Origin of the sequence: Acinetobacter sp. YH12102, from assembly GCF_013419125.1 — a bacterium.
Lineage (GTDB): Bacteria > Pseudomonadota > Gammaproteobacteria > Pseudomonadales > Moraxellaceae > Acinetobacter > Acinetobacter pseudolwoffii.
Map to the genome: position 1 here is coordinate 230,687 of NZ_VPAS01000003.1, position 115,343 is coordinate 346,029.

At 44.2% G+C, this 115,343-nt stretch carries 111 protein-coding genes, 8 tRNA genes and 1 other RNA gene (2 of these 120 running past the window's edge); 60 read left to right on the plus strand and 60 right to left on the minus strand.

What is annotated here, in order from left to right:
- From FTU42_RS03675 to FTU42_RS03685, 3 genes are all read left to right on the plus strand, one after another.
- Positions 1-203 carry the end of a bifunctional diguanylate cyclase/phosphodiesterase gene (locus FTU42_RS03675; RefSeq protein ID WP_180083046.1) on the plus strand. 2,674 nt of this gene lie to the left of the window's left edge, so the window shows 203 of its 2,877 coding nt (coding positions 2,675-2,877); its start codon lies beyond the left edge, outside the window; it ends in the stop codon at positions 201-203.
- A gap of 140 nt (positions 204-343) precedes the next feature.
- Positions 344-2,623, plus strand: a complete 2,280-nt coding sequence (locus FTU42_RS03680) for an NADP-dependent malic enzyme (protein ID WP_180083047.1) — start codon at positions 344-346, stop codon at positions 2,621-2,623.
- A 94-nt stretch (positions 2,624-2,717) separates the two neighbouring features.
- Complete coding sequence (locus tag FTU42_RS03685; RefSeq protein ID WP_074383390.1) at positions 2,718-3,953, plus strand: multifunctional CCA addition/repair protein; 1,236 nt, start codon at positions 2,718-2,720, stop codon at positions 3,951-3,953.
- Positions 3,954-4,045: 92 nt separating this feature from the next.
- Here the strand turns inward: FTU42_RS03685 and epmA are convergent, their stop codons facing one another.
- The 5 genes from epmA to greB all read right to left on the minus strand — a co-directional run bounded on the left by epmA (position 4,046) and on the right by greB (position 7,284).
- Positions 4,046-5,020, minus strand: coding sequence for an EF-P lysine aminoacylase EpmA (gene epmA / locus FTU42_RS03690; protein ID WP_180083048.1), 975 nt, complete (start codon positions 5,018-5,020; stop codon positions 4,046-4,048).
- Entirely contained in the window at positions 5,017-6,084 is a 1,068-nt protein-coding gene (locus FTU42_RS03695) for a 4-phosphoerythronate dehydrogenase (protein ID WP_180083049.1), read from the minus strand. The genes epmA and FTU42_RS03695 overlap by 4 nt, the downstream gene beginning before the upstream one ends.
- 179 nt (positions 6,085-6,263) lie before the next feature.
- A tRNA-Ser gene (locus tag FTU42_RS03700) sits at positions 6,264-6,353 on the minus strand.
- 258 nt (positions 6,354-6,611) lie between these two features.
- Positions 6,612-6,701, minus strand: a tRNA-Ser gene (locus FTU42_RS03705).
- Between the two features lie 88 nt (positions 6,702-6,789).
- Positions 6,790-7,284, minus strand: a complete 495-nt coding sequence (gene greB, locus FTU42_RS03710; protein WP_005097688.1) for a transcription elongation factor GreB — start codon at positions 7,282-7,284, stop codon at positions 6,790-6,792.
- A 361-nt stretch (positions 7,285-7,645) separates the two neighbouring features.
- Here greB and FTU42_RS03715 point away from each other — a divergent pair, with 361 nt between their 5' ends.
- Positions 7,646-8,761 (plus strand): transglycosylase SLT domain-containing protein, encoded by a 1,116-nt coding sequence (locus FTU42_RS03715; protein ID WP_005097690.1) that lies wholly within the window; start codon positions 7,646-7,648, stop codon positions 8,759-8,761.
- Between the two features lie 98 nt (positions 8,762-8,859).
- Here FTU42_RS03715 and FTU42_RS03720 read toward each other — a convergent pair whose 3' ends face one another.
- Positions 8,860-9,246, minus strand: coding sequence for an SCP2 sterol-binding domain-containing protein (locus FTU42_RS03720; protein WP_004280536.1), 387 nt, complete (start codon positions 9,244-9,246; stop codon positions 8,860-8,862).
- A gap of 203 nt (positions 9,247-9,449) precedes the next feature.
- A complete protein-coding gene (gene ttcA / locus FTU42_RS03725) occupies positions 9,450-10,376 on the minus strand; it encodes a tRNA 2-thiocytidine(32) synthetase TtcA (RefSeq protein WP_005097691.1) in 927 nt (308 codons plus the stop codon).
- Positions 10,377-10,876: 500 nt separating this feature from the next.
- Here ttcA and FTU42_RS03730 point away from each other — a divergent pair, with 500 nt between their 5' ends.
- Both FTU42_RS03730 and htpX read left to right on the plus strand, forming a co-directional pair.
- Positions 10,877-11,749: a lytic transglycosylase domain-containing protein gene (locus FTU42_RS03730; RefSeq protein WP_180083050.1), complete on the plus strand. Its 873-nt coding sequence runs from the start codon at positions 10,877-10,879 to the stop codon at positions 11,747-11,749.
- A 175-nt stretch (positions 11,750-11,924) separates the two neighbouring features.
- Complete coding sequence (gene htpX, locus FTU42_RS03735) at positions 11,925-12,830, plus strand: protease HtpX (RefSeq protein ID WP_005097694.1); 906 nt, start codon at positions 11,925-11,927, stop codon at positions 12,828-12,830.
- Positions 12,831-12,912: 82 nt separating this feature from the next.
- On the opposite strand, the gene FTU42_RS03740 is transcribed toward htpX, so the two are convergent.
- From FTU42_RS03740 to FTU42_RS03755, 4 genes are all read right to left on the minus strand, one after another.
- Entirely contained in the window at positions 12,913-13,494 is a 582-nt protein-coding gene (locus tag FTU42_RS03740; protein WP_180083051.1) for a DUF4112 domain-containing protein, read from the minus strand.
- Between the two features lie 74 nt (positions 13,495-13,568).
- Entirely contained in the window at positions 13,569-14,909 is a 1,341-nt protein-coding gene (gene mgtE, locus FTU42_RS03745) for a magnesium transporter (RefSeq protein WP_180083052.1), read from the minus strand.
- A 133-nt stretch (positions 14,910-15,042) separates the two neighbouring features.
- A complete protein-coding gene (locus tag FTU42_RS03750; protein WP_180083053.1) occupies positions 15,043-18,144 on the minus strand; it encodes a multidrug efflux RND transporter permease subunit in 3,102 nt (1,033 codons plus the stop codon).
- A gap of 258 nt (positions 18,145-18,402) precedes the next feature.
- On the minus strand, positions 18,403-20,004 hold the full coding sequence (locus tag FTU42_RS03755; RefSeq protein WP_005169883.1) for an isocitrate lyase: 1,602 nt from the start codon (positions 20,002-20,004) through the stop codon (positions 18,403-18,405).
- Positions 20,005-20,665: 661 nt separating this feature from the next.
- On the opposite strand from FTU42_RS03755, the gene FTU42_RS03760 reads away from it, so the two are divergent.
- The 3 genes from FTU42_RS03760 to FTU42_RS03770 all read left to right on the plus strand — a co-directional run bounded on the left by FTU42_RS03760 (position 20,666) and on the right by FTU42_RS03770 (position 23,433).
- Complete coding sequence (locus tag FTU42_RS03760) at positions 20,666-21,655, plus strand: LysR family transcriptional regulator (protein WP_005097703.1); 990 nt, start codon at positions 20,666-20,668, stop codon at positions 21,653-21,655.
- 127 nt (positions 21,656-21,782) lie between these two features.
- Positions 21,783-23,105: a hemolysin family protein gene (locus FTU42_RS03765; protein ID WP_005097704.1), complete on the plus strand. Its 1,323-nt coding sequence runs from the start codon at positions 21,783-21,785 to the stop codon at positions 23,103-23,105.
- Between the two features lie 46 nt (positions 23,106-23,151).
- Positions 23,152-23,433 (plus strand): hypothetical protein, encoded by a 282-nt coding sequence (locus FTU42_RS03770; protein WP_005097706.1) that lies wholly within the window; start codon positions 23,152-23,154, stop codon positions 23,431-23,433.
- Positions 23,434-23,485: 52 nt separating this feature from the next.
- On the opposite strand, the gene FTU42_RS03775 is transcribed toward FTU42_RS03770, so the two are convergent.
- Positions 23,486-23,992: a hypothetical protein gene (locus tag FTU42_RS03775; RefSeq protein WP_074383395.1), complete on the minus strand. Its 507-nt coding sequence runs from the start codon at positions 23,990-23,992 to the stop codon at positions 23,486-23,488.
- Positions 23,993-24,166: 174 nt separating this feature from the next.
- Between FTU42_RS03775 and FTU42_RS03780 the strand changes: the two genes are divergently transcribed.
- From FTU42_RS03780 to FTU42_RS03790, 3 genes are all read left to right on the plus strand, one after another.
- Positions 24,167-24,895, plus strand: coding sequence for a hypothetical protein (locus FTU42_RS03780; protein ID WP_180083054.1), 729 nt, complete (start codon positions 24,167-24,169; stop codon positions 24,893-24,895).
- A gap of 169 nt (positions 24,896-25,064) precedes the next feature.
- A tRNA-Leu gene (locus tag FTU42_RS03785) sits at positions 25,065-25,150 on the plus strand.
- A gap of 91 nt (positions 25,151-25,241) precedes the next feature.
- A complete protein-coding gene (locus FTU42_RS03790) occupies positions 25,242-25,925 on the plus strand; it encodes a hypothetical protein (RefSeq protein ID WP_180071806.1) in 684 nt (227 codons plus the stop codon).
- 32 nt (positions 25,926-25,957) lie between these two features.
- Here the strand turns inward: FTU42_RS03790 and FTU42_RS03795 are convergent, their stop codons facing one another.
- The 4 genes from FTU42_RS03795 to rlmE form a co-directional block, all read right to left on the minus strand.
- A complete protein-coding gene (locus tag FTU42_RS03795) occupies positions 25,958-26,272 on the minus strand; it encodes a DUF5713 family protein (protein ID WP_005169878.1) in 315 nt (104 codons plus the stop codon).
- A gap of 108 nt (positions 26,273-26,380) precedes the next feature.
- Complete coding sequence (folP, locus tag FTU42_RS03800; RefSeq protein WP_180083055.1) at positions 26,381-27,232, minus strand: dihydropteroate synthase; 852 nt, start codon at positions 27,230-27,232, stop codon at positions 26,381-26,383.
- Positions 27,233-27,401: 169 nt separating this feature from the next.
- A complete protein-coding gene (ftsH, locus tag FTU42_RS03805; protein WP_100355633.1) occupies positions 27,402-29,291 on the minus strand; it encodes an ATP-dependent zinc metalloprotease FtsH in 1,890 nt (629 codons plus the stop codon).
- A gap of 132 nt (positions 29,292-29,423) precedes the next feature.
- Positions 29,424-30,074 carry a 23S rRNA (uridine(2552)-2'-O)-methyltransferase RlmE gene (rlmE, locus tag FTU42_RS03810; protein ID WP_005097715.1) on the minus strand — a complete coding sequence of 217 codons (651 nt, stop codon included), beginning with the start codon at positions 30,072-30,074 and terminating at the stop codon, positions 29,424-29,426.
- A 197-nt stretch (positions 30,075-30,271) separates the two neighbouring features.
- Here rlmE and yhbY point away from each other — a divergent pair, with 197 nt between their 5' ends.
- A complete protein-coding gene (gene yhbY, locus FTU42_RS03815; RefSeq protein ID WP_005097716.1) occupies positions 30,272-30,595 on the plus strand; it encodes a ribosome assembly RNA-binding protein YhbY in 324 nt (107 codons plus the stop codon).
- Positions 30,596-30,606: 11 nt separating this feature from the next.
- Entirely contained in the window at positions 30,607-31,146 is a 540-nt protein-coding gene (locus tag FTU42_RS03820) for a DOMON-like domain-containing protein (RefSeq protein ID WP_005169863.1), read from the plus strand.
- A 155-nt stretch (positions 31,147-31,301) separates the two neighbouring features.
- On the opposite strand, the gene FTU42_RS03825 is transcribed toward FTU42_RS03820, so the two are convergent.
- Positions 31,302-31,526: a hypothetical protein gene (locus tag FTU42_RS03825; protein ID WP_005169862.1), complete on the minus strand. Its 225-nt coding sequence runs from the start codon at positions 31,524-31,526 to the stop codon at positions 31,302-31,304.
- A 101-nt stretch (positions 31,527-31,627) separates the two neighbouring features.
- Complete coding sequence (locus FTU42_RS03830; protein ID WP_005097720.1) at positions 31,628-32,116, minus strand: hypothetical protein; 489 nt, start codon at positions 32,114-32,116, stop codon at positions 31,628-31,630.
- 308 nt (positions 32,117-32,424) lie between these two features.
- Between FTU42_RS03830 and carA the strand changes: the two genes are divergently transcribed.
- The 3 genes from carA to greA all read left to right on the plus strand — a co-directional run bounded on the left by carA (position 32,425) and on the right by greA (position 37,377).
- Positions 32,425-33,564: a glutamine-hydrolyzing carbamoyl-phosphate synthase small subunit gene (gene carA / locus FTU42_RS03835; protein ID WP_005097721.1), complete on the plus strand. Its 1,140-nt coding sequence runs from the start codon at positions 32,425-32,427 to the stop codon at positions 33,562-33,564.
- 13 nt (positions 33,565-33,577) lie between these two features.
- On the plus strand, positions 33,578-36,808 hold the full coding sequence (gene carB, locus FTU42_RS03840) for a carbamoyl-phosphate synthase large subunit (RefSeq protein WP_005097722.1): 3,231 nt from the start codon (positions 33,578-33,580) through the stop codon (positions 36,806-36,808).
- A gap of 92 nt (positions 36,809-36,900) precedes the next feature.
- Positions 36,901-37,377, plus strand: a complete 477-nt coding sequence (greA, locus tag FTU42_RS03845) for a transcription elongation factor GreA (protein WP_180075255.1) — start codon at positions 36,901-36,903, stop codon at positions 37,375-37,377.
- Positions 37,378-37,460: 83 nt separating this feature from the next.
- Here the strand turns inward: greA and FTU42_RS03850 are convergent, their stop codons facing one another.
- Positions 37,461-38,042 carry a TetR/AcrR family transcriptional regulator gene (locus FTU42_RS03850; RefSeq protein ID WP_159138242.1) on the minus strand — a complete coding sequence of 194 codons (582 nt, stop codon included), beginning with the start codon at positions 38,040-38,042 and terminating at the stop codon, positions 37,461-37,463.
- A gap of 140 nt (positions 38,043-38,182) precedes the next feature.
- Between FTU42_RS03850 and FTU42_RS03855 the strand changes: the two genes are divergently transcribed.
- Together FTU42_RS03855 and FTU42_RS03860 are read left to right on the plus strand one after the other, a co-directional pair.
- The gene (locus FTU42_RS03855; protein WP_005169859.1) at positions 38,183-38,587 is read left to right on the plus strand and encodes a RidA family protein; all 405 of its coding nucleotides are present in this window, start codon (positions 38,183-38,185) and stop codon (positions 38,585-38,587) included.
- A gap of 105 nt (positions 38,588-38,692) precedes the next feature.
- Positions 38,693-39,319, plus strand: coding sequence for a CatB-related O-acetyltransferase (locus FTU42_RS03860; protein ID WP_005169858.1), 627 nt, complete (start codon positions 38,693-38,695; stop codon positions 39,317-39,319).
- Here the strand turns inward: FTU42_RS03860 and FTU42_RS03865 are convergent.
- The 5 genes from FTU42_RS03865 to coaD all read right to left on the minus strand — a co-directional run bounded on the left by FTU42_RS03865 (position 39,303) and on the right by coaD (position 41,457).
- The gene (locus FTU42_RS03865) at positions 39,303-40,025 is read right to left on the minus strand and encodes a hypothetical protein (RefSeq protein WP_180083056.1); all 723 of its coding nucleotides are present in this window, start codon (positions 40,023-40,025) and stop codon (positions 39,303-39,305) included. The genes FTU42_RS03860 and FTU42_RS03865 overlap by 17 nt on opposite strands.
- Before the next feature lie 122 nt (positions 40,026-40,147).
- Positions 40,148-40,224, minus strand: a tRNA-Met gene (locus tag FTU42_RS03870).
- Positions 40,225-40,296: 72 nt separating this feature from the next.
- An RNA gene (gene rnpB, locus FTU42_RS03875) (RNase P RNA component class A) lies at positions 40,297-40,674 on the minus strand.
- Positions 40,675-40,700: 26 nt separating this feature from the next.
- A complete protein-coding gene (locus FTU42_RS03880; RefSeq protein ID WP_005097729.1) occupies positions 40,701-40,964 on the minus strand; it encodes a YfhL family 4Fe-4S dicluster ferredoxin in 264 nt (87 codons plus the stop codon).
- Between the two features lies 1 nt (position 40,965).
- Complete coding sequence (coaD, locus tag FTU42_RS03885; RefSeq protein WP_004280585.1) at positions 40,966-41,457, minus strand: pantetheine-phosphate adenylyltransferase; 492 nt, start codon at positions 41,455-41,457, stop codon at positions 40,966-40,968.
- 139 nt (positions 41,458-41,596) lie between these two features.
- Here coaD and smpB point away from each other — a divergent pair, with 139 nt between their 5' ends.
- Complete coding sequence (gene smpB / locus FTU42_RS03890; RefSeq protein ID WP_004280586.1) at positions 41,597-42,076, plus strand: SsrA-binding protein SmpB; 480 nt, start codon at positions 41,597-41,599, stop codon at positions 42,074-42,076.
- A 56-nt stretch (positions 42,077-42,132) separates the two neighbouring features.
- Here the strand turns inward: smpB and FTU42_RS03895 are convergent, their stop codons facing one another.
- From FTU42_RS03895 to rluD, 3 genes are read right to left on the minus strand one after another with little or no spacing between them, the layout of a single operon-like run.
- Entirely contained in the window at positions 42,133-42,693 is a 561-nt protein-coding gene (locus tag FTU42_RS03895) for a flavodoxin family protein (RefSeq protein WP_005097730.1), read from the minus strand.
- Positions 42,694-42,733: 40 nt separating this feature from the next.
- Positions 42,734-43,474: a peptidoglycan editing factor PgeF gene (pgeF, locus tag FTU42_RS03900; protein ID WP_180075396.1), complete on the minus strand. Its 741-nt coding sequence runs from the start codon at positions 43,472-43,474 to the stop codon at positions 42,734-42,736.
- A 37-nt stretch (positions 43,475-43,511) separates the two neighbouring features.
- On the minus strand, positions 43,512-44,564 hold the full coding sequence (rluD, locus tag FTU42_RS03905) for a 23S rRNA pseudouridine(1911/1915/1917) synthase RluD (RefSeq protein ID WP_180075395.1): 1,053 nt from the start codon (positions 44,562-44,564) through the stop codon (positions 43,512-43,514).
- A 71-nt stretch (positions 44,565-44,635) separates the two neighbouring features.
- On the opposite strand from rluD, the gene FTU42_RS03910 reads away from it, so the two are divergent.
- The gene (locus FTU42_RS03910; RefSeq protein WP_005097733.1) at positions 44,636-45,628 is read left to right on the plus strand and encodes an outer membrane protein assembly factor BamD; all 993 of its coding nucleotides are present in this window, start codon (positions 44,636-44,638) and stop codon (positions 45,626-45,628) included.
- Positions 45,629-45,821: 193 nt separating this feature from the next.
- The gene (locus FTU42_RS03915; protein WP_100355888.1) at positions 45,822-47,735 is read left to right on the plus strand and encodes a DNA primase; all 1,914 of its coding nucleotides are present in this window, start codon (positions 45,822-45,824) and stop codon (positions 47,733-47,735) included.
- Between the two features lie 81 nt (positions 47,736-47,816).
- Here FTU42_RS03915 and hemA read toward each other — a convergent pair whose 3' ends face one another.
- Positions 47,817-49,100, minus strand: coding sequence for a glutamyl-tRNA reductase (gene hemA / locus FTU42_RS03920; protein ID WP_005169843.1), 1,284 nt, complete (start codon positions 49,098-49,100; stop codon positions 47,817-47,819).
- 78 nt (positions 49,101-49,178) lie between these two features.
- Between hemA and FTU42_RS03925 the strand changes: the two genes are divergently transcribed.
- The 11 genes from FTU42_RS03925 to panD all read left to right on the plus strand — a co-directional run bounded on the left by FTU42_RS03925 (position 49,179) and on the right by panD (position 55,277).
- Positions 49,179-50,891, plus strand: a complete 1,713-nt coding sequence (locus FTU42_RS03925) for a tetratricopeptide repeat protein (RefSeq protein WP_005097736.1) — start codon at positions 49,179-49,181, stop codon at positions 50,889-50,891.
- Positions 50,892-50,898: 7 nt separating this feature from the next.
- Positions 50,899-51,477 carry a lipoprotein insertase outer membrane protein LolB gene (gene lolB / locus FTU42_RS03930; protein WP_180075394.1) on the plus strand — a complete coding sequence of 193 codons (579 nt, stop codon included), beginning with the start codon at positions 50,899-50,901 and terminating at the stop codon, positions 51,475-51,477.
- 21 nt (positions 51,478-51,498) lie between these two features.
- Complete coding sequence (gene ispE / locus FTU42_RS03935; RefSeq protein ID WP_180075399.1) at positions 51,499-52,326, plus strand: 4-(cytidine 5'-diphospho)-2-C-methyl-D-erythritol kinase; 828 nt, start codon at positions 51,499-51,501, stop codon at positions 52,324-52,326.
- Positions 52,327-52,328: 2 nt separating this feature from the next.
- A tRNA-Gln gene (locus tag FTU42_RS03940) sits at positions 52,329-52,403 on the plus strand.
- Between the two features lie 25 nt (positions 52,404-52,428).
- Positions 52,429-52,503 (plus strand) — tRNA-Gln (locus FTU42_RS03945).
- 20 nt (positions 52,504-52,523) lie between these two features.
- Positions 52,524-52,598, plus strand: a tRNA-Gln gene (locus FTU42_RS03950).
- A gap of 92 nt (positions 52,599-52,690) precedes the next feature.
- Positions 52,691-52,765: transfer RNA gene (locus FTU42_RS03955), tRNA-Gln, on the plus strand.
- A gap of 36 nt (positions 52,766-52,801) precedes the next feature.
- On the plus strand, positions 52,802-53,755 hold the full coding sequence (locus FTU42_RS03960; protein WP_005097740.1) for a ribose-phosphate pyrophosphokinase: 954 nt from the start codon (positions 52,802-52,804) through the stop codon (positions 53,753-53,755).
- Between the two features lie 98 nt (positions 53,756-53,853).
- On the plus strand, positions 53,854-54,150 hold the full coding sequence (gene rplY, locus FTU42_RS03965) for a 50S ribosomal protein L25 (RefSeq protein ID WP_005097741.1): 297 nt from the start codon (positions 53,854-53,856) through the stop codon (positions 54,148-54,150).
- Between the two features lie 18 nt (positions 54,151-54,168).
- Positions 54,169-54,750, plus strand: a complete 582-nt coding sequence (pth, locus tag FTU42_RS03970) for an aminoacyl-tRNA hydrolase (RefSeq protein WP_005097742.1) — start codon at positions 54,169-54,171, stop codon at positions 54,748-54,750.
- A 146-nt stretch (positions 54,751-54,896) separates the two neighbouring features.
- Positions 54,897-55,277, plus strand: a complete 381-nt coding sequence (gene panD, locus FTU42_RS03975; RefSeq protein ID WP_005097743.1) for an aspartate 1-decarboxylase — start codon at positions 54,897-54,899, stop codon at positions 55,275-55,277.
- A 69-nt stretch (positions 55,278-55,346) separates the two neighbouring features.
- Here the strand turns inward: panD and FTU42_RS03980 are convergent, their stop codons facing one another.
- The 4 genes from FTU42_RS03980 to FTU42_RS03995 form a co-directional block, all read right to left on the minus strand.
- Positions 55,347-55,919 (minus strand): GDYXXLXY domain-containing protein, encoded by a 573-nt coding sequence (locus FTU42_RS03980; protein ID WP_180049605.1) that lies wholly within the window; start codon positions 55,917-55,919, stop codon positions 55,347-55,349.
- Complete coding sequence (locus tag FTU42_RS03985) at positions 55,916-57,721, minus strand: DUF2157 domain-containing protein (RefSeq protein ID WP_180083057.1); 1,806 nt, start codon at positions 57,719-57,721, stop codon at positions 55,916-55,918. Before FTU42_RS03985 ends, FTU42_RS03980 begins: the two co-directional genes overlap by 4 nt.
- Before the next feature lie 90 nt (positions 57,722-57,811).
- Positions 57,812-58,423, minus strand: coding sequence for a LysE family translocator (locus FTU42_RS03990; protein ID WP_180083058.1), 612 nt, complete (start codon positions 58,421-58,423; stop codon positions 57,812-57,814).
- A gap of 46 nt (positions 58,424-58,469) precedes the next feature.
- A complete protein-coding gene (locus tag FTU42_RS03995; RefSeq protein ID WP_035337988.1) occupies positions 58,470-58,955 on the minus strand; it encodes a DUF1289 domain-containing protein in 486 nt (161 codons plus the stop codon).
- A 198-nt stretch (positions 58,956-59,153) separates the two neighbouring features.
- On the opposite strand from FTU42_RS03995, the gene FTU42_RS04000 reads away from it, so the two are divergent.
- The 4 genes from FTU42_RS04000 (at position 59,154) to FTU42_RS04015 (ending at position 61,732) form a co-directional block, all read left to right on the plus strand.
- Positions 59,154-60,086 carry a rhodanese-related sulfurtransferase gene (locus FTU42_RS04000; RefSeq protein ID WP_180083059.1) on the plus strand — a complete coding sequence of 311 codons (933 nt, stop codon included), beginning with the start codon at positions 59,154-59,156 and terminating at the stop codon, positions 60,084-60,086.
- Positions 60,087-60,292: 206 nt separating this feature from the next.
- A complete protein-coding gene (locus tag FTU42_RS04005) occupies positions 60,293-60,571 on the plus strand; it encodes a hypothetical protein (protein WP_005097750.1) in 279 nt (92 codons plus the stop codon).
- Positions 60,572-60,658: 87 nt separating this feature from the next.
- A complete protein-coding gene (locus tag FTU42_RS04010; protein ID WP_180049603.1) occupies positions 60,659-61,276 on the plus strand; it encodes a DedA family protein in 618 nt (205 codons plus the stop codon).
- Between the two features lie 30 nt (positions 61,277-61,306).
- Positions 61,307-61,732, plus strand: a complete 426-nt coding sequence (locus FTU42_RS04015) for an ABZJ_00895 family protein (protein WP_100329106.1) — start codon at positions 61,307-61,309, stop codon at positions 61,730-61,732.
- A gap of 67 nt (positions 61,733-61,799) precedes the next feature.
- Here the strand turns inward: FTU42_RS04015 and FTU42_RS04020 are convergent, their stop codons facing one another.
- Positions 61,800-62,324: a YecA family protein gene (locus FTU42_RS04020; protein WP_180083060.1), complete on the minus strand. Its 525-nt coding sequence runs from the start codon at positions 62,322-62,324 to the stop codon at positions 61,800-61,802.
- Positions 62,325-62,395: 71 nt separating this feature from the next.
- Positions 62,396-62,602 carry a PA3496 family putative envelope integrity protein gene (locus FTU42_RS04025; protein ID WP_005169810.1) on the minus strand — a complete coding sequence of 69 codons (207 nt, stop codon included), beginning with the start codon at positions 62,600-62,602 and terminating at the stop codon, positions 62,396-62,398.
- Positions 62,603-62,948: 346 nt separating this feature from the next.
- On the opposite strand from FTU42_RS04025, the gene rpoD reads away from it, so the two are divergent.
- The 6 genes from rpoD (at position 62,949) to FTU42_RS04055 (ending at position 69,547) form a co-directional block, all read left to right on the plus strand.
- On the plus strand, positions 62,949-64,883 hold the full coding sequence (gene rpoD / locus FTU42_RS04030; protein WP_225554192.1) for an RNA polymerase sigma factor RpoD: 1,935 nt from the start codon (positions 62,949-62,951) through the stop codon (positions 64,881-64,883).
- A 113-nt stretch (positions 64,884-64,996) separates the two neighbouring features.
- The gene (locus tag FTU42_RS04035; RefSeq protein WP_005169807.1) at positions 64,997-65,284 is read left to right on the plus strand and encodes a YbeD family protein; all 288 of its coding nucleotides are present in this window, start codon (positions 64,997-64,999) and stop codon (positions 65,282-65,284) included.
- A 150-nt stretch (positions 65,285-65,434) separates the two neighbouring features.
- Complete coding sequence (lipB, locus tag FTU42_RS04040) at positions 65,435-66,094, plus strand: lipoyl(octanoyl) transferase LipB (protein WP_100355550.1); 660 nt, start codon at positions 65,435-65,437, stop codon at positions 66,092-66,094.
- 74 nt (positions 66,095-66,168) lie between these two features.
- The gene (locus tag FTU42_RS04045) at positions 66,169-66,702 is read left to right on the plus strand and encodes a hypothetical protein (protein ID WP_005097759.1); all 534 of its coding nucleotides are present in this window, start codon (positions 66,169-66,171) and stop codon (positions 66,700-66,702) included.
- Between the two features lies 1 nt (position 66,703).
- The gene (locus FTU42_RS04050; RefSeq protein ID WP_005097761.1) at positions 66,704-67,888 is read left to right on the plus strand and encodes an iron-containing alcohol dehydrogenase; all 1,185 of its coding nucleotides are present in this window, start codon (positions 66,704-66,706) and stop codon (positions 67,886-67,888) included.
- A gap of 264 nt (positions 67,889-68,152) precedes the next feature.
- The gene (locus tag FTU42_RS04055) at positions 68,153-69,547 is read left to right on the plus strand and encodes an APC family permease (protein WP_005097762.1); all 1,395 of its coding nucleotides are present in this window, start codon (positions 68,153-68,155) and stop codon (positions 69,545-69,547) included.
- Between the two features lie 61 nt (positions 69,548-69,608).
- Here FTU42_RS04055 and FTU42_RS04060 read toward each other — a convergent pair whose 3' ends face one another.
- From FTU42_RS04060 to rplU, 8 genes are all read right to left on the minus strand, one after another.
- Positions 69,609-70,004, minus strand: a complete 396-nt coding sequence (locus FTU42_RS04060; RefSeq protein WP_218946060.1) for a hypothetical protein — start codon at positions 70,002-70,004, stop codon at positions 69,609-69,611.
- 139 nt (positions 70,005-70,143) lie between these two features.
- The gene (locus FTU42_RS04065) at positions 70,144-70,620 is read right to left on the minus strand and encodes a tRNA (cytidine(34)-2'-O)-methyltransferase (protein WP_005169800.1); all 477 of its coding nucleotides are present in this window, start codon (positions 70,618-70,620) and stop codon (positions 70,144-70,146) included.
- A gap of 356 nt (positions 70,621-70,976) precedes the next feature.
- Positions 70,977-72,359, minus strand: a complete 1,383-nt coding sequence (gene cysG / locus FTU42_RS04070; RefSeq protein ID WP_005169798.1) for a siroheme synthase CysG — start codon at positions 72,357-72,359, stop codon at positions 70,977-70,979.
- Between the two features lie 73 nt (positions 72,360-72,432).
- Positions 72,433-73,704, minus strand: a complete 1,272-nt coding sequence (gene serS, locus FTU42_RS04075) for a serine--tRNA ligase (protein ID WP_180049597.1) — start codon at positions 73,702-73,704, stop codon at positions 72,433-72,435.
- A gap of 100 nt (positions 73,705-73,804) precedes the next feature.
- Positions 73,805-74,560 carry a DUF3298 domain-containing protein gene (locus FTU42_RS04080; RefSeq protein WP_180075392.1) on the minus strand — a complete coding sequence of 252 codons (756 nt, stop codon included), beginning with the start codon at positions 74,558-74,560 and terminating at the stop codon, positions 73,805-73,807.
- 169 nt (positions 74,561-74,729) lie between these two features.
- Positions 74,730-75,425, minus strand: a complete 696-nt coding sequence (lolA, locus tag FTU42_RS04085) for an outer membrane lipoprotein chaperone LolA (RefSeq protein ID WP_180075391.1) — start codon at positions 75,423-75,425, stop codon at positions 74,730-74,732.
- A gap of 247 nt (positions 75,426-75,672) precedes the next feature.
- Entirely contained in the window at positions 75,673-75,927 is a 255-nt protein-coding gene (rpmA, locus tag FTU42_RS04090) for a 50S ribosomal protein L27 (protein WP_005097774.1), read from the minus strand.
- A 19-nt stretch (positions 75,928-75,946) separates the two neighbouring features.
- Positions 75,947-76,258, minus strand: coding sequence for a 50S ribosomal protein L21 (gene rplU / locus FTU42_RS04095; protein ID WP_005097776.1), 312 nt, complete (start codon positions 76,256-76,258; stop codon positions 75,947-75,949).
- Positions 76,259-76,703: 445 nt separating this feature from the next.
- Here rplU and sdsA point away from each other — a divergent pair, with 445 nt between their 5' ends.
- From sdsA to FTU42_RS04135, 8 genes are all read left to right on the plus strand, one after another.
- The gene (gene sdsA, locus FTU42_RS04100) at positions 76,704-77,681 is read left to right on the plus strand and encodes an All-trans-nonaprenyl-diphosphate synthase (RefSeq protein ID WP_100329110.1); all 978 of its coding nucleotides are present in this window, start codon (positions 76,704-76,706) and stop codon (positions 77,679-77,681) included.
- A 15-nt stretch (positions 77,682-77,696) separates the two neighbouring features.
- Complete coding sequence (locus FTU42_RS04105; protein ID WP_034608441.1) at positions 77,697-79,739, plus strand: site-specific recombinase; 2,043 nt, start codon at positions 77,697-77,699, stop codon at positions 79,737-79,739.
- A gap of 159 nt (positions 79,740-79,898) precedes the next feature.
- On the plus strand, positions 79,899-80,501 hold the full coding sequence (locus tag FTU42_RS04110) for a phosphatase PAP2 family protein (protein ID WP_074383416.1): 603 nt from the start codon (positions 79,899-79,901) through the stop codon (positions 80,499-80,501).
- 35 nt (positions 80,502-80,536) lie between these two features.
- Positions 80,537-81,802: an efflux RND transporter periplasmic adaptor subunit gene (locus FTU42_RS04115; RefSeq protein WP_034608437.1), complete on the plus strand. Its 1,266-nt coding sequence runs from the start codon at positions 80,537-80,539 to the stop codon at positions 81,800-81,802.
- 13 nt (positions 81,803-81,815) lie between these two features.
- On the plus strand, positions 81,816-84,992 hold the full coding sequence (locus tag FTU42_RS04120) for an efflux RND transporter permease subunit (RefSeq protein WP_005169787.1): 3,177 nt from the start codon (positions 81,816-81,818) through the stop codon (positions 84,990-84,992).
- Entirely contained in the window at positions 84,992-86,464 is a 1,473-nt protein-coding gene (gene adeK / locus FTU42_RS04125; protein ID WP_180083061.1) for a multidrug efflux RND transporter AdeIJK outer membrane channel subunit AdeK, read from the plus strand. Before FTU42_RS04120 ends, adeK begins: the two co-directional genes overlap by 1 nt.
- Before the next feature lie 106 nt (positions 86,465-86,570).
- The gene (locus tag FTU42_RS04130) at positions 86,571-86,927 is read left to right on the plus strand and encodes a YbjQ family protein (protein ID WP_005097785.1); all 357 of its coding nucleotides are present in this window, start codon (positions 86,571-86,573) and stop codon (positions 86,925-86,927) included.
- 3 nt (positions 86,928-86,930) lie between these two features.
- Positions 86,931-87,449, plus strand: coding sequence for a YbjQ family protein (locus tag FTU42_RS04135; protein ID WP_005097787.1), 519 nt, complete (start codon positions 86,931-86,933; stop codon positions 87,447-87,449).
- Positions 87,450-87,729: 280 nt separating this feature from the next.
- Here the strand turns inward: FTU42_RS04135 and FTU42_RS04140 are convergent, their stop codons facing one another.
- Together FTU42_RS04140 and FTU42_RS04145 are read right to left on the minus strand one after the other, a co-directional pair.
- Complete coding sequence (locus tag FTU42_RS04140) at positions 87,730-88,227, minus strand: DUF2505 family protein (RefSeq protein ID WP_005097789.1); 498 nt, start codon at positions 88,225-88,227, stop codon at positions 87,730-87,732.
- Positions 88,228-88,374: 147 nt separating this feature from the next.
- Entirely contained in the window at positions 88,375-88,650 is a 276-nt protein-coding gene (locus FTU42_RS04145; RefSeq protein ID WP_005097790.1) for a hypothetical protein, read from the minus strand.
- A gap of 170 nt (positions 88,651-88,820) precedes the next feature.
- Here FTU42_RS04145 and FTU42_RS04150 point away from each other — a divergent pair, with 170 nt between their 5' ends.
- Positions 88,821-89,705, plus strand: coding sequence for an alpha/beta fold hydrolase (locus tag FTU42_RS04150; RefSeq protein ID WP_180075388.1), 885 nt, complete (start codon positions 88,821-88,823; stop codon positions 89,703-89,705).
- Positions 89,706-89,758: 53 nt separating this feature from the next.
- Here FTU42_RS04150 and FTU42_RS04155 read toward each other — a convergent pair whose 3' ends face one another.
- The gene (locus FTU42_RS04155) at positions 89,759-90,244 is read right to left on the minus strand and encodes a hypothetical protein (RefSeq protein ID WP_180075387.1); all 486 of its coding nucleotides are present in this window, start codon (positions 90,242-90,244) and stop codon (positions 89,759-89,761) included.
- A gap of 371 nt (positions 90,245-90,615) precedes the next feature.
- On the opposite strand from FTU42_RS04155, the gene FTU42_RS04160 reads away from it, so the two are divergent.
- Complete coding sequence (locus FTU42_RS04160; RefSeq protein ID WP_081273089.1) at positions 90,616-91,083, plus strand: GNAT family N-acetyltransferase; 468 nt, start codon at positions 90,616-90,618, stop codon at positions 91,081-91,083.
- On the opposite strand, the gene FTU42_RS04165 is transcribed toward FTU42_RS04160, so the two are convergent.
- The 5 genes from FTU42_RS04165 to FTU42_RS04185 all read right to left on the minus strand — a co-directional run bounded on the left by FTU42_RS04165 (position 91,080) and on the right by FTU42_RS04185 (position 95,883).
- On the minus strand, positions 91,080-92,882 hold the full coding sequence (locus FTU42_RS04165) for a diguanylate cyclase (protein ID WP_180075386.1): 1,803 nt from the start codon (positions 92,880-92,882) through the stop codon (positions 91,080-91,082). The genes FTU42_RS04160 and FTU42_RS04165 overlap by 4 nt on opposite strands.
- 229 nt (positions 92,883-93,111) lie before the next feature.
- Entirely contained in the window at positions 93,112-93,450 is a 339-nt protein-coding gene (locus tag FTU42_RS04170) for an FKBP-type peptidyl-prolyl cis-trans isomerase (protein WP_180075385.1), read from the minus strand.
- Positions 93,451-93,534: 84 nt separating this feature from the next.
- Complete coding sequence (locus FTU42_RS04175) at positions 93,535-94,158, minus strand: MgtC/SapB family protein (protein WP_005097799.1); 624 nt, start codon at positions 94,156-94,158, stop codon at positions 93,535-93,537.
- Positions 94,159-94,243: 85 nt separating this feature from the next.
- Positions 94,244-94,774: a YaeQ family protein gene (locus FTU42_RS04180; RefSeq protein ID WP_005097801.1), complete on the minus strand. Its 531-nt coding sequence runs from the start codon at positions 94,772-94,774 to the stop codon at positions 94,244-94,246.
- A gap of 101 nt (positions 94,775-94,875) precedes the next feature.
- Positions 94,876-95,883 (minus strand): GTP-binding protein, encoded by a 1,008-nt coding sequence (locus FTU42_RS04185; RefSeq protein WP_005169766.1) that lies wholly within the window; start codon positions 95,881-95,883, stop codon positions 94,876-94,878.
- Between the two features lie 390 nt (positions 95,884-96,273).
- Between FTU42_RS04185 and FTU42_RS04190 the strand changes: the two genes are divergently transcribed.
- Both FTU42_RS04190 and FTU42_RS04195 read left to right on the plus strand, forming a co-directional pair.
- A complete protein-coding gene (locus FTU42_RS04190; RefSeq protein WP_005097806.1) occupies positions 96,274-96,504 on the plus strand; it encodes a hypothetical protein in 231 nt (76 codons plus the stop codon).
- 348 nt (positions 96,505-96,852) lie between these two features.
- Entirely contained in the window at positions 96,853-98,457 is a 1,605-nt protein-coding gene (locus FTU42_RS04195; protein WP_180083062.1) for a bifunctional 3-(3-hydroxy-phenyl)propionate/3-hydroxycinnamic acid hydroxylase, read from the plus strand.
- Positions 98,458-98,537: 80 nt separating this feature from the next.
- Here FTU42_RS04195 and FTU42_RS04200 read toward each other — a convergent pair whose 3' ends face one another.
- From FTU42_RS04200 to FTU42_RS04230, 7 genes are all read right to left on the minus strand, one after another.
- A complete protein-coding gene (locus FTU42_RS04200; protein ID WP_180083083.1) occupies positions 98,538-99,152 on the minus strand; it encodes a glutathione S-transferase family protein in 615 nt (204 codons plus the stop codon).
- 133 nt (positions 99,153-99,285) lie between these two features.
- Positions 99,286-100,179 (minus strand): LysR substrate-binding domain-containing protein, encoded by an 894-nt coding sequence (locus tag FTU42_RS04205; protein WP_005097811.1) that lies wholly within the window; start codon positions 100,177-100,179, stop codon positions 99,286-99,288.
- 1 nt (position 100,180) lies between these two features.
- Positions 100,181-101,380: an MFS transporter gene (locus tag FTU42_RS04210; protein ID WP_159138263.1), complete on the minus strand. Its 1,200-nt coding sequence runs from the start codon at positions 101,378-101,380 to the stop codon at positions 100,181-100,183.
- A gap of 31 nt (positions 101,381-101,411) precedes the next feature.
- The gene (locus FTU42_RS04215) at positions 101,412-101,975 is read right to left on the minus strand and encodes a TetR/AcrR family transcriptional regulator (protein WP_005169748.1); all 564 of its coding nucleotides are present in this window, start codon (positions 101,973-101,975) and stop codon (positions 101,412-101,414) included.
- A 497-nt stretch (positions 101,976-102,472) separates the two neighbouring features.
- Positions 102,473-102,994 carry an acyl-CoA thioesterase gene (locus FTU42_RS04220; RefSeq protein ID WP_004280680.1) on the minus strand — a complete coding sequence of 174 codons (522 nt, stop codon included), beginning with the start codon at positions 102,992-102,994 and terminating at the stop codon, positions 102,473-102,475.
- A 289-nt stretch (positions 102,995-103,283) separates the two neighbouring features.
- Positions 103,284-103,460, minus strand: coding sequence for a hypothetical protein (locus FTU42_RS04225; RefSeq protein WP_005169744.1), 177 nt, complete (start codon positions 103,458-103,460; stop codon positions 103,284-103,286).
- Between the two features lie 345 nt (positions 103,461-103,805).
- Entirely contained in the window at positions 103,806-104,810 is a 1,005-nt protein-coding gene (locus tag FTU42_RS04230) for a patatin-like phospholipase family protein (protein ID WP_005169741.1), read from the minus strand.
- 122 nt (positions 104,811-104,932) lie between these two features.
- On the opposite strand from FTU42_RS04230, the gene chrA reads away from it, so the two are divergent.
- Positions 104,933-106,138, plus strand: a complete 1,206-nt coding sequence (gene chrA / locus FTU42_RS04235) for a chromate efflux transporter (RefSeq protein WP_180083063.1) — start codon at positions 104,933-104,935, stop codon at positions 106,136-106,138.
- A gap of 54 nt (positions 106,139-106,192) precedes the next feature.
- On the opposite strand, the gene FTU42_RS04240 is transcribed toward chrA, so the two are convergent.
- Both FTU42_RS04240 and gltS read right to left on the minus strand, forming a co-directional pair.
- Positions 106,193-107,668 carry a sodium:alanine symporter family protein gene (locus FTU42_RS04240; protein ID WP_071850767.1) on the minus strand — a complete coding sequence of 492 codons (1,476 nt, stop codon included), beginning with the start codon at positions 107,666-107,668 and terminating at the stop codon, positions 106,193-106,195.
- Positions 107,669-107,711: 43 nt separating this feature from the next.
- Complete coding sequence (gltS, locus tag FTU42_RS04245; RefSeq protein ID WP_005169732.1) at positions 107,712-108,950, minus strand: sodium/glutamate symporter; 1,239 nt, start codon at positions 108,948-108,950, stop codon at positions 107,712-107,714.
- Positions 108,951-109,852: 902 nt separating this feature from the next.
- On the opposite strand from gltS, the gene FTU42_RS04250 reads away from it, so the two are divergent.
- A complete protein-coding gene (locus FTU42_RS04250; protein WP_218949799.1) occupies positions 109,853-110,560 on the plus strand; it encodes a nitroreductase in 708 nt (235 codons plus the stop codon).
- Positions 110,561-110,639: 79 nt separating this feature from the next.
- Here FTU42_RS04250 and FTU42_RS04255 read toward each other — a convergent pair whose 3' ends face one another.
- Complete coding sequence (locus tag FTU42_RS04255) at positions 110,640-111,857, minus strand: multidrug effflux MFS transporter (RefSeq protein WP_100355565.1); 1,218 nt, start codon at positions 111,855-111,857, stop codon at positions 110,640-110,642.
- 139 nt (positions 111,858-111,996) lie between these two features.
- Here FTU42_RS04255 and yccS point away from each other — a divergent pair, with 139 nt between their 5' ends.
- The 3 genes from yccS to FTU42_RS04270 form a co-directional block, all read left to right on the plus strand.
- Positions 111,997-114,171 carry a YccS family putative transporter gene (gene yccS, locus FTU42_RS04260; RefSeq protein WP_074383432.1) on the plus strand — a complete coding sequence of 725 codons (2,175 nt, stop codon included), beginning with the start codon at positions 111,997-111,999 and terminating at the stop codon, positions 114,169-114,171.
- Positions 114,172-114,256: 85 nt separating this feature from the next.
- A complete protein-coding gene (locus FTU42_RS04265; protein WP_005169724.1) occupies positions 114,257-114,817 on the plus strand; it encodes a YcxB family protein in 561 nt (186 codons plus the stop codon).
- Between the two features lie 170 nt (positions 114,818-114,987).
- A protein-coding gene (locus tag FTU42_RS04270; protein ID WP_180083064.1) for a sulfite reductase flavoprotein subunit alpha crosses the window boundary here: on the plus strand, positions 114,988-115,343 show its start. The gene runs 2,224 nt beyond the window's last position; 356 of the gene's 2,580 nt are visible here — the first part of the coding sequence; its start codon is at positions 114,988-114,990; its stop codon lies off the right edge, out of view.

Here is a 115,343-nt window from a genome sequence, read left to right on the forward strand (position 1 = left end):
GTGCCATGGTGGCGATGGGTAAAGCCATGGGCATGACCGTAGTGGCGGAAGGCATCGAGACTGAAGAGCAGTTAGCATATCTGCGTGATTTAGACTGTGATATCGCTCAAGGATATTTATTCTCCAAACCGCTGCCAGAAGAGGACGCCACTGCGTATTTGACACAAAATATGACCAATGATTCTTATACTTATCAAGTCTAAGTTTATACCCTACCCCAATAAGATTGTTGGAAAAACGGCCGTCTTTGGCTGTGCGAACTGGCGAACAAATGGTATATTCGGGGACATAAATAAATTTTTTACCCGCTGACCGGGTAATCTTTACAACGATCGAGAGACTGATGGACGAACAATCTTTAAAGCAACAGGCCCTTTACTATCACGAGTTTCCTACCCCGGGGAAAATCAGCGTTACACCAAGCAAACAATTGGTCAACCAACGTGACTTGGCCCTTGCTTACTCGCCTGGCGTAGCTGCACCATGTCTTGAGATTGAACGCGATCCTTCAACTGCTGCATTGTATACGGCTCGTGGCAACCTGGTTGCTGTAGTGACCAACGGTACTGCCGTGCTTGGCTTGGGTAATATTGGTCCTTTGGCTTCTAAACCAGTGATGGAAGGTAAAGGCGTATTATTCAAAAAATTCGCTGGCGTTGATGTATTCGATATCGAAATTGCTGAAAATGATCCAGACAAAATTGTGGATATTGTAGCTGCATTAGAACCGACTTTTGGCGGGATTAACCTTGAAGATATCAAGGCGCCAGAGTGTTTCTATATCGAGCAAAAATTGCGTGAACGCATGAATATTCCAGTATTCCATGATGATCAGCACGGTACTTCGATTATTGTTGGTTCTGCGTTACTGAATGCCCTGCAAATTAATGGCAAAAAAATTGACGAAATCAAGATTGTGGCATCAGGTGCGGGTGCTGCTGCACTGTCTTGTTTAAATCTGCTTTGCGCTCTGGGTGCTAAAAAAGAGAACATCATCGTTGCCGATTCACGCGGTCTGCTGACTACACATCGCGAAGGCCTGGATGAATCTAAGAAAGCCTATGTACAAGACATTGAAGCCACTCAGCTTGGTGATGTGATCGCGGGTGCAGACATGTTCCTTGGTCTTTCTGCTGCCGGCATCCTGACCAAAGAAATGGTTAAGGTGATGGCCAAAGATCCGATCATTTTTGCACTGGCGAATCCGGATCCAGAAATTCTGCCTGAACATGCACACGAAGTTCGTGATGATGTGATCATGGCCACTGGCCGTTCTGACTATCCAAACCAGGTCAATAACGCACTTTGCTTCCCGTACATCTTCCGTGGGGCATTAGACGTTGGTGCAACCACGATTAACGAAGAAATGAAAATTGCCTGTGTACATGCAATTGCGCGTATGGCACACGTCGAAGCGGATGCTGCAACCTATGGTGAGAAATCGGCATCATTTGGCCGTGAATACCTGATTCCGGGTCCACTGGATCAACGCCTGATTCTTGAAATCGCGCCTGCAGTGGCACAAGCAGCCATGGATTCAGGTGTAGCAACACGTCCAATTAAAGATTTCTCGCATTATCGTCAACGTTTGTCTGAGTTTGTCTATAACTCGGCATTCGTGATGAAACCGATCTTTGAACAGGCGAAATCGAATCCTAAACGTATTGCCTATGCGGAAGGTGAAGACCTGCGTGTACTTCGCGCCGTTCAAATTGCAGTCGATGATGGTTTGGCGATCCCTATTCTGGTCGGTCGTCCAGCCGTGATTGAAGCCAATATCAAAAAATTGGGTCTACGTCTTGAAGATGGCGTGAATATCACGATTGTTGATCAGGAAAAGAATCCGGATTATGAGTTGTTTGCAGACGATTATTACCAGATCATGCAGCGTAAAGGCGTTACGCCTGAATATGCACAGCGTGAAGCGCGTCGTCGCTCTACCTTAATTGCATCGATGCTGGTCAAACATGGCATGGCAGATGGCATGCTCTGTGGTACTTATTCAAGCTACGACATTCATCTGGACTTCGTCAGCAACATCATTGGCAAAAAAGAAGGTCATAACACTTTCTTTACCCTAAATGCCTTGATGCTTGAAGATCGTAACCTGTTCATTGCCGATACCTATGTCAACACCAATCCAACGGCTGAACAGCTGGCGGAAATGACCATTCTGGCTGCTGAAGAAGTGCGCCGTTTTGGTATGACCCCACGTATTGCCCTGCTTTCTCACTCAAGTTTCGGTTCAGACCAGCATGATGCCAGCGCGCAAAAAATGCGTAAGGTATATGACATCCTGTCTGAAATAGCGCCTGAGCTAGAAGTGGAAGGTGAAATGCACGGTGATGCTGCACTGGATGAAAATATTCGCCAGTTTGCCTTCCCAAACTCACGTTTTAAAGGTTCTGCAAACTTACTGATCATGCCGAATCTGGATGCTGCCAACATTTCGTTTAACTTGTTGAAAGCAACTTCAGGCAACAACGTGACGATTGGCCCAATTTTGTTGGGTGCTGCGAAGCCGGTACATATCTTGACTCCGACTGCGACTACGCGTCGCGTGGTGAACATGACTGCACTTACCGTTGCAGAAATCCAGCAAGCGGAACAAGACGCACTTTAATCCAATGACAAGATAACGACGCATCCGCCTCGTTTCTTAACTTGAGAAAACCTCTATTCTGTAGCATGATGCTTGTAAGAATAGAGGTTTTTTCATGCAAGTTTATTTAGTAGGCGGTGCAGTTCGGGATCATTTGCTCGGACACCCCTATCACGAAAAAGATTATGTGGTCGTTGGTGCAACTCCGGCGCAAATGCTTGACTTAGGCTATCAGCCCGTAGGCAAAGATTTTCCTGTTTTCCTACACCCCAAAACAAAAGAAGAATATGCACTGGCCCGTACCGAACGTAAATCCGGCACCGGTTATCATGGTTTTGACTTTCATACCGATATCAGTGTGACCCTGGAACAGGATTTGATCCGTCGTGACCTGACCATTAATGCCATGGCGATGGATGATGCCGGTCAGATTTATGATCCTTATGGCGGTCAGCAGGATTTGAATAACCGGGTGCTGCGTCATGTTTCCGATGCTTTTGTCGAAGATCCATTACGGGTGCTGCGAATTGCCCGTTTTGCGGCCCGCTATACCAGTGCAGGTTTTGTGATTGCGGATGAAACTTTAGCACTCATGCAGCGCTTGACGGAATCCGGTGAATTGAATGCATTAACACCGGAGCGGGTCTGGAAAGAAACTTCACGTGCCTTAACAGAACGTCATGCTGATGTGTATTTTGAAGTATTGCGTCAATGTGGCGCTTTAAAAGTCTTATTTCCTGAGATAGATGCCTTATATGGTATTCCGCAACGTCCTGAATATCATCCGGAAATTGACTGCGGTATTCACACCATGATGTCCTTGCAGCAGGCGTGTCGTCAAAACTATAGCCTGGATGTACGTTTCGCCGTTTTAGTGCATGACTTGGGCAAAGCATTAACCCCGGTTGAAGAATTACCGCGGCATATCATGCATGAAGAACGTGGCATCAAGCCGGTCAATGATCTGTGTGATCGCTTAAAAGTACCGACCTATACCAAGCAACTGGCGTTGGCAGTATGTAAAGAGCATCTGAAATGTCATCAGGCATTTAATCTCAAACCCGGTACTTTATGGCGATTATTGCAGCGTCTGGACGTTTTACGTCGTCCCGAGCGTGTCGAAGCTTTTGTACAGGCCTGTGAATGTGATTCACGTGGCCGTTTAGGACTGGAAGATCGTGCCTATCCACAAGCGCAATATGTACTTGATGCCATGCAGATAGTACGTGCCATTAAAGCACAAGACCTGCCTGCCGATATTCAAGGCCCGGATATTGGCGAAATGCTGATTGAACGGCGTATTCAGGCACTGGGTGAACTTAAAGCCCAACAAACGGTATCTATTGAATAAAGACAAAGCACCCGAGGGTGCTTTTTTATTGCTTCAATCGTCTGGTGCAGAGACCCAGCCCTCTAAAGAGCTTAAGGAAAATCAAATCCCGATCAGGAAATATCCGCTGGGAAAGTCACGACCTGCTCCAGTTTCATCTGATTGGTCGCGATCATGAGCAAGCGGTCAATTCCCAAAGCAATCCCTGAACATTCTGGCATATTCGGTAAAGCCGCCAGTAAATACTCATCAATAGGCATAACATGCAGCCCAAGTCTGGCCCGCTCTGCATTATCCGCCTCAAAGCGTGAGCGCAAAACTTCGGCATCAATCAGCTCATCATAGGCATTGGCCAATTCTAAACCTTCGATATACAACTCAAAACGTGCAGCGACCAGCTCCCCATCTTCATCGATTCGGGTTTTCGCCAGAGAGGCCATTTCAGGCGGGAAATCGGTCAGGAATACTGCGGTATCAAAACCGAGACTCGGCTCTACCATATGTGAAAATAACAGGTCGATATAGCCGAGCCGATCCTCACCCAAATCCAGATTTAGACCGACACGACGACAGCAGTCTTTCAGTTCCTGCAAGGTCGCTTGCAATGGATTAATATCCAGACGATCTATAAAGGCATGTTTATAGCTCAAAATGGTTGGACGGATTTCAGCAAAACGTGCTTTAAGCGTCACATTAAGCAGATCGGCTACTTCGAACATCAAATCTTTTAAGCTAAAGCCCGGGCGATACCATTCCAGCATGGTAAACTCGCTATTGTGCTTACGCCCATGTTCATCATCACGGAAGACTTTACAAATCTGGTAAATAGGCCCGCTGCCAATAGCCAATAAGCGCTTCATGGCAAATTCAGGTGAGGTTTGCAAATAATGCGTATTCAGTTTACCTAGCACATGACGCTGGGCCTGTACCGAGGCCAAATGCACATCGGTCACACCGGCTTGAGACAAAATCGGTGTTTCCACCTCTAATACATCCCGCTCAGCGAAAAACTGACGGATTTGCGCATATAAAGTGGCTCGTGCACGCATGGCATTCATGTCACAAGTAGGCTGATAAGTCATCGTCATGCCTTCGGCCCACCGTGTGCTGCCCACTCACGGTGCAGTGGATAGGTTTTACGTAAATGGTCAAAGGCCTGCTGATCGATTTTACCTGCTTTGAGACAGGCACGTAGATTGGCATCGTCACGAGCAATGTCATAAATTTGGGATAAATGCTGTTGCAATGCCATTTTCAAATCCTGTCCCTGAAAAAACTGCTCACAGACAGGCAGCTGGGTTTCAAACTGTTTATTGGCTGCAAAACCGAAAGTTTGACAAAAAGCTTCGTAGATCATCTGGGTACCACGCGCCTTGCCCTCCAGGCTATAACCGGCAATATGCGGAGTCACCAAGGTTACTAGATCCAGAAGTTCTGCTGAAATCACCGGCTCATGCTCAAAAACATCCAAAATCACGGTTCGTTGTGTCGCTTTAAGATCCTGGATCAGGGCGGCCTCTTCAATCACTGGCCCACGTGCAGAATTAATCAGAATTGCATCAGGCTGCATTTGCACTAATGTAGCCGTATTGAATAAATGGTAAGTTGGATAAAGACCCGTTTGAGTTAAAGGGACATGAATCGAAATCGCATCCGCTTGCTGCAACAATTCATTAAATTCAACTTGATCGACCTGCGTTCTTTGAACCAAAGGATCATAGCCAATCACGCGCCAGCCCAAAAGTTTTGCCATATAAGCCAGACGGGTTCCAACATTACCCAAACCGACTATACCCAGGCTAAATGTTGCATTGGCATCTACTAACTCAGGACGTACATGCAGTAATGCGGTAATGACATATTCAGCCACGGCTTGTGCATTACAGCCGGATGCATTGCTCCACTGAATCCCATGCTGTTCCAATACAGCAATATCCAGATGATCTGTACCAATAGTGGCACTGCCTACAAACTTGATCGAACTATTCTGTAGCAGTGCTTCATTGACCTGAGTCACTGAGCGTACCAATAATGCATCTGCATCCTGAACATCCTGTGCCATTAAGTTACGGCCTGGACAATGACGAATGTCTGCAAATTCAGAAAAGAAATAATCGGTAAATGCCAGATTTTCATCTGCGACAATTTTCATAATGAGATCCATATGATGCTTGGGCATATGATAGCGCGTTGATGTCTCTGACTCTATATTTGGCACATGCGTCCATTTTTCAAGTTTTAAGCTATGAGCTGGTTATTGATGAATAAAATATTGAATCATTGCTGCCTAAAATGAAAAACCCCAATCTTTCGACTGGGGTTTTTAGAATTTGGCGGAAGCGGTGAGATTCGAACTCACGGAGGACTCACACCCTCGTCGGTTTTCAAGACCGGTGCATTAAACCGCTCTGCCACGCTTCCTTGGCCGCCATCATATAAATAAATCGGATTTTTGGCAATAAAATTTAGCAAAACTTTTAGCAAAAGCTGTTCATTCAGTTAAAAATCAGTCGAAACAAAAGCTGAAATGTATTTTTATTTAAAGAGGTTAATACTTAAACGATGCCAAGAGCTATTTAATTCAAGATAAAGCAACGGCATGAATCAGAATTAGCTTGATAATGAATATAAAAATAAAGGCATAAAAAAACCCAGTCAATTGACTGGGTTTTTCGAATTTGGCGGAAGCGGTGAGATTCGAACTCACGGAGGACTCACACCCTCGTCGGTTTTCAAGACCGGTGCATTAAACCGCTCTGCCACGCTTCCATGGCCGACATGATATAAACAAAAATCACGCTTGGCAAATATTTTCATGCTTTCACTGCATCAATTGCACAAAATAAAATCAATTCCATTAATTTGCTGAATTTTCTGGTTTTTCATAACGAATTGAATTGATGAACCAGCGTTTCTTTCCAGAAGGTGTCAGCACTTCAGCCTCATCATCTACCTGCTTGCCCAACAACGCGCGTGCCATGGGCGAACTGATCGAGATATGCTGCGGATGATGATCGTAAATTTCATCGACCCCGACAATACGTAAATTTTTCTGCTCGCCTTCTTCATTTTCAATCTCGACCCAAGCTCCAAAATAGACCTTGCCTTCCTGCTCTGGAGAAAAATCGATGATTTTTAGCTCTTCAAGACGCTTGCCTAGGTATCTGACCCGGCGGTCAATCTTACGCAAAATTTGCTTGTTATATTGGTAATCGGCATTTTCCGAACGGTCGCCGAGACTCGCTGCCCAGTTCACTTTTCTGGTGATTTCCGGCCGCTCTTCATGCCAGAGATTCTTAAGTTCTGCCACCAATTTATCGTGTCCACCACGGGTGATTAAGTTGGATTTCATACGTCGTGCTGATCAAATTTTCAGTGTATTAACTTACAAACAGCTTATTTTATTTACCATTTCAAAACAATGAAAAAATTCAAAAAAATTCACATTATATTTCAGTATCTTAAAATTATTTTTAATAATAATTTGTGTACAAAATTTGACAATCGTTTTTTAGATCATTAATATGCCACCTACTTCCGGAAATGCTTACTTTTTAATCTATGTAGTTTTTCTACATAATGATGCGTAAATCTCTTGTCATTTTGAATGACGTCATGACTGCCCAACCCTTATTGAATTTATCAAACTGTTAAAATTTCTGGCTATGTTGGCTGTGATTTTTAGGGCATAAATTACTTGTAGCGGAGACAACATGCACAGTAGTTCATCCACTGGGTCGAGGCTTTGCCTACGATCTGTAATTTCTTCTCTCCCTTTGAAAGCACTTGTACTGAGCACTGCATTTATTCCCTTTCACAGTATCAATGCAAGTAAGACCACACTTCAGTTTGATCATGTGGTCAATAGCAATAAGCTGACCGTGGTTGCAGTCGAAAATCCGACTACCGTATTTCAGGATGGACAACATCTGCATGGCTTCGGTTATGACCTGGTGCGCAACTATGCCAACAGTCTGAATGTGAAACTGGATTTTAAAATTGTCCCGAATAATGCCACTGCACTGCAATGGGTTGCTCAGGGCAAAGCCAATCTGGCCATGACCACCACCGATTTAGGTGAAATTGAAAATAAGCGCCTGACTTCATTCTCCGCCACCTGTGGTGATCAGTCTATTTTGGTGAGTAATGGCTTGAATACCAATTTAAATCTGGTATTTAAATCTGCCACAGATCCCTTGAGCCAGACTGCTAGTGCTTTTATCTGTAAAGGCAAACAAAGTGGTGCCATCAAGCAGCTTGCTTCATTTTATAATCAGAATGTGGTGAAAGAGGAATCTTGGACAGCCATTCAACGTGATTTGAGCAACCGGTTACCGATCTATAAAGCAAGCTTTAAACAGACAGCGCAGCAATATGATCTGGATTGGCATTTATTAGCTGCCATTGGTTATCAGGAATCTTATCTGAAACCGAACTCGGTCTCTCCGACAGGTGTTCGCGGTTTGATGATGCTGACCAATAGCACTGCTAAAGCAATGGGTGTGAGCAATCGTACCGATCCAGCCCAAAGCATTCAGGGTGGTGCCAAGTATTATGATCAAATGCTGAGCCGCTATGAGCATATTCCTTATCCGGATCGCAACTGGTTTGCACTGGTCGCTTATAATATGGGCCCAGGTGCAGTGAATCAGTTACAAAAACGCATTCAGTCACAAGGCAAGAATCCAAATAACTGGGTCAACCTCTATGCCTATCTGGATCAGAATAAAGCCAATAACGGCCGCTATCGTCAGGCAGTACAATATGTAACCCGTATTCGTGCTTATTTGGAACACATCAAGACCACACCACAATTGGTGAATATCTAAGGTCTGATGAGCTGGATTTTATTCTATCCGGCGATAAAAAAAAGCTTACCTCAAGGGTAAGCTTTTTTTGTGCTCATTTCAGCTGATGTTCAGCAAAATTAAGCTGTCGTATTTTCAAGTACTTTCTTGAATAGATCTTTTTGTTCCTGACTCGGTTTGGCAGTTTGAAGTGCCATCAATTGAGACATATCACCCTGTACTTTGATTTTACCGGTCATAAATGCCTGCATGGCTGCGGCCATATCAAACTCCAGAAAAACTTTACGTAACGTTTCGCCGTCCATATTCAAAGTCGTTTTGGCATTTGAAGACAAACCTTTTTTAATTGCTCCACCATCTAAAGATAGTTCAGTATTACCTGTAGTGTCCGCTACAACCAAATTAATCGCCAGGTTCGCCAAAGCTGGTGGCAAGTTTAAATCACCAGCTTGCGCAGTAAGTGTTTCTACAGTTGAAAACCAATCATCAGTTAAAAAAGCAGGCATGATCTTTCCTCAAATTATTTGTTCATTTGTGTCGACTATCCAGACGACATCATGTTGAAGCTATTATGCTCGTGCTTTGTTATATCATGATCATTAGCGCAAAGGCTAACGAATTTTGTACGCGTCGTTCAATTTTTGTAGTTCTATTTTTATTTGTTTTTCATACAGACATCAACCCGAAGGCTGATATCTGCGTACTGAAATTATTCTGCGGCAAAGCCCAGATTGACCATATTAATCCGGCGTTTCTCGCCTTCCAGCGCTTCTTCAGTCGAACAGCTGTCTTTGAAATCAAATTCGCGCTGGCTGTCCAGCACTTCAAAGTCAAACAATTCACGATCGACCAGCTGTGATGGCGAGACATTTTGCAATGCACCAAAAATACTGTGCAGACGTTTTGGATGTGCCTTATCCCAATCACGTAACATGTCATTGATAATTGCGCGCTGCAGGTTCGCCTGAGAGCCACATAAATTACATGGAATAATTGGAAATTGACGCATTTCTGCATATTTGATGATGTCTTTTTCTTCCACATAAGCCAGTGGACGAATCAGAATGTTCTTTTTGTCAGAAGACAACAGTTTTGGTGGCATGGCCTTCAAGCTGCCGCCATGGAACAGGTTCAGGAAGAAGGTCGCCAGAATATCATCACGGTGATGCCCCAGCGCAACCTTGGTCGCACCAATTTCCTGGGCAAAGCCATACAAAGAGCCACGGCGTAGACGCGAACAGACGGCGCAATAAGTCTTACCTTCCGGGGTCAACTTTTTGGTGATGCTGTAGGTGTCTTTTTCCAGAATGTAATACGGAATGTTATTTTCTTCTAAATAACGTGGTAATACATCTTCCGGGAAGCCTGGCTGTTTCTGATCCAGATTCACCGCCACGACATCAAAGTTGATCGGTGCGATACGCTTGAACTGCAACATGATATCTAACAGGGTGTAACTGTCTTTACCACCTGAAATACACACCATGACCTTATCGCCTTCTTCAATCATTTTGAAGTCACGAATGGCATGTCCGACCTGGCGACGCAGCTTCTTCAACAAACGATAGTAGGCTGAGCTTGTTGGCAGTTCAGGTTTGAAATTAAATCCTTGTTCGGACTCAACTGGCGAGTACATAGACGAGATTCACCCATAAATAAAAATACCGCGCAATTTTAGCCGATTCAGGCCCGCATCGCATCAAAAGAATTTATTTTCATGCAAATGTCATATTAGTTTCATTTTCATGTTTTATTTAGATTGATATATTGAACGTTTCAGTTCAATTAATCAGCAAGATGCCTAGTTTTTGGACTTTTCCACAGTTGTCCACAAAAGCTGTGGATAACTTTGTGGATTGAAACGCACTTGACAAGTTCTTCGTCTCAAAAGATAAGGCTTTTCTTTAAATTGATCACTTTTTAACCAATTTAATTATTAATAAAAATCAACCAGTTAAACCTGTCAACCCTAAGGTTTTAAATTAAATCATATTTTTTTTTCTAACTCTAAAATGTAAAAAATGGCTTGCACTTACAAACTCGTTTATAAATGCAGCGTACAAGTCTTTTCATTCCGTAATTTTTTGTTAAACTCATCATTAAATTTTTCTCGATTGTGTTTACCTAATATAAACAATGAAAATAAATTTGCGTGTTTTGGGGTGTCATGGGATCAGTGCTGTGCTATTGGCGAGTTGTTGCCAGTTGGTCTATGCCGGTCAAACCATTTATCAGTTGCGCGATAGCAATGGCAGCACCTTATTAACCAATAAGAAAAGTCGCTATAACCATCTTCAGGTTGAAAAGAAGACCTATTATCCAGACAGTAATATTCATAGTTATAGCAATTGGGGTTCCAGTGAAGCTTCGGTCTTGCCGAGCTATAGTAGAAATAAAAATGCTTATGATTCGATTATTCGCCAGGCAGCGCAAACCTATGGTGTCTCTGAAGGCCTGATCAAAGCCGTGATGCATACCGAGTCCGGTTTTAATGTACAGGCTCGTTCTCCAGTCGGTGCACAAGGCCTGATGCAACTCATGCCGGCGACAGCACGTCGTTTTAATGTCAGCAATGCCTATGACCCGCAGCAGAATATTATGGCCGGGGCCAAATATCTGGCCTGGTTATTGAAACGCTTTAATGGCAATACCACCTTGGCACTGGCAGGTTATAATGCCGGCGAAGGCAATGTGGCCAAATATAAGGGTGTGCCACCTTTTCGTGAAACTCAGGACTATGTCCGCCGTGTCAGCAGCCGTTATCAGAACTTGTACGCACAGGGACTGGGCAGCACCAGTGGTACATATACCGCTTCTTCTGATACTGGTCGTGTCATTGCCAGCTCTGCCAATTATTCAACTGAAACCACGACGGCGTCCAATGTTCAGGCGGCAAAATATCAGCGTCAGATCATTGCACGAGCAGATGGTAACTTCACTGATGCACCGATGGGTTCTTATGCCAATGCCAATGCGACAGCATCTGCAAAAATATATTTAAGTGAGTAATTTTGAAACAGCTTTGTTTTTAAAGACCTATCTTTCAATATGGACAAAAAACATACTGTCTTTTTGTAGCGAATTGCTATTTTTTTCTTGAAATCTTATCGATTTCACCTCATATTGATTTCAATGATTTACATTCAATAATCAGATTATTTTTCTGTAATAAGAGGATTTCTCAATGATGCGGATTGGTTTGTTCTTGCTAACCAACCTCGCGGTACTGGTTGTAGCTGGCATTATCTTGTCACTCTTCGGTGTCGGTAGTTACCATGGCGCAGGTGGCTTGAATCTAGGCAACCTGTTGGTCATCTGTTTCGTGTTCGGTATGGTTGGCTCAATGATTTCCCTGTTCATGTCTAAATGGATGGCGAAAAAGACCACGGGTACTGAACTGATTGACCCGAATGCACCTCGTAACCAAGCTGAAGCCTGGTTGCTCCATGAAGTTGCACAACTTTCTCAGCGTGCAGGCATTAAAATGCCGGAAGTGGGTATTTTCCCATCTTATCAATCCAATGCCTTTGCCACTGGCTGGAATAAAAACGATGCTTTAGTAGCCGTATCGACTGGTCTGCTTGAGCGTATGAACAAAGACGAGCTTCGTGCAGTATTGGCGCATGAGATTGGTCACGTCGCCAATGGTGATATGGTCACTCTGGCACTGATTCAGGGTGTTGTGAACGCCTTCGTCATGTTCTTCGCACGTGTCGCGGGTGATTTTATTGACCGTAACGTTTTTGGTCGTGAAGAAGGTGAAGCACCGGGTATTGCCTATTTTGTAATTACCATCGTACTGGATATCGTATTCGGTATTCTGGCGTCGTCGATTGTGATGTGGTTCTCCCGTCAGCGTGAGTATCGTGCCGATGAAGCAGGTGCGCGCTTGGCAGGTAAACAGGCTATGATTTCAGCATTATTGCGCTTACAGGCAGAGTCTGAAATGCCAGATGCCATGCCGAAAGAAATGAAAGCATTTGCGATTTCTGCGGGTAAAGAAGAAGGCTTTAGCCTTGCTGCCTTGTTCCAGACGCATCCAAGCATCGAACAACGTGTTGCTGCACTACAACAGCTTGATTGTGCTTAAGTAATACTATTCATTGATTGAAAAAAGCCTGCACTTGCAGGCTTTTTTATTGGATTCAATTATTCATTATTTATATAGGCCTTTATGCGCTGATCCACTGATACAACGCCATTGCCCCCCACCCAATCGCAAAAATAAATAGAATCAGGAACAAGGTGCCTAAAATATCCGGGATATGAATCCAGATCCAGGCCACTACAGGATTGCGCCAAAATTCAGATTGCTGCTGTTTGCGTTCCAGGCTTTCATGCAAAAAAGGGTGTACCACATGTCGATCACTGTGAATCTGATATTCTTCGCGAATATGAACATGCACCACATCAAGCGCCTTGCGACTGGGACGAATAAAAATATCAAAAATGGTGCCTGCCACCGGAATAAATCCAACCACCGCATCCATCACCGCCAGTTTCATGACCGGATTCAGCTTGGCACTCGGCACCCCAATCTGTTTGGCCTTATGAATGGCATAACAGGTCAATACAAAACCGGCGATATCTCCAGCGACCGGAATCGTACTCAGCGCAGCATCTGCCCCTACCCCTTGCTTGGTAAATGGAATACGTACCACTGAATCCATCATGTTGGCAAACTTGGCCAGATCACGTTCCAGACGAATGACCTCTTGTTGACTCAGTTTTGTTTTTTGTCCAGGCTCAGGCATATGTGATTCCAAAAATAGGGCTGACTTTCATCAGCATAAATTATTTTGAGACCAAAGTTGTAGCAATCTGTGAATTAAAACAATAATTTGGAAGCAACAAATAGATAAATAATCACACCGGTGGCATCACAAATAGAGGTCACCAAAGGTGCAGAGGCACTGGCCGGATCCATCTTAAACTTGTTCAGAATAAAAGGCAGACTCATGCCGATCAGGCAGCCCATCAGCACAATGCCGAGCATACTGATCGCCAGAACCACAGCCACCATGATATCCCCTCGGACATAACCCAACACCGAGACAGCCAGTGCCATGGTGCCACCCAGACACAACGCCACCAAGGTTTCCCGGCTGAGCAGGCTAAACCAGTCTCTAAACTCTACATCACCGGTGGCCAAAGCACGCACCATCAAGGTCGCCGACTGCGAGCCGGCATTACCACCACTGCCCACCAGCAATGGCAGAAAAAAAACCAGAACAATATGCGCGGCAATGGTCTCTTCATAATGTGCAATGCCAATGCCGGACAATAGACTGCCAAAGACCAGAATCACCAGCCAAGATACGCGCTTCTGGTACAATGTAAAAATAGGCGCAGTTTTTAAACTTAACTCAGTTAAGGGCTCAACCGCCCCTGACTTTAAAATATCCTCGGTGGTTTCGGCTTCCATGATGTCCATGGCATCATCATAAGTGACAATTCCAAGAATTTTTTTATGCTCATCGACAATCGGCAAAGCCATAAAATCATAATAGGTTAAAGTTTTTGCAACGTCTTCTTGGTCATCCCCAATCTTGGCGTAAATCACATCTCTTTGCATGATTTCGGCAATGCTGGTTTCAGGACTGGCCTGAATCATCTGCCCTAAAGAGACTACCCCGATCAGCTGGTCCTGCTCATCAACAATATAAATCAGATATAGGGTTTCCTGATCTGCGGCCACCACACGCAACATTTGGATAGCGTCATGAATCGACAGATCCTGATGCAAAGAAACAAAACTGGAGCTCATCAGCGCACCAGCAGTCCCTTCAGGATAAATCGCCAGATCTTTTAGGGTTTGCCGACTCGCTTCGGACAATTTTGCCATGAGCTGCTGCTGCAGCTGTGGAGAACATCGTTTATAAACATCGACAAAGTTGTCCGAATCGAGCGCATTTAGAATCGCAATAATCTGTGCGACCGGTAATTGCTCAGCCAGACTGACTTGTTGGCTGAGTGGCATAAACTCGAATACCCGGCTCGGTTCTTTGAGTTCCTGAAAAATCCGGATCTGTTCTTCTAACTTCAAACCTTTTAAAATACTGGCCTGATCGGCGACATTCAGCTCATTTAATAAGCCAATCGCCATAGCATGGTTTTCAGAACGGATCTGTTGTTGAATATGCTGTATTTTTTCTGAAATTTTCGGCATAGGCAGTCCATGGTTATAAGCGCAAAGGCGTGGATTTTAGCATCATCCTCCGAACATTACCCCTGCTCTCAGTGCATCTAAATCATCACAGCCGGATTGAGTCAGGCTATTGATTGTTTTTCTGAGCGCACGATCATGAATCAACCGGTTCTTTTTTAGCCATTAAACTTCGAATCATCACATACATAAAGGGAATAAAAATTAGCACCAACACAGTTCCGAAAATTACGCCGCCGAATACACTGACTCCAATTTCCTGACGGCTTACCGCACCTGCTCCCGTGGCAAAGACCAAAGGTAAAATTCCGGCGCCAAAAGCCAAGGAAGTCATCAGGATCGGACGCAGACGCAGGGAAGCACCTTCCAATGCTGCCTCCACCACCGATTTTCCCTGTTGCTGTGCCAGCGAAGCAAATTCCACAATCAGAATGGCATTCTTACAGGACAAGCCAATGGTGGTCAGCAAGGCAATCTGAAAATAGATATCATTCGGGAAGCCAGCCAAATAACTGAAAATAATATTGCCGCCAATACCAAGAGGAATTGCTGACATCACTGCAGTAGGAATACTCCAGCTTTCATACAATGCGGCCAGACACAGGAAAATAAAACCTATCGAAATCAGATACAGCCAGATGGCCTGATTATTGGACTGTTTTTCTTCAAAGGATAAACCGCTCCAGACCACATCTACGCCGTCCTGTTCAGCAATCAGCGCCTCTACATCCTGCATGGCCTGACCGGAGCTGCTGCCTTGAGCCCGATCTGCTTCCATCTGTAGTGCGGTATAGCCCATGAAACGGTTGACCACTTCCGGACCACCACTCCAGTCCACTTGCGAGAAGTTACTAAAAGGCACCATTTGATTCTGGTCATTACGGACATGCCATTGTGCCAGATCTTCCGGCTTGGAACGAAATTCGGCATCGCCCTGCATGATCACTCGTTTAATCCGGCCGCGATCAATAAAGTCATTGATATAACTGCCACCCCAAGCGCTAGATAAGGTGCTATTAATTGCCGTTTGGGTCAGACCATTGGCCATGGCCTGTTTCTGGTCAATATTGACGCGTAGTTCGGCTTTTTCAGGATTAGAACGTTTACCCAGATTTTCAAAGCTTGCATAATTGCCAGCCTGAGCTTCCAGTGCCTGAAATTGCTGTTCCAGATACTGCCGGCCATTACCATTGATATCCCGAATCCAGAAATCCAGACCATCGGTTTGTCCCAGACCATTGACTGACGCGGGCATGGATACGTTGATTTGTGCATTAGGGTTACTTTGAAAATGCTTCAAAGCCCGTTCACGAATCGCGGGTGCGGTATTGTCCTGACCGGCACGTTCATTCCAGTGTTTTAATGCCACAAAACCGGTGGCCAGATTCTGGCCAGTTCCCGAGAAATTGCGGCCATAACGAATCATCACCAGACTGACATTGGCCTGTTCCTGATCCAGAAAATATTTACGAACCTCTTCTCCGACCTGAATGGTATTTTTCATCGGAGCACCTTCCTGCACTTTGATTTGCAGGCTTAAAATCCCCTGATCTTCACTCGGCAAAAAACTGGTTGGCAAAGCACGGTAAAACAGTGCAAAGACACAGATCAAGCCGGCAAAAAGCAGTAAACAAATGACCTGATGCTGAATCGTGACTTTGGAAAGATGCAGATAACGATGCTTTAAATGATCCAGCTTCTGGTTAAACCATGCCGCCCATTTTGCCGGTTTCGGATTCGGTTTCAGAATGAGCGCACACAGTGCTGGGGTTAGAATCAAGGCCACCAATAAGGATAAGGACATGGCCGCAACCAAAGTGATGGAGAACTGTCGGTAGATCACCCCGGTAGAACCGCCAAAGAACGCCATCGGAATAAAGACTGCGGTTAGAACTAAGGTAATTCCGACCAATGCCCCACTAATTTCCTGCATGGACTCTAACGCCGCCTCTTTGGCAGACAAATGCTGTTCATGCATCAGCCGTTCCACGTTTTCTACCACCACAATCGCATCATCAACCAATAGTCCAATAGCCAGAACCAAAGCGAATAAGGTTAAGGTATTGATACTCATGCCCAGTGCATAAAGCACCGCCATGGTTCCCAAAATCACCACCGGCACCGTTACGGTAGGAATCAAGGTGGCACGCCAGTTCTGCAAGAAAATGAACATCACCATGATAACCAGAATGATCGCTTCGATCAGGGTTTTGACCACCTCTTTAATCGACTCTTGTACAAAGGGCGTATTGTCTCGTGGATAGGCAATTTTATAGCCTTCGGGCAATTGCTGGGAAATACGGGCAACTTCAGCTTTAATCAAGTTTGAGGTGGCAATGGCATTGGCACCTGAGGCCAGAGAAATCCCAAGACCTGCCGAAGGATAACCATTATTGGTGCTATAAGACTGATAACTTTCAGCACCAAGTTCGACCCGTGCAATATCTTTTAAATAAATAAAACTACCGGCACGATCCGATTTGACAATAATATTCTGGAATTCTTCAACGGTTTTTAGACGGGAACCCGAGGTGACTTTAGCATTCAGGTATTGTTCATCCACTGCCGGCAAATCCCCAATCGCGCCCGCAGCCACCTGAGTATTCTGAGCTTCAATGGCGGCACGAACATCGCTTGGCATCAGCTTATACTGTTTGAGTTTTCCTGGATCCAGCCAGATCCGCATCGCATATTGAGAACCAAAAACATCAACTTCACCAATACCTTCAATCCGGGAAATGTCCTGCTCCAGATGTGTCATCAAGTAATCAGAAAGTTCAATATTGTTACTGCGACCGGACTCATCATACAGGCTGATTACCATATGGGTATCGCCGAGAGATTTAAACACGTTAACGCCCTGGCGTTGGACATCTTCCGGTAAACGGTTCAATACCCCATTAATCGCATTTTGTACCTGAACCTGTGCTGTATCGGGGTCGGTACCATTTTCAAAGCTGATGCTGACCCGGCTGCGCCCTGAAGAATCACTATTCGAACTAAAATACAGTAAATGGTCAATCCCTTTAATCTGCTGCTCCAGCACCTGGGTCACGCTTTCTTCCACAGTTTCCGCAGAAGCGCCACTATAGGTTGCTGCCACCGTTATCCGTGGCGGGGCAATGTCCGGATAACGTTCCACTGGCAGGTTCATCACTGCGAACAGGCCAATCGCCATCACGACAATCGCCAATACCCCAGCAAAGATCGGGCGGTGGATAAAAAATTTAGACAGCATAAGTCCGAGTCACTTTTTAATTAAAGAGGGATGAATTTAGACCAAATACGAGCAAGCTATATCTAAATATTCAGTGACATAGCAGTAGAATGCAAGAATTAAACACATAATAACTGTGATAAAAACCAATCATGGAGAAATTATGGATGATCTCACTTGAATACTTTCTTGAGGTTGCCATTTCCTATTTATTAATAGCATTTTTCCAAATAAAAAACCCTGCAGATGCAGGGTTTTTTGGTGAATCAATTCAGCAGATTAAGCACTGAACTGGTTCATTGTGTTTTTAGCGTCATCACCAGCTTTCAATGCATTGTCACCAGCGAAGATTTCTTTGTGGTCATCACCGATGTCAGAACCAGCCATTGCCTGGTGTTTAACACATGCGATACCGCCGCGGATTTCTTTACGTTGTACGCCAGCAACATAAGCCAACATGCCTTCAGAACCGAAGTAACCTTGAGCAAGTTCATGCGTAGAAAGTGCAGCTGTGTGGTAAGTCGGAAGTGTGATCAAGTGATGGAACACACCCGCTTCACGCGCAGCATCTGCTTGGAAGGTACGAACTTTTTCGTCAGCTTCAGCAGCCAGTTCAGTTGCATCGTACTCAGCGCTCATTAACTTAGCACGGTCGTAAGCAGAAACGTCTTTACCTTCAGCAACCCAACGGTCATACGCTTGTTGACGGAAGTTAAGCGTCCAGTTGAATGAAGGTGAGTTGTTGTATACAAGTTTCGCATTTGGAACTGTTTCTTTCACACGGTTTACCATGTGAGCGATTTCAGCAACGTTTGGTGTCGCAGTTTCGATCCAAAGAAGATCCGCACCATTTTGCAAGCTGGTTACACAGTCAAGTACAACGCGGTCAATTTGCGTGCCTTCACGGAACTGGTACAAGCCAGAAGCAAGACGTTTAGGACGGTGAAGTTTGCCATCACGTTTGATCAGGATTTCATCTTCTTGTGCATCAGCGATATCAATTTCAGATGTTTCCAAGTAGCTGATATATTGAGAAGCGATGTCGCCTGGCTCTTTAACCACTGGGATTTTTTGAGTCAGGTCAGCACCTTCAGAGTCAGTACGTGCAACGATGATACCGTCGTCAAGACCCATTTCAAGGAATGCATAGCGAAGTGCGTGGATTTTCGCGATGAAGTCTTCGTGTGGCACAGTTACTTTACCAGCTTGGTGACCACATTGTTTCGCGTCAGACACCTGGTTTTCGATTTGTAGTGCACATGCACCCGCTTCGATCATTTTCTTAGCTAAAAGATAAGTCGCTTCTTCGTTACCGAAACCCGCATCAATGTCCGCAATAATTGGCACAACGTGAGTTTGGAAATTGTCGATTTGTGAAGTCAATTCAGCTGCTTTAGCAGTGTCGCCTGCTTCTTGTGCTTTTTTAAGTGCACGGAACAAGTCGTTCAATTCTTTCGCGTCAGCTTGACGTAAGAATGTGTAGATTTCTTCGATCAATGCAGGAACAGAAGTTTTTTCGTGCATAGATTGGTCAGGAAGTGGACCAAATTCTGAACGAAGTGCTGCAACCATCCAACCAGAAAGGTAAATGTAGCGACGTTCAGTCGTACCGAAGTATTTTTTGTTCGCAATCATTTTTTGTTGTGCGATGAAACCATGCCAGCAACCTAATGATTGAGTGTATTTGCTAGAGTCTGCATCATAAGCAGCCATATCACGACGCATAATTGCCGCGGTATATTTCGCAATGTCTAAACCAGTTTTGAAACGGTTTTGGATTTGCATACGCGCAGCATCTTCAGGACTGATGTCTGCCCAAGTGTTACCGAATTTCGCTTTCAATTCGCGGATTGCATCAATCGCTGTTTGGTATGTAGTCATGATATTTTCCTGTAATAATATTAGGATTTTTCTGCAACGAACCGTTCAAATCACACCCTCAGTAACTTGTTTAGATTTTCGCCGGTCCGTTGGGATAGCTAAAGATTAGTGGGCTTATGAAAATTAATCCAATAGTCTGCAAGAATCTTCAGTATTTATTTAAAAAATGAGTAGATGAAAGTCTTAGTATAATCCTGTGATGTTAAAATAAGATATTGTTTTATTTTATATTTTACTAAAATAAAATTGATCGTTTTTCCTTCAGACTGCTTAAAAATACTTCATTAGACTTAAGTCTGGGCTTGGCTCAAATCCACTTTTATTAAAAAATAATCATGATTTTGAATTATTTCTTAGGCTGAAGCATTTATCAAGATAGCATACTTTTCACGCAATTATTCACGCAATTACAGCTGTATTTTTAAAGTTTAAAGCTTGGCTATGGAGCTGTTGATCTGCATACATAAAAATACTGAATCTTTGCTTAGCCCGTGCTTCTACTCAGTCGAATAAAATCGTTAATCATTCAGCTTAAACCTGCATAAATTCCCTAGATTTTATCTGCATTCTCATGGCTTTTTTTCATCGGCGCTTTACACAAAGCCCGGCAGTTATGGCATAATCAGCATAATTTCTTGTATTTATTCTCGGTATTTCTTTTATGAATCTGGAGCGGGTCGATCTCAATCTATTAATTTATCTTGATGTACTTCTTCGCGAAAAAAATGTCACCCGTGCAGCCGAACAATTGGGCGTTACCCAGCCTGCCATGAGTAATATTTTACGCCGATTACGCAATTTATTTAATGATCCTCTCCTGATCCGTTCTTCTGAAGGCATGACACCAACAGAACGTGCACTTGAGTTACAGCCACGTATCCGCGATGCGCTGGCTGACTTGTCCATGATTCTGGAACCGCGTACCGAGTTCCGTCCTTATACGTCAAATCGTGTCTTCCGGATTATGACCTCGGATTATGCCGAAGCGACACTGGTTCCTCGGCTGGTCAAAGCCTTACGTTCAGAAGCACCGAACGTGGTCTTGGACTTTCTAACCCCGAGTGATGTGTCTTATCGTGACATGGAACAAGGCAAAGTTGATCTGGCGATTAACCGTTTTAATGAAATACCGCAAAGTTTTCATCAGGTTCTGGTCTGGCGTGACAGTTTTTCCTGTTTATTAAACAATAAACACCCGGCTGCAACCAACCTGAACTTAAAAAGCTATCTGGATGCACAGCATATCTGGGTCTCTAAAACCGGTATGGGTGTAGGCTTTGGGGTCAACCCGGAGAAACAGGCCGGTTTAGGCTGGATCGATCAGGCTTTGGAACGTATTGGCCAGAAACGTAAAATCTCGGTCTTTACCCGTCATTATCAAATGCCAGGTTTATTGGCCTCCAATGTCGATCTGGTGGCAACCCTGCCTTCACGGATCGCACGCCTGCAAGCCAAGAATCATAATTTAATTCTGAAAGATCCACCATTTTATATTCCCGAATTTGAACTCAAAATGGCATGGTGCCCTCTATTGCATCATCACCCTGCACATCGCTGGTTACGTCAGCTGATTTTGTATGTTGCGCGTCAAATGATTGAGGAAGAAAATCGTGAATTCCTGAGCAATAATTCTCAATTTTCACACTATTAAACTCAAATTCTTCTAAATTCTTATTTTTTAAGATTATACTTTGAAGGCTTGAGAGGTAGTTTTTACACCTCAAGCCTTTTTTTGTGTTAAAAATATCCCAAGATACTATTCATCCACAGGTGGATTTGTGAGCCTCTTACAAAATATCGTGATTATCTTAATACTCATCGCGGGGGCCGGTTTTTTATCTTTAACAGAAATCGCCCTCGCAGGTGCCCGTAAAGTCAAACTGAAAATTCTGGCTGAATCGGGTGAACATCGCGCTCAAAAAGTTTTAGATCTACAAGAAAATTCTGCTGACTTCTTTGCAGCCTCTCAAATCGGTTTAAATGCAGTCGCCATTCTTGGCGGTATTTTAGGTGAAGGAGCCTTCCGTCCTTATATTTTTAATTTTGTTTCCCGCTTTTACCAGGGTCCTTGGGCTGAAAATATTAGCTTTGCACTTTCCTTTACTGTCGTCACTTCTTTATTTATTCTATTTGCAGACTTGATGCCGAAACGTCTGGCCATGATTGCGCCAGAAAAGATCGCAGTCTCGGTCATTGAACCCATTCAGATTTTCATTAAAGTCTGTAAGCCTTTGGCCTGGCTCATTAATGTTATTGCCAACATGCTGTTCCGTCTGTTTAAAGTAAATACCATTCGTGATGATAATATTACCTTTGATGATATTTCCGCAGTGATGGATGCAGGTGCACAGGCTGGCGTACTGCAAAAACAGGAACATCATTTCATTGAAAATGTATTCGAGCTGGAAGAGCGTAATGTACCTTCGAGTATGACTACCCGTGAGAATGTGGTGTTCTTTACCCTAAATGAACCAGAAGAAAGTATTCGGCAAAAGCTGGCGGAATATCCCTATTCCAAGTTTCTGGTGTGTAGCAATGACATCGACAGTGTGATTGGTTATGTCGATGCCAAAGATATTCTGGTGCGGATTCTGAATAACCAGTCGCTGCTACAGTTAAATGAAAATACCATCCGTAATGTCCTGACCATTCCGGATACTTTAACTTTATCGGAAGTTCTGGACCGTTTTCGCTCGACCAAGGAAAAATTTGCCGTCGTCATTAATGAATATGCGCTGGTAGTTGGGGTGATTACCCTCTCCGACATTATGATTACCGTGATGGGCGACTGGGTGACACCAATTGAAGCCGATCAGCAAATTATTAAGCGTGACAATAATTCCTGGTTGATTGAAGGCAGCACGCCAATTGAAGACATGAAACATGCGCTTGAAATCGACTCAATGCCAGATGAGGAAAATTACGAAACACTGGCTGGTTTTATGATGTTCAAGCTGCGTAAAATTCCGCGTCCTGCCGATACCGTCATTCATGCCGGTTATAAATTTGAAGTCGTCGATGTCGATCATTTCAAGATTGATCAGTTGCTGGTGACTCGGATCATTGAAATCAATCCATTAATTCAGGAAGAATCAGAATAATCTGATTCTTCTTCTATTTTAAAATAAAAATCATAAGGATAGAGTGATGTCCATTTCTGCGCTATTGGCTTGTTTTAGTTTTTATTCAGGACTGTATTTAATCTATTTCTTTTTTGCTCAACAACAAAATCCGCTGTTTTTGTTTTTAGCGATCATTTTATTGATTTTTGCTTGCATCATTACCCCTTATGGTTACCAGCGTCACCGTGGCCATTATGACCGAACCATGAGTTGGGGACAGTATTTAGCCATACCTTTGATTTTATGGGGACGACTATTTATCGTTCCTATCAGTTTTATTTTAAGTTTGTTTTATTCAAACCAGTAAATTCAATCATAAAAAAGCACCTAACGGTGCTTTTTTACATCTATTGAGGTGCTTAGATCTTTGTTAACAATGCATCTAAAACAGCTTGATAGTGAATCTGGATATCATCTTCTAGAATCTTGTAAGCATTGTCGAACTGCACCATAGGCCAGCCTTCTTTCCAGAATGGGAAAATATTATGCAGGTCATGGGTAACAATCGCGTCTTCACGCACAATTGCTTGGGCAATTTGTGACAGTACCTGTGCAGTTTCAGCACCATCAATCGCCATATAATCAATTCCGCGCGCTTTTAAAATACGGACGCGGTCTTTTTTATAACGGATTTTTTTGATTTGTGCCGTATTCAGGCCCAAAGCCAAAGATACCGCTTCGACAAATTTGTCTTCAAATGACTGATTCAATGCCACTAACGCTTCTTTATGCGCTTCCTGACGACCAGCTTTACCACCCTGACGAATCACTTCTTTCGCCTCAGTATTTAGTTCATCCTTTTTCATGCTTTGCAGGATGTCTAAAATTTCGATGTCGCTTAACGCCTCAGGAGATTGATCAGTCATAAACTGTCCTTAAAAAAATAAATCTTGAATCGGCTATTTTCGCATAATTCGTGGCTAAAAAACTAAAATCTTCGTGATTAAAGCAATGATAAGCGCTGAAAATGGATTTGTCCTGTGATTCTGCGTCAAATCGACTATAGTGCCTGTGTCTATTTCTGAATCAATCTCTGGATGATGCCCACTACCCAAGTGACTTTGTTGCTGCAGCAACTTCAACAACAGTATCCGACTGCATTTAAAGGCAATTACCTGTTCTATAGCCAGATCAAAATCCGTGGGATCTGGGATAAAGCCAAGCTTTTGATTCCCTGGGTCTTGGCGGCCATGATTTTTATTCCCGTCAGTTTGATGTTCGGTGACGTCATAAAGCAATCTTTTGTGCAAGTGAGCGAATTTCAGGCGCAAAGTTATGCCATTTTGGCGATACTGTTGTTCCTGATGTTGAGTCTCACCTTAATTCTGCAACAGGTTCAGCATTCTTCTTATTCGCTATATCAGTTATTACGCCATACCCCAATCAAGATGGCTGTGGTGATTATACTACAAACCTTAAATCTGTTTTTTGTACAAAGTAGCCTGCTGATGTGGAGTTTATTCTTTTTTGGAGTGAGCTTTGGCTTTATCCGTTTTTATCGGGAAAACTTGTTCCGGGAAAACAGCCAAAATACTGAACATTATCAGTTGCAACAATTACGTAGAATCTGCTTCTGGGCTTATAAACAGACCTGTATGCTTCGACTAAAATTACGTTTTTGTTCAAACAATCATCCTCAGCATGCCGAACTAAAACAGCAATTAAATCACTATGCCGAATTATATACCCAGCTGCTGAAACATGAGCATCAATACTGTAAAACCATCAAACATCTGGATGTCAACAGTTATCTGGACGAGAACTCATAGTTCGCTCTATTATTTTGATTAGCCATCTTGAATATTTCTAATAAGGGGCCTGAAAAACAGATTGATCTGCTAATTTTTTAGAGAGAAGCCACGGAATTGCTTGAAAAGAAAGCAATCATTTAGAAATGTGCTTGCCAAGCTTTATTTCGTCCTCTATTATTGCGCACATGCCCGAGTGGTGAAATCGGTAGACACAGGGGATTTAAAATCCCCCGCCCACAAAGCGTGCCAGTTCGAGTCTGGCCTCGGGCACCATTTTAATCTTTATTAAAATGGTGCAATAGAAAACCCAGCATTAGGCTGGTTTTTTTGTGCCTGAATTTTATTCTTTTAGCGCGAAATCCTCATGTCAGAATTAAAATACTTCGATCTCGCCACATTACAATTACGCCATCCAGACGCTTTTTTCCTGAAGCTGCGTTATAGCCGCTTCAAATTTAATGCCCTGCAAAATCTCCAGTTTGTGATCGCGATTAATTTACTGTCTCTTTTAATCTGCGTGGCCTGTAGCATCAGCTCAGTACTTCTGGAATATTATTTTTTCAAGAATGCCACGATCGCCTTTAATGTCACCTTGATCATGTTAATGGCCCTGCTTTATCCCTATATCTGGTATGCACAATATCAGGCGCAATTCAGCTCCAAAGCCTATAGTCAGCGCTTGCAGAACTGTCTGTATCTGCAAATTCCGATTTTTCTGGTTTTATTGCTGAATCTGTATGTAGTTCATTCAGATATGCTGGTGATCATCAGCATGATCATTTTAGCGCTTTCCTCTTTTGGCGCTGTCACCTTAGAACCTTTATTTAAAAGTTCTTGTAGTGCAATTGATCAGATCAAACTGCAAAAACTGCGGCAGCTGGCCTTTTGGGCCTACCAACAGTCCAGATCCAAAACACCGCAACCGATTCAGGACCAGTCAAATCTGCAGGCTTATTACCAGAATCTTTATCAGCAATGCATGCATGAGGAGCAAAAATTACTCAGCTCGATTCGCTTTAAAAGTTTTAAAGACTATTTCTACAAATAATAAAAAACCCTGCAGTAGCAGGGTTTTATCGATCACCATTCACGATTGGTAATCAGCTCTTCCATTTCAATCTCGAACAACCCGTGCTCTTGCACCACCATCATCATGGCTTCGGCAATATAATCTGCAGCGGTATCATCCAGAGATGAATCCAGATCTTCAAACTGCGGTTTCATGGCATTAATATCAGCAACGGTCAGATGGGCAAGCTGGTAAATTTCTTGATCTGACAAAGCTGATTTAGCGACTTTTTGGGCAAAATGTTCGATGTGCTGTTTGATTTCAGCAACCAGAATATCGGGATAATACGCATCATCGAACATGGGGAGAAGTAAATCTGCAAACATTACAGGCACTCTAAAAGATGACAATTTAATCTAAGCGTGCCTATATAGCACATTGTTGCTCAAAAGCCAAACAACATTGCCAGATGCTTACTCTCCCGCCATCAATGTCTACGCCATCTGCATGGCTTGCCAGACTCTAATCGCATCCGCTGTCGCTTTCACATCATGTGCCCGTACCATACAGGCGCCCTGCTGAATACTGAGCAAATGTGCTGTTGCCGAACCCACCGCACGCGCCTGTGGTTCTGCGCCATCTAAAACAGCTCCAATAAAGCGTTTACGTGATAAGGCAGATAAAATCGGATAACCCATTTCTGTCAATTTATAAAATTCTTGAAGCAGCTTGAGATTTTGCTGAGCATTCTTGGCAAAACCAAACCCCGGATCAATCATGATATTTTCGGCTTTTACTCCTACATCCAAGGCATCCTGAACACGTTGAGATAATTCGCCAATCACCTCGGTAGTGACATCATCATATTGATCCAGATTGTTCATGGTGGTCGGCTCACCACGCATATGCATAATGATTACCGGAATATTCAATTCAGCGGCTGTTACTAAAGCATTGGGGCGGGTCAACGCACGGACGTCATTCCAGATATGCGCTCCGGCCTGAACCGCTGCACGAATCACTTCTGGTTGTGAAGTATCAATCGAGAGAATAACATCATGTTTTGCTAAGGCTTCAACCACAGGCACCACGCGGCGGATCTCTTCCTCTACGTCTACCACAGCGGCACCCGGACGGGTCGATTCCCCGCCGATATCAATTACGGTCGCACCTTCAGCCATCATCTCCAGCGCACGTGCAACTGCATCTTCTTTTTGATTATGCCGACCACCATCACTAAATGAGTCGGGGGTGACATTGAGAATTCCCATCACATGCGGCTGAGATAAGTCCAGTTTTAACTCACCAAATGTCCATACATGTGGTCGTAAAGGCATCAACTGCATGTTTCCATCCTCGTTCACAATAATTCGAATATTGTCTTATGGATAGAGCAATAAAGCAAAGCTCGATAAGACATTTGCCCATTAGTTTTGAGTTAAATATAGCATTCAGGAAATTATCATAAAAATGACTGACATAAAAAAACCACCCGAAGGTGGTTTTTTATTTAACTTAGTTGGCTGGCAATGGCGGTGGCGTCAACGGGCCATCATCTGGGGTTACATCAATCACAGGATTTTCTGCAACATAGACTTTTGGCGGTTGAGGCTCACGACCTTCCATAATGTCACGGATTTGATCACGATCAATAGTTTCCCATTCCATCAAGGCTTTCACCATCGCATGGGCAACATCTTTTTTACTTTCCAAGATATCGCGTGCGACTTTATATTGCTCATCCAGAATACGACGGATTTCACGATCGACTTCTAACTGGGTCGTTTCAGAAATACTGCGACTGCCAATACTACCCATAAACGATTGCTGTGCATCTTCTTCATAGACCATGACGCCCATTTTGTCAGACATACCGTATTTGGTCACCATCGCACGTGCCATTTTAGTTGCACGTTCGAAGTCGTTTGAAGCACCCGTCGACATTTGGTTAATGAAGACCTCTTCCGCAATACGACCACCAAACAAAATAGAAAGTTCATTCAACATTTTGTCTTTATAATGGCTGGTTTGGTCAAATTCAGGTAGCTGCCAGGTCACGCCCAATGCCCAGCCACGCGGCATAATGGTGACTTTATGCACCGGGTCTGTACCCGGCAAACTTTCAGCAACAATCGCATGGCCTGCTTCATGATAAGCCGTCGCGCGACGCTCTTCATCACGCAGCACCATCGACTTACGCTCAGGACCCATATACAGTTTGTCTTTTGCATCTTCGAAGTCATGCATATCGACAGTATTCTTGTTACGGCGTGCAGCGAATAAAGCCGCTTCATTCACCAGGTTTGCCAATTGCGCACCCGAGAAGCCCGGTGTACCACGTGCAAGAACCTTAACATCCACACCTGTCACTGAAGGCAATTTCTTCAAATGCACATTCAGGATTTGTTCACGACCCTTAATGTCTGGCAAGCCAACCACAACCTGACGGTCAAAACGACCCGGACGAAGTAAAGCTTTATCCAGTACATCGGCACGGTTCGTCGCAGCAATTACGATAATACCTTCATTACCTTCAAAGCCGTCCATTTCCACCAGCATCTGGTTCAGCGTCTGCTCACGTTCGTCGTGACCACCGCCTGTACCTGAACCACGATGACGACCGACTGCATCAATCTCATCAATAAAGATGATACATGGCGCATGACGTTTTGCCTGTTCGAACATGTCACGAACACGGGATGCACCGACACCGACAAACATCTCAACGAAGTCAGAACCTGAAATACTAAAGAATGGCACTTTAGCTTCACCGGCAATGGCTTTGGCTAGTAGAGTTTTACCTGTACCTGGAGGACCGACCATCAAAACACCACGTGGAATACTTGCACCGAGACGTTTAAATTTGGTTGGATCTTTCAGGAAGTCGACAATTTCAACCACTTCTTGCTTGGCTTCATCACAACCGGCAACATCGACGAAAGTGACTTTAATCTGGTCTTCAGACAACATTTTGGCTTTAGACTTACCAAAACTCATTGGGCCGTTTTTACCACCTGCACCGCCACCCATGTTGCGCATAAAGAACATGAATAACAAAATGATTAAAAGCACAGGGAAACTTGCAATAAGCAACTGCATGAGCAAGCCTTGACGTTGTGGTGCTTCACCTTCGACCACAACATTATTTTTAATGAGGCTTGGCATCAGCTCAGGATCCTGAACTGCCGGACGAATACTTTCAAACTCTGAACCGTTTGATTTTTCGCCACGAATTCTTTCGCCGTCAATAACAACTTGTTTAATTTGGCCAGCATTGACCGCGGCAACAAACTCTGAGTAGTTCATTGTAGTCGGTTGATTGCGGTCACTGACGTTGCTGAAGATTAACACCAGCACACCCAGTATTACGAGCCACAATACGGCATTCTTAAAAAGATCGCTCAAAGCTTTATTCCCATTCCAATCTAATTTGATCATGCCCTGTTCAGGGTGACCTTAATACTTAAGCTGTAAATTAACTTACAATTATCTGAAAACGTACAAAATGCACAATTTTTAACGACTTGGCAAGTAGACTTATTTTAAAGCCTTCTTGCGTCCCTGCCCGATCAGGAAAACTTCTTTAGAGCGAGCACGTGATGCCAAGGGTTTAGATGTTTTCAGAATATCAAAACTATCAACCACTTGCTTACGGAATTCATCAAAACCTGAGCCTTGGAAAACTTTTACCACAAATTGACCTTTGGGGCCTAGCACCTTATTGGCAAAATCCAGTGCAAGTTCACACAAGTAAATCTGACGCGGTTGATCTACAGCCTTATTACCTGATGTATTGGGGGCCATATCTGAAATTACAACGTCTACAGTACGACCATCTAAAATTTCTAGCAGTTTTTGGAAAACTTCTTCTTCACGGAAGTCACCTTGCAGAAAAGTGACATCTGGTAAAGCATCCATTGGTAAAATATCAGATGCAATCAATAAACCCTTATCGCCAACAAGTTTACCGGCAATCTGTGACCAGCTGCCTGGCGCTGCGCCCAGGTCGACCACAGTCATACCAGGTTTAATGATTTTATACTTTTCTTGCATTTCTAAGAGCTTATATGCTGCACGCGCACGATAGCCTTCCTTTTGTGCCTTTTTCACATAAGGATCGTCTAAATGCTCTCTCATCCAATCACGACTACTTTTAGATAACTTTTGGTTGGTAATGCGTGTAGCCATAACTCTCTAAATAAAAAAATGTCTCATTATATTAATTGTACGTGAAAAAGACTTATTTTGCAGTATACATGTGTATCTAAATCTAAGGCTTTTGCTCTCTCCGTGGACAGATTGAATATGATTATTTCCTGATAATTTACAGCGTTTATTTTTTGCTTTTGCTATACTAAGCCGTTTTAAAATTCAGGTTATCTCTCATGGCGGCTTTATCTATTCAGGAACGTAAGCGTTTACGTCAAATCGGACATACACTTAACCCAGTCGTGATGCTAGGTGACAAAGGTCTGACGGAAAATGTCATCGAAGAATTAGCGCGTGCTTTAAACGATCACGAACTGATTAAAGTTAAAATTGTCGCTGAAGATCGTGAAGCGCGTGCAGCGCTGATTGCTGAAATTTCAGAAGCGACTGGTGCTGAAGTGGTTCAAACTATTGGTAAAATTGCACTTCTTTATAAGAAAGCGGCAAAACAGAACCAAAAATTGTCCAATCTTGTTCGTTTCGCTCATTTGTCTAACTAAGTACAGGACTTATGGCAAGTTACGAACTTAGCGCATTTGATCGCCGTTTTCAGGCCATCTCTCTGGTTGCTGCCATTGAACAGCAAGGTCCATGTAGTTTAAATGTGGGCTTCTGGATCCGCGATCCCAATCATTACATCCTGTGGCCAGACATGGTAGCTGCACATCCCCGTCAGGATTTCTTGTGGGAACAGACCTGCTTTGAAATTTTTATTGGGGTTCAGGGTGAAGATTTTTATCGTGAGATTAATCTCTCCCCTTCTCAGGCCTGGCAGGCTTATCAATTTGAAGAATACCGCTATCCTGAAGATATGCCACCACAAGCTGCAGATGATATTGAGCTGAATCAGCTCAAACGTACCCATTATGGTCTCAATGTCAGTGTGGATCTGACCGATTTTATGGCAACACATAAACTCAAATGGGAAAACTTGTTCCTGGGGTTATCTGCTGTTTTAAAAACCTCGCAAGGTGACCAGTACTACGCGATGCAGCATAGTAGTCCTCAGGCAGATTTTCATAATAAACGTGACTGGTTGCATGTATTTTAGATCAGTCAAACCTGTATATCCTCTGTCTGAATCTGTAAAAGACTGATAAAACGTGAGACTTGAAGTCTCACGTTTTTGTTTGTCTCTAGACAAAGTAGTTAGCTTTGTATGGTTATTTTGCATTTTCTTGTTTTTGAACATCTTAGAGTAGCATTTTAATGAGGTAACTGATGCTGGCTCCGAATGGCTTTCACTGCAGCATAAAGAATAAAAGTAAAAGTGAGTACCATGAGCAGAACAGTCCCCAAAACCAGCCCCAGTACGCCCAAACATAACACAATCACACCCAGATAAAGTATGCGCCCCAAGCCGCTTTCCAGATTAAGCAGCATAATCAATATCAATAAAACAAGCACACCTACCAAATAATGCCGTGGCATCGTAACCCCTTCTGATTATTATTGTGAGTCCGTTTTGCTACATAAAGACAAAGGAGAACATGTGATTGTTCTCCTTTTAAAGAGCAGCCTTTCAACGCAGCTTAACTTTTCAGCTCAGGCTTTTTGTCTGAACTTTCTGCTTTCACTACCGGCTTGACTTTTTTCAGCACTTCAATGGTGCTGTCTTTAGAACGTTTTAAGGTATCGGTCAAATGCTCTTTATGTTTGGTCGAAATTTGACTGACATCCTCTTTCAGTTCCTTGCCCAGACTGGACAAGTCTTCGATCACTGCATTGAATTCTGTTTTGATAAAGCTCTTCAATTCAGTTAATTCTTTTTGTGAACCGAAGATCTGCTCCTTTAAAGTGTCAATTCGCTGCAACACCTCCTGCTTAAATTGGCGCAATTGTTCCTGTACGGTATCGGTCAATTGCTTGGCTTCAACTTCAAGCTTTTCTTTACTTTCTTCGATGCTTTCAAGTGCTTGATCTTTCGCCTCTACTGCTACTTTTTCAAGCTTCTCGGCAGTTTCTGCCACGACGCTCGGGCTGGCTTTTTGGGATTGGGTAGATTTTGATGCTGTAGTCATTTGTCTTGTTCCTATTTTTATATTGACTGAGCTATAGTAGTAGACTTGATAAAATTTAAGATTTGATTTGTCTGACAATTATTAATTGCTTACATTTTTTCACCCTGCTCACAAAACAGACTTCCACTCAAAAAGCAAGGCATTTATCTTATACTTTCGCTGTAAAGCCATTGGACTTCAAGCATCATTCTGCGTATAATGCCGTGTTAAGTTCAAGCGAGCAGACATAGGAGGGTAGGTTTAAAAATTAGCCTTCCTTTTTTTTCGTCTTCTCGCTTTTTTACAGCCTAAATTTCAGGAGCTTTGGTTTGAGCACCCCAGCAATTTTAGCCCTTGCCGACGGAACTATCTTTAAAGGTACTTCGATTGGCGCATCGGGTAGTACGACTGGTGAAGTCGTTTTCAACACTGCCATGACTGGCTATCAAGAAATTTTGACTGACCCGAGTTATGCACAGCAACTTGTGACACTGACTTACCCGCATATCGGTAACACAGGCTGCAATGAAGAAGACGCTGAATCAGGTCGTATTCATAAAGTTTGGGCCAACGGATTGATCATTCGTGACCTGCCTTTATTGCACAGTAACTTCCGTTCAACCCAATCATTAGCTGAATATTTGGTACAACACAATGTTGTGGCAATTGCGGATATCGACACGCGTAAATTGACACGTATCCTACGTGACAAAGGTGCGCAAAATGGTTGTATCCTTGCTGGCGAAAATATCACTGAAGCAGAAGCGCTTGAAAAAGCACGTGCCTTTAGCGGTTTAAACGGTTTAGACCTGGCAAAAGAATGTTGCGATCCTGAGGGCTTTGAGTGGACTGAAGGCTCTTGGGCATTAGGCAAAGGTTTCTCTCAACCTGAACTTAAATTCCATGTTGTTGCATACGATTACGGTGTCAAAACCAACATCTTACGTATGCTCGCAGACCGCGGTTGTAAACTGACTGTGGTGCCTGCGCAAACTCCTGCTGCTGACGTACTTGCTCTGAATCCAGATGGTGTGTTCCTGTCGAACGGCCCTGGCGATCCAGCTGCATGTGACTACGCAATTGAAGCTGTAAAAACAATTGTAGAAACCACTGAAATTCCAGTATTTGGTATCTGTCTAGGTCACCAGATCCTTGCACTTGCAAGTGGCGCCAAAACACTAAAAATGCCTCACGGTCACCACGGTGCCAACCATCCTGTGCAAAACCTTGAAAATGGTACAGTGATGATTACTTCTCAAAACCACGGCTTCGCAGTTGATGAAAGCAACCTGCCGGATGTATTGCGTGTAACGCATCGCTCACTGTTTGATGGTACTAACCAAGGTATTCATCGCACAGACAAGCCTGCGTTCAGCTTCCAGGGTCACCCTGAAGCAAGCCCTGGTCCACATGACTGCGCACCATTGTTCGATCATTTCATCGAACTTATCGAAGCATCTAAGAAGTAATTAAGGAAGCATCATGGCTAAACGTACTGACATTAAAAGCATCTTAATTATTGGTGCGGGTCCGATTGTCATCGGTCAGGCATGTGAGTTTGACTACTCAGGTGCTCAAGCATGTAAAGCCCTTCGTGAAGAAGGCTACCGCGTTATTTTGGTCAACTCGAATCCGGCGACCATCATGACCGATCCTGCAATGGCAGACGCAACGTATATCGAACCGATTACCTGGCAAACTGTTGCACAAATTATTGAGAAAGAACGCCCAGACGCAGTTCTTCCCACCATGGGCGGTCAAACTGCATTGAACTGTGCCCTTGCCCTTGATGAGCACGGCATTCTAGAAAAATACAATGTTGAATTGATCGGCGCGACCAAAGAAGCGATTGAAAAAGCTGAAGACCGCAAACTCTTCGACCAGGCAATGCGTAAAATTGGTCTTGAATGTCCAAAAGCAGATATTGCCGAGTCAATGGAAGAAGCTTTAACTATTCAAGCACGCTTCGGCTTCCCCGTGATTATCCGTCCATCATTCACGATGGGTGGCTCAGGTGGTGGTATTGCATATAACCGTGAAGAGTTCATTGAAATCTGTGAACGCGGTTTCGATCTTTCTCCGACCAAACAGTTATTGATTGATGAATCTTTAATTGGCTGGAAAGAATACGAGATGGAAGTTGTTCGTGACAAAAATGACAACTGTATCATCGTCTGTACCATTGAAAACTTTGATCCAATGGGCGTGCACACCGGTGACTCCATCACTGTTGCGCCTGCACAAACGCTGACAGATAAAGAATTCCAGTTACTTCGTAATGCATCTTTAGCTGTACTTCGTGAAATTGGCGTAGAAACAGGCGGTTCAAACGTTCAGTTCGGTATCAACCCGAAAGACGGTCGTATCGTTGTGATCGAGATGAACCCACGTGTTTCTCGTTCTTCTGCCCTTGCATCTAAAGCAACGGGTTTCCCGATTGCGAAAATCGCGGCGAAACTGGCTGTAGGTTATACCCTTGATGAGTTGAAAAATGACATCACGGGCGGTACAACACCGGCTTCATTCGAACCTGCGATTGACTACGTTGTAACGAAAATTCCTCGCTTCAACTTCGAGAAATTCCCGCAAGCAGATGCAACTTTGACGACTCAGATGAAATCTGTCGGTGAAGTCATGGCCATTGGCCGTAACTTCCAGGAGTCTATGCAAAAAGCGCTTCGTGGTCTTGAAGTCGGTGCTTCTGGCTTCGATGAAAAAATCGAAATCGGTGCTGAAGGTGCGAAAGATAAAATTCTTCAAGAACTTAAAGTGCCAGGTCCTGAGCGCATCTGGTTCATTGGTGATGCATTCCGTCACGGCTTTACACTTGATGAAGTATTTGCTGCAACCAATATCGACCCTTGGTTCCTGATTCAAATCGAAGACATCATTAAAACTGAAGAACAGATTAAATCTTTAGGTTTTGGTGATTTGAACGCGGACAACATCCGCAGCTTCAAACGTAAAGGTTTATCAGATCTTCGTATTGCAGACTTGATGGGCATTTCACAAAAACAATTCCGTAAACACCGTTGGAACCTGGGCGTAACCCCTGTTTACAAACGTGTCGATACATGTGCTGCAGAATTCGAATCTGATACAGCATACATGTACTCAACTTACGATGAAGAATGTGAAGCAAATCCATCAACGCGTGACAAGATCATGGTGATTGGTGGCGGGCCTAACCGTATTGGTCAAGGCATCGAGTTCGATTACTGCTGTGTACACGCAGCGCTTGCAATGCGTGAAGATGGTTATGAAACCATCATGGTCAACTGTAACCCTGAAACGGTTTCTACAGATTACGACACATCAGACCGTTTGTACTTCGAACCAATCACATTGGAAGATGTGCTTGAAATCGTACGCATCGAGAAGCCTAAAGGCATTATCGTGCAGTACGGTGGTCAAACACCTTTGAAATTGGCTCGTGCTTTGGAAGAAGCCGGTGCGCCAATTATCGGTACATCTCCAGACGCGATTGACCGTGCAGAAGACCGTGAACGCTTCCAGCAAATGATTCAGCGTCTGCAACTTCGTCAACCGAACAACAGCATTGTAAAATCTGCTGAAGAAGGTATGGCTGAAGCAGCGAAAGTTGGCTATCCACTCGTTGTACGTCCATCATACGTTCTTGGCGGTCGTGCCATGGAAATCGTCTATAACGATGACGAATTGAAACGCTACTTACGTGATGCAGTTCAAGCATCAAACGAAGCACCGGTTCTTCTTGACCGCTTCCTTGATGACGCGATCGAAGTTGACGTGGACTGCGTATCTGACGGCAAAGACGTTGTGATTGGCGGTATCATGCAGCACATTGAACAAGCGGGTATCCACTCTGGTGACTCAGCATGTTCGATTCCTCCTTACTCGCTTTCTCAAGAAGTACAGGACGAAATGCGCCGTCAAACTGTTGCAATGGCAAAAGAACTGGGTGTAATCGGTTTGATGAACGTTCAGTTTGCAGTAAAAGGCACTGACGTTTACATTCTGGAAGTGAACCCACGTGCATCACGTACTGTACCGTTCGTTTCTAAATGTATCGGTGAGTCTTTAGCAAAAGTTGCTGCACGTTGTATGGCAGGTCAATCTCTAGAATCTCAAGGATTCACTAAAGAGATTATTCCTCAGCACTTCTCTGTAAAAGAAGCGGTGTTCCCATTCAACAAATTCCCGGGTGTTGACCCAATCCTTGGCCCTGAGATGAAATCGACTGGCGAAGTCATGGGTGTTGGTAAATCATTTGGTGAAGCGTTCTATAAAGCTGTATTAGGCTCGAACGATCGCTTACCAGGTAAACCAACTGAAGGCGAAGTAAAACATGCGTTCCTGTCTGTTCGTGATTCAGATAAGCCGCATGTCGCGCGTATCGCTCAGCAACTGGTAGACTATGGCTTCAAGTTGCTTGCAACGGGTGGCACATACAGCGTGATTACTGAAGCGGGTATTGCATGTGAACGTGTGAATAAAGTAACCGAAGGCCGTCCTAATATCGTGGACCGCTTGAAAAATGGCGAAATTCACCTCATTATCAATACATCTGAAGGTAAACAGGCTCAGCAGGATTCGTTCTCGATCCGTCGCTCGGCACTACAAGGCAAAGTGTATTACACTACCACCTTGAACGGTGCTGATGCTGTGTGCCAAGCTTTAGCAATCAAGTTGCCAATGGATGTATATCGCTTGCAAGACCTAACTAAAGGTTAATTAAGTTTCCAAGAAGTCCCGCTGCCTTCTTGGTGGCGGGCTTTTTTTTATTTATAGATTTTATATCTTTCAACTGACTTTTGAGGGACAACATGCAACGTTATCCTATGACACCTGAAGGCAAAATTGCCTTAGAGAAAGAATTACATCAACTGAAAACAGTTGACCGCCCTCGTATCACGGCTTCGATTGCAGAAGCGCGCGAACATGGCGACTTAAAAGAAAATGCGGAATATCATGCAGCCCGTGAACAGCAAGGTTTCTGTGAAGGCCGTATTCAGGACATCGAAGGTAAACTGGGCGCTTGCCAGGTCATCGATGTAAAAGAACTGGAACAATCAGGTCGTGTGGTTTTTGGTGTGACTGTTACCATTGAAAACCTGGATACTGAAGAACAAAAAACCTATAAAATTGTAGGCGATGACGAGGCAGATTTTAAGATCAATAAAATTTCTGTGAACTCGCCGATTGCACGTGGTCTTTTGGGCAAAAACGAAGGCGATGACGTGAAAATCAATACACCAAACGGTGAAGTTGAATACGAAATTGTGAAGGTTGAATATCTTTAATATTTAAAGTTATTTAATTTAAAGCCCCTCTTTTGAGGGGTTTTTATATTTAGCTATCGAACTTCAACAGATGATCGTGGTACTTATTTCAAGAATCCTGATGCCAGTAACTTGAACGCATGTAAGGCCTCAGGGAGTACCTGTGCAGGATACTCACTCGAAGCCACCCATAATGCAGCATTCATGGCTGCACCATTTAAAAACACTGCCGCTGCTTGTGGAGATACAGGTTTCAATCGATCTGCTGCCAAGAGCTGTTCAACGCACTCACGGGTAGACTGCAAACATTTGTTTTGACTCGGCCAATGTGCCGGATCACCCAGTACGGCCGGCCCATCACGTAATACTATACGCTGAAACTCCGGATCCAAGGCATGTTCAATATAGGTCTGTCCTTCAAGCAGCAAGCCTTCCCAAAGATCCTCAGGCTGTTCCAGATGCTGCTGGGCATATGCCGCCATCTCTGAATCGATCTGATCGACTACAGCAGCAAACAGACCCTTTTTATCACCAAAATGATGATAAAGCGCACCACGGGTCAGCCCCGCTTCTGCCGTGAGCTTATCCATTGAGGTATCTGCATAGCCATATTCAGCAAATGTACGGCGTGCAACTTCAATCAGTTTTTTGCGGGTTTCCGCCATTTTTTGTTCACGAACAGACATCAATTACTTTACCTCATCATCACAAAAATTTTAATTGACATACGTATCGTATGTCAATTATGTTTAATACATACGAAGCGTATGTGAAAATTTACGGCGCTTTAAAATAATTTTTCATCTAGGTTTTAACGAGAATAGTCATGACCAGAACTGCAATATTTCCTAAAGACCGCCATGCCCTATATGAACAGCATGGTTATTCGGCTGCAATCAAATCGCAAGATCTGCTCTTTGTCTCGGGTCAGGTCGGTAGCCGTGAAGATGGCAGCCCCGAACCTGATTTTGAAAAACAGGTAGAACGTGCTTTTGAAAATTTAGCTGCGACCCTCGCAGCGGCAGGTTGTAGCTTTGATGATATTATCGATGTGACGACTTTTCACACTGACCCAGAAGTACAGTTTGAAAGTATCATGAAAGTTAAGCAGCAAGTGTTTAATCAAAAGCCTTACCCAAACTGGACGGCTGTTGGTGTGACCTGGCTAGCGGGTTTTGATTTTGAAATTAAAGTCATTGCACGTATTCCCATCCAGTCTGCTATAACTTAATCATTTGCTTTATCCCTACTCGCTGGATTGTCTTTCGAGATTATTCAGCCAGTTTAGACGCCGATTAGGTATAATTTCTCATTCCTTGATTTTTGTATCTCCCTTATGGCCGAAAAGTTAATTAATTCCCCTGTAAACCACTGGTGTGAGTTCGAGTTCATCTCTAAAACGGTGAAAAATCCGAATATTCATATTAATGGGAACTATTCTTACTATTCGGCCTATTGGGATCAGGGCTTTGAGCGTTGTGTGGTGCGTTATCTGCATGATAAGCCCTCTACGCCAGAGAAGCCGATTGACCAGCTTCATATCGGTAATTTCGTCTGTTTTGGCGCAGAATGCGTGATTATGATGGGTGGCAACCAACTGCACCGTACCGACTGGATTTCAGCCTTTCCCTTCGATACACGCAGCTTTGTGCCTGCTGGCGATACATTCATTGGCGATGGTTGCTGGATTGGCTCACGTGCCATGATTATGCAAGGTGTAACGCTTGGCGAAGGTGCTGTGGTGGCAACAGGTGCCGTGGTCACCAAAGACGTTCCATCATACGCAGTGGTCGGTGGCGTGCCTGCCAAAATTATTAAATATCGTTTTCCTAAAGCAGATATAGAAAAACTGCTTTCTCTTAAACTCTATGACTTAGATGAAAAGCAGTTTTTAAAAATGCGTGAGCAGTTGCAAACAGATGATGTTAGATCACTGCTACATGCCTTTACTGCGCTTGAATAAAAGGGATTAACACCAAACTCCGCTGTTTATATTCGTCGATTTTATTATTTTTAAGCCAGTTTATATTCAAATAACTTAAACGCCATTCATAATAAGCCAATCCTACATCTCTATAGCTGATCTTAAGTACGGTCTCCTTCTGATCATCACAATAATTATTCTTTTTATCTTTCATATCTTTGTAGCAGGAAAGTCGATTCTGGTATTCGTAAAAAGGGAAATGCTCGAAGACCAGTTTTGTCTTTCCTTTTGGAAGTAATTGAATAAACTGTGCATTCTGTTCACCTGCATCATTTGAAACCCAGCCATGAATTAAGGCAATAGCATAACTATGCCGATTGAGTGGGTATAAGGCAGGATATATAAATTCTATACCACTCTTATCCTCTTTAAGCGCATAAACCTGTTGATACGTGGTTAGATCCCAATAATCAATGATTTGATATTTTCCAAGATTTTTTGAAAGCTGAATAATTTGTAAATTTTCATCAATTAAATAATATTTTTCAGCTTCAGCAATTTTAACTACCCAAAGTTTTGCATCACGCTCATCACAACTAAATTTTACTTTTTGACAAATTGATCTTATTTCTGCTTTGGAAATATTTTTTTCTTTAAAAGGAAATGACTTAATTGAATCTGCAGCAAAAACAGGCAAAGCCATAAATAAAATTAAAGTTGATAGCATTAAATTTTTAATCATCATACATATTCTTGTTATTTGTTTTATTTTAACTATTGTAGTGCTTTTCAGATTTTCCACCAACATCATCACCAAATATCAGACATAAAAAAACCCACTCAATCGGAGTGGGTTTTTTCAGAATATGGTGGCTATGACGAGACTTGAACTTGTGACCCCCGCATTATGAGTGCGGTGCTCTAACCAACTGAGCTACATAGCCTTAAACTGTGCGCGCATTATGAGATTTTCTTTAAAGAGCGTCAACCCCATAATGCACTGTTTGATCAAAATTTGTTGAAGTGAGCCGATAAGCCGGGTTCTGTCGTGAACGATCATTCCTCTAGGCGCACAATCACTCATGCGCTCAAGCGACCTACCCGAATCCAGCATGGGCCATGCCTAATGGATTCCTATTTGGTCTTGCTTCCGGTGGGGTTTACCTCGCCATGAACTGTTACCAGCCATGCGGTGCGCTCTTACCGCACCCTTTCACCCTTACCTCCGATTCCGATTGCTCGAAAACATAATGAAGGCGGTCTTCTCTCTGCTGCACTTGCCGTCGGTTTGCACCGCCCAGGCGTTACCTGGCACCTTGCCCTATGAAGCCCGGACTTTCCTCCCCTGCTTCAATCACGGAGATCTCCACAGCAGCGATCGTCTGGCTCACTTCGAGCGGCATAGTACCAAATATCGAGACTAATTGCTTGATGTTTTTTGAGCAGTCAGTTTTTCATACTTGGCTTGCAGCTGCTCCTGCGTTTCCGCATGGTTCGGATCCAGTGGAATACAATCCACCGGACAGAACAGCTGACATTGCGGTTGATCATGATGTCCGACGCACTCTGTACATAAATCTGGATGAATCTCATAAATGAGTTCACCCATATAAATGGCCTCATTCGGGCATACAGGTTCACAGACATCACAATTAATACATTCATCGGTGATATATAAAGACACGCTACCAACCTTGTTGAAGTTTACGCTCGAAGGCAGCAACCACGTTTGGTGGTACAAACTTGGTCACATCACCTCTTAATCGAGCAATTTCACGCACCAAAGTGGATGAAATAAAAGAATATTGCTCTGAAGGAGTTAAAAATACCGCTTCAAAGTGGGAGTCAAGCTGACGGTTCATATTGGCCAGCTGAAATTCATACTCGAAATCGGACACTGCACGCAAACCACGCAGTACAGCCGTCGCTTTTTGTTCACGAAAGAAATTGACCAGCAAACCATCAAAACCTACAAATTCAACATTGTCCAAATGACTCAATGACTCTTTTGCCAGGGCAACACGCTCTTCCAGACTAAATACCGGATTTTTATGATGACCGATGGCAATCGCCACAACGACCTCATCAAACATTCGCGCTGCGCGGGTTACCAAATCAATATGTCCATTGGTAATTGGATCAAAAGTCCCCGGATAAATCACACGAGTTTTAGACATCCATTTGTACTCTGTTTGTTATGTAGAATCTTATTTTAGCAAAAACTTGTTTTTTTGGTGAATAATCCTCATTAATTTAAAAAACTTCACCTTATTTCTAGTTGCGGTACAATAGCAGCACGTTTGGAAGTATCAGATTATGGCGAAAGCATCTATTGTAGTAAAAAAAAATAATGGCGGTACCATTGCACTGAATAAACGTGCCCGCCACGATTATTTTATTGAAGAGAAATTTGAAGCGGGGCTGTCATTAAAGGGCTGGGAAGTCAAATCAATGCGTGCCGGTCGTATGACCATTGTCGAAAGCTATATTACCTTTAAAAATGGTGAAGCTTTCCTGTTTGGTGCGCAAGTTCAGCCTTTGCTGAGTGCTTCAACACACGTGGTGCCTGAAGCGACCCGTACCCGAAAACTGTTGTTGAATCGCCGTGAAATTGAAAAGCTGATGGGCGCGATTAACCAGAAAGGTTATTCCTGCGTGCCACTGGCCTGTTACTGGAAAGGCCCGCATGCCAAGCTGGAAATTGCACTGGTCAAAGGTAAGCAGCTCCATGACAAACGTGCCACTGAAAAAGACCGTGACTGGCAACGTGATAAAGCGCGAATTTTCCATAAATAATGGATCAATACTTGAATATAAAAACCTCCAGCATGTGGAGGTTTTTTTATCACTGACTAAGCTGGATGATTTAAGCGCGCCAGTGTCAAAGCAATATATTCGCCAAACCAGAGCGCGGTTTTTAAATCCCCTTCAGGTGGGGTGACTTCTACCGGTGCATTGTCCGACTGGGTCATCAGCCCCAAAAAGCTCGACATACGATTCAGATCAGTCACGGCACGACCTGTCGGCATCAAGGGCAAACCGCTCCACAACATACCATGCTGCATCGCAAACAGGTTGATTTGCTGCAACACTGCCAGTTTGTCGCCACTAAGTCCGCCACCATTGGTAAAAGCTGCTGCCAGTTTGCCCTGCCAGCTACGCGCCAGCCAGCGCTTGGATGACTGCTCCATAAACAGCTTCATGGCAGAGGTCAGGCTTCCCATATAGGTCGGACAACCAAAGACAATCGCATCTGCGGCATCTAGCACATCCCAATCAATATGTTCGACATTCATCATATGCACCTGAACACCAGTTTCCCGTGCACCATCAGCAATAAAATTTGCCACTTTAGCCGTGTGTCCATAAGGACTGTGATAAACAATCGCAACAGATTTGGAAGATAGGGACATAATGCTCAAAAGCCAAAAAATTCAGTTAAGTTTAACATTTTCATGCCATAAACACGAATGTCGCCATACGACCCATTTTAGGCTCACGGCGATAAGAAAAATATTCATCCGCCTGACGATAAGAACACTGATCCCCGCCCAATACGGTATGTATCCCATGTTGTCGCAAGATATAACGCGCAATCGCATACAGGTCGGCATAATATTTACCCGCCTGCTCGCCCACCTGAAATGCACTGTCCAGTTCAGGATATTTACTGCAAAAAGCCACTTTCACCTCAGTGCCAATTTCAAAACAGGGCTGACTGATGGCTGCACCAAGCCAGGCCCAGGTCGGCGGAGTCTGCATGGCCGCAATGGTATTTTCGATAATACCACCGGCCAGACCACGCCAACCGGCATGCAAATTGGCAACTTCCGTACCATCGGCATTACCTAACACCACCGGCAAACAGTCTGCGGTCATCATCATCAGGGCATGCGCTTTGCGCTGCGTCACCAGACCATCGCCGACCAATGCCTCAAAGGGTATCTGTTCATTAATGCTATGACAGATGGTGCTATGCGTCTGGGTCATCCAGGTAATTTTATCTACGCCAAAGGCAGCGAAATCTTGCAGTAAAGCCATACGATGCTGTTGTACCCGCTGCGCATCATCCTGCACATGCAAGGCCAGATTAAAACCTGCAAGCTCAGGCTGCATGGATGGCTGTACTTTCGCATGATGAACGCGGGTCTGACCCACATACACACCTTGTGGAAGTCCTGGTACAAATTGCATCTCGATTCCTTGCTTTGACGCGAGCTAAATAAAAAAATTAATAGGCTTTGTTTTCGGTGCGCAGCACTTCAATCAGATTGGCAAAATCTTCCGGCCACGGCGCTTCAAAGGTCATTTCTTCTTTGCTACGCGGATGGGTCAGACCGAGTTTTGCTGCATGCAAGGCCTGACGTTTAAAGCCACGTAAAGTATCATCTAATAATTGTGATGCACCTGCCGGCATACGTACACGCGGCATATACACCTGATCACCAATCAAGCCAAAGCCGATATAGCTAAAATGCACACGAATCTGGTGGGTACGTCCGGTTTCAAGACGGGCTTGAACACGGGTGAAATGCTGGAAGCGCTCTTTGACGTTATAATGCGTTACTGCATCTTTACCGCCCGGAAGCACAGTCATTTTCACGCGATCCACCGGATGGCGTTTGATCGGTTCATCAATGGTACCGCCAGCAATAATATTGCCATATACCACCAGATCATACAGACGATACACTGATTTTTTCTCAAGCTGTTTGCTGAGAGAGAACTGTGCTTCCAGATTTTTCGCTACGACCAACAGACCGCTGGTGTCTTTATCGATACGATGTACCAGACCTGCACGCGCCAGTTCAGCTGATTTCGGATAGTGATGCAATAAAGCATTCACCAAGGTGCCAGAACTATTGCCAGCGCCCGGATGTACCACCATACCGACTGGTTTGTTGATGACCATAATGTCATCATCTTCATAGATGATGTCCAGTGGAATGTCTTCTGGCAGGCTGCGCGTTTGTGCTTCAAGCTCGACATTTAAGGTCAGGGTTTCAAAACCATCACTTTTAAATTTCGGCTTGACCGGCTGACCATTCACCAATAAATTGCCATCTTTGATCCATTGCTTTAATTTTTCTCGGGAAAAATCGCTCCAGACCATCGCGGCAATCTGGTCGATCCGTTGCCCGATATAAGTTTCATCCAGTTGAAATTGCAACGATAAACGTGTTGCAGTTGCTTCTGAAGTATGGTTATCTGCATCCTCAGAATCTTCAAGTAAATTGAAATCAGTATCAGGGATATTAGAATTGGAAGATTGTGCTTGACTCATTTGCTCATTCAGACAAAAGTGGTTTAATAGTGCAATTGTAGCTCATTGCCCGTATTAACAGAGGAATTTTTATGTCGCTACCACATTATAAAATGACAATGCTTGCCCTCACGATTGGCATTGCATCGGCAATGGTAGGCTGTAGCAGTAATCCCAAAAAAGAAGTCGTGGATAAAGGTCCTGAATCTAGCGAGCAAGTTTATATTCAAAAAGCACAGAAAGCGCTAGATCGTAATCAATATACCGATGCCGCAAAACAGCTAGAAGCACTGGAAACCTATTTCCCGACCAGTCAGTATGCTCCGCAAGCGCAACTTGAACTGTTATATGTAAAATTTCAGCAAAAAGATTATGAAGGTGCAGTGGCACTGGCAGAGCGTTTTATCCGTCTGAATCCACAACATCCAAATGTCGACTATGCTTACTATGTACGCGGCGTATCCAATATGGAGCAGAACTATAATGGTCTGCTGCGTTATACCTCGCTGAAACAGTCGCATCGTGATGTCAGCTATCTGAAAGTGGCTTATCAGAATTTTGTCGATTTCATTCGCCGCTATCCGTCTAGCACCTATGCGGTCGATGCAGCGCAGCGCATGAAATTTATCGGTCAGGAACTGGCTGAGCATGAAATGAATGCGGCACGCTTTAATTTAAAACGTAAAGCCTATCTGGCTGCGGTTGAACGTGCACAATGGGTGGTGGAACATTATCCACAAACCCCTCAGATTCCAGAAGCACTGGCAACGATTGCCTATGGCTATGATCAACTGGGTGATAAAGCAACCTCTCAGCAATATGTTGATGTGTTAAAGCTGAATTATCCAAATCTGGTGAAATCTGATGGTACGGTCAACTTGCGTGCAGCACGTAGCGAAAGCAGTTTCTTTAACCGTGCCACACTGGGTATTTTTGGTAAAGAAGCCAAGACGGTGACTGACAACAATGCAGAGTCGGATGCGCCAGAAACTGAAAAGCGCAGCCTGACCAATCGTGTGTCTTTTGGTTTGCTTGATCGTCCTAAAAATACCGAAGCAGAGCAACCTGAACCGACTGCCGAATAAGCCGACTGTCACAGGTGCATTTTCTTTAAGGGCAAGGTATCATACTTGCCCTTTTGCTTTGTCCCGGCCAGGCTTGAACAAATCGTACAAAAGGTATACAAAGGAAGTTAAAAAGAATTGACCTGAATCAGTTCAATCCTATTGATTCAATCACTTAAACCTTAGATACGCAGCACGAGAAGCTCAGCAGATTATGGCAATTCCTCAACATACGATTGATCAGATTCTCGATCGCACCGATATTGTCGATGTGATTGGTCAATTCGTGAAACTGAAAAAAACTGGCCGTACCTATTCGGGCTGCTGTCCTTTCCATCAGGAAAAATCGCCCTCTTTTCACGTCTATCGTGACAAACAATATTTTCACTGTTTTGGCTGTCAGGCCAATGGCAACGCCATCCGTTTTTTAATGGACATTGGTAGCCGTAATTTCGTCGAAGTGATGAAAGACCTGTCCAGTCAGACCGGCATTGAACTGCCAAAAGACAATACTGATTCCAATAAATTAAAATACAAACGGGAAGCAGCCAAACCGAAAATAGTCGCTACGACCAAAGTTGAGAATACGCAAGCTCCGCAACGCCCAGCACAAGAATATTCTGTGTCGGATGCTTCTTTTGATCCATTTGCAGAGTTTCAGGCCTCCGAACAGGATTTCTACGGCGACCCTTTTGCTGCTTTTGAACACATGCCAATGGCCGAAGTTCAGCAAGACGGCAACTTATACGACCTGCTGGAAAATATTGCGCAGTTCTATGAACGCCAGTTACCCAACAGTTCCAGTGCACAGCAATATTTCAAGCAACGTGGCCTGACTGCAGAAACCATTGCCTATTGGCGCTTAGGTTATGCACCTGAAGACTGGCAACATCTGGAAAAAGCCTTTCCTCAGGATATTGAAGGCCTGAAACTACTGGGGCTGATTCGTACCAGCGACAGTGGCCGTGATTTTGATCTATTGCGTGAACGGGTAATTTTCCCGATTCGTGATACCAAGGGTCGTGTGGTCGGCTTTGGTGGCCGTGCGCTCAATGACGAGATCAAGCCCAAATACATCAACTCGCCAGACTCTGAAGTTTTCCATAAGAACCAGTTGCTTTATGGGCTGTATGAAGGCAGAAAGCAGAAAGCCCAGGAATGGCTGATGGTCGAAGGCTATATGGATGTGATTGCATTGCAGCAATACGGCATTCATGGCGCAGTCGCGACACTGGGGACTGCCAGTAATACCGACCATCTGAACATTCTGTTTAAGCAGAACAACCGGATTACCATTGCCTTTGATGGCGATGCTGCCGGTCAAAAAGCCGCACGCCGAACGCTGGACATTGCCCTGCCATTACTCAGTGATGGCCGTGAGCTGAAATTCTTTGTTTTGCCTGCTGACCATGACCCGGACTCCTTGATCCGCCGTGAAGGCATCGAAAACTTTAGACGCTTGCTGGATCAGGCGCCGCTGATGTCGGACTTCGTGTTTGCCCATCTGACCCAAAATCAGGACATCACTACCCCTGAAGGTAAAAGTCAGGTCATGGGTGAACTGAAAAATCTGACCGAATTATTGCCTAAACATGGCTCATTCCGCTATTTGCTGCAGCAATTTTTCCGCGAAAAACTGGGCTTTAACCGTAAATGGCAACCCAAGGTTAATACCGATGCATCCTTAAGTTTTAGCACCAAAATTGATGCTGAAGAATATGTGATTGCAATTTTGATGAATCATCCCTATTTGTATATTCATTTTGAACCACTGCGTGCGCTGGTATCTGAAGATCAGCTGCTGTTTAAAATCCTAAATATTCTGAATGTGATTTTTGATGACCTGCCGGATGATCCTGAACTCTCGATCTATTATGTTTTAGGTGCCTGTGCAGTACATCATCATGAATTACAGCATATTCTACAACATGCCAATGTGAGCGATTATACCTCTTCGCCTGAACAGGCCGACAAACTGGCGGCAGACTTCTCGACCAAGCTGCAATATCAGTGTCTGAAAAACAAGATAAAATCGAAAAAATTTAGCAGCATTGCAGAAATGAAGAATCTGAAAATGCAGATTTACGAAATTGATAAAAAACGCTCCATGACCTTATTGGACGATTAACAGTTTTAAATCGCTTCAAATAAAAATAAGGCGTTTATCTCTAAACGCCGTTCTTCAAAATAGCTATTGTTAAAGAGCTCGCTAATGTTTGGTCTTGCGGCGTGTATCAACTACCTCTTGCAAGGTATCGCGCATCATTTCAAAACAGCTTGGATCTTCCGCCTTGGCCGCCTCACGCAGCACAATAGAAGTCGGATGTAAGAGTTTCTGTGTCAGGCGGTGCGAAAACTCAGCCATAACCATTTCTGCTTTTTCACCCTGGGCAATACGTTGCAGCGCCAATGCCAGTTCTTCCTGCCGCAACTCTTCACCATGGTCACGATAAGCATGAATGGTGGCCCCGGCCTGCTTGACCTTTTGCTGGGTCATCAGTTCTGTTGCGAGCTGATTCACCATAACTTCGGCTTCAACCGCAGCCTGACGACGATGCGCCAGATTTTCCTCAATCACGCTTTGCAGATCATCGACGCCATACAGATATACCCCATCAAGTTTTTCAACTTTAGGATCGATATCACGTGGCACGGCCAGATCGACTAACAACATTTGCTGGTAACGGCGTTTTTTCAGTGCCGCTTTGATATCTGCAAAATGAATCACCTGATGCAGACTGCCGGTACAACTGGAAATCACATCGGCGCGATGCAGATTGTCTGCCAGCTGGTCAAAGTCAATAATTTCTACTTCTACCCGATGCGCAATTTCCTGCGCCAGAATGTCTGCACGTTCTCGGGTACGGTTACAGATAATAATCTTGCCCACACCCATTTCTGCGAGATGCTTGGCGACCAGACTGTTCATCTCCCCGGCTGCTACCACCATAATGGTGAGCTTGTCTGGATGACTAAATACCTGTAGGGCCAACTGTGCAACCGCATAGCCCATCGATACCGCATGACTGCCGACAGCAGTCTCGGAACGAACCCGTTTGGCCGCATAAAAGGCATATTCAAAAATTCGGTTTAAACTGCGTGACACCGTCTGGGAGTCTTTGGCAAGAGAAAGTGCATTTTTGACTTGTCCCAGAATCTGCGGTTCACCCAGCATCAGTGAATCCAGACCACTGGCGACACGCATCAAGTGCGTCACGGCTTGGGCATTTTCATAACGATAGACATGATTTTGCAGTTGTTTGACATCCACCCCATTTTTTTGGGCGAGCCAGTTCAGCACCATGTCGACATTGTCAGACATCGCGTAAACTTCGGTTCGGTTACATGTAGACACCACCACCATGTCGTTTAATTCAGGGTGTTGGCTTTGCTCGGCAAGAATGGCACTTAACTTTTCAGGGTTAAACGCAACTTGTTCCCGCAGTTCTACAGAGGCAGTTTGATGGTTGACACCCAATGCAAAGAAAGACATATCAGGTCATCATTTCAATAAATTTATGCTATTGTGCAATATCGGTGTCATAAAAAGCATTACTTGGATCAAGAAAAATTGCGTCAAACAATCAGCCGTATCAACGGCCCTACAATTAAGCAATATTCTACCACATTCCTATTGGTGGGTAGCATGGCTTCAACTGCTCATCTTTATGCAGCGGAAGCAGTTTACCATGCAAATCAAAATTATGATGCCATAAAACAAAGTATGATGGCCGAGTTTGCCATTGCCGCACATGACATTCCGACTGCTTTGCACAACTATACGGTTCTGGCAATCAAGAGCAATTCCACCACGGTCAAGCAGCGTGCACTGAATGTTGCATTGGAACATGATGATTTACAGGCAGCCCTCGATATCTCGACCCACTGGGTGGTACAGGAGCCGCAGGATGTCCCCGCTTTATTTTATTTATCCCATATTGCCCTGAAAGCGCATGAGTATGAGCTGGCGGCAGAGACCTTAGAGAAAATCCTGCAAATTGATGACAGTGCCGATCTGGAAGAAATTCTCGCTGGGATTTCACCTGAAGGCACAGAAGACCGCAGCTATCTGATTCAGGCTTTAAGCACCACCAAAGCCAGAGACAATCCGTCTATTCTGGTGCTGGTGGCCGGTCTGGAAGCACAAAATGGTCAGCTGGAACAGGCTTTAAATACCATTAACCGTGCTCTAAAAAAACGTCCGAATGCGACTGGTTATATCCTGATGAAAGCCAATCTGCTGAATGCGCTTGGCGATCCAGAAGAAACCCTGCAATGGTATGAAAAATCCAGCCGTAAACACCGCAATAATCTGGATGTGCGTCTGGCCGAAGTCAAATATCTGGTCAAGCTGAACGAAGCGACTTTGGCGCTGAAAAAACTGCAAGACATTCTAAAAAAATGGCCAACGGCTGAAGAAGCCCTGTTCATTGCCGGACTGACCAGTATTGATCTGGAAGAATACGAGAAGGCCGAAAAACATCTGGTCGAACTGCGTTATTCTGCGCAGTATCAAAATGAAGCCTATTATTATCTGGCAGTGAATGCTGAACGCAAACAGCATTATGAAACCGCCAAAGCCTATTATCGTCTGGTCGATGGCAGTCTGTACACCGTCTCGCGTCGTAACATGATCTCGATTTTTGCCCAGCAGGATAAGCTGCATGATGCGCTGCGTTTCTTGACTCAGGAACGGGTGAATTATCCACAACATGCCAGCTTTTTATATCTGGCCCAGGCAGATATTTTAACGCGTATGCAGAATAAAAAAGCTGCGATCCGCCTGCTAGAAGAAGCCAGCAAAAACCTGCCGGATGATCCGGAACTGGTTTATGCGCAAGTGCTATTGCTAGATCCACATCAGGATCGCAACAAGCTGGATAAATTGCTGGCAAATTTACTCAAGATTGAACCGAATAGTCCGACCTATCTGAATGCCTATGCCTATACCCTGGCAATGCAGAACCGGCGTCTGGAAGAAGCGCGCCGCTATGTCGAACAGGCACTGGAATATGCACCGGAACAGGCTTCCATTCTGGATACTTATGGTTATATCTGTTATTTACAGAATGACTTTGCCACGGCTGCAGATGTCTTATACAAAGCATATCAACTCAATCCAAGCGTGAAGATTGGGGTACGTTATGCGCGTTCGTTGTACATGAATGGTGATATACAACACTTCCATCAAGTGTTACAACAATTACAACAAAACCATCCAAATGACCCCGAATTAAAACAACTTAATTCGCTATTGTTAGCACCACAAAACCAAACGAGTTAATTCTTTTATGCGCAATTTAAGCCAATTGGGCTGCTGTGCCTTTGCAGCAACTGCTTTATTCTTAACTGGCTGTCAGCAGATGATCAATCCGCAAACGCCAGTGACACCTTCTGTACAGGCAGATAATCAATTCCAGCTGCAAGGTAAAATTGGTGTGCGCACACCGCAACAGACCGGCAGTGCATTCTTTACCTGGGTACAACAGCAAGAAGAATTTGATATTGAGCTGAGTGGTATTTTAGGTGTGGGCAAAACCCAGATTTCCGGCACGCCCGGCCAAGTCACATTAAACAGTGCTAAAACAGGTGTGATTCAAGCGGCAAGTGCCGAAGAATTACTGCAACGCGCCACAGGCTGGCAAGCACCGATCAGCTATTTAGTGGACTGGGTACAGGCCCGCCCTGCTACCACGACTGCAAAATTACAAAAAGACGACACGCAGCGGATTAGCCAGATTATTGAACAGGGCTGGACGGTCGATCTCAATTACAATGCGCAGGCCAAAATACCAAACCGCTTGATTTTAAAGCAGTCACTTGAAAATGGCGCGGAAAACCGTATTACAATGATCATTGAAAACCGTTAATTGACCTGATGTTAGCCCATGATGATTCGTGTTCCCTCGCCTGCTAAACTGAATTTGTTTTTACATATTACCGGTCGCCGTGAAAATGGCTATCACGAGCTGCAAAGCATTTTTCAGCTGATTGATCTGTATGACTGGCTGGAGTTTGAACAAACAGATAATCAACACATCCAGATTGAAGGGCTGGCCTCCGTCGACCTAGAACAGAATTTAATCTATCGTGCGGTACAACTGTTGAAGCCCTATGCTCAAACACTATCCGGACTAAAGATTCATCTGGAAAAAAATATCCCGATGGGTGCTGGACTCGGGGGCGGCTCGTCTAATGCAGCCACCACCCTGATTGTGCTGAACCAGCTCTGGCAGTGCGGTTTAAATATCGAGCAACTGGCAGATCTCGGAGTCAAGCTGGGTGCAGATGTACCGATATTTGTACATGGTCGAAATGCTTGGGCTGAAGGCATTGGCGAACACTTAACATTCATAGACTTAGATCAAAAACAATTCATTGTGTTAAAACCTGACTGTTTTATCAGCACTCAACGGCTTTTTTCGCAAAAAGCATTGACAAGAGACACGAAGAGCACTAAATTTTGCGCCTATCAGCAAACGCCATCTGATTTTGGAAATAACTTTGAGCCACTGGCTCGATCCTTATATCCTGAAGTCGATGAAGCGATGCAATATCTCGACCAGTTCGGTATTGCAAAACTTACAGGTACAGGTGCTTGTGTGTTTATTGAAGTCACTGAAAATCTGAATATCGAAGATATTCTTGCAAATGCACCATGTAAAGCTTACCTGGTCAACAGTTTACAAGAATCACCTTTAGTTCAGTTTAAAGTGTAGATAGGGGTATCGCCAAGTGGTAAGGCACCGGGTTTTGATCTCGGCATCCGTTGGTTCGAATCCAGCTACCCCTGCCATTTTCACCTGTAGATGTACTGTATTAGGGGTATCGCCAAGTGGTAAGGCACCGGGTTTTGATCTCGGCATCCGTTGGTTCGAATCCAGCTACCCCTGCCATCTTACAGTTCATCAAATTTAGGGGTATCGCCAAGTGGTAAGGCACCGGGTTTTGATCTCGGCATCCGTTGGTTCGAATCCAGCTACCCCTGCCATTTTCTCGAAAAAAGACAGAACACTCATTTGCTGTAAGACTGTTAATTTACCTTGACACTTTACCGTAAAAATATTAAAGTTCTGCCGCATTAGGGGTATCGCCAAGTGGTAAGGCACCGGGTTTTGATCTCGGCATCCGTTGGTTCGAATCCAGCTACCCCTGCCATCTATTCCCATATATCCCAACCGCCAAGGGTGCTTCATGCCCAATCTTGTCGTTTTTAGTGGATCTGCGCATCCACAATTCGCTCAAAAAGTCGTAAGTCACTTACATATTCCTCTAGGCGCTGCCTCTGTAGGTCAGTTCTCTGATGGTGAAATCGCTGTCGAGATTACTGAAAACGTTCGTGGTAAAGACGTATTCGTCGTGCAACCTACTTGTGCTCCTACTAACGATAACCTGATGGAAATCTTAGTCATGGCTGACGCTTTGCGTCGTGCAAGTGCAGGTCGTATTACTGCCGTGATTCCTTACTTTGGTTATGCTCGTCAAGACCGTCGTCCACGTTCAAGCCGTGTGCCAATTACTGCTAAAGTCGTTGCAGACATGCTGACGACTGTAGGTATTGACCGCGTTGTGATGATTGATCTTCATGCTGACCAGATCCAAGGTTTCTTCGATATCCCTGTAGACAACATCTACGGTACACCAGCGCTACTTGCTGACTTACGTCAGCAGTCACATCACAACCTGATGGTGGTTTCACCTGACGTCGGTGGTGTGGTTCGTGCACGTGCTGTTGCGAAACAAATGGGTGATATCGATCTTGCAATCATCGATAAGCGTCGTCAAAAAGCGAATGAATCACAAGTGATGCATTTGATTGGCGATGTGAAAGATCGTGATTGTGTCATCGTCGATGACATGGTAGATACTGCAGGCACTTTATGCAAAGCAGCTGATGCATTGAAAACTTTCGGTGCTCGCAAGGTTGTTGCTTATGCAACGCATCCAGTACTTTCTGGTAAAGCATTAGAAAACTTAAGACATTCTGTGATTGATGAGTTGGTGGTTTGTGACACCATCCCACTTTCAGATGAAGCTTTAGCACTGGGCAAGATTCGCCAGGTTTCCGTAGCCAGCATGGTTGCCGAAACGATTCGTCGCATTAACAACGAAGAATCTATTAGCGCAATGTTCGATTCTTATCTATAATAGAGCGCTGAATTTTCAAAGCCCTGCCATTTGGTAGGGCTTTTACTCACTAGACTGGTCGCAAGTCTGGTTCATTTAACTTAAATAGGATGTCTATCATGGCAAACTTCGTATTAAACGCAGCAGCACGTGAAGAAGCAGTTCAAGGGAAAGGTTCGAGCCGCCGCCTTCGTCTTCAAGCTAAAGTTCCTGCAATCATCTACGGTGGCGAAGCTGCTCCTGTAGCTGTTACTCTTGAGCTTCGTCAGCTTGTTAAATTCTTAGAAAACAACTCTTTCTTTGAAGAAGTTATCGAAATTGATGTAGACGGTAAAGTTGAAAGCGTGAAAATCCAAGCCTTACAACGTCACCCAGCTAAAAACACGCCTATGCACGCTGACTTTAAACGCGCATAAGTGTTAATGGTGTAATTAGTGTCAAATATTTCACTGATTGTTGGTTTGGGCAACCCAGGTTCTGAGTATGCCCAAACCCGCCATAATGCAGGGGCCTGGTTCGTAGAACGCCTTGCAGAGCAATATGGCATTACCCTCAAGAAAGACCCGAAATTCAATGGATTTAGTGGTCGTGGCAATATCGAAGGTCAAGACGTTCGTCTTCTTCTACCTACAACCTTTATGAACCTTTCCGGTAAAAGTGTTGTTCCTTTCGCCAAATTCTACAATATCGCACCTGAATCGATCCTGATTGCCCATGATGAACTGGATATGAATCCTGGTATCATTCGTCTGAAAACGGGTGGTGGTCACGGTGGTCATAATGGTCTACGCGATATCGTGCCGCATATTGGTTCAAACTTCCATCGCCTGCGTATTGGAATCGGCCATCCTGGTGCCAAAGACCGTGTTTCTGGTCATGTGCTCAGCAAAGCGCCGAGCAGCGAACAAAAGTTAATGGATGATGCAATTTCACATGCGCTCGCACGTACCAAAATGCTGGTGAATGCAGAAGTACAGCAAGCCATGAATCAAATTAATGCCTATAAGCCGAACTGATCATTCAAAAATCGCTGGACAATTCCGCTTGTCAGAAAGATCATTTAAGCGCAAAATGCGCAAGCCTACCCACTTATCCAGTGTCGTAGAAATTGATTCAACCATATGATGATCAAAGTCTTAGTTCAACTCAGGGGACGCTAGCCATGCTATCTCGTTTATTAAAATGCAAAATTCACCGCGCTCACGTTACACATGCAGAATTACACTATGAAGGTTCATGTGCAATTGATGGCGTTTTGATGGATTTAGCTGGCATTCGCGAATACGAAGAAATTCATGTGTGGAACGTGACCAATGGTAAACGTTTTGCAACTTATGCCATTCGTGGCGAAGATAATTCAGGCATCATTTCAGTCAATGGTGGCGCTGCACATCAAGCCGATGTAGGCGATATCATCATTATTGCAACTTTTGGTGATTTCACTGAAGCTGAAGCAAATGCACATCAGCCACGCTTGGTCTATGCAAATCCAAACAATACCGTCAGCCATACTGCCAACTGTATTCCGGTACAAGTCGCTTAAGTCGATTCGACCAGATTCCCAAAGCTCGCACCTCGCGGGCTTTTTTATGGCCAGAATGACTAAATATAATTAACTGCCCTGCCGCCAGCTTTTAGAACTTTCACAATTTAGGGGCTTTAAATGGGAGTCAACAAGATTAACCAGTAAAGCCTTTCCATTTTCCTTAAGCTTAAGTTCGGCAAATTTGGCACTGCGATAACACGGCTCCAGGCCTTCGGCGAATAAAAAACTATTGGCCGCCGGATATAAAGCTTCAAAACTATTGCGTGGATTCTTTAACAGCAGTTTTGCGGAAGATGCCGGATGAACTTGTAACAGACGCGGATCAAAACTGCTTCGTATCACCCGTCGTTGTGCATCCAAGCGTACATAGCTCATGACCTGAGACCGATCTTTAAAATCCTGAATAGTGATATCTGAACCTGTTTGATTCAGGGCAGTTTCATCAGCATCTAGACCAGCAAAATGCAACTGATAGTTCAGCGCCATATAATCGCCCTGCAAAATCGAACGCGGATCGACGGGCGCCAACTTAACAAAAATACTCTGACTATTTCTTAAATGCCATTCATGCTGGATAATTAAGCCCACAAATAAGGCAATACTAAAAATACTCAGGTGTAGCACCCAGAACTTTTTCATGAGGCTACTCCTGTTTTCGACTGAAATTTCGGTGAGCTCAACACATAAGCCAGAAGCAAAACCAGCAGACCTGAAGCAAAGATACTGACACTCTTAAATAAAAAGCTGAGTCCCAGATTGTAATACAGCAACCATAACCAGAAGATCAGTAACAGAACCAATAAGGCCTGCATCAATCGCTGTTGATTGACCATCGCCCAGGCCATAAGTACCAGAATGATGAAAATTTCAAAATAGCCCAGTGCAATCAGTAAAATGCCTGCGGCAGGAATCAGCCAGAGTGGTGTCAGCGAAAATTGCTTCAGATGTATTCCGATAAAACTCAGCAGCCATACTGCGGGTAAAATATAGAAAACAATTGCTTCATCTATACCGCGCGGATGCAGTTGCTGCGCTACGCCAAATTGCAACAGACATTGAAAAATAGCCGTTGCTGCCAAAATACTGATCATCCACAGATTCACACTTTTGGCATAAGCTGAAGCAAGCCAGTGTCTTGCAGTGAGTAAAGCCACGATCAGCACACTGTAATTCAACAGCATGATCCATGTGATCAGGCGATGGTCATGAGAAAATGGGTGCTGCTCGATTAAAACTGCAATTCCCAACGCATGAGCCAGTAATAACTGTAATAGCAGCACCAGCCAATGCATGCGATTCATGATACTTAGCAACGTAATACCGATTTGTATCAGCCAGATCAACAACAAACTATCTGTCAACAATTCGGTATGAATCAGGACAGCAGCCTGACCGCAAACCCACAAACAATAAGCCAGTTGCCGCAGAAAAACTGAAGGCTTGCTATGAATCAGCCACCAGGCAATCCCGATAAAGATTAGCCCCATCAGGATGGATAAACTTTCCCAATAGGTCAGCAACAGCATGGCCAGTATCACACCAGCAATCCATGCGCCCAGCGCCAGTGGAATGACCGAAAACCGGCTCTGGGGTAACAGCTTTATCAGCAGCGCACTAATCGCCGCAAACCAGCCAAAGATGAGCAAAGCCAGCACCAATAAGCCTGCAGCTGAATTTTGCAAATATTGGTCTGTGAGATCAAAAATCAGAATGCTAAAACTCAGTGCCAGCCCTGCAACCAGCAAACTGGTTTCCAGCTGTTGCTGCCGAGTATAGAAATAAGCACTAAATAACAGTGCTAAGACCAGTACCGAAGCCAAATACCAGATCGAATTCGAGTCGATAAATCGAAACATGCTGAATACCGAAATGAGTACCACCACGGCAATCAACAGATAGCGTAAAACCGGATAATAGCGTAATGCATAGATCAGACTCAGTCCGGTCAACAGATTAAGACTGAGCAGATAGGCAGTTTCAGCACGCACCAACCAAAAGCTTTGTTTAAAATAAAAATAAAGCGCCAGCTGGCTGACCACGCAAAATAATGCAAACACACCAATATTCGGTCGATACAGCCAAGGCAAAAGTAACAATGCCCAAAGCAAAAATAGTTGATAACTGTCCGCGCCAGTCTGATAGATCTGCCCAATCACCGCCAGACTTAAGCCCAGCATTAAACCCGATACAGTATCCAGACTTTGTCTTAACTTTTCTCGCGCAGCAAAATGCACACTCAGCAATGCCGAACCCAGCAATAAAACTTGCGGCATAAACAACTGGACAAATTTCGGCAGCATCCACCAGTTTGCTGCCAGCAGATACACGATACTGACAGCGATCAGCGCGAGTCCAATGATTTGAAGAATCTGAATAACAGCAGGTTGAATAAATAACAGCGGTGAGAATGGATGATCGGGCTTGGTTACTGTTTTAGACATGCTGATCTGTTCAATTTTTATTTGATTTTACCTTAGCATGATTTTTAGCGCATATGCCAGGCAGGAACCTTACAACTGTGCAGTACTTTTTTAAATCAGGATCTGATAAATGCCGTAAAGAGCAATGATCAGCAGAATGAGACCACACAAGGCCAGCAAATGCGGATACAACCGAGAACGGGATAAACGGTTAAAACCCAAATACACCACCGACAGGGTCAGGAAATCCAGCACGATCCAGCTCAAGGTTAAGATTATGAGACTCAAATCGAGATCAGATGTAATACCAATAAACTGCGGGAAAAAAGCCGCAAAGAAAATAATATCTTTGGGATTGGAAATACCGACCAGAAAACCCTGCTGAAAGCCGCCACGTACCGGAGATAACTTCTTTTGAGTTGACTCTGCTTGCTGGAAAATCACCTCCCGAAATATTTGCAGCCCCAGATAACCAATATACAGACAACCCAGCAACTTGATGGCATCTAGCCATTGCGCATTAATGACCAGCAAGCCTTTCAGGCTTAATATCGATAAAGCAATCAATATCAATGAAGCGAAATTGGTGCCAAAAATAGTTCTTAAAGCCGCAGCATAACCGCCTTTTAGACCGGCACTGGCCACCAGCAACATCACCGGACCAGGCGTGGCGATCATTACCACAACAGCCAGACAATACAAGAGATACTCACTGATATTCATGCTTTTCCCTCAGCTGTTGTTATTTTTCTGCATAAAAAAAGAGGACTTATTCCTCTTCCTGCAGATGAATCAGATGCTGACTAATGCCATCCGCCCGCAGAAAAGCCAGATCATAACTGGCAGTGGCCAAAGCCAGAATCCGGCGCTCAAACTCATCCCAGAGTGGACGTACCTGCTTATAATGAATCCCCAAACCACTATCATCGGTAAAATGCCGATTTTTTTCACAGAGCTTTAAAGCATGATACAGCTTACGTCCTTTGGAGGCATCGTCACGTAAACGTACCCGTTTTGACAGCACAAAGGCTTGAACCTTGACGATATCTGCATGTGGCAACAACGGCACTAAAATCTGATCCAGCTGTGCATCCAGACGCCGCCATACGGCATGATGTTGATCAGCGCCATAAGTGTTCCAGTGAATCACCTCATGATTGAAACGGCGGCAACCACGACATACCGCATCACCAAATACGGTCGAGCAACGCCCAGCACACGGGGTTAAAGACGCAATACGACGATCTGAACTCAAAACACACTCCAAAGATACTACAACTTCCAGTACCTGCATCACTGCATAAAACTTTACAAAATTCCGGGTCGGGCATGACTATACACGCTCTCCCCCACGAATTGAAGCCTGTTAAAAGGCAAGTGTTTTACTCGCTTATTCACTCGAATCACGCTAAAATATGCGCCTTTAAATTATCATGCTACGTTGGAGTATTCCATGAACGCTACTGTAGAACAGCTTGCACCTGTAGAACAGCAAGCGACGACTGGTTGGGTTGTTGCCGCACTTTATCAATTCAAAGAAGTTCAAGATCCTGCCGATCTTCAACAACGTCTTTTAGACTTGGTAAAAACAATCAACCTTTGTGGAACACTCATTGTAGCGGGTGAAGGGATTAACGGTACGGTTGCAGGTGACCGTGCATCGATTGATCAAATTCACCAGTTCCTTCTCAATGAAGGCTTTGTTGAGATGGAATATAAAGAGTCAGACAGCTCTGACAAGCCATTTCGTAAAATGAAAATTAAATTAAAAAAAGAAATCGTGACTTTAGGGGTAGAAGTGAAACCACGTGATCTGGTCGGTCACTATCTTGATCCTCAGGAATGGAATGAACTGATTGCGCGTGATGACGTGATTCTGGTTGATACCCGTAACGATTACGAATACAAAGCAGGAACGTTCAAAGGCGCGATTGACCCGAAAACTGAAAGCTTCCGTGAATTCCCTGAATATGTGAAAAATAATCTGGAACAGCACAAAGACAAGAAAATTGCCATGTTCTGTACCGGTGGTATTCGCTGTGAAAAATCAACCTCTCTGCTTCTGCAAGAAGGTTTTACAGAGGTGTATCACCTGAAAGGCGGTATTTTAAAATACCTGGAAGAAACTCCGGCTGAAGAAAGTATGTGGGAAGGCGAATGCTTCGTATTTGATGGCCGTACAGCAGTAACACACGGTGTCGAAGAAGGTCAAAACACCAAATGCCATGCCTGTGGCTGGCCTTTGCTTCCTGAAGAAGTGGCGCTGCCAAGTTATGAACATGGTGTCTCTTGCGTGTACTGCATTGACAAGACCACAGAGAAACAAAAAGACGGTTTCCGTATGCGTCAGTCCCAAATTCTGGCAGCAAAACGTAAACGTCTCTAAGCCAGCCGCTTTGTAAGAAAATATATAAAAACCCTCTTCGGAGGGTTTTTTATTTACATAAAAATTACAACAGTAATAAAACTCTCACCAATTCATTACCAAGAACCTTATTTTTTTCCAAGCAAGATTGCTAGTCTATTGAAAAGTCTATCTTAAGCCAAGTCTTTCATTATTAACTTAAATTTTAAAATGAAAAGGAATATAACATGACCAGTTCACTTGCTCGAGATCCAGATAATCTGGTTCAGTTTCAACCCAAAGAGAATATAAAACAACAACGACTTCATCAGGTTAATGACGAGCTTGAGAGCCAGTCACATGTGTTTGTGGTCATCTTGGGAACTGTGATTGGCGCGATTTTAGCGCTGTTTATTGGTTATCATCTTAATACCAGTGTCATTCATTTTATGCTGCTGAGTGTTTTACCTGTCTGTTTGGCCTATGGCTTACGCAAAGTCTATATTTATACGCTGACACATAGCTGATTCTGCCTGCTCATTTATATTCCAAGACTTTACCGCATAAAAAATACTGCTTAGGATACAGGCAGTATTTTTTATTTTGACCATCTTATGAATTTAACTGAATGGATTATTTCCGTCATGGAACAACTGGGCTACTGGGGTATTGCCCTGCTCATGTTTCTGGATAATGTCTTCCCACCCATCCCTTCCGAAATCATTATGCCTTCTGCGGGCTATTCGGCCTCTCAGGGTGAGTTAATACTGGTCGGGGTGATCATGGCCGGTTGCATTGGCTCATTACTAGCAGCAGCCTTGCTGTACTGGGTGGGTTATAAATTCAATCACGATTCCATTTTCAAGTTTGTCGACCGTTATGGCAAATATCTGTTTATCAAATCCAATGATGTGAAAAAGTCACTGAGCTGGTTTGAACATTATGGACATCGGATTGTGTTTTTTGGCCGCATGGTTCCTGCCGTCCGCTCACTGATCAGCATTCCTGCCGGCATGAGCCGTATGCCCTTCTGGAAATTCATGTTCTATAGCGCACTCGGAACCATCATCTGGACCACGTTTTTGGCCTGTGTCGGATTTTACTTTGGTGAAAACCAAGAGTTGATGCAGCAAATTTTCAGTAAAGTCAGTTATGTGATTATTGCGATTGTTATAGTCATTATTGCCTGGGTTATCTACCGTAGACAGCAGCGTAAAAATCGTCCATCCTGAATAGACCTCAGCATGAAGGAGGCTAAAACGATGTCGCACTATCTTAAATATTTTGCCACCGTTTATCTTAGCTTGGTTCTATTCGTGGGCGTACTCATTTATGTATTCAATCTGGGCGCGATTCTCCTGATCCCGGCCCTGATCGCGTCAGCCTTTCTCAGTGCCCGATACTTTGTGAAGAGAGAACAACATTTACCCAGCAAGGAAGAGAAAAGCAAACTGGTATGGGGTTCTACCATCATTGCGATTACATTTGGGTTTATTTTTATATTTGTTGTGATCTGGATGCATCCACAGACTGAAGCCATCTTCAACAACATGGCTTATACCGGAAGGGGCCCGAATTCATTTCTGATGGCCGCTGTGATTGCGGTGCATGGTTTGATCTTTCATATTGCCTATAATAGCTATGCCCGCTACAGTCTGAGCAAACGGGTCGGTATTGAAAGAAAATAAAATCCCTTCGATGCTTTGATAAAAGTCCAAAGCTAAAAAAAGCACCGTGCGGTGCTTTTTTTATGAATTATTCTGGAGTGTGATACATCAGATACAATTCATTTAAATTGTCTGGAATTTCTTCTGCAAGTTCGTCCATTAACTGGCCATTGCGACGGAAAGTTTCCATTTGCGGATCTTCATCATCGATACCGCTGAAGACCATGATTGGCAGAGTTAAATCTACCAGCTGTTCTTCAAATTCTTCAGTAAACCAAGCTTCTTCGTTCAGGAACATGGCATCGACAAAGCCCACACTCCAGTCACCCAAGCTTGATTCGGTGTCTGCTTCTTCAATTTCAAATGGGAATGTAATCCCTTCTTCATTGGCTAAGCTTTGACGGATAGACTCTAACCATGTTTGTACCTGAGTGATGATTTCTGCAGGCACTTTCTTTTGATTGCTATCAAAAAGCTCGTCTAACCATTTGTCGAATTTTGGGCCTACTGCAATAGCACATAAGAAACCATGGGTTGCTGCGAAATCTAGACCATGTTCATTTTGGTCACCATCTAGATATTCACTCAACAGGTCTAAATCTAAAGCACTCATCTAACATCCAAACTTAGAAAACCGAAAGGTTTAGCATAGCATTTATTCAGGCCATGCTAAATCCGAATTCGTTAATCTTCGTCATCAAAATCGTCATCATCGTCGAAGTCATAGTCAAAATCTTTGAGTTCGCGTTCCAAGCGACGTTGTGAAAGTAAGTCATCAATCAGACGACGTTTTTCCAACGACTCTTTAGCGCTCAGCTTACTGGAAGCTTCATCGAAATTAACATCATCCTCACCGAAGCTATCATCTAGTTCAAAATCTGTAGAAGACACTAAAACTTCCTCATAGTGAAAAATGTAAATGGTTTTAGCGCTATTTATCTTGCCTAAAACCACAAGTCAAGTTTTATTTAAATTTTCGTATTTTAAAGTTGTAAATAGGGCTTTTTTTTAAGGACATTGTGTGACATGATATAATCCACCCTGCGTCCTTATGTTTTTTGACTACACATTTTTTGGTCAAATACACAGATGCCGGGGTTGGACTTGAAAATAACAAATTCATCCCCATCTTAAATTACTGAATTTCATTTTAAATATTTTATCAGACAGCTTGAACGCTGAATACTCTGATGAAATACGTAGGCTATTCACTAAATTTAATGAGCTTAAATCGTGCATAAGTTGTACGGTTTTTCCTGTCACAGATTCAACGAAGAGTAAGCAAAAGATGAGCGATATGACTTCCCCTACTTCACAAGTAGCGGCTCTGATTAGCCGAGGCAAAGAACAAGGTTACTTAACCTTCGCTGAGGTTAACGATCATCTGCCGGACTCCATCACAGAAAGCGAGCAGATTGAAGATATCATTCAGATGCTGAATGACGTGGGTATTCCTGTACATGATCGCGCGCCTGAATCTGATGATACGATGTTCGAAGATACTACAGAAGCTGCCGATGAAGTTGCAGAAGAAGAAGCTGCAGCCGTACTGGCCTCTGTAGAAAATGAGCCAGGTCGTACAACTGACCCTGTGCGTATGTATATGCGTGAAATGGGTACCGTTGAGCTTTTAACCCGTGAAGGCGAAATTAGCATTGCAAAGCGCATCGAAGAAGGTATTCGTGATGTTTTGCACTCGATTGCTTACTGGCCCAATGCGGTAGAAGTTGTACTCCAAGAATATAAAGATTATGAAGCGGGCGAACGCCGTCTTGCTGACCTGTTATCGGGTTATTTAGATCCTGAATCAGACGAAGAAATTCCTGAAGTACTTGAAGAAGAAGTCGAGATCGCTGAAGACAAGACTGACTCGAAAAAATCGACCAAAGATGTAAAACTGGACGATGATGAAGAGGAAGAAGCTGAAACTGAAGATGATTCAGAAGCTGATTCTGGTCCAGATCCTGAAATTGCCAAAGCGCGCTTCACTGAACTTGAAAATGCATGGTTGAATACCAAAACAGCCATCGAAAAACATGGTCGTGATAGTGAAGAATCTGAAGCTGCGCTGGAAGCACTGGCGACCGTATTCATGATGTTCAAATTCACGCCGCGTCTATTCGATATCATTTCAGAAATGATTCGTGGTACGCATGACCAGATCCGTGGTGCAGAACGTGAAGTGATGCGTTATGCCGTGCGCCGTGGTCGTATGGATCGTACCCAGTTCCGTACTTCTTTCCCGGGACAGGAATCGAATCCAGCCTGGTTAGATGAACAGATCGCGAAAACACCTGCAGACCAGAAAGCCTATCTGGAAAAAGTACGTCCAGATGTATTGGCCTTCCAGCAAAAGATTGCCGATATTGAAAAAGAATTGGGTCTTGATGTTAAAGGCATTAAAGACATTGCCAAACGCATGGCCGTTGGTGAAGCTAAGGCACGTCGCGCCAAGAAAGAAATGGTCGAAGCCAACTTGCGTCTGGTGATTTCAATTGCGAAAAAATACACCAACCGCGGCTTGCAGTTCCTGGATCTGATTCAGGAAGGTAACATTGGCTTGATGAAAGCGGTGGACAAGTTTGAATATCGTCGTGGTTATAAATTCTCGACTTATGCAACCTGGTGGATTCGTCAGGCGATCACCCGTTCAATCGCCGATCAGGCACGTACCATTCGTATTCCGGTGCACATGATCGAGACCATCAACAAGATCAATCGTGTATCGCGTCAGCTTCTTCAAGAAATGGGGCGTGAACCGACACCTGAAGAGTTGGGCGAACGTCTGGAAATGGACGAAGTCAAAGTACGTAAAGTGCTAAAAATCGCCAAAGAACCGATTTCGATGGAAACACCGATCGGTGATGATGAAGATTCGCATCTGGGTGACTTCATTGAAGACAGCAACATCACGTCACCAATTGATGCTGCGACTTCAGAAGGCCTAAAAGAAGCGACACGCGAAGTTCTGGAAAACCTGACTGAACGTGAAGCCAAAGTCCTGAAAATGCGTTTTGGTATCGACATGCCGACCGACCACACCTTGGAGGAAGTGGGCAAACAGTTTGATGTGACACGTGAACGTATTCGTCAGATTGAAGCTAAAGCGTTACGCAAGCTTCGCCATCCATCACGTTCAGAACACTTACGTTCATTCCTCGAGAATGATTAAGATTTGATGCTTATTCTGGAGACTTGAAATTTAATCATCAGTCTCCACTTAAGTAGCCAAGACAGACCCAAACGCCTGCATGATTGCAGGCGTTTCAAATCAGGGGGACTACCATGTTAGACCGTACACCATCTCGTGAACTTCAAGAACATCTTTGGGTTTTCCCTATGGATTATCCGATTAAACTGATTGGCCTTGCTGGCATTGAACTGCGTCAGGCCGTAAATGATATCTTTGTAAAACATTTTCCTGAGTTTGATGGCAGTGAAATGACCATCACACCGTCGCGTACTGGCAAATATCATTCCATTACCGCACAACTGCGCTTTTTGGAACTGGAGCAGGTGCATGCAGTATATGCAGATTTGGCCGCCTGTCCGCTGATTAAAACCGCACTGTAATCAAAAATACAAAAGACACGCTTTCGGGCGTGTTTTTTATGCCTGTACAATGACTGAGCTAGCGCTTAAATATTGTAGGTCTCGCCCCTATTTCATGCCGAAATCATTATAATTATGATCAGTTTTTTATAATTACCAAGGACACTTCCTGTGACTGATGTGCTGCAAAAGCCCGAGCTGATCATTCGTCAATATCACGACCTCACACCTTATGAAGATCGTTTTCTGGAAATGAAAACTTTTACGGAAAACCGTGATGAACATAGCCCGGATCAGCTGTGGATTCTGCAACATCAGGATGTATTGACTCAAGGTCAGGCCGGTAAGCCAGAACATATTCTGATACCGAGCAATATCCCGGTAATTCAAACCGATCGTGGTGGTCAAGTGACCTGGCACGGCCCGGGCCAGCTGGTGGCTTACTTCATGTTTGACCTGAATCGCCTGGGCTGGAATGTGCGTACACTGGTGTCCTATGCTGAAAACCTGATGATCGATCTGCTGAAAAAATACGGCATCGATGCTTATGCCAAACCCGATGCACCGGGGGTCTATGTGGCTGAACGAAAAATTGGTTCACTGGGTTTTAAAATTCGTAAAGGCCGTAGCTATCATGGTCTTTCCTTAAATCTGGATTGTGACCTGAGCGGATTTAATACCATCAACCCTTGTGGTTATGCGGGACTGGAAATGGTTCGCATGAGCGACCTACTGGAACAACCGCCACAATTCAACCAGTTATGTCGTGAAATTATTGAAACTTTGCGCCACAGCGGTTACTTTAATCAAGTCACCGTCGAGCAAAGATAAAGCCTTTGCATTTCACCTCCAAATAAATTAGAGTATTTACTCTAAACCAATAATATTGAGATAGGGATCATCACGTGATTGCAACTAAATCCGTAAAACCCGCTTTGCAGCTTGCCTATGTCAAACTCATGATGGATGTGATTGGCCGCGGTCTGGTCATGGCAAGCCAGGTGGATGAAGAAATCAAACAGGAAGTTGCCCAATTTCCAGTCCATTTCACTCTTTCCATGAAAGTCTTTCCGCATGGCCCAGCCTTTGTGGCGCGGGTCACTGAGGACAAGCAATTGGAACTGGTGAAAAATCTGGAAAAAGCACCTGATCTGACTATTACCTTTAAACATCTGCACCATGCTTTTTTAGTTTTTTCCTTTCAGGAAAGCACCTCTCAAGCCTTTGCCAATGACCGCATGATTGCCGATGGCGATATTTCCAATGCCATTCGTCTGGTGCGTTGTCTAAATAAAATGGAAGCACTGATTTTGCCTAAACTGGTGGCGCAACTGGCTGTCAAAGAATATCCAAGCAATCTCAGCCTCAAAGAAAAACTAAGCGAAGCGAGCAGTATTTATCTAAAAATCGCTCAATCTTATTTAAAACGGAGTGTATAACATGGCTAAACCTTATTATGAATTTTTCTGTCCGGTCAAAGTCATTGCCGGGCATGCCGCGTTAGAACATATTCCGTTTGAACTTGCGACTTTAGGTGCAAAACGTCCACTCATCATTACCGACAAAGGTGTACGCGCCAATAATCTGCTGGCACCGATTGAAGCAGCATTTGAAATGGCGGATGCTGCAATTGTAGCCATTTTTGATGACGTACCACCCGATTCTAGCTTGGGTACAGTACGTAGTGCGGCGAAACTGTATCGTGAAAATCACTGTGATGCGATCATTGCTGTGGGCGGCGGTTCAGTCATTGATACCTCCAAAGCAACTAATATTCTGGTCTCTGAAGGCGGTGATGACCTGCTTAAATATTCTGGTGCCCATAACCTGCCTAAGCCGCTGAAGCCATTTTTTGTGATTCCAACAACTTCGGGGACAGGCTCAGAAGTCACCATGGTGGCCGTCGTCTCAGATACTGAGAAGAATGTTAAAATGCCTTTCGCATCGTATTATTTGATGCCGCATGCTGCGATTTTAGATCCGCGCATGACCCAGACTTTGCCGCCGCATTTAACCGCCATGACCGCAATGGATGCACTGACCCATGCGGTCGAAGCTTATACTTGCATGGCAGCCAATCCAATCTCAGATGCTTATGCCACCGCAGCAGTCAAGAAGATCAGTAGCCATCTATTCAATGTGCTGGATAATCCCAATGATGCGCAAGGCCGTCTGGAACTGGCTCAAGCATCGACCATGGCCGGTATTGCATTTTCTAACTCGATGGTCGGGATTGTGCATTCACTCGGTCATTCACTGGGTGCAGTGGTGCACTTGCCGCATGGTTTATGTATGAACCTGTTCCTGCCGTATGTGCTGGAATACAACAAAGAGGTCAATGGTGACAAGATTGCTGATCTGTTACTACCTTTGGCAGGTGCCGATATTTATGCGCAAACACCAGCACATTTACGTGCAGACAAAACCATTGCCACTATTCTGACCATGCGAGATCGGATTTATAGTCTGACCAAACTGCCACGTACATTACGTGAAACCGGCAAGATTTCTGAAGCGCAGCTGGATGAAGTGGCAGAGAAAGCCCTGAACGATGGTTCCATCATTTATAACCCGAAAGAAGCCACCTTGGAAGATTTAAAATCTATCTTAAAAAAGGCTTGGTAATTACTGAAAAATAAGCCAATATAGCGAAAATTAAAGCCTGATGTTTTTTTAGACATCAGGCTTTTATCTTGCATAAAGAAATCATTGCGCTAATTTGAATGGCATACTTTATGCACCTCAAAAGTCAAAAAAATAGCTAGCAAAAGCCCTTCTTTTCAAGTAGATTGGCGGGCTTTTATAGAAAACTGTAGGGGGGATCGTTCGTCTCAAACGATCCTTATAAATATGACTGATCCTTGATCAACGATTAAGAGGATAACGCCGTTGACTAATATCTCTGGGACTCAATCGGCAGCTAAACTGCAAAAAACGCTGGGACTCTGGCACATCATTATTATTGGTTTGGCTTATATTCAACCCATGACCTTGTTTGATACATTCGGTCTGGTATCTGAAGAAAGTAACTTCCACGTTCCCACCTCTTACATTTTTGCACTGATTGCAATTTTGTTAACCTCTTTGAGCTATGGTCATATGATTCGTCGCTACCCTTCTTCGGGTTCGGCCTATACCTATGCGCAAAAATCCATTCACCCGAATGTGGGTTTCATGGTGGGATGGTCATCTTGGCTCGATTATTTATTGTCGCCAATGGTCAACATCATTCTTGCCGTCATTTACCTAGAAGCCCTGTTCCCTGATATCAATCATTGGGTTTGGGTCGTGGTATTGACTGCATTCATGACTGGCATCAATTTACGTGGTGCGCGCTTTGTAGCAAACTTCAACAGTATGATCGTGTTCGTGCAGTTGATTGTCATTGCCGTATTTACCTGGATGGTCTACAGCAAGTTACAGGCTGGCTTTAATGCGGATGGTCCAATCACAGCTGAGCAACGCTATCAGCTCTGGAGTCTGGAACCGTTCTGGAATGAGTTAACCTCAGTAGGCGCCCTGATTACTGGTGCGACTTTACTGTGCTTCTCTTTCACTGGTTTTGACTCTTTAAGCTCGCTGGCTGAAGAAACCAAAGATACTGAAAAAACTTTGCCTAAAGCGATTTTCTTGACCGCTTTAATTGCCGGTATTATTTTCATTATCAGCACTTACTTCATGCAGATTTACTTCCCGAACAATCCAGGTTCATATTTCCAGAATATTGCTGAAACTCAGCCGGAAATTTTGATGCTGGTGGGTGGGTCCTTGTTCCAGGCTTATGTACTTGGTTTTGCAATCATTACCGTCATGGCATCAGGGATTTCTGCACATGCAGGTGTATCTCGCTTAATGTACGTCATGGGCCGTGATGGCGTGATCAACAAGAAAATCTTTGGTCATATCAGTCCGAAAAACTACACACCGTCATACAACATTATGATTGTCGGTGCTGTAGCCTTAACAGCTGGCTTCATGGATCTTGATTTTGTGATTTCACTGATCAGTTTCGGTGCATTGACGGCGTTCAGTTTCGTAAACTTGTCTGTCATTTCACGCTATGCTTTACGTGATGGTCGTACCAAAACTGCGAAAGAAATTCTGAACTTTGTGGTGGTACCACTTGCAGGTTTCATTGCAGTATTTGCCTTATGGCTCGAAGTTGATCAAACCTCATTGAAATATGGTCTGATCTGGGCATTTGGCGGTATCTTGTACCTGGGTTATAAAACCAAAGGTTTCAAGCATCCTGCACCTCAGCACAACGAATTTGACGATAAATAATATCGTTCCGGTTCAAATAAAAAAGGCGCTTTAAGCGCCTTTTTTATGTTTTTGATTTTACTTAGGATAAACGACAATCAAAACCCATTTGGGTATTGACCCGATTATTTTCATAGCCCAGTTTTTCAATGAACAGACTTCTATTCGACAATAATTTTTGCTCTTCCGGATTTAGTCTGGCTTTATTCTTGACCGCCAGCTGATACATTTCATTGACCACATCCTGAAAAATAGCACAAACTTCCTGACGTTTGGTCTGCTTCAATTTACGTCCACGCCAAGTCCATTCAAAATCATCGGAATTCAGACTCTGTCCCCAGTTATCGATCCGCGCATCCAAGCGTTTTTGCATGTCAGCCAATCCTTGCTGTATTTCCGCTTGCGTAATTGGCTGAACTTGTTGCGTTTCCCCCATTACATCACTTGCTTCTTGCGCACCGAGGTGTAAAGCAGTCATTCCAATACAACAGGCCAAGGCAAATTTTAATATCGGCTTCACGCGTATATCCTTCTTATTCCAATCAGTTGTCTCTCTCTATCCTAGCAAATAAAAAAGCCACCCAAAGGCAGCTTTTCAAATTATTGTAAATTTAAGCTTAGAGCGCTTTAAAACCCTGCTGACGCCAGGCTTCATATACAATCACTGCCGTGGCATTCGAAAGGTTTAAACTACGAGAGTTCTCTGCCATCGGTAAACGAATCCAGTGCTGCTGCGGGAACATCATCCGAACATGTTCAGGCAGACCACGCGTTTCCGGCCCCATCAACAATGCCACAGAACGGTTCAAGTCCGAGGTATGTGGCGTTTCAGTCCCTTTGGTGGTCAGCGGATAGACCGCATCCAGAGCAATGCCTTTGCTTGCCAGATCGGCCAAACAATCTTCGATAGTGTCCCAAATCTGCATACGTGCATATTCGTGATAATCCAGACCGGCACGTCTCAGTTTTTTATCATCCAGTTCAAAACCCAGTGGCTTGACCAGATGCAACTGTGCTCCCGTATTGGCACACAGACGAATAATATTGCCTGTATTTGCAGGAATTTCGGGCTCATATAAAACAACGTGGATCACTTATTTCTCACTTTATACATTTCATTCAGATATAGCTTTCAACTTATAGATCAAACAGCAACATCAGTGCTGTTATCTAGATACAGCTTTTTCCTGTATTCGGACCATGAGATTAATCGTCATATCCTTTTATTCAGGTGTAATTTTCGTCTTGCATTCAGACAAAGAGTATCAACTATTGCTATCCTCTTACTCAGGCATAGCCTTCGTCTTGCGGTCAAACCAAGAAACAACTTTTGCTTATCCTCTTACTCAGGCACAGCCTTCGTCTTGCGGTCAAACCAAGAAACAACTTTTGCTTATCCTCTTACTCAGGCATAGCCTTCGTCTTGCGCTCGGGCAAAGCAGTGCTTTGCTTATCCTCGCTCATGCCATTGCAGTTGTTCACGCAAGCGAACCACTTCACCAATAATGGTTAAAGTCGGTGCCTGAATTTGATGCTCAGACACTTTGGAGGCGATGTCGGCAAGGGTTCCCACCACAACCTTTTGCTCAGGAGTCGTGCCTTTAGAGACCAGTGCCACCGGCATATCTGCGCGTTGACCATGGGCTATTAATTGCGCACAGATTCTTTCCAGTCCCACCAGTCCCATATACAGCACCAAGGTCTGGTTTTCATAGACCAGCTCACGCCAAGGCAATTCAGGCGAACCTTCTTTTAAATGACCTGTCAGGAAACGCACACTTTGTGCATAATCCCGATGCGTTAATGGAATACCGGCGTAGGCGGAACAACCTGAAGCTGCGGTAATACCCGGCACCACCTGAAAAGTAATACCTGCCGCAAACAGCTCTTCAATTTCTTCGCCGCCACGCCCAAAGATGAAAGGATCACCGCCTTTCAGACGACAAACCCGCTTGCCTTCACTGGCATATTTAACCAATAAAGCATTAATCCCATCTTGTGGAACTGCATGATTGGAACGCGCCTTACCAACATAGATTTTTTCCGCATCACGGCGACACAGATCCATAATCGGTTCAGACACCAGGCGATCATAAATCACCACATCGGCTTGCTGCATCAAACGTAAAGCTTTCAGGGTCAACAGTTCTGGATCACCTGGACCTGCACCCACCAGATAGACTTCACCTTTCGGCTGTTGCCACTCTTGTAATGCTTGCTCGATCAGACGATCTGCTTCAGCCATATTGTCATTAAACACCTGCTCTTTCAGCGGACTGGCGTACAGATCTTCCCAGAAAATACGGCGCTGATCCGGATTGACAATTTTTGCTTTAACGCGACTGCGCCATTTGCCTGAGAACTCAGCCAGCTTGCCCATGCCATGTGGAATCGTCGCTTCCAGTTGAGTCCGAATCTGGCGTGACAACACCGGCGACGTGCCATTCGATGCCACCGAAATCACCAGCGGCGAACGGTCAATAATCGCAGGTACCATAAAACGGCAATGTGGTGGATCATCGACACTGTTGACCAGTACATTTTCAGCTTCGCACAGCTCGAAAACCTGACGATTCACATCAGCATCATCTGTTGCTGCAATCACTAAACGATAATGGCGCAAAGGAATCTGTATACTGAATGGTGCCTGATCATATTGCCCTTGAGACTGCTGAACAATCCCAAGTAAATTGGCATCAATTTCAGGGGCAATGACATGAATCACTGCTCCGGCTTTTGCTAATAATACCGCTTTACGGTAGGCAATATGTCCACCACCGACAATCAGACAAGGTTGCTGTTGCAACTTTAACGAGATTGGAAAGATATCCACGAACTACCTCAAAATTTTAAATCTGATTGTCTATGCAATTTTCATGCACATTTAGCGATGCTGATATCAAGCATTAGTCGATATAAGTCACACCACCCATATATGGACGCAATACTTCAGGAATCTCAATCGAACCGTCTGCACGCTGATAGTTTTCCATCACTGCAAGCAAGGTACGACCAACAGCCAGACCTGAACCATTCAAGGTATGTACAAATTCAGTTTTTTTCTGGTCGGCACGGTAACGCGCTTTCATACGACGCGCCTGGAAGTCACCCATGTTTGAACATGAAGAGATTTCACGATAAGTATTCTGGCTTGGCACCCAAACTTCAAGATCATAAGTCTTGGTCGCGCCAAAGCCCATATCACCGCCACAAAGGATGATCTTACGGTATGGCAGACCTAATGCTTGCAAGATGCCTTCAGCATGGCCGGTTAAATCTTCCAGTGCCTGCATAGACGTTTCAGGTTTAACAATCTGAACCATTTCCACTTTGTCGAACTGGTGCTGACGAATCAGGCCACGGGTATCACGACCATAAGACCCTGCTTCACTACGGAAACATGGGGTATGTGCTGCATATTTTAATGGCAGACGATCTGCATCAATGATTTCATCACGCACGAAGTTAGTCACTGGCACTTCAGCAGTTGGAATTAAATAGAATTCTTTTTCGCCTTGAAGTTTAAACAGATCTTCTTCAAATTTAGGCAACTGACCTGTGCCACGTAATGAATCCGCATTCACCAAATACGGTACATAAGCTTCAGTATAACCATTCTGGTCTGTATGCGTATTCAGCATGAACTGTGTCAATGCACGTTGTAAACGCGCCAATGGGCCTTTCAAAACACTGAAACGAGAACCGGTTAATTTGGTTGCGGTTTCAAATTCCAGACCGCCCATCATTTCACCGAGGTCAGTATGGTCTTTGATCTCAAAATCGAATTCACGTGGTGTACCCCATTTCAGGATTTCCACGTTATCGCTTTCGTCTTTGCCTTCAGGCACAGCTTCATCTGGCAAGTTTGGAATAGACAGTAATTTTTCTTCAAGCTCCGCTTGCAGTTCAGCCAATGCTGCTTCAGCCGCTTTGATTTCATCACCAATCGCAGACATGCGTGTCATGATTTCAGAAGCATCACCGCCTGCCTTTTTAATTTGACCGACTTGTTTTGCACCGGCATTACGTTCAGCTTGCAGTGTTTCTGTCTTGGACTGAATTTCTTTACGGCGCGCTTCTAGGGAGGCCCACTCTTCAACATTGAGTTGAACACCACGTTTTGCCAAGGCCAAATTTACAGCCTCAATATTGTTTCTGAGTAATTTCGGGTCGATCATAATCAATCTTTGCAGAAGAAAAAAACTGGCTATAGTGTAAGCTCTTAACGTCAAAAAATACAGTGACTACGACCCCAGCTGTGCCTTATTAGCACAATATTTAGGAAGTCTTGGGCTGTAAAATGGCTAAATATTCAGGCCAAATCACTTCACCCAAATCTGCATAGGACACTTTTAATTCAGGCGTTCCTGCTGCTTTAGAAGTTAATTCACCTGCCGGGTACACCAACACCAGACCCGACCTGTCAAAATAATAGTTATCACTCAGTTTTAACTGCTGTACTTGTATCCCCTGTGTGCGTAGCCATCGAGTATTGGTTCGATATATCACATTGAGTAGTTTCTGCTCACCGCCCTTTAACATCAATTGATGCAAAGCCAGACGCTTTTTCTGTTTCATATCAAAATTGATATATTCCACATGTTCACTTGATGCAGTGTGATTCTTCACCAGATTGGAACTTATTAAGGCAAAAGTCGCCAGATGATCACGCTGAGCGATAAATAGTACCTTGATAAAACGCTGATCCAGATAATGGGGCTCATCGGCTTTTTTAGGATTTTTCTGAGTCACTTTGGTGAATGCAACCGGCTCGGTATCCCGAATACGCGCTATAAAATATTGATCAATCCAGTCGAGGTTGGTATCCACCGTATGAAGCTCAAAGCGTACACAGCCTTCTATTTCACACACCACTTTGGCCACCCCTTTGACGGGAATACTCTTGGCTTCAATCTGCACCCACGGATCTGTTTGGGTAACAACTGAATTGGATGGCGGCTGACAGCCCAACATATATACAGTGATTAATAAGACAGCATAAATTTCAGCAGTTTTAAACAGATTGATCTTCATCCTGAGCTCCCAAAATTTTGCAATTTCATTGACTCGACTTTTATTTATTTTAAGATGCTCTTGTGTCTAGATATAGCTGAACCTTGTAGCCTGCTCAAAGCAATCCTGATAATCGGCAATAAAAAAGCAACCTGAATCGGTTGCTCTTTGATTTACTTGATACTTCTGATTATTGATCAATAATGTCCGTACCTTTTGGCGGGGTAAAGTTAAAAGTAGAAGCTGGAATACTGCCATTCACTTTCACATTACTAAACTTAATATTTGTAGTTTGGCCAAGTGAATCCTGCAGGATCATCAAGCTAGGTGCTTTATTGGCGCCAAAGCTAATGGTCAGGCTCTCAAAGACACCATCGGTATTTTTAGGATACAGTGTGTAATAGGTTTTCCCCTTATTCGGCTGAGTGACCCGGTAAGACTGCATAATCTGACTGGTATTTCCTGACAGAAGCAAAGCCGGTGTATTGGCAACTTGCTCATCCAGATTTTGACGAACCGCTTGCTGCAAATCCGGATCATAAATCCATACTGTTTTACCAGTCGTTGTAATGGTTTGCTTCGATGGTGCGGTCGTTTCCCAATAGAATTTACCCGGACGCTCGACTTTCATCACCCCTTTAAAGGTTTGATTCATATGTTGTGCGCTCAAGCCTTTTTTCTGGGTTGCTCTCGGATTGGTCACCTTGGTGCTTTGCTCAAAATTTGCCGTCATGCTACGTACATAATTCAGCTGCTTCACCAGACTGGCAGTTGCCTGTTGCTCCGACGCTGCCACAGGTGCAGCAAACACGGTTGTACTCATCACCGGTGCTAAAGTCACTGCACCCAGAGCCATAGCACAGACGGTTTTACGAAGCATATTCATAATTTCACCTTTATATTTTGCGTCATCGCAATTTATTTGATGTCTCATCTTAAACGAAAATTAAAAGCTAAAATGATAGAAAATAAGAACTTTTGTATGGTTATTAATTCGAAATCTATTTTTTTGTTCATCATGATGAAGATTTCAGCCGTTTTTTTACATAAGCTGGATCAGGCGTTCATTACAGTCAATTTTCAGGCATAAAAAAGCCCACAGAAACTGTGGGCTTTTTTTCTATCTCAGCGAATTATGCTTCAACAGATACGTAGCGACGACCGAATTGGCCTTTCACTTCGAATTTGATTACGCCGTCAGCAGTCGCAAACAAAGTATGGTCACGGCCCATACCTACGTTTTGACCAGCGTGGAATTCAGTACCACGTTGACGAACGATAATGTTACCAGCAGTCACAGATTGACCGCCGTACATTTTAACACCTAACATTTTAGGATTCGAATCACGACCGTTTTTAGTCGAACCACCGGCTTTTTTAGTTGCCATGTCTATTTACTCCTCGTAATTAGCCTGAAATAGCTGTAATTTTCAACTCAGTGAACCATTGACGGTGACCTTGTTGTTTACGGTAGTGTTTACGACGACGCATTTTGATAATGCGGATTTTGTCGTGACGACCATGGCTAACTACTTCAGCAGTTACAGTAGCGCCAGCAACAACTGGAGCACCGATTTGAATGCTTTCACCGTTTACAAGCATCAATACGTCATCAAACGTAATAGTTGAGCCAGTTTCAGCTTTCAATAATTCTACTTTAAGGGTTTCACCCTCGATTACACGGTGTTGTTTACCACCGCTTTGGATTACTGCGTACATAATGTACTCCAAACAAGCCCGTGTCGTCGTGCCGATAAAGGAAGATATCGATCTTAAGACGTACGCCACTGGGGGATATCTAAGGGCGAGGATTTTAAGGGATATTCAAAAAAACAACAAGCCATTTTACTGAAATAATAATGGCGAGTATGTGCTAATTATTTAACACTTAAATAATTTCTATCAAATCAGACACTCAAGATATATTCAGCAACAAAATAATACAGCAGAAATTCGGCCAGTTTGATTAATATACTCAGCCTGATGAAGAGGGCGACATCGCTGACCTTTCCTAATTTTTTGTAGCGCAGAATATAGATCGAATCTGAATAAGATCTATAAAAAGCTGATTTTTAGTGGAGTTTATGCATTTCTTAGGTTTCACTCATGTTATAAATTGTTAAACTACGACCTGCGATTTACCAGACTAGAGGTTTTCTTTCACATGACCATCGACTTTAAGCAAGACATTCTCGCTCCTGTTGCTAACGACTTTGCTGCGATGGACACATTCATTAATGAAGGAATTACTTCAAAAGTTGCACTGGTGATGGCCGTCAGCAAACATGTGGTCGAAGCGGGTGGCAAACGCATGCGCCCGATTATGTGTCTTCTGGCTGCCAAGGCTTGTGGTGCTGAAGATTTAGAACCGCATCGCAAGCTGGCCGCGATTATTGAAATGCTGCATACGGCGACGCTGGTGCATGATGATGTGGTCGATGAATCTGGCCTGCGTCGTGGCCGTCCGACTGCCAATGCGACATGGAATAACCAGACTGCTGTTCTGGTCGGTGACTTCCTGATTTCACGTGCATTTGATCTGCTGGTCGATTTAAACAATATGGTCTTGCTGAAAGATTTCTCGACCGGCACCTGTGAAATTGCTGAAGGTGAAGTGCTGCAATTGCAATCCCAGCACCAGCCAGAAACCAGTGAAGCGACTTATTTAAATATTATTCATGGTAAAACGTCGCGCCTGTTTGAACTGGCGACAGAAGGCGCAGCGATTCTGTCGGGGAAAGATGAATTCCGTGACCCTTTAAAAACTTTCGCCGGTCATTTCGGCAATGCCTTCCAGATTATTGATGACATTCTAGATTACACCTCCGATGCAGAAACCCTCGGCAAAAATATCGGTGATGACCTGATGGAAGGCAAACCTACCCTGCCATTGATTGCTGCGCTAAAAAATACCTCCGGTGAGCAGCATGAAATTATCCGTCGCAGTATTGCCACTGGCGGTACAGAACATCTCGATCAAGTCATTCAAATTGTCAATGCGTCCGGGGCACTGGACTATTGCCGTCAACGTGCGACTGAAGAAACGGAAACCGCCATTCATGCCTTGCAGGCATTACCTGACTCTGAGTATCGTCAAGCTCTGATTAATCTGGCCAAACTGGCCCTACACCGAATTCAGTAATCTTTAAACTCGCCTATGCATATTAATTTTCTTGATCTTTTCCAAAACATGCAGCATCAGCTTGAGCAACCTCAGGCGGTGCTGGATGAAAATCTTCTCATTGAACTGATTGAAAGAATCAGACCGGAAGACAGCAGAAATACCGAAGAAATCGAAGCAAAGTTCAATGCATTTATCCAAGCTTTATTATTGACGCCGAATGCAGTTTCAGCATTACAGACATTTACCCTGCGGATCATTAACCGTTATAAACAGACCAGTCTGTTTTCCGATACCGGTATTTTGTCTCTGGATGGTTTCTGGAATCAGCTCAATCAGCGTATTGGCGCGCATATCCTGCCAGTTATTCCGGATCATCAGCAATTACAAGAATTATTTCGCAAGGTTTTTTATCAGCCGACCGATAAATACTGGCTCGACTATTTTGATGAAGATGACTGGCAACGCTTATTTTCAGTTCTCAATCAGGGTCACTCCAATCAGCCTGAAAAGACCCGCATTAAAGATCAACTGATCAAGGCACTGACCATTTTGTCGTATCGGATCAGTGGTATTGGTCTGCATCCTGAATTTATTAATGCACAGCCGGAACTGATGGAATATGAATCTCCTTTTCTGGTGCAGAACCGTGAGATTAACGAATTTATTCAGGAATACAAAAAACGCTATAACACGGTCACGCTGGTCGATTCGATCACCCCGCCAGATGCTTCGCAAGCGCTGGTCATGCTGGAACAGTGCCATGATGTCGTGGCAAAAATTCGCCGCTCTACCAAACGGATTGGGGTCAGTGTGAGTCTGACCTATATGCTGGCACTGCTGGAGCAGTGTCTGGAGCGGGTTGAAATCCTGCTCAACATGGTCATGGACGAGGATGACCTGCGCTACCAGTCCATCGGCCTGTTTATTGCAGATATCACTGAAGCGATTTATAGCGAACGCAGTGTACGTGCCCTGCTGGCGACCAACAGTGAACTCCTGGCCTTGCAGGTGACTGAGAATGCCAGTAAAACTGGCGAACACTATGTCAGTACTGACAAAAAAGGCTTTCTGGCCATGTACAAATCGGCCGCCGGTGCAGGTGCAATCATCGCGACGATGGCCACTCTGAAAATCCTGATGACACGCCTGAGCATGGCGCCTCTCATGCAGGCCTTTAGCTATAGCATGAATTATTCGCTGGGTTTTATGCTGATTCATGTGCTGCATTTTACCGTGGCGACCAAACAGCCAGCGATGACAGCCGCTGCACTGGCGGCCACAGTCCAGCAACGCAAAGGCTCAAAAATGGCGCAAATTGCCGAGCTGGCTGCGCTGATTGTGAATATTATCCGTACCCAGTTTGTGGCAATTCTGGGCAATATTTCGATTGCCATTCCGGTGGCGGCATTGATTACCTTAATGTGGGACGTTGCTCTGCATGAACCCTTAATGAATCATGCCAAGGCAACCAAAACCTTACATGACCTGAATCCCTTTACCTCTTTGGCAATTCCGCATGCTGCAATTGCCGGGGTATGTCTGTTCCTGTCCGGGTTATTGGCCGGTTATTTTGACAACATGGCCGTCTACCGCAAGGTAGGCCCCCGCCTGAAAGCCCATATACGTTTATCGCAATTGATGGGACAGGAACGGCTGTACCGGTTTGCAGATTATATTGAACGTAATCTGGGAGCGCTGGCAGGTAATTTCATGTTTGGCATCATGCTCGGCAGTATGGGCACCATTGGTTTTATTCTGGGGTTGCCGCTCGATATCCGTCATATTGCCTTTGCCTCGGCCAACTTTATTCAGGGCCTGATCAATATTAATGGCCCGGATATTGGCTTGATTGTGGTGTCTTTCCTCGGTGTGTTGTTGATTGGCCTGACCAACTTATTTGTCAGTTTCAGTTTGACCATTATTGTGGCCTTACGTGCACGACGGGTACGTTTTGAACAGTGGAAACCGTTGGCAAAACTGGTCATGACTCACTTCCTAACCCGGCCAAGTGATTTCTTCTGGCCCCCCAAGCAAAGCATTGAAATTGACGAAAATCATACATCGACAAAATCTTAAAACTGCGACAATTACAGTATATTTAGCAACAAATTCCTTACTAAAAAAATGGAATTCGCATAAAATACGCACACTTGAAAAAAAGTGTACTGACAAGTACACTTCTACTCCAGACAATTAACCGATCTGCGAACGGTTAAAGGGACAAGGATTTTTGGCATGCATTACTTGTTACTTTTTGTCGGTATTTTATTTTTAATTTTCAGTGTGTTCATCCTGAATATCCCTGCTTTAAGCAAGCTTGATTTGCACGCAGTGGAAAGGATGAGTCTGTATCGCACCGAGTTTTGGAATCGAATTACTCTGTCCTTATCAGTGATAGGTGGCATGCCATTTGTATTATTTTTATCCACACTATGGTGTATTGCCTTGCTGTGGTATAAAAAGCATACAAGCGTAATTTTTATATGTATCGGAATTATCGGAGGAATACTCCTAGCTTGGCTGTTAAAGTTTGCAATTGCCCGACCCCGACCACCAGAGTCCTTGCATCTGGTTGAAAGTTTTGGAAGTTCCTTTCCAAGTGCGCATAGTCTGTATGCGGCATGTCTGGCTTGTCTGGCAATTTACATGTATCGGCAACATTCTCGCTTTACCATCATCATGATCGGTGCAGGCTTATGGATGCTGATGATGGGGATTTCAAGAGTTTATCTAGGCGTACATTTTCCTTCAGATGTCATATCCGGCTGGAGTATCAGTTTTATTTGGATTTCGTTGTGGTATATGGTCTGGATCAGATATTGCGCGGCGCACAAATAAGAAAATTTAGATAAAGATCTAATAGAGGTGAAACAATGATGTCTGCAAAGCTTTGGGCACCTGCCCTGACTGCTTGCGCATTAGCAACAAGTCTTGCACTTGTTGGTTGTAGCAAAGATCCAAAAGAGGGCCAGCAAGCTGGTGCTCAACAACAAATGCCACCGACTGAAGTCGGTGTTCTTGTTGCACAACCACAAAGTGTAGAGCAGTCTGTAGAGCTCTCGGGTCGTACAACAGCATTTGAAATTTCAGAAGTACGTCCGCAAGCCAGTGGTGTGGTGCTTAAACGCTTGTTCACTGAAGGCAGTTATGTGCGTGAAGGTCAGGCTCTGTACGAAATCGATTCAAGCACCAACCGTGCGACCGTGGATAATGCCCGTGCAGCAATTGCCCGTGCTGAAGCCAATCTGGGTGTATTACGTGTGAAGGAAGGCCGTTACCGCCAGCTGGTTGGAACCAATGCCATTTCTAAACAAGAATATGATGACATCGTGGCACAGGTCAAACTGGCTGAAGCCGATCTGAATGCCAACCGTGCCACCTTGCGTAATGCCGAAATTAACTTGGGCTATTCGACTGTACGTGCACCGATCTCGGGCCAGACCAACCGTTCCTCTGTGACTGCGGGTGCATTAGTGACGGCGAATCAACCAGAGCCATTGGTTACCATTCAGCGTTTAGATCCAATTTATGTGGATATCAACCAGTCCAGTGCTGAGCTTTTACGTTTACGTCAGCAGCTCAACAAAGGCGATTTGAATAGCTCAAACAACACTAAAGTGAAGTTAAAGCTTGAAGATGGCAGCATCTACCCGATTGAAGGCCGTCTTGCATTTTCGGATGCCAGCGTAAATCCGGAAACAGGTACGGTGACTTTACGTGCGGTATTCCCGAACAAAAACCATTTACTCCTGCCAGGTATGTTTGCGACTGCGCAAATCGTACAGGGTGAAGTGCCCAATGCCTTCCTGATCCCACAAGCGGCGTTGACCCGTACTCCAACAGGTCAGGCAATGGCGATGCTGGTCGGTGCTGATGGTAAAGTAGCACCACGTCCAGTCACGACCACCGGCTCTCAAGGCAACAACTGGATTGTGACTGAAGGTCTGAATCCAGGTGATAAAGTGATTGTGGACGGGATTGCAAAAGTGAAACCTGAACAGCAAGTTGTAGCTAAACCTTATCAACCTCAAGCTGCTGCGCCACAAGGTGCTGCACCGCAACAGCCTGCAGCAAGCGAGAAAAAGGCAGATGATGCAAAGAAAGAACAACCTGAACAAAAACCTGCTGCAAATGCATAAGGAGTAATGGTTCATGGCTCAATTCTTTATTCATCGCCCGATTTTTGCATGGGTGATTGCATTGGTTATCATGCTGGCCGGTATTTTAACCATCAGCAAAATGCCAATTGCACAATATCCAACGATTGCTCCGCCAACCGTGACCATTTCTGCGACTTATCCAGGTGCATCTGCTGAAACTGTTGAAAATACAGTGACCCAGATCATCGAGCAGCAGATGAACGGTATGGATGGCTTACGTTATATCTCGTCTAACAGTGCGGGTAACGGTTCTTCTTCTATTTCCTTGAACTTTGACCAGGGTGTTGATCCTGATATCGCACAGGTTCAGGTTCAGAACAAATTACAGTCTGCCACTGCACTTCTTCCCGAAGATGTACAGCGTCAGGGTGTGCGTGTCACCAAATCCGGTGCCAGCTTCCTTCAGGTATTGGCTTTCTATTCACCTGATGGCAGCCTGACCGCCGATGACATCAAAGACTATGTCAACTCGAATATTTCTGAACCTTTAAGCCGTGTGGCCGGGGTTGGTGAAGTTCAGGTCTTTGGTGGCTCTTATGCGATGCGCATCTGGCTAGATCCGGCCAAAATGGCTAGCCTGCAAGTAACACCGAGCGATATTGCGACTGCAATTCGCACCCAGAACGCACAGGTTGCGGTGGGTCAGCTTGGTGGTGCTCCTGCAGTTGAAGGTCAAGTGCTGAATGCGACCGTAACAGCTCAAAGCCTGTTACAAACTCCGGAACAGTTCAGCAATATCTTCCTGAAAAACACCACTTCGGGCGCGCAAGTTCGTCTGGGTGATGTGGCACGGGTGGAACTCGGTGCAGATAACTATCAGTTTGATTCGAAATTTAATGGCAAACCGGCTGGTGGTGTGGCAATTAAACTTGCCACAGGTGCTAACGCGCTTGATACAGCAAAAGCGGTTGAAGAACGCTTAGAACAGTTACGTCCGAACTATCCGCAAGGCATGGTCGATCAACTGGCCTTTGATACAACACCATTTATTGAACTGTCGATTAAGAGTGTGGTTAAGACCCTGATCGAAGCGATTATTCTGGTGTTCCTGGTCATGTTCTTGTTCTTACAGAACTGGCGTGCCACGATTATTCCAACCATGGCTGTTCCAGTGGTGGTATTGGGCACCTTTGCGGTCATTAACGTTTTTGGCTTCTCGATCAACACCCTGACCATGTTTGCCATGGTACTGGCGATCGGTCTTCTGGTCGATGATGCGATTGTTGTAGTCGAGAACGTAGAACGGGTCATGGTGGAAGAGCATCTGGATCCGGTGTCTGCAACTGAAAAATCGATGAGACAGATTTCCGGCGCACTGATTGGTATTACCTCGGTGCTGTCTGCAGTATTCGTTCCAATGGCCTTCTTCGGTGGAACCACCGGCGTCATTTATCGTCAGTTCTCGATTACGCTGGTCACGGCAATGATCCTGTCACTGATTGTCGCCTTGACCTTTACCCCTGCCCTATGTGCGACCCTGCTCAAACAGCATGATCCGAACAAGCCGGAAAGCAATGGTATCTTTGCGCGTTTCTTCCGCTGGTTTAACAGCAGCTTTGACAAGGTATCTGTGAAATATCAGGGCGGCGTGAATCGCATGACCCACAGTAAGATTTTCTCAGGTATCGTGTATGCGGTGGTACTGGGTATTATTGTGCTGTTGTTCCAGAAACTGCCGTCTTCATTCTTGCCGGATGAAGACCAGGGTGTGGTCATGGCACTGGTTCAGTTACCACCAAATGCCACTCTGGAACGTACCGACAAGGTGGTCAATACCATGACCAACTATTTCCTGGAAAACGAGAAAGATCATGTCGAGTCAGTCTTTAGTGTGGCGGGTTTCTCCTTTACCGGTGTGGGTCAAAACGCAGGTCTGGCCTTTATTAAACTGAGAGACTGGTCAGAACGTACTAGTCCGGAATCTCAAGTCGGTGCCATTATCCAGCGTGGTATGGCGCTAAACATGATTGTTAAAGATGCGTCTTACATCATGCCACTGCAATTACCTGCAATGCCTGAACTGGGTGTGTCGGCTGGCTTTAACTTACAGCTTAAGGCGGCAGGTGGTCAAAGTCATGACCAGCTTCTGGCAGCACGTAATGCGGTTCTGGGCCTGGCAGCACAAGACTCGCGTCTGGCAGGTGTGCGTCCAAATGGTCAGGAAGATAATCCACAGTACCGTGTCATTGTTGATCATGCACAAGCCGGTGCACTGGGTGTCAGCGTTGCCGAAATTAACAGTACTATGGGTATTGCTTGGGGCGGTTCGTACATCAATGACTTCATTGATCGCGGTCGGGTCAAGAAGGTATATGTTCAGGGTGAAGCTGGCTCACGTATGATGCCGGAAGATCTGGACCAGTGGTATGTGCGTAATAATCGCGGTGAAATGGTGCCTTTCTCGGCCTTTGCCACAGGCGAATGGACCTATGGTTCACCACGTCTTGAACGTTATAACGGCGTATCGTCGATGAACATTCAAGGTACACCGGCTCCGGGAATCAGTTCGGGTGATGCCATGGTGGCCATGGAAGAAATTGCGGCGAAGTTACCAGAAATGGGCTTAACCGGCTTTGACTTCGAATGGACCGGTCTGTCTTTGGAAGAGCGTGAATCTGGTGCACAGGCGCCGTTCCTGTATGCCCTGTCACTCCTGATCGTATTCCTGTGTCTGGCAGCCCTGTATGAAAGCTGGTCGATTCCGTTCTCGGTTCTGCTGGTGGTGCCATTGGGTATCGTCGGTGCATTGCTCATGACTTATGGCGGGATGGTGCTGCTGCAAAACCCGAACCTGTCGAATAACATTTACTTCCAGGTGGCGATCATTGCCGTGATTGGTCTTTCTGCGAAAAATGCGATCTTGATCGTGGAATTTGCGAAAGAGCTACAAGAGCAAGGTGAAGATTTATTCGAAGCGACCTTGCATGCGGCGAAAATGCGTTTACGTCCAATTATCATGACCACTCTGGCCTTTGGTTTTGGTGTATTGCCGCTTGCCCTGGCTTCAGGTGCAGGTGCAGGTAGTCAGCACTCAGTCGGTTATGGTGTACTTGGTGGCGTGATCAGCTCGACCTTGTTAGGTATCTTCTTTATCCCGGTATTCTACGTGTGGATTCGAAGTATCTTTAAATACAAACCAAAACAACAAAATCAGGAGTATAAGTCGTAATGCAAAATGTATGGTCTATTACAGGTCGTAGCATTGCGGTATCTGCCCTTGCGCTTGCTTTGACAGCCTGTCAAAGCATGCGTGGTCCAGAGCCGGTTGCACAGGCAAATATCTCGAGCAGCTATACCAATGCGTCTGGTACTTCTGTAGCAGAACAAGGTTATAAAAACTTTTTTGCCGATCAGCGCCTGTTACAGGTGCTCGATCTGGCATTAAACAATAACCGTGATCTGCGCACTGCTGCCCTGAATATTCAACGCGCCCAGCAACAGTATCAGATTACTGAAAACAATCAGTTACCGACCATTGGTGCCAGTGGCAGCGTGTTACGTCAAGACATGGGCAGCAGCAATCCTCAAAGCCGCGGTGCTGTAACCACCTATAATGTAGGTCTGGGTGTAACCGCATTTGAGCTGGACTTTTGGGGGCGTGTACGTAGCTTAAGTGACAATGCACTGGATAACTTCCTGGCGACTCAAAGTGCGCGAGATGCGACGCAAATTGCGCTGATTGGTCAGGTGTCTCAAGCCTGGCTCAGCTATTCATTTGCCAATGCCAATCTGGCTTTGGCTGAACAAACGCTAAAAGCACAGCTTGAATCGTTTAACCTGAACAAGAAACGTTTTGATGTGGGCATCGACAGCGAACTTCCTGTGCGTCAGGCCCAGATTTCCGTTGAAACGGCACGCAATGATGTCGCGAATTACCGCACTCAGGTGGCACAGGCACAAAACCTGCTAAACCTGCTGGTCGGTCAGCAAGTGCCTGCGACTTTATTGCCGGCACAACGCGTAACCCGCATCACGTCCAATACGGCACTGGGTGCAGGCTTGCCAAGTGATCTGCTGATTAACCGTCCAGATGTACGCGCTGCCGAGTATCGTCTGTCTGCAGCGGGTGCCAATATTGCAGCAGCACGCGCACGCCTGTTCCCGACCATCAGTTTGACCGGTTCAGCAGGTTATGCATCGACCGATTTAGGCGATCTGTTTAAATCAGGCAGTTTTGGCTGGTCCTTTGGCCCAAGTCTGGATATTCCAATTTTCGATTGGGGTACCCGTCAGGCCAATATCCAGATTTCTGAAACCGATCAGCAAATTGCATTATCAGATTACGAAAAGTCGATTCAAGCCGCTTTTCGTGAAGTAAATGATGCGCTAGCAGTTCGCCAAAACATTGGTGATCGAATTGCTGCACAGCGCCGTCTGGTAGAAGCCACCAATACCACCTATCGCTTGTCGCAGGCACGTTTTCGCGCCGGGATTGACAGCTATCTGACGGTACTGGATGCACAGCGCGCCTCTTATGCCGCAGAACAAGGCTTGCTCTTGCTTGAACAGGCCAACTTGAACAATCAGGTTGAAGTCTACAAGACCCTCGGTGGAGGCTTAAAAGTCAATACTACGGATACCCTGTCGAATCAGCCGTCCGTGACTGAACAACGCCGCGCAGTAGAACAGCAGGCGAAATAGATTTAAAATAGAAAAAGAAAAGCTCACTTCGGTGGGCTTTTTTATTGCATTTTCAAAGCAGTTTTCCTATTGTCATAGACTAGCAATTTATTTAGAAAACATACGCATGTTACTTAGCAATCTGGAATCTGTACCGGGACATACTATTCGCCAACAAATTGATGTGGTTTATGGCAGTACGGTACGCAGCAAACATGTCGGGCGTGATTTACTCGCTGGCCTGAAAAATATTGTCGGGGGTGAGCTTACTGCTTATACCGAGCTGCTGGAAGAATCCCGTCAGGAAGCGATGAACCGGATGGTTGAAAAAGCCCGTAGCATGGGTGCCAATGCGATTGTCGGTATTCGTTTCTCGACCTCCAATATTGCCCAAGGCGCCTCTGAACTGTTTGTCTATGGAACGGCGGTCATTGTTGATCCAGTCATGCCAAAATTACCCGACCCTTTTCCACAGGCAGAATAATTCATGGACGGTTTAATTTTTCAGATCGTCATTTTTGTCATTCTGTTTAGCGTCGGTTTTGGCTTTGGTCGTTATAATGAACGCAAACATTTTCGTTATCTAGACGAACAGGAACAACGACTGGCTTATATCCAGGTCAACAACAGCCGCTTTATCTTATCTGAACATTCCGGACAGATGATCAGCAGTAATGTGGTCATTTCCCATGATTATTTTAAATACGCAATTGCCAATGTGCAGAACATGTTGGGAGGTCGTTTGACCAGCTATGAAAGCGTGGTAGAGCGGGCACGGCGTGAGGCGATTGTACGTTTAAAACTTGAAGCTGAAAGAATCGGAGCCACCCAGATTATGGGGATTCGGCTGAGCACTACGGAACTGGGCATGCAAGGCGGTATGGTCGAAGTCTTTGCTTATGGCACTGCAATTCAGCAATCTGTTTCACCAATCAAAAATATCTATACAAACAATAGCATGCAGATGGTTAGCTCATGTTGCGCAGTACGCGCAGATAATTACTGAATGTGGATCAACTCGCTTATCGACTGGCGATGCAATATCATAGAAGAAGTGATTAAGCTCAAAGTTAGCGGCATAAATACAAATAATATGATGCCGTTTCTTCAGTCGATCAAACGGCACTCAATCCCATCTGTATTGCCTTATTATTTTTCTACGTCTTAAGCCGCATTGCTTAGAGAACGGCAGCAAGCTAAATGGCTATACATTGCCGAATTGACCGCCACCACCCAGCTTAAAAGTGCCCTTTTTAAATATTGGTGAACGAGATGGGTGCACTAATTCAGGCTGTTAGGCTCTTGCGTAATTCATCTTCAACGATACTGAGTTCAATTTCACTAAATTTACGAATCTCGCCTTCTGCATGCTTTTCCAGCATACCGCCGAGCAACGGCACTTTGACCTTTACTGTCCAGTTGAGCTGAAACTGGATCTGGTCTTCATCTCCAGTGACTGCACGCTGACAGGTCGCCTCGATCGGTAAATTTGCCCCGAGTTGTACCGTCGATGTCATTTGATTCAGATCGCTGATATCGGTACGCTGCAAACGGAATGCATCCTTGAGTAATTTTTTTGCCATATCCGGGATGTTGACATCCAGATTATAGGCACGTTTCAAGGTATACATATGCCCCTGCTTTTCCGAGACCAGAATTTCTAAATTTTGTGCAGGAATTCGATGACAGACTGCCTCATGCAAACGAATATCATTGGCCAGACGTTTAAATTCATCAATAGACACGCCATTGATAATTGCTTTCACAGTGAACTGATGTGCCATGCTATTTTTCCTTATTTTTATTGCATTATTCGCTTAGGTCACTCCGGACTATCGCAAATAAAACCAAACACAGAGATGATTCTGCAATTTATATCAACTTTATAGCATCTGTCATTATTCTTTTATCGGGAAATAGCGGCAATTCGGTCAATCTGTGCAAGATAGTTTTGCAGACAACTGTGTCTGGCCACAACTGATCTGTAGCTGCGCTGTAGCATAGTCAATCACGACATGAAATTCATCGGCGCCATCGTCTAAACCGGACACATACCATGTGGTTCCGTTTGGAAAATCCTGCAACCAGTCTGCTTTATAAAAGTCTGAAACCGAATCAAACTGCACATACAGTTCAGGCTGCGCTTCGATCTTCATTGCCAGAGCCATAAACTTCTGTAATTGCGCCTGCTGAAAATCAATAATCATACTATTTCCCCCTGTTTAGACATGATGATAGCGCAGCGATCTTCATATATGTTTAAAGGGTTCTTCTCGCTATACGACTGCCGAGTTTTGACATCTGGCCCATTATTGGATTAAACATAAGCTAGCGCACAAAAAACAAGATCTCATCCAATATAACGAAGGATATACTCATGGTGCAGGGAAAAATGCAGGTAGAAAGTGTCCAGTTTCTGGCAGAAGATGGTTATAGCTTAAGTGGCAAACTCTACCGTACACCGTCTGTGGCGAAGGCCAATATTGTCGTTGCCTGTGCGACGGGAGTACCGCAAGCGTTTTATCGCCGTTTTGCAGAATATGCAACTCATGCCGGTTTTCAGGTGCTGACCTTCGATTATCGAGGGGTGGCCGCTTCCGCACCGAAACAGCTCAAAGGCTTTAAAATGTCTTATCTGGACTGGGGAGAATATGACCTGAGTGCGGCAATTGAATATTTGGGCCGGACAGAACTGGATATTTATATGATTGGCCATTCCTATGGAGGTCAGGCATTAGGTCTGTGTAAACATCATGACCGCATCGAAGCGATGTACTGTTATGGCACAGGCGCCGGCTGGCATGGTTATATGCCGCTCAAGGAAAAAATCAAGGTTCAGATGATCTGGAATATTGTTTTCCCTCCACTCGTAGCAATCACCGGCTATTTGCCATGGAGCAAATTTAACATGGGTGCAGACTTGCCACGTGATGTCTATCGTCAGTGGCGTAAGTGGTGCAAATATCCGACCTATTTCTTTGCCGATCCGGATTTGAAAGACTTACACATACGTTATGCTGCGGTAAGTACTCCGATTTATGCGGTTGCTGCTCTCGATGATGCCTGGGCCCTGCCTAATTCCAGACATGCTTTTATGCAATATTACCGTCAGGCAAACGTGCATTATATTGATCTTAAAGCTGAAGATTATGGTTTAAAGGACATTGGTCATATGGGCTATTTCCGTCAGGGGGCAGAAAAAATCTGGCAAGATGCCTTAAATACCTTTTCCGAATTACATCGGCTTAAATATGCAGCTTGATGTTTAACGCCTATCGTCTCCTGCAAAACTTACAAGCTTCCTGAGCAGAGAGATCAAGCACAATCTGACTGTAAAAGATCGGTACGAATTTCCTGACGATGCTCTTGGCCAAAACGGTCGACATGCGTATAAAACACGCCATAGCGGCCGACATAATATTCCAGTGACTGATGGTAAAAATTCCAGAAAATCGACCACTCCCCTAAATCCATCTGACGAATTTGTGTACTGCTTTGCATGGGCATTTTTTGCAAGATTTCCTGCTGTAACTGCTCTGCCTGTGCTCTGTCCTGAATAGCTACATGACGCTGAAAAAACAGCTGAGCCACATCATCAAACAGTTCCAGTTCATAAGCATCAACCAGATGCACCTGTTCCTCATGCGTGGTCATGACATGTTCTGAAATACTAGCAATTTGTTCAGGTTTTTCTGCACGCTGCGCAGAGAGATAAGACTGGGTTTTATAAATTTTCCGCCCCACGATCCAGGCAGTATTGAACAGCAAAAAAATACACAGCAAGAGCAACAATTTAAACATAGTAGATCATCTCGTGTGGCTGATTTTATTTTTATTACCGAGCACTTCATATTCATTTGAATAATGGCCTAACACCTAGCATACGTCTATTTTTTAGACAGTGCAAACTCCTGCACTATTTCTATGATGGCATCCTTGACTCGATTTTATGGGGATTTAAAGTAAGCACGGCGATTCTAGTAAAGCTTGCTGTAAATTTGAGCACCCGCTCCTGAGAAACGTTGATTCTAGAAAATCAGATAAACAAAACCGACAGATCAGCAACATAAGTTATCTTCACCTACTGGTTTTTAAGAAAATCCTCTCAAAAAACTACAAGATTGTTATTTTGTTTCAACCTGCATTTCTCTTCCAATGAAGCCTTCCTGTAAATGTTCGAGAAAATGAATAACATGGTGATTCGTGAAGGGAAGATTCAGGATATACCTCAAATTATTCAGGTGATTCATGACAGTATTCAATCTTGTGTTTTAGATCATCAACGTGAGGACAGTCGCATCCAAAGCTGGCTGGAAAAATTTGATCATGCCAGCCTGATTGTCGATATGCTTTATAACGATTGTTGGGTTTGCCTTGTGCACGACAAAGTAGTCGGGTTTTTATTGGTCAGTGATACTGGAGAAATCCGGATGCATTATGTCGCCCCACATTGCCAGAGGCTTGGATTTGGCACCGAATTATTTAATCAAATGCATGCAGCATTAGTAGAGAAAAAAATCTATCAGATTGCAGTCAAGTCGACTCAAACAGCCCTCAGCTATTATCAGCGATGTGGATTTGATTCCAGCCCTGCACATTCACAAGATGATGGATCATATCTGTATAAATACGTTTTTTAATCTGCACCCTGCTCAAAGTTTAATTGATCACGCCCGGTCTGTTTAGCCAGATACAGCTGCACATCTGCGGCTTTCATCAAGGCATGAATATCGGTATATTGATGTTGTGGGCTTATCCAAGCAGCGCCCACACTGACCGTGATCCAGGCTTTGCCATCCGGCCGGTTTAGATGTTCAAATTGTTGTTCCCGAACCTGCTGAATGACACGTTCCAGATATTGCAGGGCAACCTGAATCGGTATATCACCAAGCAGAATGGCAAATTCCTCCCCGCCATAACGCGCCAGATAACCCGATTGAGGCAAGCTGGCCTGAATCACCTTAACCAGGTTTTGTAGAATCTCATCACCCTTTAAATGGCCATAATGATCATTATAATTTTTAAAATAATCAACATCCAGCATGGCAAAAAGCAGTGTGGCATGTGAATGTTGCTGGCTTTGCAAAAACTTCTGCTGGATTTCACTATTTAAAGCACGCCGGTTAAAAGCACCGGTCAGCGCATCAATCTTCATCTGATGTTCCAGTTTGGCATTCAGTTGATGCAGTTGCTGGGTACGTTCTTTGACTTTTTGATCAAGCGAACTGTTGAGCTCGATGAGGTTAAGATTTAGCTGTTCCGTCTGATAAGTTTGATGCGCATAGTGTCTAGACTGCTGAAACATAATCAACAAGGCATATAAACTGGTGGAAATGAAAGACAAATGTGTGGTTTGAATAACATTAATCAGCAAGAGATAGTCATTTAAAAATGTCAGACACAAGAAAATAATGGCAAACAGATTCAGGCGTGAATACGGTTGCTTATCACGTAGGGTCTGATAAAACCCGTACATGAAATTCCCAATAATCACCAGACCATAAATCGCACTATAGAGCGCAAGACGTTCAAATAACTCGGGGGTAGAAAATAGCGTCACACTGATATTCAAAATCAATAAGACGATCGCAATATAATAAATCAGCGGTTTTAAATAGCGCTGATTAAACAGATGCATATAACTGAGGAAAAACAATACCGCCAGAAACGTAAACAGATACTCTAAACGTGTTCCCCATAACCAGTCGATATTGGTAAATACCGAATAGGCATAGGGCGCTGAAAACATATTATGCAGGGCCAGAAAGATAATAAAACAGCCAAACACAAAAATGCTTTTGCTATTACGCTCTTTCGATCCTCGAAATATTGAAAACAGGATATTGAAAACACCCACCCCGAGTACTGCGCCACAGGCCATGGCAATACTCATCATCAACTGCTGGAATTGACGATTGACTGTACCTGCGACCCCAATCTGCATTGGGCGTTCCAGCCCTCCATGCAAATGAGTGTAATTCGAGGCCTGAATGCTTAAGGTAATGTATTCACTGTCTGCAACGAAATAGCCAATCCGGGGGGCTTTTTCAGTGATCTGCTGTTCAGGTGTTTTACTGATTTGCCCAAGCCGGACAATAAACTCGCCATTTACATAGACCCGATAAGCGCCATATTGAGCAGGAATCCGAATGGCAATCCGGCGTCCGATAAATTCTTTAGGAATTTTATAATGGCTAATAAATGTGCCATAACCAATATTTGAGTTGGTCAGTATTTTAAAAGAAGCCGGCAATTCCACTGTTTTTGATAACAGTACGGAACTTGGCTGGACAATAAACTGGCTCGGATAAAATAACCATTTCCCCTGCAAAGGGCTGCTGCTGTGTTCGCTAAAATGAATTTCAGAGATATGATCACGGAACTGCTGCTGCACCCCGGGGGATGTGGCAGCGATCTGGGCAGATACTGAAGTGCTCATCAAGATGCCCCAGCTTATGGCCCAAACCCACATTACAAAATAGACATTCCTTATCACGTTTTGCAAAGACAGTAGTTTCCTGAAAAAGAGCTTTATTCTTCTTATAATCTACTTGGAATATCAGGGAGTTCAAATATTTTTTTGTAGTTTATCGGAAGAAGCCCCCAATACTGAGACTTCTCCCGATCAGCATTCACTCATGATACTGAATGAATCTTATTTCAATGAATTAATCACGTATTTTTACATCAAACAGTTCAATTTCAAAAATCAGGTCTGAATTGGCTGGAATCACTTTGCCCATTTTACGTTCGCCATAGGCCAAATGTGCCGGCACCAGCAGTTTACGTTTACCGCCCACTTTCATGCCCAAAATGCCCTGATCCCAACCTTTGATCACACGGCCTGTTCCGATCACGGTTTCAAAATAATTACCGCGATCAATCGATGAATCAAACTTGGTTCCATCTTCTAGCCAGCCGGTATAGTGTGTGGTAATCAGCGCGCCTTTTACCGCCTCTTTCCCTTCGCCTACTTTTAAATCAATAATTTCAAGTTCGTTAATCATGCTTATTTACCTGAGATTGGCATAAATTCAAAACCCAGTATAAACCGGATTGATTGATTTTTTTAGGCTTTAGTCCTTGATGGATTAAAAGCTGAGTTCCTGAATATTCTGATCATTGAGTAAATGCAGGGTGAGTTTTTGATGGTTTTTGGCCGATCCCATCAGCACCCATCTTCCGCTAATCTGCTGCTCAACCTTGCGCTGTGAAGAATGCATGACTTTTAGCTTATATTGTTTGAAAAGCGATTCATAATGGTTGAGCTCATGTTTCTCAAAAGGACAGACAATTTCGTAATTACGTTCCTGATTCAGCGACTCGATCCCGCGCTGTACATACATCAGTAGAACCAGCACCACCATGACCATTAAAGTGGCCCAGATACTCAGGATTTCATAACCCGCACCGGCTGCCATGCCCAGTGCTGCAGTCATCCAGATGGTGGTGGCCGTGGTAATTCCTGAAATACGGTTCTCATCTTTGAGAATGACCCCTGCCCCTAAAAAGCCTAGCCCCGTCAGGACATTGGCCGCCAGCCGGTCAGGATTTTCCACACCTATTTTCAGGGAAATGATAGTAAACAGACAGGAGCTGAGACTGACCATGATCATGGTACGCAGTCCGGCAGATTTACTATGATATTCACGTTCTGCACCAATAATGGCTCCGATCGCGACGGCCAGCAGTAAATCATAAAGTTCATGGTACATGACATAACCCTGAGTATTTTTATCCCTCAGGTATACGCAATTTAAGCGACAGGATACAAGTCCAGACGTGCATCCTTATGCGTCCTTATTGTAACTGTTCCCACTCGACCAGCACCTGCCCCTGATCGCCAATCAGAGTCCATTCACCATCCATCACATTGAGCTGTAACTGCATGGTGCGTGCACATAATTGTGGCAATGCATCGGTGGTTGTAGTCGATAATTTCCACACCTCCACATTCTTTAACGTCTTTAATTTGCTGCTGCGCTTATACCATTCATCTACCGCAGAACCATAGGTCACCACAGCCACTTGCTTACAACGCGCACTGGCTTTTTTGACTTTATCTTCATCCGGGCTACCGACTTCAATCCATTTCACCAATTGACCAGTGAGGTCTTTTTCCCACAAGGCCGGCTCATCGGTTTCAAACAGATCCTTGGTAAATTCCAGCGTTTCATCGGCATAACGCGCATACGCCAGAATACGCACCATCAGGCGTTCAATGGTTTCTGAAGGATGCAGCGCCATCGTCAACTGATAATCTGCATAACGGTGCGTATCCATATCTGCAATATTCAAATCAACCTTATAAATCGTCGCTTTTAACGCCATAACACAATCCTCAAATTTGGCGCCTAGCATATAAGATTTAGCAGTATTTTGCTGAACAGATTTAGGTCAATAGCTCATTCAGCGCCTTAGCAACAGTACTATTATTTTTCCGGATCAATACGGCATTGCATCAACGCGCTTTCAAACTCCAGCCAATCCCGTGACTGTTGATAAATCACTTCGATCCGGTTATCAATACCTGCCTCGACCGACTGATAATTAAACTGCTCCGGATTGAAATTAAAGCTTTTCCAGCCCTGATCGGTATTAAAAATTCCTTTGATTCTGAGCCAGTCTTTTTGTTCACACAGCAAGTCGAGCAAATCATAAAAATGAAATTGCCAGCGTTTTGGCAACTTCCAGCCCGCAACCTGATAGCCCTGCGCGCTTTCCACATAATGATAAGGCAGCTGCTGAATCAGCACGGGTGCCTCTGGGGAAGGATTGATCTGTTGCTGTTTTAATAAAGGCTGGAGCTGACGTACAGAACCTTGATAATCCTGTTTAATCTGCTCAATACTCAGCTGTCCCTGCTCTGTGCACAACCACTGCTGGGCATAGACTTGATATTCCGCCTGAAGCTGCGTAAGCGCAGCATGATCTTCGGCTGTCATTAAATCTGTATGTGAAATCACCACAATCTGCGCGGCCTTAAGCTGATCTGCATACAGATTTTGCTGTGACCAATCCTGATCATGCAAACGTGAACCATCAACCACAGTGACCAAAGCCTGCATGTTTAAATGACTGTGCCAATGCGGTTCCGTCAACTGTTCTAACAATTGTGCAGGATGTCCCAGCCCGGTCGGCTCGATAAACAGCCGATCCGGTTTCACTTCGGACAGTAAACGTGACAAGGCAATCTGCATCGGCAACTGACTACTACAACATAGGCAGCCACCCAGTAATTCCTTTACCGCATAGCCTGAATCTTGTGGCAATAACTGCTGGTCGACCCCGATCTGACCGAACTCATTCATCAGTACGGCCCAGATTTCCTGTTCAGGTTTCTGCTGTAATAAATGCTTAAGCAGTGTGGTTTTACCCGCCCCCAAAAATCCAGAAATGATATGGACAGGAATCGGCTGTGCTGCGGACAGAATTTTCAAAATCGGTTCTCAAGAGATTAAATAGACAAGATCATGCCCTGTATTATAGGGCACAGCATGGTTTTAGAGACATTTTCTTGCTCAATGGCGACTTGAAACTATCAGTTTATAAGTTAATAGAATTATCTCAAATAGAGAATCTTGATGTTTATTCATATTTAAAATTCAGCTTTTTTGAAACATTCATATACATTTTCATTAAATAGAACACTGCATAATTAACAGTAATTAAACAACTTTCTGCATTGTGTATATGCTGAGTTATTCACTCCGTGTCGCTTTTGTTAATTGATTTGCTCATCAAAATTTCAGTGCTTAGGATGAACTCCTGTCGAATTGATGTGATGGTCAGCTCGGCAAATTACATGACATAAATAAAGGATGCCAAAAATGAAATATGCACAAATCTTACTTGCAACAACGCTTACTGCTGCTGCAGCCACCAGCTTTGCCGCGACTGAAACAACAAACGCAAATACAAACACTGAAGAAAAAGTGATTGTCAGTACCCAGGAATTGCCTGAGTCAAATGCTCCGGTTGCTGGCGCAAATGCAGAACAACCAGCTGCATCTGAAGCTGCTGCAGAAAGCGCAACACCTGCACAACCTGCAGCACGTTAAGTGATTTAACGACGGGTTAAATGATCAAAGAAAATATCAGGGCAGTATTTCTCCAGTAGGCTTAGCCTGTACTGCCTCATATTGATCGATGCTGAATCATGCTTTGCGCGGGTTCAGCATTTTTGTTGACTAGATTTAAATGCCCATCATAGTTAAAACTGATCACAGGATTGAGAATGACTATTGAATTATTTTAACTTTATCATTTAAATTCAATAATTTAATTAATAAAAATCTATTTAAAATTAATATTATTGATATAGCTCAACTACTATCGCCTAACTTGTTTCTAGCTCAGAACTGTCCCTTAATAGATTGAAATGCAAGTCGATTGAATGGACATTCACTATGAGCAATACCAATTACAGCACTGATGTAGCAATCCTCGGCGCTGGGCCTGTAGGCTTAACCATTGCCAACTATCTGAGCAAGCAAGGCGTGAGCGTCACGATGGTCGAGCAACTGGATAGTTTGATTGATTATCCACGTGCCATTGGGATCGATGATGAATCTTTGCGTACCATTCAATCCTTAGGTTTGGTCGATCAAGTCTTGCCCCATACCACGCCCAATCATGCCATGCGCTTTTTAACACCTAAGGGTCGCTGTTTTGCAGATATTCAGCCTTTAACCCGCGAATTCGGATTTTCACGCCGTAATGCCTTTATTCAGCCACAAGTCGATCAGGTTCTGCTTCAGGGCTTAAAACAATATAAAAATACGCAGGTGCTGTTCTCACGTCAATTGACCCAGTTTAGTCAGGATGCCGAGGGTGTAACGCTTAACCTGCAAAACGAACAAGGGGATACAGAAACAGTCCGTGCCCAGTACCTGATTGCCTGTGATGGCGGTAACTCTTATGTACGCCGCAATCTGGGCATTGCTTTTGAGGGTGAAACTGCGCCGAATCAATGGATCGTGATCGATCTTGAAAATGATCCGCTTGCGACACCGCATATTTACCTGTGTTGTGATCCGGTACGTCCTTATGTATCCGCCGCATTGCCCCATGGAATTCGCCGTTTTGAATTTATGGTTATGCCGGGTGAAACTCAGGAAGAACTCAGCAAACCGGAAAATATTGCCAAATTACTGGCCAAAGTGCTTCCAAGTACCGATGGCATCGAAGTGATCCGTCAACGTGTTTATACGCATAATGCCCGTATTGCGGACAAGTTCCGGGTAGACCGCATTTTACTGGCAGGTGATGCTGCGCACATTATGCCCGTCTGGCAAGGTCAGGGTTATAACAGCGGGATGCGGGATGCCTTTAACCTGGCCTGGAAAGTCGCACTGGTGGTTCAAGGCAAAACCGGCCCAGAACTTTTAGATTCGTATCAGATTGAACGTAAAGACCATGCCAAAGCCATGATTGATCTGTCCGTAATGGCCGGTCATGTATTGGCACCACCGAAAAAGTGGCAAGGTTTTGTCCGTGACGGTATCGCCTATGCCCTGAACTATATCAAGCCGATCAAACAGTACCTGCTGGAAATGCGCTTTAAACCGATGCCGAAATATCATGATGGTGTGCTTTTGAGCAACGGCGCCAAAAATTCTCCAATTGGCAAGATGTTCATTCAGCCTCAAGTTCAGCTTGCATCAGGTGAAACAGTGTTACTGGATGAAGTGATTGGCAATGATTTTGCCATTATTGCCTGGGGTGTCGATCCAAAATGGGGCCTGAGTCCAGAGACACTGCAACAGTGGAAAACACTCGGTGTGAAATTTATTCAGGTCATTCCGGCAGTGCAGTTACAAAATACCCAGCGCCAACCGTTTGAAGATGTCATCACCATTGGTGATAGCGGCACAGAAATTCGCTCCTGGTTTAGCAATACTTCCGATTCAGTGGTGATCTTGCGTCCTGACCGTTTTGTGGCCGCACTGGCCATTCCACAATCACTGGAAAACACCAGTCAGCAACTGTTTAAAAAGCTGTACCTAAAATAATTTTAAGGTCATTTTTTACCACGCTTCGGCGTGGTTTTTTATTGTTTTTAGATATCTCGGACAATATATAGACCGAGGAATTAGGCTCGGTAGTCTTGAAACCACGGCATGTCTTTCAGGGAATCACGAGAGGCCATCTGCTGCAAATAGGGTCTGAACTCGTCAAATGGCGGTAAAATTTTCGCAGAGATCGCAAAGATCAAACAATAGGCAGCATATAAGTCTGCTGCGGAAAATTCTTCACCTAGCAAATAAGGATTGGCCTGACTTATGCCCTGTTTCAGAAAATCAAATACTGCTGTTTCATTGCCGAAACTTAAACTTCTGCGGTTTTTTTCAATATTTTCTGGCGAAACCTGCAAATTTTTTAGATCGATATATTCGGTGAAGGGCCCATGACAGAAAAATATCCATTTTAAATATGCCCCACGCTTGGGTTCATCCAAAGCAGGTGCCAAGCCTTTATCAGAATACTTATCTGCCAGATAGATAAAAATGGCGGCCATTTCTGAAATGACAATCTCCTGATCGACCAGACAGGGAACTTTTCCCATCGGATTAATCTGTAAATATTCAGCTTGATGCATATATTCATAGGACACTTCCACCTGCTCAATCTGGTCTTCAATCTGCAATTCTTTCAATAAGGGCAACAGGGTCAGGCCCCGTGATTGCGGATTGTTATAGAGCTTCATCATATTGGTTTAACCATTTTTTATTTTTAGAGTTTCAGTATAAAACGGTTTTCTGTGTCAATTTACGTAGATGTGCTACAGATCATTTCTGTCGCACAGCTTTTAAAATATAGGCAGACCAAAGATGTAAATCTTAAAAAAGATCGACACAAAACTTTTCTTTTAAGACTTTTAAAATCAGATCAATCACCACATGTTTTTGGTCTTTACGATAATTGGCATATAGCCCAATCATGGGCAAAGGTTCAAGGGTCTTTTTGACCACGATATTATCGCCGAGTAATGGAATCACATAGGCCGGCACCAGACTCCAGCCCACGCCCATCCCGACCAGATTGACATTGAGCAGGATATTGGTCGAATGCTGCACCACATTGACCTTCAATTTGGACTGTTTAAAAAAGTCTTGAATAATTCGATGCAATTGTGGTGAAGCCTGTTCATCACTAATGACAAAATCCTGATTTTCAAAGCTCTTAATACTGACATGTGGCAGGGTCGCAACCGGAGAATCTTTAGGCACAATCAGGGTTAAAGGTTCATCAAAAATCCGGATCGAATCAAACTCGCTCGACTGTCCCGGATAGCGGGTAAAAGCAATATCGATCTGGCCTTTTCTTAAAGCACTAAACTGCTCAGCGTCAGTCAAACTATGAAATAGTGCTTTCAGTTCAGGAAAATGTGCGCGGATATTGGGCATGATATAGGGAAAGACTTTCATTTCCGCAACCGGTACAAATCCGATATTCAGCTGATCCTGATGTGCATTGGCAATCTGTCTGGCAGCGTGGATCGCACGTTCTGCATGTTCCAGACTGAGCAAAGCTTCTTTTAAAAAAACCTGTCCGGCCTCGGTCAGGTTGACCTTACGGTTATTTCGCTCCAGTAACTGTACACCTACCTCACGCTCCAGATCCTTGATTTGCTGACTTAAGGAAGGCTGTACAGTATTCAATTTTTCCGCAGCCCGGGTAAAATTCAGTTCCTCGGCCACAGTGACAAAATAACGTAAATGTCTTAATTCCATTTTATGCTTCCTGATTTTCCGGTACGTGTATTGGTCTTTTGGCCACATACTGACGATAAACCAAGATCGTCACAATGACGAGTGCAGCACTCGACACATACATCGCTTCAAAGCCCCAATAGGCAATCAATAGGCCCATCACCACGGAACCTACCGCCAAACCCAGATCAAACAGGGTAAAGAAGGTTGAAATCGCATGTCCCATACGCTGCTTATCGACAGATTGAATTGCGAGTGTCTGCAGACATGGAAATAATGAACCATAACCGATCCCCACAAAGACCGCTGATAACCAGAGCGTCCATTGATTGGATATCAGACTCACCATGACTAGGCCAATCGCAAAGAAAATAAAGGAAGGATAAATGACAGCACTTGGTCCCTTACGATCATAGATTTTCCCGACCCACGGCCGTACCAACAGCATCGAAGCCGCAAATACAATAAAAAATACGCTGGTATAAGCCAAAAGCTGCTTGCTTTCACTAAATGCCGTGATAAAACTCATGATGCCCGAATAAGCAAATGCCGTCAGCAACGCCACACAGCTTACCGCCAGGACTTTCACTTCCAATATATCTTGTAGACTCAATTTGGTTTTTCCTGTGCCGATCCGTCTTGATTTTGGCAGTTCGGTAATTTTCAGCATCCAGCAGAAAATCAGTCCCAGAGAAATAATAATAGCCAGAATCCCAAATAAGCTTTTAAAGCTGGTGAATTGAATGACGGTCAAGGCCAGCAATGGGCCAAATACCACCCCCAGATTGGTCGACATGACAAAATAGCCCATGCCCTCGCCTTTACGCTGTTCTGGAATAAATTCATTGGCCACCGGAACCGCCACCGTGGTCAAAATACTGAACCAAATGCCATGTAGAAATCGCACCAGCAACAGTGACCACAAGCTATCAATGAGCAAATAGCCAAAGGCAAACAGCGCAAAAATCACGCCTGCACCGCGCATCGAGATTTTCTTGCCCAGTTTTTCGATGATCATGCCGGAAAAAGGCCGAACTGCAATTGATGATGCCAGAAACAAGGTCAGTGCCAGACCCGCTTCTTTGACTGAGCCCCCCAAATCTTTCATGATGTAAATCGGCAAGATGGTCAGTAAGGCAAAATAATAAACAAACAGAAAAAAGTTATTGCATAAGCACAAGATAAATGAGCGATTCCATAAACGCTCGGGGCTGAGAGACATAAAAACCAACTTTAAGAAAAATAGACCAGGCTCAGGCTTGAATTACAACAGGATGCAGTACTAACCCAACCAGCGCCCGGATGTAATTTTCATCCGGCATACGATTGAAAAAAATAATCTGGTAATGGATCGGGCCGTACAGACTGTCCAGCATTAAATCAAAAGGATAATCCGCGCGAATCTCGCCACGCTCAATCGCTTGCTGAATCAGTTGATGAGTCTGCTGTCGACGCGGCAATAAATATTGCTGAAAGAATTCACCGGCCAGTTCACGATGATTGGCGATTACCACCAGTAAAGCCCGACCAATCGGATGGTTGAGCGCCTGAGACAACAAGCTTAGCTGTCGAATCAGATTACTTTTCAGGTCATTTGCAGGATCAGGCTCAAAAACTGAGACCGTATGCTGTTTGAAGGTATCTAGCACCAGCTCCGATTTATGCTTCCACCAGCGATAAATCGTAGATTTTCCCACCCCAGCTCGTGCTGCAACAGCCTCAATAGTCAGTTGATGATACTCTCCCTCTGCCAATGCATCGGCAACCGCTTGCAAAATACATTGCTGTCGTCGTGAGCTTTTTTCGTCATGATTCATAAAGTCTACTTATCTTCAAACACAATCGATACGATACGTATCGTTTTATATTAGAGCAAAAAACGATAAAGCTCCAGACATAAACTGAAATTAAGGCAAAAAAGACTCTCTTATAAAGTCATGCTGATCAGTTAAAGAATTTAAAAATAGACGCTTTAACTGCTTAGTCGTTCATGATGGAGTCTGAAGGTTTTAAATCAAATATTTTCAATATCATTTGTTACTTTGGTTTCATTCAAATGAGCAGCGGAACTTCGCAAGGAAGGCATCTTGCAGTCATATTCCTCACCGCAAAACTCGTCAGCCACCCTCGACTCGTCAATTTGTCATGGAGACCATCATTTTTTTAATCTTGCGGTGCAATACACCTCATGCCTCAAACAGTTGCGGATGACTTTTCCACCTATCACATATAATCCTCAATTTAAAAAAGAAAATGCCAGTCAATTGGTTAACTGACTGGCATTACTCTTATGAAGATGTTTTTAAATCACCGCTTAACTCTGTGCAGTCTTTTTATAAATACTGCATGAAGGATGATGATTCTCTTGCAAACGCGCGACTTTACGCTGTTCGGCTGCTTCAAAACGGCAACGTTTCCAGTCATTGTCCAGGTTCAAAGCCGGAATCTGTTTCGGTTTGCCATTTTCATCTACGGCCACCATAGTGAAATAACAGCTATTGGTATGGCGTACCGTTCTTTTTTGAATATTCTGCGCTTCTACACGAATCCCGATTTCCATCGAGGTGCGACCAACATGGTTGACACTGGCCAAGAAAGTTACCAGCTCACCCACATGAATTGGTTCCTTAAAGTTCACCTTGTCTACCGATAAGGTCACGACATAACTGCCCGAATAGCGACTCGCACATGCATACGCCACCTGATCCAGTAATTTCAGAATGGTTCCACCATGAACATTTCCTGAAAAATTTGCCATATCTGGCGTCATGAGAACTGACATCGTTAACTCTGACTGGTCATCTGACACTGCTGCAATTTGATCTAAAGGGGCCATCGTTTTCTTTGAACTCTTTGAATGACAAGGTTATCGCTTATTATTATAGCGTTTTTAACATGAATAAAATGTTCAATTCGGCAAATGAAGCATCATAATTATTGATATAGAAACTGCACTCATACAGAAAAAAATATATTTAACAGATCTCAAGGCTCAGCAAGAAGCTAAGTTCCAAACAAATAAACACTTATTGATCCAAAGCATCTGCTTACTCAGCTCAAGTTTTTTTCGGGCCGCTCTCATTTTGCAAAAAATAATTCAAGATGTTGGATAAATCATTACTGATTTAGCGCATGAGTGGTTTTAACATTTCCTGGGCGACATTTTCATAGCTGAGAATTTGCTGACCATCCAGTGTGGTAGTGACCGTGAAAGAACCATCTTGATGTGCAGCTGTCACTGTAAAAATATAGTGTTCAAATTGCGCCAACTTGACCTGATGTCCAATTTTAATCTGATTCATTGTCGTTACATCTATTCATTAATCTTTCAAAGCACATTCTGTCATGAACAATATTTAAATATTTGATCAACTTAAGTATAGGAATAATAATATTAAAATTTCGACTTAGAAAAGCAACACTTATTCCAAAAAAAATATAATTTATAATTCAACAACTTATAGTCAAAATAAAGCTTATCTCTCCTGAAAATTCTGGCCAATTCATATGCAGAAACAATGATTTAATCTTTTATAACGATCAGCCAGTGTTAAGATCAGAATCTGGAAAGCATAGGGATGCAATAGCTTTGCCTACCTGGTTCGATCTCATAAAAAATGAACAAAAAAATTTAACCGCAATATGCTTTAGGGCTGCTGCTGTTCCTGAGCCACAAAGAGCGGAATATGATGGCCGCGAGCATAATTATATTTTTGATAAGCGAGAGAAATATCCATCAGTTTTAACTGTGCAGCATCAATGCCGGCCTGCATGGTTAATTCTCTGCCACGTACATCAAAGATATGTCCTTTTTCCCGTAAATCGGGCTGGATCACCACATCGGCATGCTTTAATTCTTCTTGTGCCAAGTGTTGCTGCATAATATTAATATTCTGGTTAAACAGTCCCCAGACATTACTGGTTTCCGTATGAATAGGCTGTGCCAGAATATCAACCGCAATCACAATATCTGCTCCCAGCTCACGTGCCACATTCACCGGTACCGGGCTGACCAGCCCGCCATCGACATATTCTTTTTCTTCAATTATTGTTGGAATAAACATACTCGGAATCGACACTGAAGCACGTACTGCCTGTCCAGTATTGCCATAATTAAAAACGACTTTCTTGCCTTCTTTTAGTGCTGTGGCCACCACAAACATCGGGATTTTCATGGCTTCTAGTGGAGTTTGATCGACTTGTAAATTGACATAGTCTTCTACTTTTTTGCCATCAAAAAAACCTTTTCGATCCAGTTTGATATCGCGTACATCGGTTGCTCGCATGCTCAAGGCAATATTGCGCAGCTCAATCGCCGGTTTACCACTGGCATAAATAGATCCGACGATGCTGCCCGCACTGGTTCCAACAATAAAATCCGGACGAATACCGGCCTGTTCCAGTACTTCGAGCGCACCGATATGTGCATAGCCACGCGCACCACCACTGCCTAAAACGAGAGCAATGACCGGACGCTGTTCAGTTTGCTTGATCTTTTCAAAATCAATTTGATTCGGACGTGCCTGAGCTTCTCCACGTTGCGCAGCAGGTTGTAGATGATTGGTAGCTGACTGGACTGTCATCGGTGTGGTTTGACAACCACTCAGGCCGAATGCACCCAGTGCCACAATACTCAACACATATTTCTGCATGTAGAGAATGTCCTCATTAACTAAAGCAGCATAGTGTATAAACACCTGCTTAAATAATCTGTAGAATTTCGTAAAATTGTCATACAGTTCGGGTAGTTTGTCTTCATTTTCCCCTTCATGCTATGTCAGTCATTTCACTGTATCGGATTTTCCTGATTTTCCTGCAACTGGGTTGCATTTCATTTGGCGGTCCGGCAGCACATTTGGTGTTTTTTCACCGAAAATTTGTGACACAACTGCAGTGGCTAAATGACACCCAATACAGTCAACTGGTCGCTTTGGCGCAACTTTTACCCGGACCGAGCAGCAGTCAGGTGGGCCTGTCGATCGGTTATCTGCAACGGGGCTATACTGGTGCCGTGATCGCATGGCTGGGTTTTACCCTGCCCTCGGTTATTCTGATGACCTTGGTGGCGTTATTGGGTCAAAGCTATTTTCATATTTTAAACTCAAACAGCTTTCATACCATCCAGTTAATTGTATTTTCTGTAATCGCCTGGGCTTTCTGGCAAATGCTGAGAAGCTTCTGTAAAACGGCCTGGCAATATGCGGTCTTAATCCTATCTGTCGCATTACTGATAGTCGTTTCAGTGAGTTTTAACCAGATTTTGGTGATTATGCTGGGCGCAGTCTGTGGACTTTTGGCGGGACATTTTTATCAATCAGATTTGAAACCCAAAGAAATTAACAAAACGGCAATCAGCTCGCCTTATATTCGATCTGCCGCTGCGCCCTATTGGTTACTGGCATTTATCTTGCCATTTATGCTGCTGCCCTTAACGGGAAAATTATGGGGTGAATCAGACCTGCAATTTTTTTCCAATTTCTATCAGACTGGCTCGCTGGTGTTTGGTGGCGGTCATGTAATTCTGCCTTTGCTGCATCAGGATTTTGTCGCGACTGGCATAGTGAATGCGCAATCTTTTGATCTTGGCTATGCATTTGCCCAGCTCATGCCGGGGCCTTTATTCAGTTTTGCCAGTTATATTGGTGCTTTGCTGCCTTGGACGCCTTATGTCTGGCTGAATGCAGTTTTAGCAACCTGTGCAATCTTTTTACCTTCATTTTTCCTGATCTTTGCCACCTTGCCCTACTGGTCATGGTTGATGCAGCAGCGCCATATTCATCAGGCGGTGATGGGCATCAATGCTGCGGTGGTGGGTCTGTTACTGTATTTATTGCTGGATCTTTCACAACGTTATTTTAGTTATGGCTCCGACCTGGTCTTTGTCGCGGTGATGATTGCCCTGCTACGTTCAAAATTACCGGTCTGGTTTAGCCTGATTTTGGGTTTTGTGCTTTATCAAAGTTATTTAAATTTCTTCTAAATAAAACTTTGGCACAAAAAAACCCCGAATGATCGGGGCTTTTTATTTTAAGTCTTACCAGATATCTGATTTAACCTTGTCTTTAAATTTAGGATGGTTATCCAGTTTAAATTCAGGCTCTTTCACGCCACGCTTCAACTGACCGGTATAGTCTTTGAGAAGCATCAGCAGGAATGGCATCAGCAACAGGATCGCAATCAAGTTGATACTTGCCATGACACCCATAAACAGATCCGCCATATTCCAGATCAATGGCACGCTGGCGATAGAACCGAAATACACCATCACCAATACAAATAAACGGAAAATCAACATAACCCGGCTATTGTTATTAATGAACTGGACGTTTCCTTCGGCATAGGCATAGTTACCAATAATCGAAGAATAGGCAAACAGGAACAGAATCAAAGCCAGGAAGTCATCACCCCAGGCACCAATCTGGCTTTCGAGTGCCATCTGGGTCAAGGTCACGCCTTCAAAGCCTGCATTTTCATACAGACCCGAAACCAGAATAATAATCGCGGTACATGAACACACCACAAAGGTATCTACAAATACTCCGAGCATCTGTACCAGACCCTGGTTGACTGGATGTTTGACATCCGAGGCTGCAGCAGCATTCGGTGCCGAACCCATCCCTGCCTCGTTAGAGAACAGACCACGCTTGATCCCCATCATCATGGCCATAGACACCATGGCACCAAAGAAACCACCAGCAGCGGCTTCAAATTCAAAGGCTTTACTGAAAATAAGCTGGAAGATGGATGGGAGCAGATCGTAATTGATAACCGCAATATATAAAGCCACCGCCAGATACAGTAGCGCCATAAAGGGCACTACCTTTTCTGCCACTTTGGCGATACGTTTAATACCGCCAAAAATGATTGTAGCTGTAATCAATACTAAGACTAGCCCAATCCAGGAAACTTCAAAATCCAATCCGCCTAAAGGCAAAATGATATTGGCCTGATCCCAGCCCCATGCGTGTGATGTTGCACCGGTAATGGCATTGGCCTGAACCGCATTAAACACAAAACCATAGGTCGTGATCAATGCAATTGCAAAGACAATCCCGAGCCATTTCTGTTTTAGACCCTGAGTAATGTAATACGCGGGGCCACCACGGAATTGCTGGTTTTTATGATCGCGCACCTTAAACAATTGCGCCAATGAGGATTCCACCAAAGCAGAGCTCATACCCAGAAATGCAGTAACCCACATCCAGAACACCGCGCCCGGTCCGCCAATCGCAATGGCAATGGCCACACCGGCGACATTACCCACCCCGACCCGGCTTGCAAGACCAGTCACAAAGGCCTGAAACGGGGTAATGCCGTGCGCATCCTGAACCTTGCCACGGCTGCCTTTCATGACTTTCATGCTGTGCCAGAACAAACGAATTTGTACTGCACCCGTCATGATTGTATAGAAAATACCAACTGCGACCAGAAACACCACCAGAAAGTCCCACAAAGGACCATTCACGGCATTAATCCAGCCAAGCAATGTTTCATTTAACTGATCATTCATGTCACATCCTTATGAGCTTATGACTCATCGTATCAGGTCTAAATTATACAAAGAACTTCAAGATCATTTGAATAACAGTGGCATTGATTAGGTCAACAAAGAACGCGCCACATAATGGAACGATCAGGAAGGCCTTATGTGATGCACCATACATATTGGTAATCGCCTGCATATTGGCAACCGCTGTCGGTGTTGCACCCATACCAAAACCACAGTGACCCGCTGCAAGTACCGCAGCATCATAGTTCTTGCCCATCAGGCGGAAAGTTACAAAACCGGCATACAAAGCCATGGTGATAGTCTGTGCACCCAGAATTACCATCAGTGGTCCTGCAAGGTCAGCCAATTGCCATAATTTCAATGACAACAATGCCATCGCCAAGTACAGCGACAATGAAGCATTACCGAACACATCAATCGCACGATCGAAAATCTGAACTTTGAAAATACCTTCCAGTACATTACGCAGGATGACACCACCCGCCAATGCCCACACGAATGTTGGCAGTTCAAATGCAGTACCTTTACTGAAACCCGTCATAAACTCTGCAAAAGCCAAACAGCCTGCAAACAGGCCCAAGGTCGTGATTGCATTATCAGCGGTAATTAAACGCACCTGATGCGGATATTCAAACGGTACATATTCGCTGGTGGTGCTGTCCATTGGCGTATTGTCACGCTTTTCGATCTGCTGATCGGTACGTGCAGTCGCCAGGTTATAACGGTTGATCAGCAACTTGGCCAAAGGTCCGCCAATAATACCGCCGATAATCAATCCAAAAGTCGCACTGGCCATACCTAGTGCCAGCGCACCTTGAATACCATGTTCAACTTCAAAAATTTCCCCCCATGCCCCCGCGGTACCATGACCACCGGTTAAGGTAACTGAGCCTGCAATCAGGCCAATCAAGGGGTCAATACCCAGTAATGTGGCCAGACTTATGCCGACCGCATTTTGCAAAATGATGAAAGCCGAAACAGCAAACAGGAAAATAATCAGACCGACCCCGCCTTCACGCAACTTGGAAAAGTTGGCACTCAGACCAATCGAGGCAAAGAAAATCAGCATAAAACTGGTTTGTAATTCTGCACTGGTGGTGATGCTGTATCCCCACAATGAATGCACCAGCAATGAAATGATCGCCGCAACCAAACCGCCCGCAACCGGCTCAGGAATATTGTAACGTCTTAAAAAATCGATTTTATTAACCAGGAATCGGCCGAGTAACAAAACAATGACTGCGGCAATCAAGGTATAAAATGCGTTAAAAGTAAAATCCATAATTTTTTGCCCAAGATGATTTTGCATTTTTTATTTTTCTAAAAGTCATGGAGTGCGCTAGATCTCTAGCTCTCTCATTAGATGTTCATCTGGAAATATCCTGATTTGATCTATCACTTTTAGAAAAACAAACCGATTTATCATCTCTTTCAAACTTATGAATATCATCATCACGATCATATTCAACAAATGAGAGATTTATAAAAGCAACACCTTTTCCATTCCGACACTCAGTCTGTTTGAAAATTGCAGACAATTTTCAAACAGACGCGCATGCTGGTAAAAAAACTGTGTTTTAAGCTCAAAAAAACATTCAGTGCTTGATGAGTGCTTTCAACCTAAAGACTTCATTCAAGCCATCTGGAATCGCGTTATTTAAAACAGATCTTCATCACGCAATGCATGAATTAAGATGAAAAGTCGTACATTATGCTGTTTCTTTGTATCAAGTTTTATTTCTTTTTATTAGCAATAGTTAATTTACCTATAAAAAATAATTATAACTTCTCATTTTTATATGAAGATTAATCTATATTTTAATTCAAAAAAAATATTAATCTTTTACTCGACACGGAAGGAAACAGGGATCTTGAAATTAAATTATCTTGATTTTCAGTCAAAATAAACCCGTTCTCTGTGTGAAATTGTTATTACTGAATGATTCAAGCACTTGGGTTTTAAGCCATTTTTTAAATCAAAGATAATCTTTATCACTAAATTCATTGCTATCACTGAGGCGATTTAAGACCAGCTAAAAGCATGCGAAATTTCATTATTCAAGTCATTTTGCTGACAAATTGTTTTTTTCAGCTGGCGAAGAATTAAATTTTCCTATCCCCCGTTCTGTTTGTTTAGTTTATAGTCATTGCAAACTCAATAAGGATATTCGACTGGACCCCATAATGGATCAAAATCTTGTTCATGCTGTAGATCACACCATCACTTCTCGCCATTCAGTGCGTGCTTTTTTAAATACCCCCGTTAGTACAGACACCTTAAAAGAGATTTTGACGGTGGCCAGCCGCGCACCCTCAGGAACCAACACCCAACCCTGGAAGGTGTATGTGGTAACAGGTAAAAAGCGTGATGAACTCGTGCAACAGGTTTGTCAGGCACAAATGCAAATCTATGCCAATCCCGAGCTGGCGGAACAATACCAAGAAACCTTTGCCTATTATCCTGAACAATGGCTCTCGCCGTTTATTGAACGTCGTCGTGAAAATGGTTGGGGCTTATATGGTTTGCTGAATATTCAAAAAGGCGAAAAAGAAAAAATGGCACGGCAGCAGCTGCGTAATTTTGAATTATTTGATGCACCGGTGGGACTGTTTTTTACCGTACATCGCTCTTTGGCCATTGGTTCGAAAATGGATATTTCGATGATGATCCAGAATGTCATGATTGCAGCAAAAGCCCGCGGTCTGGGCACTTGCCCGCAGGCCGCCTGGAATCATTTCCATCCCATCGTACTCGATCTGGTCGGTGCACCTGAACATGAAGAACTGGTCTGTGGCATGGCCTTGGGCTATGCCGATCCAGAGCAGATCATTAACAGCTTTATTACGCCGCGTGTCCCGGTAGAAGAATTCGCTGTATTTATTGATGAGTGATTGAATCAAGGCTGAGTCTATCGACTTGGCCTTATTTTCAGATCTTTAGATTTTATCTGGCCAGAGCCAGATCAGGCATTTATTCATGTTTGAATACTGGCAGCTCAAGTTGACAAATTGCCCAGACGGCAATACAAACAAAAACCAGCATAATCAATGCCATATTTAATAAAGCATTCCAAACCAGAAAATTTAGTAAAAGCCCGCCCAATAAGCCACAGACAAATTGCATACTGCCCATAATCGCGCTAGCAGTTCCTGCACGTGCACCCTGCTTCGCCATAGCCAATGCCATAGCATTCGGGCCAGTAAAACCGATCGACGCCACCACGACAAACATGCCCAGCAAGACCAATGCAATAGAATCTACATCCAGATAGCCAAGCAATACTAAAACGAAAACGCCCACTAACTGTAGAACAATGCCGATTTTAAGGCGTTGCAATATCGAGAAACGTCCGGCCAGACGTTTATTCAAGGTCGAAAATAACATGATCCCGACGGCATTGGCACCAAAGGCATAGGCAAACTGCTGCTCAGTCAGTTGATAACGATCCATCAAAATGGCCGAAGATGCACTGATATAACAGAACATCACCGCACTGGAAAAACAGCCGGCATAAAGCGGATGTCGAAAGCTTTGATCCTGAAAAATGCTACGGTACAAACTTAGAACCTGTTGAACGTTCAGCTTGAGACGGCGCTCTGGTTCCAGAGTTTCTTTAAAGAGAAAATGTACACAGGCCAGACTCAGCAGACCGCAGCCCATCAGCACCAAAAAAATCACATTCCATTCATAAAACATCAACACCCAGGCCCCCAGACTCGGCGCGAGAATGGGTGCAATCGCGGTCACAATCATCATGCTGGCAAAAGCCTGAGCTGCTGAATGCATATCCAGACGATCACGAATGGCCGCACGGGCCATGACCACCCCGACACAACCACCCAAGGCCTGCAGAATCCGTGCAGCGATCAGACTCCATTCATCCTGTGCAAACACACACAGCAGACTTGCCACAATGTATAAACACAGCCCAAAATACAGCGGTGGTTTACGCCCAATCCGGTCACTGATCGGCCCATAAATCAGTTGCCCCACAGCCAGACCGAAGAAGTAAGCCGGCAAGCTATTCGAGACCATTTGGGTACTGACGCCAAAATCTGCTGCCATCGCCGGCAAGGCAGAAAGATACATATCAATGGATAAAGGCCCGAGCGCACTCAGCGCCGCTAGCAAAACAATCCAGGACATGGCATAAGGTGGTTGTACGATTTTATTCGATGGCATAAGCATGAAGATTTAAAGCGCTAATATGCAGACAAGTTAACACAGTGCATAGTATGATTTAGCTTGAAATGAAATTTTATAAACCTACTATTTTTCATTGGCATATTCAGATTCATCTGTAAGACTGCAGTATAAAGGACGACTTTTGAAATCTTGGCTCACTCGTCTCAAGCAAACCACCTATAATACGACCTTGATGTATAACCTGCGTATGATGACGGCATTTGCAGGTACCGCCTTTGTTCCCTATTTTATGGGGCAACAATTGATGACGATTCCCCTGACTTTAGGTGTGGTCGCAGCCGGTTTAAGCGATATTGATGACCGCTTTTCGGTGCGTATTCTCAATCTCCTGTATACCTACATGGGTTTCTTCATTACTGCGGTTGGCGTTTATCTGCTCTATCCTTATCCGCCGCTGTTCGCCTTGGCCTTGATTGTTTCTTGTATTGGCCTGATTCTGCTTGGCTCCCTTGGCAGGCGCTATGCCACAATTTCTTATGGCTGTCTGGTGGTTTCCGTCTATGCCATGCTGGGTGTCGAACTGTTCGATGAATGGTATAAGCAGGCCGGCTTGCTGGTCATCGGTGCGATGTGGTACGGCATTCTGTCGACGCTCAGCTTCCTGGTCTTCCCTGCCCGGTTGGCACAAGACAAGCTTGCCACCTCTTATGCTTCGCTTGGTGACTTTTTATATGCCAAGTCCAATCTGTTTGATGTGGACATGACCCCGACCAGTTATCAGCAGAGCATGATTGATCTTTCTCTTGAAAATGGCAAACTGATTGCCATTTTTAACGAAATGAAAACGGCGCTCTTGACCCGTCTAAAAGGCGACCGTGGGCAAAAAGATACCCGTCGCAGTCTGCAATATTATTTTGTGGCGCAGGATATTCATGAACGTGCCGATTCAGCCCATATTGATTATCAGAAACTGGCCAAGATTTTCCAGCACAGCGACATCCTGTTCCGCTTTCAGCGCATCATGTCGATTCAGGGCAAAGCCTGCAAGGACCTGAGTGAAAGTTTGCTGCTGCGCAAGCCTTATGTACATAACAAACGCTTCAAGCATGCTTTTGACAATCTTCGGCTGTCTCTGGAGAAATTACGTCAGGATCAGCATTATGATCAGGTCTGGATTAATGCTTTATTTTCACTATTTCAGAACCTGAAATCGATTGATGCCCAGTTACGTAACCTGGAAACCGAGCAAAGTATCAAAGCCGAGCGTTTTAAACATATTGAAAACCAGCTCAGAGATGATGACCTGAAAGGCTGGGACGACATCAAGGTTCGAATTAAACAGCATCTCACTCCAGAATCGGTGCTGTTCCGGCATGCCATCCGCCTGTCGATTGTGCTGCTGATCAGCTATATCTTTGTACAGGTCAGCAATATTGAATATGGTTACTGGATTTTATTAACTGCACTGTTTGTCAGCCAGCCAAACTTTAACGCCACCAAGCGGCGTTTACGTCTGCGGATTGTCGGTACCTTGGTCGGTATTATTTTCGGTTATGCCATTTTATATTTTGTACCTTCTGTCGAAGGACAATTATTACTGCTGGTGTTCAGCGGGATCTTGTTCTTTGAATTGCGTAGTAAACAGTATGCCCAAGCCACGGCCTTTATCACGATTCTTGCCTTGATCAACTTCAATCTGGATGGTATGGGCTTTGCTGCGGCTATCCCGCGGATGATTGATACCCTGATTGGCTGTGCCATTGCCTGGTTCGGGGTCAGCTTTATTTTCCCGGACTGGAAGTTCAGACGTTTGCCGCGCAGTATCAAACGCAGCTTGCAGGCAGAAGCGGACTATTTAAGTGAAGTGATCGAGCAATATAAATCGGGGCGTAATAATGGCCTGAAATATCGGATTGTGCGCCGTGCTGCCCACAATACCGATGCAGAGGTGGCTTCACTCATTTCGACCCTGGCCACTGAACCGGATATTGATCCGGTACAAAAATCGCTGGCCTTTGAGTTCCTGTGTCTGAACCATACCTTTATCAGTTATATCGCCGCGCTGGGTGCGCACCGGGGAAGAATTGAGGATCAGGACATTCTGAATTTACTGGATAATGCATTAGAGAACATTCGCGGTGCATTATTACGAGACGAAACGCCCGATTTAAGGGCGCAAAATATGATTGTCCATATTCGACAGCGTCTATCACATGATCAGGAACAAGATCAGAAATCTCTGATCATTTTGCAGCAGCTGTCTTTAATGTTCAGTATTTTAAACCAGTTGAGCCAATTGAAACAAAGTTTGAGCCATGAGCGTGATGAACAGGCAACAGAACTCGGTTCATTATAATTTGGATGATTTTGGAACAATATACTCACTGAATTGGTACAATTAATGCTAAACTTTTTACAGTTTTAAATCTGCTAGTTTCACTATGACCGCGAAAAATTTATACGCTTATACCCTACAGCCTGTGAACTATGAAATTTCAGAAGCCGAGCAGCGTCATGCTCAGCTGGTGATCTGGCGTAGTACCAATAAAATTGGCATGAAAGCATGGCTGATCATGGGTGCTGTTGTTGCACTTTCTATTCTGGGCCTTCTGCTTCTCAAGAACTATTCAACCGTGTTCTGCTGGGTGGCGATTGCCTGTGTGGTGTTGTATTACCTGATCCGTACCTTTGGTCTGGAATGGTATGTTAAACGCAAGATGAACGAATTTCCGGTACAGGAAATCAAAGGTGTTCGTCTGGGCGTACAACCGCACGGTATCATCATGCGTCAGAAAATGGGCATGCAGGAAGGTGTGGGTGCGATCAGCTGGAAAGACATTTATGAATGGTACAACACACCAGAATTCATGTTGGTCAATTTCAAGGTAAAAGGCCAGCAAGGTGCTTATATCCTGCCTAAACGTCTGGACAGCAAAAACTTTTCTTTTAACACGATTCGTAAGCATCTAGAAGCAGAAGTTGGCGCAGCCAAACAAATCTAAACTTGTACACGTTTCAACAAAAAACCTCCTGCCCCGGCATGGAGGTTTTTTTAATCCTAAAACAATAAATGATAATGAGAATAAATATTATCCTCAACACCTATAATTCAGTATTAAAGTTCAGTTATAATTTGGCCACTTTTATAAAGCTCACCCTTAATCTGACGACCATGTTTAAAAAAACATTTTTCCAAATCCACTGGTTTCTGGGGATTACAGCAGGTTTAATCCTCTCTTTGATGGGCGTCACTGGCGCAATTTATTCCTATGAACAACAAATCTTAAAATGGATAAATAACGACAGTTATACGGTTCAGGTTCAGCAAGGTGACAAACTTACGCCTGCTCAGCTGTATCAGCATTTTCAAAATACCACTCCAGAGATGAAGATTAACAGTATTAGCGTGGCACAAGATCCAAGTGCTTCAAGTACTGTAAATATTGCCAAAGAGGGAGCACGGCGTGGTCATAACATCCTGATCAATCCCTATACTGCCGAAGTTTTGCCTGAAATTAAGGGTCGGGA

Excerpts from the sequence above, each read along its gene's own strand:
- FTU42_RS03680 (WP_180083047.1), top strand. The coding sequence starts at position 344 with ATGGACGAACAATCTTTAAAGCAACAGGCCCTTTACTATCACGAGTTT.
- FTU42_RS03685 (WP_074383390.1), top strand. The coding sequence starts at position 2,718 with ATGCAAGTTTATTTAGTAGGCGGTGCAGTTCGGGATCATTTGCTCGGA.
- epmA (WP_180083048.1), bottom strand. The coding sequence starts at position 5,020 with ATGACGATGACTTATCAGCCTACTTGTGACATGAATGCCATGCGTGCA.
- FTU42_RS03695 (WP_180083049.1), bottom strand. The coding sequence starts at position 6,084 with ATGAAAATTGTCGCAGATGAAAATCTGGCATTTACCGATTATTTCTTT.
- greB (WP_005097688.1), bottom strand. The coding sequence starts at position 7,284 with ATGAAATCCAACTTAATCACCCGTGGTGGACACGATAAATTGGTGGCA.
- FTU42_RS03715 (WP_005097690.1), top strand. The coding sequence starts at position 7,646 with ATGCACAGTAGTTCATCCACTGGGTCGAGGCTTTGCCTACGATCTGTA.
- FTU42_RS03720 (WP_004280536.1), bottom strand. The coding sequence starts at position 9,246 with ATGCCTGCTTTTTTAACTGATGATTGGTTTTCAACTGTAGAAACACTT.
- ttcA (WP_005097691.1), bottom strand. The coding sequence starts at position 10,376 with ATGTACTCGCCAGTTGAGTCCGAACAAGGATTTAATTTCAAACCTGAA.
- FTU42_RS03730 (WP_180083050.1), top strand. The coding sequence starts at position 10,877 with ATGAAAATAAATTTGCGTGTTTTGGGGTGTCATGGGATCAGTGCTGTG.
- htpX (WP_005097694.1), top strand. The coding sequence starts at position 11,925 with ATGATGCGGATTGGTTTGTTCTTGCTAACCAACCTCGCGGTACTGGTT.
- FTU42_RS03740 (WP_180083051.1), bottom strand. The coding sequence starts at position 13,494 with ATGCCTGAGCCTGGACAAAAAACAAAACTGAGTCAACAAGAGGTCATT.
- mgtE (WP_180083052.1), bottom strand. The coding sequence starts at position 14,909 with ATGCCGAAAATTTCAGAAAAAATACAGCATATTCAACAACAGATCCGT.
- FTU42_RS03750 (WP_180083053.1), bottom strand. The coding sequence starts at position 18,144 with ATGCTGTCTAAATTTTTTATCCACCGCCCGATCTTTGCTGGGGTATTG.
- FTU42_RS03755 (WP_005169883.1), bottom strand. The coding sequence starts at position 20,004 with ATGACTACATACCAAACAGCGATTGATGCAATCCGCGAATTGAAAGCG.
- FTU42_RS03760 (WP_005097703.1), top strand. The coding sequence starts at position 20,666 with ATGAATCTGGAGCGGGTCGATCTCAATCTATTAATTTATCTTGATGTA.
- FTU42_RS03770 (WP_005097706.1), top strand. The coding sequence starts at position 23,152 with ATGTCCATTTCTGCGCTATTGGCTTGTTTTAGTTTTTATTCAGGACTG.
- FTU42_RS03775 (WP_074383395.1), bottom strand. The coding sequence starts at position 23,992 with ATGACTGATCAATCTCCTGAGGCGTTAAGCGACATCGAAATTTTAGAC.
- FTU42_RS03780 (WP_180083054.1), top strand. The coding sequence starts at position 24,167 with ATGCCCACTACCCAAGTGACTTTGTTGCTGCAGCAACTTCAACAACAG.
- FTU42_RS03790 (WP_180071806.1), top strand. The coding sequence starts at position 25,242 with ATGTCAGAATTAAAATACTTCGATCTCGCCACATTACAATTACGCCAT.
- FTU42_RS03795 (WP_005169878.1), bottom strand. The coding sequence starts at position 26,272 with ATGTTTGCAGATTTACTTCTCCCCATGTTCGATGATGCGTATTATCCC.
- folP (WP_180083055.1), bottom strand. The coding sequence starts at position 27,232 with ATGCAGTTGATGCCTTTACGACCACATGTATGGACATTTGGTGAGTTA.
- rlmE (WP_005097715.1), bottom strand. The coding sequence starts at position 30,074 with ATGGCTACACGCATTACCAACCAAAAGTTATCTAAAAGTAGTCGTGAT.
- yhbY (WP_005097716.1), top strand. The coding sequence starts at position 30,272 with ATGGCGGCTTTATCTATTCAGGAACGTAAGCGTTTACGTCAAATCGGA.
- FTU42_RS03820 (WP_005169863.1), top strand. The coding sequence starts at position 30,607 with ATGGCAAGTTACGAACTTAGCGCATTTGATCGCCGTTTTCAGGCCATC.
- FTU42_RS03825 (WP_005169862.1), bottom strand. The coding sequence starts at position 31,526 with ATGCCACGGCATTATTTGGTAGGTGTGCTTGTTTTATTGATATTGATT.
- FTU42_RS03830 (WP_005097720.1), bottom strand. The coding sequence starts at position 32,116 with ATGACTACAGCATCAAAATCTACCCAATCCCAAAAAGCCAGCCCGAGC.
- carB (WP_005097722.1), top strand. The coding sequence starts at position 33,578 with ATGGCTAAACGTACTGACATTAAAAGCATCTTAATTATTGGTGCGGGT.
- greA (WP_180075255.1), top strand. The coding sequence starts at position 36,901 with ATGCAACGTTATCCTATGACACCTGAAGGCAAAATTGCCTTAGAGAAA.
- FTU42_RS03850 (WP_159138242.1), bottom strand. The coding sequence starts at position 38,042 with ATGTCTGTTCGTGAACAAAAAATGGCGGAAACCCGCAAAAAACTGATT.
- FTU42_RS03855 (WP_005169859.1), top strand. The coding sequence starts at position 38,183 with ATGACCAGAACTGCAATATTTCCTAAAGACCGCCATGCCCTATATGAA.
- FTU42_RS03860 (WP_005169858.1), top strand. The coding sequence starts at position 38,693 with ATGGCCGAAAAGTTAATTAATTCCCCTGTAAACCACTGGTGTGAGTTC.
- FTU42_RS03865 (WP_180083056.1), bottom strand. The coding sequence starts at position 40,025 with ATGATGATTAAAAATTTAATGCTATCAACTTTAATTTTATTTATGGCT.
- coaD (WP_004280585.1), bottom strand. The coding sequence starts at position 41,457 with ATGTCTAAAACTCGTGTGATTTATCCGGGGACTTTTGATCCAATTACC.
- smpB (WP_004280586.1), top strand. The coding sequence starts at position 41,597 with ATGGCGAAAGCATCTATTGTAGTAAAAAAAAATAATGGCGGTACCATT.
- FTU42_RS03895 (WP_005097730.1), bottom strand. The coding sequence starts at position 42,693 with ATGTCCCTATCTTCCAAATCTGTTGCGATTGTTTATCACAGTCCTTAT.
- pgeF (WP_180075396.1), bottom strand. The coding sequence starts at position 43,474 with ATGCAATTTGTACCAGGACTTCCACAAGGTGTGTATGTGGGTCAGACC.
- rluD (WP_180075395.1), bottom strand. The coding sequence starts at position 44,564 with ATGAGTCAAGCACAATCTTCCAATTCTAATATCCCTGATACTGATTTC.
- FTU42_RS03910 (WP_005097733.1), top strand. The coding sequence starts at position 44,636 with ATGTCGCTACCACATTATAAAATGACAATGCTTGCCCTCACGATTGGC.
- FTU42_RS03915 (WP_100355888.1), top strand. The coding sequence starts at position 45,822 with ATGGCAATTCCTCAACATACGATTGATCAGATTCTCGATCGCACCGAT.
- hemA (WP_005169843.1), bottom strand. The coding sequence starts at position 49,100 with ATGTCTTTCTTTGCATTGGGTGTCAACCATCAAACTGCCTCTGTAGAA.
- lolB (WP_180075394.1), top strand. The coding sequence starts at position 50,899 with ATGCGCAATTTAAGCCAATTGGGCTGCTGTGCCTTTGCAGCAACTGCT.
- ispE (WP_180075399.1), top strand. The coding sequence starts at position 51,499 with ATGATTCGTGTTCCCTCGCCTGCTAAACTGAATTTGTTTTTACATATT.
- FTU42_RS03960 (WP_005097740.1), top strand. The coding sequence starts at position 52,802 with ATGCCCAATCTTGTCGTTTTTAGTGGATCTGCGCATCCACAATTCGCT.
- rplY (WP_005097741.1), top strand. The coding sequence starts at position 53,854 with ATGGCAAACTTCGTATTAAACGCAGCAGCACGTGAAGAAGCAGTTCAA.
- panD (WP_005097743.1), top strand. The coding sequence starts at position 54,897 with ATGCTATCTCGTTTATTAAAATGCAAAATTCACCGCGCTCACGTTACA.
- FTU42_RS03980 (WP_180049605.1), bottom strand. The coding sequence starts at position 55,919 with ATGAAAAAGTTCTGGGTGCTACACCTGAGTATTTTTAGTATTGCCTTA.
- FTU42_RS03985 (WP_180083057.1), bottom strand. The coding sequence starts at position 57,721 with ATGTCTAAAACAGTAACCAAGCCCGATCATCCATTCTCACCGCTGTTA.
- FTU42_RS03990 (WP_180083058.1), bottom strand. The coding sequence starts at position 58,423 with ATGAATATCAGTGAGTATCTCTTGTATTGTCTGGCTGTTGTGGTAATG.
- FTU42_RS04000 (WP_180083059.1), top strand. The coding sequence starts at position 59,154 with ATGAACGCTACTGTAGAACAGCTTGCACCTGTAGAACAGCAAGCGACG.
- FTU42_RS04005 (WP_005097750.1), top strand. The coding sequence starts at position 60,293 with ATGACCAGTTCACTTGCTCGAGATCCAGATAATCTGGTTCAGTTTCAA.
- FTU42_RS04010 (WP_180049603.1), top strand. The coding sequence starts at position 60,659 with ATGAATTTAACTGAATGGATTATTTCCGTCATGGAACAACTGGGCTAC.
- FTU42_RS04015 (WP_100329106.1), top strand. The coding sequence starts at position 61,307 with ATGTCGCACTATCTTAAATATTTTGCCACCGTTTATCTTAGCTTGGTT.
- FTU42_RS04020 (WP_180083060.1), bottom strand. The coding sequence starts at position 62,324 with ATGAGTGCTTTAGATTTAGACCTGTTGAGTGAATATCTAGATGGTGAC.
- FTU42_RS04035 (WP_005169807.1), top strand. The coding sequence starts at position 64,997 with ATGTTAGACCGTACACCATCTCGTGAACTTCAAGAACATCTTTGGGTT.
- FTU42_RS04050 (WP_005097761.1), top strand. The coding sequence starts at position 66,704 with ATGGCTAAACCTTATTATGAATTTTTCTGTCCGGTCAAAGTCATTGCC.
- FTU42_RS04060 (WP_218946060.1), bottom strand. The coding sequence starts at position 70,004 with ATGACTGCTTTACACCTCGGTGCGCAAGAAGCAAGTGATGTAATGGGG.
- serS (WP_180049597.1), bottom strand. The coding sequence starts at position 73,704 with ATGATCGACCCGAAATTACTCAGAAACAATATTGAGGCTGTAAATTTG.
- FTU42_RS04080 (WP_180075392.1), bottom strand. The coding sequence starts at position 74,560 with ATGAAGATCAATCTGTTTAAAACTGCTGAAATTTATGCTGTCTTATTA.
- lolA (WP_180075391.1), bottom strand. The coding sequence starts at position 75,425 with ATGAATATGCTTCGTAAAACCGTCTGTGCTATGGCTCTGGGTGCAGTG.
- rpmA (WP_005097774.1), bottom strand. The coding sequence starts at position 75,927 with ATGGCAACTAAAAAAGCCGGTGGTTCGACTAAAAACGGTCGTGATTCG.
- rplU (WP_005097776.1), bottom strand. The coding sequence starts at position 76,258 with ATGTACGCAGTAATCCAAAGCGGTGGTAAACAACACCGTGTAATCGAG.
- sdsA (WP_100329110.1), top strand. The coding sequence starts at position 76,704 with ATGACCATCGACTTTAAGCAAGACATTCTCGCTCCTGTTGCTAACGAC.
- FTU42_RS04105 (WP_034608441.1), top strand. The coding sequence starts at position 77,697 with ATGCATATTAATTTTCTTGATCTTTTCCAAAACATGCAGCATCAGCTT.
- FTU42_RS04110 (WP_074383416.1), top strand. The coding sequence starts at position 79,899 with ATGCATTACTTGTTACTTTTTGTCGGTATTTTATTTTTAATTTTCAGT.
- FTU42_RS04115 (WP_034608437.1), top strand. The coding sequence starts at position 80,537 with ATGATGTCTGCAAAGCTTTGGGCACCTGCCCTGACTGCTTGCGCATTA.
- FTU42_RS04120 (WP_005169787.1), top strand. The coding sequence starts at position 81,816 with ATGGCTCAATTCTTTATTCATCGCCCGATTTTTGCATGGGTGATTGCA.
- adeK (WP_180083061.1), top strand. The coding sequence starts at position 84,992 with ATGCAAAATGTATGGTCTATTACAGGTCGTAGCATTGCGGTATCTGCC.
- FTU42_RS04130 (WP_005097785.1), top strand. The coding sequence starts at position 86,571 with ATGTTACTTAGCAATCTGGAATCTGTACCGGGACATACTATTCGCCAA.
- FTU42_RS04135 (WP_005097787.1), top strand. The coding sequence starts at position 86,931 with ATGGACGGTTTAATTTTTCAGATCGTCATTTTTGTCATTCTGTTTAGC.
- FTU42_RS04140 (WP_005097789.1), bottom strand. The coding sequence starts at position 88,227 with ATGGCACATCAGTTCACTGTGAAAGCAATTATCAATGGCGTGTCTATT.
- FTU42_RS04145 (WP_005097790.1), bottom strand. The coding sequence starts at position 88,650 with ATGATTATTGATTTTCAGCAGGCGCAATTACAGAAGTTTATGGCTCTG.
- FTU42_RS04150 (WP_180075388.1), top strand. The coding sequence starts at position 88,821 with ATGGTGCAGGGAAAAATGCAGGTAGAAAGTGTCCAGTTTCTGGCAGAA.
- FTU42_RS04155 (WP_180075387.1), bottom strand. The coding sequence starts at position 90,244 with ATGTTTAAATTGTTGCTCTTGCTGTGTATTTTTTTGCTGTTCAATACT.
- FTU42_RS04160 (WP_081273089.1), top strand. The coding sequence starts at position 90,616 with ATGTTCGAGAAAATGAATAACATGGTGATTCGTGAAGGGAAGATTCAG.
- FTU42_RS04165 (WP_180075386.1), bottom strand. The coding sequence starts at position 92,882 with ATGAGCACTTCAGTATCTGCCCAGATCGCTGCCACATCCCCCGGGGTG.
- FTU42_RS04170 (WP_180075385.1), bottom strand. The coding sequence starts at position 93,450 with ATGATTAACGAACTTGAAATTATTGATTTAAAAGTAGGCGAAGGGAAA.
- FTU42_RS04175 (WP_005097799.1), bottom strand. The coding sequence starts at position 94,158 with ATGTACCATGAACTTTATGATTTACTGCTGGCCGTCGCGATCGGAGCC.
- FTU42_RS04180 (WP_005097801.1), bottom strand. The coding sequence starts at position 94,774 with ATGGCGTTAAAAGCGACGATTTATAAGGTTGATTTGAATATTGCAGAT.
- FTU42_RS04190 (WP_005097806.1), top strand. The coding sequence starts at position 96,274 with ATGAAATATGCACAAATCTTACTTGCAACAACGCTTACTGCTGCTGCA.
- FTU42_RS04195 (WP_180083062.1), top strand. The coding sequence starts at position 96,853 with ATGAGCAATACCAATTACAGCACTGATGTAGCAATCCTCGGCGCTGGG.
- FTU42_RS04200 (WP_180083083.1), bottom strand. The coding sequence starts at position 99,152 with ATGAAGCTCTATAACAATCCGCAATCACGGGGCCTGACCCTGTTGCCC.
- FTU42_RS04205 (WP_005097811.1), bottom strand. The coding sequence starts at position 100,179 with ATGGAATTAAGACATTTACGTTATTTTGTCACTGTGGCCGAGGAACTG.
- FTU42_RS04210 (WP_159138263.1), bottom strand. The coding sequence starts at position 101,380 with ATGTCTCTCAGCCCCGAGCGTTTATGGAATCGCTCATTTATCTTGTGC.
- FTU42_RS04215 (WP_005169748.1), bottom strand. The coding sequence starts at position 101,975 with ATGAATCATGACGAAAAAAGCTCACGACGACAGCAATGTATTTTGCAA.
- FTU42_RS04220 (WP_004280680.1), bottom strand. The coding sequence starts at position 102,994 with ATGGCCCCTTTAGATCAAATTGCAGCAGTGTCAGATGACCAGTCAGAG.
- FTU42_RS04225 (WP_005169744.1), bottom strand. The coding sequence starts at position 103,460 with ATGAATCAGATTAAAATTGGACATCAGGTCAAGTTGGCGCAATTTGAA.
- FTU42_RS04230 (WP_005169741.1), bottom strand. The coding sequence starts at position 104,810 with ATGCAGAAATATGTGTTGAGTATTGTGGCACTGGGTGCATTCGGCCTG.
- chrA (WP_180083063.1), top strand. The coding sequence starts at position 104,933 with ATGTCAGTCATTTCACTGTATCGGATTTTCCTGATTTTCCTGCAACTG.
- FTU42_RS04240 (WP_071850767.1), bottom strand. The coding sequence starts at position 107,668 with ATGAATGATCAGTTAAATGAAACATTGCTTGGCTGGATTAATGCCGTG.
- gltS (WP_005169732.1), bottom strand. The coding sequence starts at position 108,950 with ATGGATTTTACTTTTAACGCATTTTATACCTTGATTGCCGCAGTCATT.
- FTU42_RS04250 (WP_218949799.1), top strand. The coding sequence starts at position 109,853 with ATGGATCAAAATCTTGTTCATGCTGTAGATCACACCATCACTTCTCGC.
- FTU42_RS04255 (WP_100355565.1), bottom strand. The coding sequence starts at position 111,857 with ATGCTTATGCCATCGAATAAAATCGTACAACCACCTTATGCCATGTCC.
- FTU42_RS04265 (WP_005169724.1), top strand. The coding sequence starts at position 114,257 with ATGACCGCGAAAAATTTATACGCTTATACCCTACAGCCTGTGAACTAT.